102 protein-coding genes and 1 pseudogene (1 of these 103 running past the window's edge) are annotated in these 115343 nt (G+C 57.0%); 54 read left to right on the forward strand and 49 right to left on the reverse strand.

The window, feature by feature from the left end; genetic code table 11:
• Positions 1–5 precede the first annotated feature (5 nt).
• Complete coding sequence (locus EQG79_RS22670; protein ID WP_077922346.1) at positions 6–596, reverse strand: nucleotidyltransferase family protein; 591 nt, start codon at positions 594–596, stop codon at positions 6–8.
• A complete protein-coding gene (locus EQG79_RS22675; RefSeq protein ID WP_129604388.1) occupies positions 596–1726 on the reverse strand; it encodes an XdhC family protein in 1131 nt (376 codons plus the stop codon). Before EQG79_RS22675 ends, EQG79_RS22670 begins: the two co-directional genes overlap by 1 nt.
• A 124-nt stretch (positions 1727–1850) precedes the next feature.
• Here EQG79_RS22675 and EQG79_RS22680 point away from each other — a divergent pair, with 124 nt between their 5' ends.
• Complete coding sequence (locus EQG79_RS22680) at positions 1851–2510, forward strand: SDR family NAD(P)-dependent oxidoreductase (protein WP_165358943.1); 660 nt, start codon at positions 1851–1853, stop codon at positions 2508–2510.
• Here the strand turns inward: EQG79_RS22680 and EQG79_RS22685 are convergent, their stop codons facing one another.
• Together EQG79_RS22685 and EQG79_RS22690 are read right to left on the reverse strand one after the other, a co-directional pair.
• On the reverse strand, positions 2511–4691 hold the full coding sequence (locus tag EQG79_RS22685) for a xanthine dehydrogenase family protein molybdopterin-binding subunit (RefSeq protein WP_129604394.1): 2181 nt from the start codon (positions 4689–4691) through the stop codon (positions 2511–2513).
• Complete coding sequence (locus EQG79_RS22690) at positions 4688–5194, reverse strand: (2Fe-2S)-binding protein (protein ID WP_129604397.1); 507 nt, start codon at positions 5192–5194, stop codon at positions 4688–4690. The genes EQG79_RS22685 and EQG79_RS22690 overlap by 4 nt, the downstream gene beginning before the upstream one ends.
• A 98-nt stretch (positions 5195–5292) precedes the next feature.
• On the opposite strand from EQG79_RS22690, the gene EQG79_RS22695 reads away from it, so the two are divergent.
• The 18 genes from EQG79_RS22695 (at position 5293) to EQG79_RS22780 (ending at position 27707) form a co-directional block, all read left to right on the forward strand.
• Positions 5293–5793 carry an NUDIX domain-containing protein gene (locus tag EQG79_RS22695; RefSeq protein WP_077922341.1) on the forward strand — a complete coding sequence of 167 codons (501 nt, stop codon included), beginning with the start codon at positions 5293–5295 and terminating at the stop codon, positions 5791–5793.
• A 41-nt stretch (positions 5794–5834) separates the two neighbouring features.
• The gene (locus tag EQG79_RS22700) at positions 5835–6242 is read left to right on the forward strand and encodes a ketosteroid isomerase-related protein (protein WP_129604401.1); all 408 of its coding nucleotides are present in this window, start codon (positions 5835–5837) and stop codon (positions 6240–6242) included.
• Between the two features lie 5 nt (positions 6243–6247).
• Positions 6248–6847, forward strand: a complete 600-nt coding sequence (locus EQG79_RS22705) for a GNAT family N-acetyltransferase (RefSeq protein ID WP_129604408.1) — start codon at positions 6248–6250, stop codon at positions 6845–6847.
• A 58-nt stretch (positions 6848–6905) separates the two neighbouring features.
• Positions 6906–8063: a Gfo/Idh/MocA family protein gene (locus EQG79_RS22710; protein WP_129604413.1), complete on the forward strand. Its 1158-nt coding sequence runs from the start codon at positions 6906–6908 to the stop codon at positions 8061–8063.
• A gap of 117 nt (positions 8064–8180) precedes the next feature.
• Entirely contained in the window at positions 8181–10139 is a 1959-nt protein-coding gene (gene nagB, locus EQG79_RS22715) for a glucosamine-6-phosphate deaminase (RefSeq protein WP_077922337.1), read from the forward strand.
• A gap of 236 nt (positions 10140–10375) precedes the next feature.
• On the forward strand, positions 10376–11149 hold the full coding sequence (locus EQG79_RS22720; protein ID WP_077922336.1) for a hypothetical protein: 774 nt from the start codon (positions 10376–10378) through the stop codon (positions 11147–11149).
• 122 nt (positions 11150–11271) lie between these two features.
• The gene (locus EQG79_RS22725) at positions 11272–11511 is read left to right on the forward strand and encodes a hypothetical protein (RefSeq protein WP_077922335.1); all 240 of its coding nucleotides are present in this window, start codon (positions 11272–11274) and stop codon (positions 11509–11511) included.
• Between the two features lie 137 nt (positions 11512–11648).
• On the forward strand, positions 11649–12803 hold the full coding sequence (locus tag EQG79_RS22730; RefSeq protein WP_129604418.1) for an acyltransferase family protein: 1155 nt from the start codon (positions 11649–11651) through the stop codon (positions 12801–12803).
• A 142-nt stretch (positions 12804–12945) separates the two neighbouring features.
• A complete protein-coding gene (locus EQG79_RS22735) occupies positions 12946–15807 on the forward strand; it encodes a M16 family metallopeptidase (RefSeq protein WP_129604423.1) in 2862 nt (953 codons plus the stop codon).
• A gap of 204 nt (positions 15808–16011) precedes the next feature.
• A complete protein-coding gene (locus tag EQG79_RS22740; protein ID WP_077922332.1) occupies positions 16012–16656 on the forward strand; it encodes a hypothetical protein in 645 nt (214 codons plus the stop codon).
• Positions 16657–16774: 118 nt separating this feature from the next.
• Positions 16775–18328 (forward strand): hypothetical protein, encoded by a 1554-nt coding sequence (locus EQG79_RS22745; RefSeq protein WP_077922331.1) that lies wholly within the window; start codon positions 16775–16777, stop codon positions 18326–18328.
• Positions 18329–18452: 124 nt separating this feature from the next.
• Positions 18453–19436, forward strand: coding sequence for a hypothetical protein (locus tag EQG79_RS22750; protein WP_129604428.1), 984 nt, complete (start codon positions 18453–18455; stop codon positions 19434–19436).
• A gap of 120 nt (positions 19437–19556) precedes the next feature.
• Positions 19557–21746, forward strand: coding sequence for an alpha-galactosidase (locus EQG79_RS22755; protein ID WP_129604433.1), 2190 nt, complete (start codon positions 19557–19559; stop codon positions 21744–21746).
• A gap of 29 nt (positions 21747–21775) precedes the next feature.
• The gene (locus EQG79_RS22760; RefSeq protein ID WP_129604438.1) at positions 21776–23113 is read left to right on the forward strand and encodes a D-arabinono-1,4-lactone oxidase; all 1338 of its coding nucleotides are present in this window, start codon (positions 21776–21778) and stop codon (positions 23111–23113) included.
• A gap of 293 nt (positions 23114–23406) precedes the next feature.
• The gene (locus EQG79_RS22765) at positions 23407–24204 is read left to right on the forward strand and encodes a HipA family kinase (protein WP_129604443.1); all 798 of its coding nucleotides are present in this window, start codon (positions 23407–23409) and stop codon (positions 24202–24204) included.
• The gene (locus tag EQG79_RS22770; RefSeq protein WP_077922488.1) at positions 24182–24565 is read left to right on the forward strand and encodes a DUF3037 domain-containing protein; all 384 of its coding nucleotides are present in this window, start codon (positions 24182–24184) and stop codon (positions 24563–24565) included. The genes EQG79_RS22765 and EQG79_RS22770 overlap by 23 nt, the downstream gene beginning before the upstream one ends.
• A 17-nt stretch (positions 24566–24582) precedes the next feature.
• A complete protein-coding gene (locus EQG79_RS22775) occupies positions 24583–25878 on the forward strand; it encodes a serine hydrolase (RefSeq protein WP_129604450.1) in 1296 nt (431 codons plus the stop codon).
• 71 nt (positions 25879–25949) lie between these two features.
• Positions 25950–27707, forward strand: a complete 1758-nt coding sequence (locus tag EQG79_RS22780) for an amidohydrolase family protein (protein ID WP_129604453.1) — start codon at positions 25950–25952, stop codon at positions 27705–27707.
• A gap of 90 nt (positions 27708–27797) precedes the next feature.
• Here the strand turns inward: EQG79_RS22780 and nadC are convergent, their stop codons facing one another.
• Positions 27798–28631 (reverse strand): carboxylating nicotinate-nucleotide diphosphorylase, encoded by an 834-nt coding sequence (gene nadC, locus EQG79_RS22785; RefSeq protein WP_129604455.1) that lies wholly within the window; start codon positions 28629–28631, stop codon positions 27798–27800.
• Positions 28632–28802: 171 nt separating this feature from the next.
• Between nadC and EQG79_RS22790 the strand changes: the two genes are divergently transcribed.
• From EQG79_RS22790 to EQG79_RS22810, 5 genes are all read left to right on the forward strand, one after another.
• Positions 28803–29195: a hypothetical protein gene (locus tag EQG79_RS22790; protein WP_077922324.1), complete on the forward strand. Its 393-nt coding sequence runs from the start codon at positions 28803–28805 to the stop codon at positions 29193–29195.
• Positions 29196–29368: 173 nt separating this feature from the next.
• Complete coding sequence (gene secDF, locus EQG79_RS22795; protein WP_129604458.1) at positions 29369–32452, forward strand: protein translocase subunit SecDF; 3084 nt, start codon at positions 29369–29371, stop codon at positions 32450–32452.
• Positions 32453–32609: 157 nt separating this feature from the next.
• A complete protein-coding gene (locus EQG79_RS22800) occupies positions 32610–34112 on the forward strand; it encodes an APC family permease (RefSeq protein WP_129604460.1) in 1503 nt (500 codons plus the stop codon).
• 104 nt (positions 34113–34216) lie between these two features.
• Positions 34217–35026, forward strand: a complete 810-nt coding sequence (locus EQG79_RS22805; RefSeq protein ID WP_077922321.1) for a sulfite exporter TauE/SafE family protein — start codon at positions 34217–34219, stop codon at positions 35024–35026.
• A 26-nt stretch (positions 35027–35052) separates the two neighbouring features.
• Positions 35053–36450 carry an MBL fold metallo-hydrolase gene (locus EQG79_RS22810; RefSeq protein ID WP_129604463.1) on the forward strand — a complete coding sequence of 466 codons (1398 nt, stop codon included), beginning with the start codon at positions 35053–35055 and terminating at the stop codon, positions 36448–36450.
• A gap of 18 nt (positions 36451–36468) precedes the next feature.
• On the opposite strand, the gene EQG79_RS22815 is transcribed toward EQG79_RS22810, so the two are convergent.
• Complete coding sequence (locus EQG79_RS22815) at positions 36469–36807, reverse strand: hypothetical protein (RefSeq protein WP_129604465.1); 339 nt, start codon at positions 36805–36807, stop codon at positions 36469–36471.
• Between the two features lie 300 nt (positions 36808–37107).
• Positions 37108–38124 (reverse strand): pyruvate dehydrogenase complex E1 component subunit beta, encoded by a 1017-nt coding sequence (locus EQG79_RS22820; protein ID WP_262708637.1) that lies wholly within the window; start codon positions 38122–38124, stop codon positions 37108–37110.
• Positions 38125–38401: 277 nt separating this feature from the next.
• Here EQG79_RS22820 and EQG79_RS22825 point away from each other — a divergent pair, with 277 nt between their 5' ends.
• Complete coding sequence (locus tag EQG79_RS22825) at positions 38402–40861, forward strand: outer membrane beta-barrel family protein (RefSeq protein WP_129604470.1); 2460 nt, start codon at positions 38402–38404, stop codon at positions 40859–40861.
• A gap of 1 nt (position 40862) precedes the next feature.
• Here the strand turns inward: EQG79_RS22825 and EQG79_RS22830 are convergent, their stop codons facing one another.
• The 4 genes from EQG79_RS22830 to EQG79_RS22845 all read right to left on the reverse strand — a co-directional run bounded on the left by EQG79_RS22830 (position 40863) and on the right by EQG79_RS22845 (position 45898).
• On the reverse strand, positions 40863–41846 hold the full coding sequence (locus EQG79_RS22830; RefSeq protein WP_129604473.1) for a nucleoside hydrolase: 984 nt from the start codon (positions 41844–41846) through the stop codon (positions 40863–40865).
• A 69-nt stretch (positions 41847–41915) separates the two neighbouring features.
• Positions 41916–42899 carry a phosphotransferase gene (locus EQG79_RS22835; protein ID WP_129604475.1) on the reverse strand — a complete coding sequence of 328 codons (984 nt, stop codon included), beginning with the start codon at positions 42897–42899 and terminating at the stop codon, positions 41916–41918.
• Positions 42900–42990: 91 nt separating this feature from the next.
• Complete coding sequence (gene porZ / locus EQG79_RS22840) at positions 42991–45294, reverse strand: type IX secretion system anionic LPS delivery protein PorZ (protein WP_129604479.1); 2304 nt, start codon at positions 45292–45294, stop codon at positions 42991–42993.
• Positions 45275–45898 (reverse strand): thymidine kinase, encoded by a 624-nt coding sequence (locus EQG79_RS22845; RefSeq protein WP_077922313.1) that lies wholly within the window; start codon positions 45896–45898, stop codon positions 45275–45277. The genes porZ and EQG79_RS22845 overlap by 20 nt, the downstream gene beginning before the upstream one ends.
• Before the next feature lie 257 nt (positions 45899–46155).
• On the opposite strand from EQG79_RS22845, the gene EQG79_RS22850 reads away from it, so the two are divergent.
• Complete coding sequence (locus EQG79_RS22850) at positions 46156–47424, forward strand: hypothetical protein (protein WP_129604481.1); 1269 nt, start codon at positions 46156–46158, stop codon at positions 47422–47424.
• Between the two features lie 108 nt (positions 47425–47532).
• Positions 47533–49575 carry a helix-hairpin-helix domain-containing protein gene (locus EQG79_RS22855; RefSeq protein WP_240699437.1) on the forward strand — a complete coding sequence of 681 codons (2043 nt, stop codon included), beginning with the start codon at positions 47533–47535 and terminating at the stop codon, positions 49573–49575.
• 406 nt (positions 49576–49981) lie between these two features.
• Here EQG79_RS22855 and EQG79_RS31365 read toward each other — a convergent pair whose 3' ends face one another.
• The 3 genes and pseudogenes from EQG79_RS31365 to EQG79_RS22860 all read right to left on the reverse strand — a co-directional run bounded on the left by EQG79_RS31365 (position 49982) and on the right by EQG79_RS22860 (position 51092).
• A complete protein-coding gene (locus EQG79_RS31365; RefSeq protein ID WP_240699439.1) occupies positions 49982–50245 on the reverse strand; it encodes a hypothetical protein in 264 nt (87 codons plus the stop codon).
• A gap of 6 nt (positions 50246–50251) precedes the next feature.
• A pseudogene (locus EQG79_RS31370) lies at positions 50252–50350 on the reverse strand (transposase); the annotation flags it as partial.
• A complete protein-coding gene (locus tag EQG79_RS22860) occupies positions 50331–51092 on the reverse strand; it encodes an IS110 family transposase (protein WP_240699427.1) in 762 nt (253 codons plus the stop codon). The pseudogene EQG79_RS31370 and the gene EQG79_RS22860, both read right to left, overlap by 20 nt.
• 606 nt (positions 51093–51698) lie before the next feature.
• Here EQG79_RS22860 and EQG79_RS22865 point away from each other — a divergent pair.
• A complete protein-coding gene (locus EQG79_RS22865) occupies positions 51699–53057 on the forward strand; it encodes a hypothetical protein (protein WP_240699428.1) in 1359 nt (452 codons plus the stop codon).
• Positions 53058–53199: 142 nt separating this feature from the next.
• Here the strand turns inward: EQG79_RS22865 and EQG79_RS22870 are convergent, their stop codons facing one another.
• The 8 genes from EQG79_RS22870 to EQG79_RS22905 all read right to left on the reverse strand — a co-directional run bounded on the left by EQG79_RS22870 (position 53200) and on the right by EQG79_RS22905 (position 62406).
• The gene (locus EQG79_RS22870; RefSeq protein WP_129604489.1) at positions 53200–54213 is read right to left on the reverse strand and encodes a zinc-binding alcohol dehydrogenase family protein; all 1014 of its coding nucleotides are present in this window, start codon (positions 54211–54213) and stop codon (positions 53200–53202) included.
• 263 nt (positions 54214–54476) lie between these two features.
• Positions 54477–55664, reverse strand: a complete 1188-nt coding sequence (locus EQG79_RS22875) for a glycoside hydrolase family 5 protein (RefSeq protein WP_206445608.1) — start codon at positions 55662–55664, stop codon at positions 54477–54479.
• 99 nt (positions 55665–55763) lie between these two features.
• Positions 55764–56615, reverse strand: coding sequence for a ThuA domain-containing protein (locus EQG79_RS22880; RefSeq protein ID WP_129604491.1), 852 nt, complete (start codon positions 56613–56615; stop codon positions 55764–55766).
• A 339-nt stretch (positions 56616–56954) separates the two neighbouring features.
• Positions 56955–58427 (reverse strand): hypothetical protein, encoded by a 1473-nt coding sequence (locus tag EQG79_RS22885; RefSeq protein WP_129604494.1) that lies wholly within the window; start codon positions 58425–58427, stop codon positions 56955–56957.
• 396 nt (positions 58428–58823) lie between these two features.
• Positions 58824–59093, reverse strand: coding sequence for a hypothetical protein (locus EQG79_RS22890; protein WP_129604496.1), 270 nt, complete (start codon positions 59091–59093; stop codon positions 58824–58826).
• 287 nt (positions 59094–59380) lie between these two features.
• The gene (locus EQG79_RS22895; RefSeq protein WP_129604498.1) at positions 59381–60343 is read right to left on the reverse strand and encodes a hypothetical protein; all 963 of its coding nucleotides are present in this window, start codon (positions 60341–60343) and stop codon (positions 59381–59383) included.
• Positions 60344–60834: 491 nt separating this feature from the next.
• Positions 60835–61581 (reverse strand): ABC transporter ATP-binding protein, encoded by a 747-nt coding sequence (locus tag EQG79_RS22900; RefSeq protein ID WP_129604501.1) that lies wholly within the window; start codon positions 61579–61581, stop codon positions 60835–60837.
• Between the two features lie 93 nt (positions 61582–61674).
• The gene (locus EQG79_RS22905; protein WP_077922304.1) at positions 61675–62406 is read right to left on the reverse strand and encodes an MlaE family ABC transporter permease; all 732 of its coding nucleotides are present in this window, start codon (positions 62404–62406) and stop codon (positions 61675–61677) included.
• A 102-nt stretch (positions 62407–62508) separates the two neighbouring features.
• Between EQG79_RS22905 and EQG79_RS22910 the strand changes: the two genes are divergently transcribed.
• Together EQG79_RS22910 and EQG79_RS22915 are read left to right on the forward strand one after the other, a co-directional pair.
• Positions 62509–63183, forward strand: a complete 675-nt coding sequence (locus EQG79_RS22910; RefSeq protein ID WP_077922303.1) for an SDR family oxidoreductase — start codon at positions 62509–62511, stop codon at positions 63181–63183.
• Between the two features lie 136 nt (positions 63184–63319).
• Complete coding sequence (locus EQG79_RS22915) at positions 63320–64234, forward strand: ROK family protein (RefSeq protein ID WP_077922302.1); 915 nt, start codon at positions 63320–63322, stop codon at positions 64232–64234.
• A 153-nt stretch (positions 64235–64387) separates the two neighbouring features.
• Here the strand turns inward: EQG79_RS22915 and murB are convergent, their stop codons facing one another.
• Positions 64388–65413 (reverse strand): UDP-N-acetylmuramate dehydrogenase, encoded by a 1026-nt coding sequence (gene murB / locus EQG79_RS22920; protein ID WP_129604503.1) that lies wholly within the window; start codon positions 65411–65413, stop codon positions 64388–64390.
• Positions 65414–65531: 118 nt separating this feature from the next.
• On the opposite strand from murB, the gene EQG79_RS22925 reads away from it, so the two are divergent.
• Positions 65532–66134 carry a sporulation protein gene (locus EQG79_RS22925; RefSeq protein WP_077922300.1) on the forward strand — a complete coding sequence of 201 codons (603 nt, stop codon included), beginning with the start codon at positions 65532–65534 and terminating at the stop codon, positions 66132–66134.
• Between the two features lie 81 nt (positions 66135–66215).
• Positions 66216–67328 (forward strand): GDP-mannose 4,6-dehydratase, encoded by a 1113-nt coding sequence (gmd, locus tag EQG79_RS22930; protein ID WP_077922299.1) that lies wholly within the window; start codon positions 66216–66218, stop codon positions 67326–67328.
• Positions 67329–67410: 82 nt separating this feature from the next.
• Here gmd and EQG79_RS22935 read toward each other — a convergent pair whose 3' ends face one another.
• The 5 genes from EQG79_RS22935 to EQG79_RS22955 form a co-directional block, all read right to left on the reverse strand.
• On the reverse strand, positions 67411–68937 hold the full coding sequence (locus EQG79_RS22935) for a Do family serine endopeptidase (protein ID WP_129604506.1): 1527 nt from the start codon (positions 68935–68937) through the stop codon (positions 67411–67413).
• Between the two features lie 241 nt (positions 68938–69178).
• Entirely contained in the window at positions 69179–69625 is a 447-nt protein-coding gene (locus EQG79_RS22940; RefSeq protein ID WP_077922297.1) for an Hsp20/alpha crystallin family protein, read from the reverse strand.
• A 293-nt stretch (positions 69626–69918) separates the two neighbouring features.
• Entirely contained in the window at positions 69919–70683 is a 765-nt protein-coding gene (gene rnc, locus EQG79_RS22945; RefSeq protein ID WP_077922296.1) for a ribonuclease III, read from the reverse strand.
• 3 nt (positions 70684–70686) lie between these two features.
• On the reverse strand, positions 70687–71937 hold the full coding sequence (gene fabF / locus EQG79_RS22950; protein WP_077922295.1) for a beta-ketoacyl-ACP synthase II: 1251 nt from the start codon (positions 71935–71937) through the stop codon (positions 70687–70689).
• 226 nt (positions 71938–72163) lie between these two features.
• Positions 72164–72412, reverse strand: coding sequence for an acyl carrier protein (locus EQG79_RS22955; protein WP_077922294.1), 249 nt, complete (start codon positions 72410–72412; stop codon positions 72164–72166).
• A 303-nt stretch (positions 72413–72715) separates the two neighbouring features.
• Between EQG79_RS22955 and kdsA the strand changes: the two genes are divergently transcribed.
• Complete coding sequence (kdsA, locus tag EQG79_RS22960; RefSeq protein ID WP_077922293.1) at positions 72716–73567, forward strand: 3-deoxy-8-phosphooctulonate synthase; 852 nt, start codon at positions 72716–72718, stop codon at positions 73565–73567.
• Between the two features lie 72 nt (positions 73568–73639).
• Positions 73640–74362, forward strand: coding sequence for a phosphatase (locus tag EQG79_RS22965; RefSeq protein WP_129604510.1), 723 nt, complete (start codon positions 73640–73642; stop codon positions 74360–74362).
• A 2-nt stretch (positions 74363–74364) separates the two neighbouring features.
• On the opposite strand, the gene EQG79_RS22970 is transcribed toward EQG79_RS22965, so the two are convergent.
• From EQG79_RS22970 to EQG79_RS23020, 11 genes are all read right to left on the reverse strand, one after another.
• Positions 74365–75222 (reverse strand): TIGR01459 family HAD-type hydrolase, encoded by an 858-nt coding sequence (locus EQG79_RS22970; RefSeq protein WP_077922291.1) that lies wholly within the window; start codon positions 75220–75222, stop codon positions 74365–74367.
• Positions 75223–75295: 73 nt separating this feature from the next.
• Complete coding sequence (locus tag EQG79_RS22975) at positions 75296–75937, reverse strand: carbonic anhydrase (RefSeq protein WP_129604513.1); 642 nt, start codon at positions 75935–75937, stop codon at positions 75296–75298.
• Positions 75924–77516: a SulP family inorganic anion transporter gene (locus tag EQG79_RS22980; RefSeq protein WP_129604516.1), complete on the reverse strand. Its 1593-nt coding sequence runs from the start codon at positions 77514–77516 to the stop codon at positions 75924–75926. The genes EQG79_RS22975 and EQG79_RS22980 overlap by 14 nt, the downstream gene beginning before the upstream one ends.
• A 194-nt stretch (positions 77517–77710) precedes the next feature.
• Positions 77711–78376 (reverse strand): SCO family protein, encoded by a 666-nt coding sequence (locus tag EQG79_RS22985; RefSeq protein ID WP_077922288.1) that lies wholly within the window; start codon positions 78374–78376, stop codon positions 77711–77713.
• Positions 78345–78947: a toxin-antitoxin system YwqK family antitoxin gene (locus EQG79_RS22990; protein WP_129604519.1), complete on the reverse strand. Its 603-nt coding sequence runs from the start codon at positions 78945–78947 to the stop codon at positions 78345–78347. The genes EQG79_RS22985 and EQG79_RS22990 overlap by 32 nt, the downstream gene beginning before the upstream one ends.
• Positions 78919–79692: a YHYH protein gene (locus EQG79_RS22995; protein WP_394343321.1), complete on the reverse strand. Its 774-nt coding sequence runs from the start codon at positions 79690–79692 to the stop codon at positions 78919–78921. Before EQG79_RS22995 ends, EQG79_RS22990 begins: the two co-directional genes overlap by 29 nt.
• 48 nt (positions 79693–79740) lie before the next feature.
• On the reverse strand, positions 79741–80241 hold the full coding sequence (locus EQG79_RS23000; RefSeq protein ID WP_129604526.1) for a periplasmic heavy metal sensor: 501 nt from the start codon (positions 80239–80241) through the stop codon (positions 79741–79743).
• A complete protein-coding gene (locus tag EQG79_RS23005) occupies positions 80220–80543 on the reverse strand; it encodes a hypothetical protein (protein ID WP_129604529.1) in 324 nt (107 codons plus the stop codon). The genes EQG79_RS23000 and EQG79_RS23005 overlap by 22 nt, the downstream gene beginning before the upstream one ends.
• A gap of 30 nt (positions 80544–80573) precedes the next feature.
• On the reverse strand, positions 80574–81164 hold the full coding sequence (locus EQG79_RS23010; protein ID WP_129604532.1) for an RNA polymerase sigma factor: 591 nt from the start codon (positions 81162–81164) through the stop codon (positions 80574–80576).
• Between the two features lie 150 nt (positions 81165–81314).
• Complete coding sequence (locus tag EQG79_RS23015; protein ID WP_077922282.1) at positions 81315–82355, reverse strand: aminoglycoside phosphotransferase/kinase family protein; 1041 nt, start codon at positions 82353–82355, stop codon at positions 81315–81317.
• A gap of 80 nt (positions 82356–82435) precedes the next feature.
• Positions 82436–83803 carry a glutamine synthetase family protein gene (locus tag EQG79_RS23020; RefSeq protein WP_129604535.1) on the reverse strand — a complete coding sequence of 456 codons (1368 nt, stop codon included), beginning with the start codon at positions 83801–83803 and terminating at the stop codon, positions 82436–82438.
• 222 nt (positions 83804–84025) lie between these two features.
• Here EQG79_RS23020 and EQG79_RS23025 point away from each other — a divergent pair, with 222 nt between their 5' ends.
• From EQG79_RS23025 to EQG79_RS23045, 5 genes are read left to right on the forward strand one after another with little or no spacing between them, the layout of a single operon-like run.
• Positions 84026–84319: a hypothetical protein gene (locus EQG79_RS23025; protein ID WP_129604538.1), complete on the forward strand. Its 294-nt coding sequence runs from the start codon at positions 84026–84028 to the stop codon at positions 84317–84319.
• A gap of 33 nt (positions 84320–84352) precedes the next feature.
• A complete protein-coding gene (locus EQG79_RS23030) occupies positions 84353–85099 on the forward strand; it encodes a CPBP family glutamic-type intramembrane protease (protein ID WP_129604541.1) in 747 nt (248 codons plus the stop codon).
• Between the two features lie 31 nt (positions 85100–85130).
• Positions 85131–86306: a sensor histidine kinase gene (locus EQG79_RS23035; protein WP_165358944.1), complete on the forward strand. Its 1176-nt coding sequence runs from the start codon at positions 85131–85133 to the stop codon at positions 86304–86306.
• The gene (locus tag EQG79_RS23040; RefSeq protein WP_129604547.1) at positions 86303–86497 is read left to right on the forward strand and encodes a hypothetical protein; all 195 of its coding nucleotides are present in this window, start codon (positions 86303–86305) and stop codon (positions 86495–86497) included. Before EQG79_RS23035 ends, EQG79_RS23040 begins: the two co-directional genes overlap by 4 nt.
• A 3-nt stretch (positions 86498–86500) precedes the next feature.
• Positions 86501–87199 carry a LytR/AlgR family response regulator transcription factor gene (locus EQG79_RS23045; RefSeq protein WP_129604550.1) on the forward strand — a complete coding sequence of 233 codons (699 nt, stop codon included), beginning with the start codon at positions 86501–86503 and terminating at the stop codon, positions 87197–87199.
• On the opposite strand, the gene nadB is transcribed toward EQG79_RS23045, so the two are convergent.
• Genes nadB through nadA form a run of 4 tightly spaced genes read right to left on the reverse strand, consistent with a single transcriptional unit; the run spans position 87192 to position 90406 of the window.
• Positions 87192–88802, reverse strand: coding sequence for an L-aspartate oxidase (gene nadB, locus EQG79_RS23050; protein ID WP_129604553.1), 1611 nt, complete (start codon positions 88800–88802; stop codon positions 87192–87194). The two genes, EQG79_RS23045 and nadB, sit on opposite strands and share 8 nt — an antisense overlap.
• Before the next feature lie 2 nt (positions 88803–88804).
• Positions 88805–89182: a DUF5615 family PIN-like protein gene (locus tag EQG79_RS23055; RefSeq protein ID WP_129604556.1), complete on the reverse strand. Its 378-nt coding sequence runs from the start codon at positions 89180–89182 to the stop codon at positions 88805–88807.
• On the reverse strand, positions 89166–89396 hold the full coding sequence (locus tag EQG79_RS23060; RefSeq protein WP_077922274.1) for a DUF433 domain-containing protein: 231 nt from the start codon (positions 89394–89396) through the stop codon (positions 89166–89168). The genes EQG79_RS23055 and EQG79_RS23060 overlap by 17 nt, the downstream gene beginning before the upstream one ends.
• A 20-nt stretch (positions 89397–89416) precedes the next feature.
• Positions 89417–90406, reverse strand: a complete 990-nt coding sequence (gene nadA / locus EQG79_RS23065) for a quinolinate synthase NadA (protein WP_077922273.1) — start codon at positions 90404–90406, stop codon at positions 89417–89419.
• 173 nt (positions 90407–90579) lie between these two features.
• Between nadA and EQG79_RS23070 the strand changes: the two genes are divergently transcribed.
• The gene (locus tag EQG79_RS23070; protein WP_129604559.1) at positions 90580–91647 is read left to right on the forward strand and encodes a ferredoxin--NADP reductase; all 1068 of its coding nucleotides are present in this window, start codon (positions 90580–90582) and stop codon (positions 91645–91647) included.
• Between the two features lie 45 nt (positions 91648–91692).
• A complete protein-coding gene (locus EQG79_RS23075) occupies positions 91693–92349 on the forward strand; it encodes a class I SAM-dependent methyltransferase (RefSeq protein ID WP_129604562.1) in 657 nt (218 codons plus the stop codon).
• Between the two features lie 8 nt (positions 92350–92357).
• Here EQG79_RS23075 and udk read toward each other — a convergent pair whose 3' ends face one another.
• On the reverse strand, positions 92358–92975 hold the full coding sequence (udk, locus tag EQG79_RS23080) for a uridine kinase (RefSeq protein ID WP_129604565.1): 618 nt from the start codon (positions 92973–92975) through the stop codon (positions 92358–92360).
• A 20-nt stretch (positions 92976–92995) separates the two neighbouring features.
• On the opposite strand from udk, the gene EQG79_RS23085 reads away from it, so the two are divergent.
• Positions 92996–94414, forward strand: a complete 1419-nt coding sequence (locus tag EQG79_RS23085) for an ATP-binding cassette domain-containing protein (protein WP_129604568.1) — start codon at positions 92996–92998, stop codon at positions 94412–94414.
• A gap of 64 nt (positions 94415–94478) precedes the next feature.
• Here EQG79_RS23085 and atpC read toward each other — a convergent pair whose 3' ends face one another.
• From atpC to atpD, 3 genes are all read right to left on the reverse strand, one after another.
• The gene (gene atpC, locus EQG79_RS23090) at positions 94479–94724 is read right to left on the reverse strand and encodes an ATP synthase F1 subunit epsilon (RefSeq protein ID WP_077922268.1); all 246 of its coding nucleotides are present in this window, start codon (positions 94722–94724) and stop codon (positions 94479–94481) included.
• Positions 94725–94793: 69 nt separating this feature from the next.
• The gene (locus EQG79_RS23095; protein ID WP_240699429.1) at positions 94794–95501 is read right to left on the reverse strand and encodes a hypothetical protein; all 708 of its coding nucleotides are present in this window, start codon (positions 95499–95501) and stop codon (positions 94794–94796) included.
• A gap of 103 nt (positions 95502–95604) precedes the next feature.
• On the reverse strand, positions 95605–97131 hold the full coding sequence (gene atpD, locus EQG79_RS23100) for a F0F1 ATP synthase subunit beta (protein WP_077922266.1): 1527 nt from the start codon (positions 97129–97131) through the stop codon (positions 95605–95607).
• A 314-nt stretch (positions 97132–97445) separates the two neighbouring features.
• Between atpD and malQ the strand changes: the two genes are divergently transcribed.
• The 4 genes from malQ to EQG79_RS23120 all read left to right on the forward strand — a co-directional run bounded on the left by malQ (position 97446) and on the right by EQG79_RS23120 (position 103376).
• Complete coding sequence (malQ, locus tag EQG79_RS23105) at positions 97446–99029, forward strand: 4-alpha-glucanotransferase (protein WP_129604571.1); 1584 nt, start codon at positions 97446–97448, stop codon at positions 99027–99029.
• A gap of 77 nt (positions 99030–99106) precedes the next feature.
• A complete protein-coding gene (locus EQG79_RS23110; RefSeq protein ID WP_129604577.1) occupies positions 99107–102103 on the forward strand; it encodes a tetratricopeptide repeat protein in 2997 nt (998 codons plus the stop codon).
• Positions 102104–102133: 30 nt separating this feature from the next.
• A complete protein-coding gene (locus tag EQG79_RS23115) occupies positions 102134–102643 on the forward strand; it encodes a hypothetical protein (RefSeq protein ID WP_129604583.1) in 510 nt (169 codons plus the stop codon).
• A 10-nt stretch (positions 102644–102653) separates the two neighbouring features.
• On the forward strand, positions 102654–103376 hold the full coding sequence (locus EQG79_RS23120; protein WP_077922262.1) for an ABC transporter ATP-binding protein: 723 nt from the start codon (positions 102654–102656) through the stop codon (positions 103374–103376).
• Between the two features lie 5 nt (positions 103377–103381).
• Here the strand turns inward: EQG79_RS23120 and EQG79_RS23125 are convergent, their stop codons facing one another.
• Positions 103382–104674, reverse strand: coding sequence for an anthranilate phosphoribosyltransferase (locus EQG79_RS23125; RefSeq protein ID WP_240699430.1), 1293 nt, complete (start codon positions 104672–104674; stop codon positions 103382–103384).
• 720 nt (positions 104675–105394) lie between these two features.
• Between EQG79_RS23125 and EQG79_RS23130 the strand changes: the two genes are divergently transcribed.
• The gene (locus tag EQG79_RS23130; RefSeq protein WP_129604589.1) at positions 105395–106384 is read left to right on the forward strand and encodes an aldo/keto reductase; all 990 of its coding nucleotides are present in this window, start codon (positions 105395–105397) and stop codon (positions 106382–106384) included.
• A gap of 25 nt (positions 106385–106409) precedes the next feature.
• On the opposite strand, the gene EQG79_RS23135 is transcribed toward EQG79_RS23130, so the two are convergent.
• Positions 106410–107372: an AraC family transcriptional regulator gene (locus tag EQG79_RS23135; RefSeq protein ID WP_129604595.1), complete on the reverse strand. Its 963-nt coding sequence runs from the start codon at positions 107370–107372 to the stop codon at positions 106410–106412.
• A gap of 386 nt (positions 107373–107758) precedes the next feature.
• Between EQG79_RS23135 and EQG79_RS23140 the strand changes: the two genes are divergently transcribed.
• The 7 genes from EQG79_RS23140 to EQG79_RS23170 all read left to right on the forward strand — a co-directional run.
• On the forward strand, positions 107759–108190 hold the full coding sequence (locus tag EQG79_RS23140) for a (R)-mandelonitrile lyase (protein ID WP_201723568.1): 432 nt from the start codon (positions 107759–107761) through the stop codon (positions 108188–108190).
• A 73-nt stretch (positions 108191–108263) separates the two neighbouring features.
• Positions 108264–108695: a cyclophilin-like fold protein gene (locus tag EQG79_RS23145; RefSeq protein WP_236648811.1), complete on the forward strand. Its 432-nt coding sequence runs from the start codon at positions 108264–108266 to the stop codon at positions 108693–108695.
• Between the two features lie 178 nt (positions 108696–108873).
• A complete protein-coding gene (locus EQG79_RS23150; RefSeq protein ID WP_077922257.1) occupies positions 108874–109518 on the forward strand; it encodes a (2Fe-2S)-binding protein in 645 nt (214 codons plus the stop codon).
• Complete coding sequence (locus EQG79_RS23155) at positions 109515–110534, forward strand: FAD binding domain-containing protein (protein ID WP_077922256.1); 1020 nt, start codon at positions 109515–109517, stop codon at positions 110532–110534. The genes EQG79_RS23150 and EQG79_RS23155 overlap by 4 nt, the downstream gene beginning before the upstream one ends.
• Before the next feature lie 2 nt (positions 110535–110536).
• Positions 110537–112777, forward strand: a complete 2241-nt coding sequence (locus tag EQG79_RS23160) for a xanthine dehydrogenase family protein molybdopterin-binding subunit (protein ID WP_077922255.1) — start codon at positions 110537–110539, stop codon at positions 112775–112777.
• A gap of 178 nt (positions 112778–112955) precedes the next feature.
• Positions 112956–113528, forward strand: coding sequence for a sugar O-acetyltransferase (locus tag EQG79_RS23165; protein WP_077922254.1), 573 nt, complete (start codon positions 112956–112958; stop codon positions 113526–113528).
• A 223-nt stretch (positions 113529–113751) separates the two neighbouring features.
• Positions 113752–115343: the 5' portion of a DUF11 domain-containing protein gene (locus EQG79_RS23170; protein WP_129604601.1), read on the forward strand. It continues 793 nt past the right edge of the window; the window shows 1592 of its 2385 coding nt (coding positions 1–1592); it begins with the start codon at positions 113752–113754; its stop codon lies beyond the right edge, outside the window.

Consider the following 115343-nt stretch of genomic DNA (forward strand, 5'->3'; position numbering starts at 1 on the left):
CGTCTCTACGGGGGGCATTGCCAGGCGGCCAGGTCCTGGGGGGTGTCGAGGTCGATGGCGCCCAGGGGAAAGGAGACGATGGCGCAGTCGTCGGTGTGCTGGCGGATCAGTTTTCGGGCGCCAGCATCGCCGGTGAGCTGCTGAAAAACAGGCAGGTAGTGCCTGTCGAACAGGGCCGGTACGCCCAGGTGATCGGCTTCGCCGTACTGGCAGGCCACGATGCCTTTGCCGGTTTCCTGGTGAGTGCTGATGAGTTGCCGCAGCAGGTCGGGCGTAACGTATGGCTGATCAGTCAGCATGACCAGGAAGGCGTCGATCGGCTGGTCGGCGAGGGCGGTCAGGCCCGTCCGCAACGAAGACCCCATTCCTTCGGTCCAGGCGGCATTGACGACGGTCTGGACCGGAACGTCTGTCAGCTCAGCCCGGACCAGGTCCGCGTTGGCACCGATCACCACAACGACCGGCGCCGTAGGTACGGATAGGGCCATCGTGGCCATACGCCGAACCAGCGACTGGCCTTCGTACTGTACTAACTGTTTGGGCTGACCCAGCCGGCTCGAACTACCCGCGGCCAGCAGCAGCGTGGCGACTATCATTAGCGGGTGGTAACCGGATTGGCGTTGCCCGACTGGCGCTCGTGAATAGGCCCGCTTTTGTCTTTTAAAAAGCCGCCTGATCGTTTCGTAAAGAAGGCCCGTACTTCAGCAATAATCGACAGGGCGATCTCGTCGGGTGTTTCGGCGCCGATGTCGAGGCCAATGGGCGCGTGAACCCGCTCCAGCCCGTCGTCGTCGAAGAACAACCCATCTTTTTCGAACTCGGCCTGCATCTTCTCGAAGCGTTTGCGCGGGCCGAGCATCCCGATATACGGCACATCGGTAGCCAGCAGGGCCTGCAATACGGCTTTGTCGTAGTTGAAGTTATGCGACATCAGCACGGCTGCGGTACGGTCGGTGATCGCTAGCTGGTCGAGCACGGCTGCGCGGTCGGCGTAGAGTACGCAGGTCGCCACCGGAAAGCGTTTGGGCGCCAGATGGGCCACGCAATCGTCGGTGACGGTAACGGCCCAGCCCAGATCGCGGGCCAGCCGGGCTACGGGCACCACGTCGTAGCCCGCGCCGAAAATGACCAGCTCGATACCGGGGTCGATGCGCTCGATAAACACCTGAACGGCGCCCGAACCTGTTTCGGCCACCCGGGTCAGCGGTTTCCCGATGGTGAGAACCTCGTGCATATCATCGACCAGCCAGTCGGGAGCGGTGTTTTCCTGCGCGGTCAGCACAAAGCGGGCGCCGGGTGCCAGATCCGGCGTTTCGCTGCTGAGTACGGTAGCCAGCGCCCGTACGTCGCGTTTCTGAACAAACTCATGCAGCATCGCCACCGGGTGGTTCGGATCGGCCGGGTCGATGGGTTCGATCAGGACATCGATGATGCCGTTGCAGCCCAGACCAACGCCGAAGCTGTTGGCGCCATCGTCCATCGTATCGTAGGTAACCACCATCGGTTGCCGATCTATCATCACCTGCCGGGCTTTGCGGAGAGCGTCGCCTTCCAGGCAACCCCCGCTAATGGCTCCTTCCCAGCGTCCGTCGTCGGTAATGAGCATACGGGCGCCCGGCCGGCGGTAAGAGGATCCTTCGACCCACACCACCGTCGCCAGCGCGGCTTTGCGCTCCGAAAAGTTGATCTGGTTGAAGACGTCGACAATGCGGGTTATCTCTTTCATAAATGCCTTGAATTTGTATCATAAACAACCGCAAACGGACGGTGGTGTTTATGATAACGATGGATGGGTACTATATTACCTGACCATTAAAAACAGATCAATCAACCGTAAACTCCAGACTGATATGCCTGTTAAACTTTGCGTAATCGTTGGTGCCGGACCCGGTATTGCGCTGGCCGTAGCCAACCGCTTTGGCCGCGAGGGTTATTCATTTGCCCTGATTGCCCGGCGGCAGGAAGCCCTGAACAGCTACGTAGCTGAGCTGGCAGCTGCGGGCATCAGCGCGCAGGGCTATACCGCCGACATTGCCGACTTCGACGCCCTGGCCGCTACCCTGACCCGCATTCAGCAAACCCAGGGCGACGCTGACCTGCTTCTCTACAACGCGTCGGAGTTCCTGTCTGGTACGCCAACCACCTACGAGCCGGAGTCGTTCATGCACAGCCAGCGAATCTGCTTCGGTGGCCTGGTTGTAGCGGTGCAGGCCCTTGTGCCGCAGATGGAGCGCCGGGGCGGGGGCACGATCCTGACCACGGGGGGCGGTTCGGCTTTCAACCCAACGGCCGCGTCGACGGCGCTGTCGGTGGGTAAGGCAGGCCTGCGTAACCTGACGCTGGGCCTGGCCGACGAGCTGGCCCAGCGTCCGATTCGGGTGGCAACCCTAACCGTAAACGGTGCGGTACAGCCCGGCACCCACTTCGACCCGGTTCGGATTGCGGAGGTGTTCTGGGAACTGGCTCAGCAGCCCGTTGCCACCGGCGAACGCGAACGAATGTACCAGTAGCTAGACCGCGGCCAGATCGAACGGGAGCCGCCGAATCCGCTTGCCGGTAGCGGCAAAGACCGCGTTGGCCAGAGCCGGTGCCAGCGGGGGCAGGCCTGGCTCGCCAACCCCTTTGATGGTTGGGCCACCGTCGGCAAGGATATGCACCTCAACGGCAGGCATCTCGTTGATTCGCAGCATGCGGTTGGTGTTGAAGTTGGTTTGTACGGCCTGGCCGTGGGCAAAGGTAATGCCGTCTTTCGTAGCCGCCGTGAGCGCCATCGCTACCGAGCCTTCGATCTGCGCTTTCACGGCGTCGGGGTTGACAACCGTACCCAGATCGATGACACAGTACACTTTCTCGACCTTTACCGAGCCGTCGGTCTGTTTCGAGACTTCAACGACCTGCCCGGCCAGCCCGGCAAAGAACTCCCACTGCGCTACGCCCCGGCCCCAGCCCGCCGGCAGGGGTTTGTCCCAGCCCGATACCTCGCGGAGTTTGGTCAGCACGCGTTTGGTGTCGGAGTCTTTGGTGAGCATCGACAGCCGGTACGCCATGGGGTCCTGACCCGCTTTGTGGGCCATTTCGTCGAGGAAACACTCGTGCGAAAACGCCAGCGTCGAACTCGTCACCGACCGCCAGTAGGTCAGCGGAATCTGAATGTCGGCATGTACGTAGCGGGTGTTCAGGTTCGGAATTTCGTATTTCTGATCGCCGGTGCCTTCGAGCATGGTGCCGTCGGGCTTGGTCTTGTCGTACTTCGCGTCCATCGTGGCGTCGATGGACGGCGAAATGACCTTATGCTGCAGGGCTATGGCTTTCCCGTCGGCCGAGAGGCCCGCGCGCAGGGCCGAGAACGTCATGGGGCGGAAGGGGCCCTGGGTGGTGTCGTCTTCGCGGGTCCAGACCAGCTTTACGGGTTTGCCGGTGGCTTTGGAGAGCAGAGCCGCTTCGGTGGCGTAATCCTGCGTCAGCCGCCGGCCAAAGCCTCCGCCGTTGAACAGTACATGAACCGTAATATTCTCTTTGGGTAAGTTCAGCACCCGCGCCAGTTCATCCTTGACCAGATCGGGCCCCTGGGCCGATACCCAGACTTCTACCTTATCCTGGGGTTGCCAGTGGGCCAGTGCGTTCATAGGCTCCATGGTCGAGTGGCTGACGATGGGCGTCTCGTAGAAGGCTTCGAGTTTGGTGGGGGCTTCGGCAAAGGTTTTGTCGAAGTCGCCTACGTTATGGCCCGTGATGCCGTCTGCCTGAGCCAGATCGCGCAGTTTTTTTTCGTAATCGACGGAGTTAAACTGATCGAGTTCTTTGGTATCCCACTGCACCCGGAGCGCCTTCCGGCCCTTCAGGGCGGCCCAGTACGAGTCGGCTATGACGGCCACGCCCTCGTAGCGGTTCTTGTTCAGCACCCGCTCTACCCGAACAACGTTCAGCACGCCTTTTTGCCGGGTAGCCTGGCTGGCATCGTAGCTGATCAGCTTGCCGCCAATGACCGGGCATCGCTCAACCGACGCGTAGACCATGCCCTTCACGCTGGCGTCGATCCCGAACTGGGCTTTGCCGGTTACCTTGAGCGGTATGTCGGGCCGGGGCATCGGTTTGCCCAGCATCCTGAAGGTAGAGGGGTCTTTCAGCGTCGGCTCTTTCGGCACGGGCAGTTTAGCGGCTGTTTCGGCCAGCTGACCATAGGTGAGTTTACGGCCGGTCGGTTTGTGGGTCACCACGGCCCGGTCGGCTTCGCACTCGTCAACAGAAACATTCCATTGCTGGCTGGCGGCCTGCCGGAGCATCTCGCGGGCCGACGCGCCTACCTGCCGCAGGGCTTTGTACTGGCCCCGCACCGAGTAGCTGCCGCCCGCCGTTTGCGGGCCGTACTGGGGGGCGCCGTTGGTTTGACGGATCGTAACCTGGTCGAGCGAAACGCCCAGCTCTTCGGCCATCAGCGCTGGCAGCGACTGGTAGGTGCCCTGACCGATTTCGGGGACGGGGTTCAGCAGCGTGATTCGGCCCGACGGCTCGATCTGGATATAAGGTGTCAGCCCAAATGAGGGGGCCGGTGCTGCGCCCGGTACGGTACTCAGGTTCTGAACGGCCGCTTCGGTAGACGACAGACCCAGCGCAAAAGCCGCACCGGTGAGGCTGGCGGCTTTCAGGAAATGCCGGCGGTCGAGGGTGGGTTGGGTAGGTTTCTGGCTCATCGCTTACCGAGTTTAGGCGTTGACTTCAGGGACTTGGGCGCACCGCTCAGGTCGGCCGATGCGGTATGAATGGCGGCCCGGATGCGGGTATAGGTGCCACAGCGGCAGATGTTGCCCTGCATGGCCGCGTCGATGTCCTCGTCGGTGGGTTTGGGATTCTGTTTGAGCAGCGCCACCGCACTCATGATCTGGCCCGACTGGCAGTAGCCGCACTGGGGTACCTGGTGGGCTACCCAGGCTTTCTGAACGGGGTGGTCGCCGTTTTTGGCGATGCCTTCGATGGTGGTTATCTTCTGTCCCGCCACGGCCGATACCGGAACGCTGCACGAGCGGGTAGGGGTGCCGTTGAGGTGAACCGTACAGGCACCGCACTGGGCAATGCCACACCCAAACTTGGTGCCGGTCAGGCCAACTACATCGCGGATGGCCCAGAGCAGCGGCATATCGGGGTTCACGTCGAGCGTGTGGGGTTGATTATTGATGGTAAGTTTTAAGGTAGCCATGGTGATAAGGGCGTTAGCGTAGCGAAAGTTAGCGAGATTCAACGAAAATTTACGGACACAAAGCCCGTACTTTCGGCCTCTCTATCCGTTATCGGTTTATGCCCAAGATGAACTACTGCCCGCAGTGTGCCAGCCCGCTCGTGAAAGGGGAGGCCAGCGGGCGCGAACGCCTGATCTGCTCCAAACCCTGTGGCTACATTTATTACGATAATCCGCTGCCCGTCGTGGGTGCCATTGTCGAGTATGATAACGACACGGTGGTGCTGACGCAGAACATTGGCTGGCCCGCCGAGTGGTTCGGCATCGTAACGGGCTTTCTGGAGCGGGACGAAGCCCCCGCCGAAGCCATCCTGCGCGAGATCGAAGAAGAGATTGGCCTGACCGACGCCCGTATTGTGGAGTTTCTGGGGATCTACCCCTTCTTTCAGCGCAACGAAATTATTTTCACCTATCACGTTCGGGCTACCGGTACCATCCGCATGGACGAAACCGAACTGCAAGCCATTAAGCTGGTGCCCATCAACGAGCTGAAACCCTGGCCCTTCGGTACCGGACCTGCCGTAAAGGAGTGGCTGGCTAAGCGCGGTATTGTTCGCTGAGCCACGCGGCTCCCTATCTTTGCGGCTCAACGTCAGAAACTATGACCGCCAACGAGACCGTTACTGCCTACTACGACGCGTTTAACCGGAAAGACTGGACCGCCATGCTGAACCTGCTGCATCCCGACGTGCGCCACGATGCCAACCAGGGCTCAACCCATGTCGGAAAGGCGCTGTTCGAGCAGTTTTTGCAGCATATGGATGAATGCTACGATGAAAGGCTGACCGACATCGTCGTAATGACCGAGCCTACCGGGCGCCGGGCTGCCTGCGAATTTGTTGTCAACGGCGTTTACAAAAAAACCGACGGCGATCTGCCGGCTGCTACCGGGCAAACCTACGTGCTGCCGGCCGGGGCCTTTCTGGAACTTACCGACGGACTCATCAGCCGCGTAACGACCTATTACAACCTGCCCCTCTGGGAGTCGCTGGTGTTGGGTAAAAACTAGGCCCCATGCCCGCTACGCTCACCTTCAGCCGGATCTACGGCCCCGCCATCCGCACCGTCCTGACCGAACTGGCCAATTTGCGGATTACCGTATTCCGCGATTTCCCGTACCTCTACGAAGGCACTCCCGACTACGAGAAGAAGTACCTCGAGACCTACATGCAGAGTCAGCGCTCGCTGCTGTTTGCGGCCTATGCCGACGACCGGATGGTAGGCGCTACCACCGCCCTGCCGCTGACCGACGAGACCGACGAGGTACAGGCCCCCTTTCGGCAGGCCGGCTACGCTCTCGATGAGGTGTTTTACTTTGGCGAGAGTATTCTGTTGCCCGACTTCCGGGGGCGGGGGCTGGGGCATCGGTTCTTCGACGAGCGCGAAGCCCACGCCCGGCGGTTCGGTACCTACCGGCTCACCTGCTTCTGCGCCGTTGAGCGGCCGTCTGACCACCCCCTGCGTCCGGCCGGTTACCAGCCTCTCGATGCATTCTGGACCAAACGGGGCTATCAGCGCGACCCCGCCTTACGCAGCGTTTTTCACTGGCCCGACCTGGACGAAACCGAGTCGACGTCCAAGCCGATGGTCTACTGGACCCGGCCGCTGTGCTAAGGTTTTCTAACACAATGGGCGGCTGGCGGTTGTTTCTTACGGATACAACCCATACGCTATGAATACAACCGCACCGGCAAACGCTGCATCGACTGATCGTGAATTAGGTATTGGTGTCATCGGCATGGGCGGCTTCGGGCTGTTTGCCGTTCAGCAGTTTCTGCAAACCCCCAACACCCGGCTGGTGGCTATTGCCGGATCGAGCCGCGACGAAGCCCACCGCACGGCCCGCCGGTTTGGTGCCGATATGCTCGACAGCCTCGACGCGCTGGTCAACCACCCCGATGTCGACGTGGTGTATATCGCTACCCCGCCGTTCATGCATTACGAACAGGCAATGCTGGCCATCAACGCCGGGAAGCACGTCATCTGCGAGAAACCCCTGGCCATGAATCCCGAAGAAGGCCGGGCCATGATCGAAGCCGCCCGGCAAAAGGGCGTGCTGATGGTGACAAACCTGATGCAGCGCTACAACCCGATGTATGCCCGCATCAAACACTTGATCGATAAAAACCTGCTCGGCGATTTCCTGCACGGCTATTTCGAAAACTACGCCGGCGACGAAGGCCTCGCGCCCGAGCACTGGTTCTGGGACCGCAGCAAGTCGGGCGGTATTTTTATTGAACATGGTGTTCATTTCTTCGATCTGTTTGCGGGCTGGCTCGGTAAAGGCACCGTTGTGGCATCGCAGGTGATCAAACGGCCCGGCCTCTCCGACCTCGAAGACCAGGTACAGGCTACCGTTCAGTACGGCGACGATACGACCGGCCGGAAACTGGTCAATTTCTACCACGGCTTTACGCAGACCGGGCGCATGGACCGGCAGGAGATGCGGCTGCTGTTTGAGCGGGGCGATATTACCCTGCACGAATGGGTGCCGACCCGGATGGTGCTGCGGGCGGTTGTCGACGAAGAAACCAGCCGCGAGCTGATGACGCTGTTTCCGGGGGCGCAGCTGAACGTAACGGCCAATATTTCGGGCAAGGACAAACCCCTGCGCGGCCGGTTCAAAACGTTCGATGCGTATCAGCAGGTAGAAATCCGATTCGGTTTCGAGCAGGAAAAACAGCACCTGTACTCCGAACTGCTCCGGCTCATGTTCCGCGATCAGGTCAGCGGCATCAAATACCCCGATACGCACCGCATCATCTCGGAAGAGAATGGCCTGGAGTCGCTCGAAACGGCCGCGCAGGCCGATCGGCTGGCGCGTCAATAATTAGCTCGCGGCTAAGGGGCTAGTATTTGTAAAAAATTTAAAAATATTCGGTTCTCTCAAAAAACTACTCAAATTTTTTTGACCTTTGTGCTGTCTTACTAACCCTCCGCGCAGCGCATGATTACGGAGTCAACACTACTCGACAATCCGGACGGACAAATCCCCGGAGCTCCTTTACAGTCGGCAATTACGTACGAAAAAATTCCGACGCACATTTACGCCGATGCCAAAGATGCCAGCCGGGCCGTGGCGCATGAAATTGCCGACCTGATCCGGCAGAAGCAAAGCGAAGGCAAACCCGCTATCCTGGGTCTGGCAACGGGCTCGTCGCCCAAAACGGTATATGCCGAACTGGTTCGGATGCACCGCGAAGAAGGCCTGAGTTTCCGGAACGTAGTCACGTTCAACCTTGATGAGTATTACCCCATGGAACCCGATTCGCTGCAAAGCTACTGGCGGTTCATGCGGGAGCAGCTCTTCGACCATGTCGACATACCGGCCAACAACTACCACGTGCCCGACGGAACCGTTGGTCCGGATAAGGTGGCCGAGTTTGCCAAACAGTACGAAGCCCAGATCGAAGCCGCCGGCGGACTCGATTTCCAGCTGCTGGGTATTGGCGGTAACGGCCATATCGGCTTCAACGAACCCGGCTCGCTCATCAACTCGCACACCCGCCTGATGATGCTCGACAACTCGACCCGGGCGGCTGCGTCGGGCGATTTTGGTGGTCTGCCCAAAACCCCGCGTAAAGCCATCACGATGGGGGTTGCCAGCATCCTGAGCGCCCGGCGGGTGGTACTGCTGGCGTGGGGCGAACGCAAGGCACCCGTTATCCGTGGCGCCGTTGAAGGCCTGGTAACCGAACTCAATCCGGCCTCCTACCTGCAAACCCACCCCAACGCGCTGTTCGTCATCGACGAGGCTGCCGCGTCGGAGCTGACCCGCATGAAGACGCCCTGGCTGGTCGACTCGGTCGTGTGGGATAACAAGATGCGCAAAAAGGCCGTCACCTACCTGTCGCTGGCGCTGGGCAAACCCATTCTGAAGCTGACCGACCGCGACTACAACGACAACGGGATGAGCGACCTGCTGGCCCAGTCGGGTCAGGCGTATGACATCAACATCGATATTTTCAACCAGCTTCAGCATACCATCACGGGCTGGCCGGGCGGCAAACCCAATGCCGACGATACCAACCGGCCCGAGCGGGCTTTACCGGCTCAGAAACGCTGCCTGATTTTCAGCCCCCACCCCGACGATGATATTATCTCGATGGGCGGTACGTTCCAGCGGCTCGTTGACCAGGGCCACGAAGTCCACATTGGCTACCAGACATCGGGTAACATCGCCGTGGCTGATGACGAAGCGCTGCGGTTTGCCGATTACGTGGTCGATTTCAACGATAAATTCGGGATCAACAGCCCCGAAGCACACCGGATCTTCAAGGATGCAGCCGCGTCGCTGCGCGATAAGAAAGATTCCGAGATGGATACCGCCGAGGTACGCTACGTGAAAGGGCTGATCCGCAAGGGCGAGGCCAAGTCGACCTGCCGGTTTGTGGGTATCCCGGTCGAGAACGCGCACTTCATGAACATGCCGTTCTACGAAACGGGTAAAGTGGCCAAGAAGCCACTCAGCGAAGAAGATATTCAGATCACGATGGCGCTGATCGAAGAGATCAAGCCGCATCAGATCTACGCTGCGGGCGACCTGGCCGATCCGCACGGTACGCACAAGGTTTGTCTGGACGCCGTTCTCGAAGCCGTTCGTCGGCTAAAAAACAAAGCGTTCATGGCCGATTGCTGGGTATGGCTCTATCGGGGCGCCTGGGCCGAGTGGGATATCCACGAGATCGAAATGGCCGTACCGATGTCGCCCGATCAGGTCATGAAAAAGCGCCTGGGTATCTTCAAACACCAGTCGCAGAAAGATGGCGTCGTTTATCAGGGTACCGACTCGCGCGAGTTCTGGCAGCGGGCCGAAGAGCGTAACCGCGCTACGGCTGGCCTCTACAACCGGCTCGGCCTGGCCGAATACGAAGCGATGGAAGCGTTTGTCCGCTGGCATTTCTAAGCGCTGACAAGACTCCAGTAACAAACGAGCCGCTCCTGAACCAGGGGCGGCTCGTTTGTTTAGGCCCGGTTTAGTGCCTTTGCGAAAGGCAAAAGGGACATTCGCTGGCTTCTTTGTTATTAAAATTCATAAATACATACGTTATGATATAAAATTTAGATATAATTGCGTCATTATATAATAGTTGTATTATAGCCTTCATCAACCCCGCTTTTTCCGACCCTAACGCTGACGCAATGACGAGAGAAACAAAACAACGAACGGCCCGCCTTTTTGCCCTGCATGAGTTTGTCCGGGCTTATTTTACCAAGGCCGACTGGTTCCGGGTGGCTTACCTGACCGATAATGTCGACTTGATCGAAGACCACCCGCGCCTGCTGCGGAGTCTGGACTTTCGGGACGACGATTATGACGGGAACAGCCTGCAGGTGCTGTCGAAGCTGATTGGCGAAGGAACCAGCAACCTGACCGAGCTGGAGCGGTACGTCGACAGCCGGAAAGCCAGCCTGAGCCGGTACGCGCCGGTCGCTTCGGCCTTTGTATCGACGGTACAGACGCGGCAGCCCGAGCGGGTGGTCACGTTTGCGCCCGATGTGTTCAGCATTCCCGACAAGCCCGTCGAGTCGAACATGCTGTCGGTGATGATGCCGTTTGAAGGGCGTTTTGCGGGCACCTATACGGCCATCCGAAACGTCTGCGCGCGTCTGGGAATCGACTGTCGGCGGGCCGACGACATCTGGGATAACAGCATTCTGATTCAGGACGTATTCGATCTGATTTTCACGAGCCGGGCCGTGATCACCGACTTCACCGACCGGAACCCAAACGTGTTCTACGAAACCGGGGTCGCGCATACGCTGGGCAAGATTGTTATTCCTATCACTCAATCAGTTAGCGATATTCCATTCGACCTTCGCCACCACCGCGCGCTTACCTACCTGCCCAACAGCGAAGGACTAACCAAGCTGGAAACCGATCTGGAGAAAAAATTGTCGAAAGTTTTTGCCTGAACAAGTATATTTTTTCTGACTATCTTACAAAAAACAATTAGTTTAGTAACTGAGTAGTCTTTACTGTGTCGGATTGGTTAAACATTCGATCCCGGGTGAGGTTTTTTCGAAAACGTCTGTCAATGATTGTACTTCTAGCTCTTGTGTATACGCTTGCCGTAGGGTCAATCTGCCTTGTATCGGCCTTTGCGGTCTATTCGTCAATTACGTGGCTGCTGCATCAGATGCATATTCCGATCAGCTCAGACATCAGCATACTGCTGTTACTGGTTTGTGTGGTCGGCGCGTGGTTGGTCTATCGGCTTTTCTTTCGCCGGGTATGGCGACGCGAAGGGTTCGACTGGATCATGGAAAAGCCCTGACCGTTCAGCCTGAGTCGCGGCTGGTATGGCCGCACCGCCCGGCTATGATGATCAGGTATCGGTAACGAAGGCAGAACAGGCCGCCGACCCCGGACGGAAGTTTTGTCGTATCTTCGTGCTACCTGATCGTTATACCTATGCAAACTGCTTCCGCTCCGGTTCGGGATGGACTGGAGCCCCTCCAGGCCGCCCCTCGTCTTCTGTCGTTAGATGCCTTTCGGGGCCTGACCGTAGCGGCCATGATTCTGGTCAACAACCCCGGCGACTGGGCTCATATCTACGCTCCGCTCGAACATGCACCCTGGCATGGCTGGACGCCTACCGATCTGATTTTTCCGTTCTTTCTGTTCATCGTGGGCGTGTCGATCACGTTTGCCCTGGGCCGGACCGACGCCCGGCAGGGGGGCGTCATGCAGAAGATCGTGAAACGAAGCGCTACCCTGTTCCTGCTGGGCCTGTTTCTTAATTTCTTCCCGAAATTCGATATCTCGACCGTTCGTATTCCGGGCGTTTTACAGCGGATTGCGCTGGTGTACCTCGCTTGCTCCATGCTATTCCTGAAAACCACTCCCCGGCAGCAGCTCTGGATCCTGTTCTCGATCCTGGTCGGGTACTGGCTGCTGCTGACGGTGGTTCCCGTGCCGGGCATTGGCTATGCGAACCTCGAGCCCGAAACCAACCTGGCGGCCTGGATCGACCGGATTGTGCTGACCCCCGCCCACGTCTATAAGCCCGCCCGGGTCTGGGACCCCGAAGGCATACTGAGCACGCTGCCGGCCATCGGCACCGGTACGATTGGTCTGCTGGTGGGGCAGTGGCTGCGGAGCGGGCGGGTGGCTACCGAAAAAGTAGCGTGGCTGTTTGCTGCGGGCTGCCTGGCTACCCTGGCTGGCCTGGTCTGGAACGGCTTTTTCCCGATCAACAAAGCCCTGTGGACCTCGTCGTATGTGTTGCTGGCGGGCGGACTGGCCATGCTTGGGCTGGCGCTCTGCTACTGGCTGATCGATGTGAAACAATACCGGCGGGGTGTATTGCCGTTCGTTGCGTTCGGTGTCAACGCCATTACGGTCTTTTTCCTGTCGGGCTTGATTCCGCGAATTATGAGCCTGATTCACCTAAGCCGCCCCGACGGTACCGATGTCAACCTGCGCGAATACCTCTACCGATCGTTCATCGTTCCCGCTTTTGCCGATCCCATTAACGCGTCGCTGGCCGGGGCGCTTACGTTTGTGCTGATCTGGTTCGGGATTCTGTGGTGGATGTATCGGAAACAGATCATCATCAAAGTGTAATATCGCCAGCCCGGCTGGTATGGATATGGGCGTCTGTGGTGGCAGGCCGGTGGTTGATTCGGCGCGATAAACGTTTCGTCGGCCTGTATCGTTATTCATCCACATGGCGTTACAAACCCCCTAACCAACCATCAACGACCGAATGGTACGTGCTTATTTATGCCTGAGCCTGCTGCTCAGCGCAACCCTGGTGCTGGCGCAATCGCCGGTAAAAACCCCACAATCCAAGAAAACACCCCGGTCAGCGCCGGGACCCGCGGGTGGCGTCTCGCTCAACAGCCCGATCCCGGTCGATCCAGGGGTGAAAGTAGGCCGGTTACCCAACGGCCTGACTTATTACATCCGCAAGAATGCCGAACCCAAAAACCGGGCCGAGCTGCGGCTGGTGATCCGGGCGGGCTCGGTGCTGGAAACGGATAACCAGCAGGGCCTGGCCCACTTCATGGAGCACATGGCCTTTAACGGCACCAAAAACTTCCCTAAAAACGAGCTGGTTAATTTTCTCCAGTCGGCGGGGGTTCGGTTTGGGGCCGATCTGAACGCCTATACGGGCTTCGACGAAACGGTTTATCAGCTGCCCGTACCGACCGATTCGGCGCGGCTGTTTGAGCGGGCGTTTCAGATTCTGGAAGACTGGGCGCATAACGTTACCATCGACCCGGCCGAGGTAGAGAAAGAACGCGGGGTTATTCTGGAGGAACGACGGCTGGGCCGCGGGGCTGGCCAGCGCCTGCGCGACAAGTACTTCCCGGTATTGCTCAACAACTCCCGGTACGCCAGCCGCCTGCCGATCGGTACCGAAGAGGTGCTGACTACCTTCAAGCCCGAAGTGCTGCGGCAGTTTTATAAAGACTGGTACCGGCCCGATCTGATGGCGGTCGTTGCCGTGGGCGATTTCAACCCAACGGAAGTCGAAACCATGATTCGGGAAAAGTTTGGCCGAATTCCGGCCGTACAATCGCCTAAACCGCGCACCGAATACGATGTGCCGCCCCATAAGGACACCAAAGTGGTCATTGTTACCGACCCTGAGCAGCCCAATACGGTGGTTCAGGTCATTTATAAACGGCCCGAGATCAAAGAGCGTACCCTCAACGACCTGCGGGAGAGCATCAAGCGGGGCCTGTTCAACACCATGCTGGGCAACCGGATTCAGGAGCTGACCCAGCAGGCGAACCCGCCGTTTCTGGGAGGCTACAGCAACTACAGCGATTTTATCGGCAATATCGACGCCTTTACGTCCATCGCCGTCGCGAAAGAAGGGAACGTTGAGCGGGCCATCCGGGCCGTACTCGACGAGAACGCCCGGGTGAAGCAGTTTGGCTTTACCCCAACCGAGCTGGCCCGCGCCAAGCAGGAGTTCTACACGAACGTGGAGCAGAGCTATAGCGAGCGTGACAAAACCCGCTCGTCCAGTTTCGTGAACGAATACGTACAGAACTTCACCGACAAAGAGCCGTATACCAGCATCGAGTTTTACTTCGATTTCCTGAAAAAGCAGCAGGCCGGCATCACGCTTCAGGAAGTAAACGCCCTCGTCGATCAGTTTATCCGCAACGAGAACCGGGCCGTTATCGTGATGGCGCCCGAGAAAGACAAAGATAAGCTGCCCACGGTGGCCCAGATCATCAGCTACGTCGACGATACGGGCAAGAACCTGACGGCCTACGAAGATAAAACCCTCGACGCGCCCCTGGTGCCAACGCCCCCGACCCCCTCGCCGGTAGCCAACGCCCGCGAGATCAAAGAAATTGGCGTGACCGAATGGACGCTGCGTAACGGCGTGCGGGTGGTGCTGAAGCCGACCAACTTCAAAAACGACCAGATACTGTTTGCCGGTACCAGCTTTGGCGGTACGTCGCTCTATGACCTCAAAGACTACCAGTCGGCGCGGTTTTCGAGTACGCTGGCCAGCCTGGGCGGTACGGGCGCCTACAGCCAGGTGCAGCTGGGTAAGTTTCTGTCGGGGAAGCAGGCCAGCGCTTTTCCGTACGTGGGCGAGCTGAGCGAAGGTATCAACGGCAGCGCGGCTCCCAAAGACCTCGAAACGGCTCTCCAGCTCGTATACAGCTATTTTACCCAGCCCCGTAAAGACCCCGAGGTGGTAGCCGGTTTCCTCTCCAACCAGCGCAGTGCCCTGCAAAATCAGATCAGCACGCCAACCCCGGCCCGGGTGTTTCAGGATACGGTGTCGGTCACGCTGGGAAGCAACAATCCGCGTCGACAGCCGCTCAAACCGGCCGACCTCGACCAGATCGATCTGGACCGGGCGCTGAAAATTTACCAGGAGCGCTTTGCCAATGCCGGCGATTTTACGTTCTACTTTGTCGGTAATTTCAAGGAAGCGACCCTGAAGCCGCTCATCGAGAAATACCTCGGCGGCTTACCGGCTACCAGCGCAACGGAGAAGTTCAAAGACCTCGGCATCCGGATTCCGGCGGGACAGATCAGCAAAACCGTATACCGCGGCCTCGACCCCAAAGCCAGCGTTCAGCTGGTCTATAGCGGAGACCTGACCTGGTCGCCGGAAACCACGACGCAGCTCGACGCCCTGGCCGAAGTGCTGGAGATCAAACTGACCGAGAAACTGCGCGAAGAGGAGAGTGGCGTATACGGCGTAGGAGCGGGAGCTGGCTACAGCCGATACCCCGTGCCGCGCTATACCTTCCGGATCAGTTTCGGCTGTGCGCCCGAGAACGTAGAGAAGCTGATTGCCAAAACGCAGGAGCTGATCAATGATCTCAAGCAAAAAGGAGCCGTTCCGGCCGACATTGCCAAGTTCAAAGCCGAAACCCGGCGCGAAACGGAGGTGCAGCTCAAAGACAACCAGTTCTGGCTCGGCTACCTGCAAACGCAGTACTACAACAACGACGACCCCACCGAAATCCTGCGCGAAAACGAGCAGCTCAACAAGGTCACCGTCGAAAGTACGAAAGCGGCTGCCAACCAGTACCTGAGTAGCAACTACGCCCGCTTTGTGCTCCTGCCCGAAAAGAAGCAGTAAGGAGGTTATATGATGAAAAGAGGCCCGCCCTAGTAGCGGGCTTTTTTTGTTTCCGGGTGTGGCGGTTGCCTGGGGGAGGCCCCGGTTTGTGGATAGGGGTGTATGGCCTTGTAAGACAGGCACCTGCATTGGTTGGTCGAGGGCCAGTCTGTTGCCGGGTAGCCTTAAACCCGCGACTAATAAGCCATCAACATGATCAGGACCATGGAAACGATTTATAAAAACAGCTACTATCTATTTCTGGCCATTCTGCTGATGGTCTTCGTGGGGTTTTACCGTACCTATTTCGGTCTCTTCCCCCGTTTTGAGGGCCTCTCCCTCGCGATGCATTTCCATGCGGTTATGGTGCTGCTCTGGATAGGTGTGCTGGTTGCCCAGCCTATTCTGATTCGGCGCGGGCAGTTTGCATGGCATCGGAAGCTGGGTCGGTTATCGTATGGGCTGGTTCCGCTCATGGTGCTGTCTATTGTCATTCTGATGCGTCAGGTGTTTATGCGGCCCTTTGTACCGGGTAGTTTCGATACCAATATGATCGCCATGGCTGACCTTTCTTTTTTTGGCCTAACCTACGGACTGGCCATTTATTACCGTCATAAAGTCAGTTACCACGCCCGCTACATGGTGCTGACCGCTCTGCCCTTTATCAACCCGGCTTTGGGGCGGCTGGGCTTGCCGGGTCCCCTGCTGGGCCTGGTGATCATGTTTGGCCTGTTGCTCTACGAGCGGTTTCATAACCGCGTTTACCAGCCTTACCTGCTGGCGATACCGGTCTACATAGGCATTTATATCTTCTTCCTGGCAGTCATTACCCGCGCCGACTGGATGCGGATCTGGTGGATGTTTTTCTGACAGTTTCGGTTCTGACGGGCAGGCTATCCGCCTTATAGTAAAATAGTTAGCCGCGGCTTGTGGTCATTACTCGGGTTTGTTCGTAAACTGCAAACTTTACCGGGTTATCTCTGCACCAATGGAAACGAATGTACGCGTCGAACAACCACCCTTTCTTGAAAAAATTGCTGAATTAGTACTGGAGCGAATGCAGTTGGACGCGGGTCAGCCACCGCTCGATTTTCAGCGAAAACACCGATGGCAGTCCAGCATAAAGGAGCTCTACTACGGGGCTGAGCCGGAACCTGAGTTCTCAACAACCCGCCAGGATAGTATCGCCCTCTACGCGCTCGTTCATCGCCTGGTAGCGATATGGGACCAGCTCGGCGTTCCTGCCACCGGACCACAGCGACTGGAGGCTCTGGATGCGTTTTTCGACGTTCTGGAAAGCGAACTGCTTGCCATGGAAAAACGCAATGCCGGTAAACGTATGCTGGTCAGAACGCGTAGTGGAACCCTGATGATCGGGGTCAGACCGCTCCTGGGAGACGTTCCGGCGGCTGACGAGCGGATTCCGCTGGATGCCGGGCGCCTTTACCGGCGGGTGCATCTGATTACCAACGGAGTCATTGATCACGAACGGGATATCATTGATGGGGCGCTGTATCCGCCCAGTATGCAGAAGCTGAACGGCACAGCGCCCGTTATCGGGCTGGCGGCTTTGTCAGGAGCCGCCAGGACCTATTTTAAAGCCACCAAACGATTGGGGAACGTAGGCATCGATACGCCCCAGATTGGTTTCCGATCGGTAGACGTAAGGCCGTCTGAGGCCTATACGGACGAGCTTCGTACCTGCATCGACTGGGCCATCGACGCCGGTGTTCATATCCTTTGTTTACCCGAGTTGTCGGTTTGTCTGAATGGGCGGCAGGTGCTGAAAGACTATCTGCTGGAGCGGGGTCAGACTGAGGGGCTGGCCAGTTTATCGGTTATTATTGCCGGCAGCTTCCATATCGACAACGGAACCGACGGATCAGGGACGGATCAGGAGCCGGTTGCCCATAACGAAGCCGCTGTCTGGCTTGTCGATCACTTTGGGGAGATTACGGAGTTTACCTATCGCAAACACGAACAGTTTAGTACGCCGGTCGATACAAAAGCCCCGCCCATACCCGGTCATGAAGCCATACAGGCCTACGCCAGCGAGCATGGGCTGCTCAACCACAAGGTCTATTACATCCGGGAGGATATCGCCAAGGATAACGGGTTGCTGCTGCTGAACCTTCCCATTGGGCTGGTCGGCGTTTTGATCTGCAAGGATTTTCTGACGCCCAGCTTCTATGCCAGATACAACGCTGTTGAGCCTGATTACCTGTTCATTGTCTCGATGAACAATAAGGGTGGTGAGTTTTTGCAGGAGTGGCGCAGAGGGGCAAAACGCTTCTCGCTCTCGGCTGGGTTTTACGTGAATGCCACGCAGGTAGTTGCTGAAACGGATGACCAGACAGAAGTGATATTCTGGGGGTTGCCCAACGACCGCGAAAACCTGAAGAAACGGAAAAGCCAGGTATACTTCCGGCAACTCGACCAAACCGATAACCACCGGCAGGTGCTACCGCCTTCCGGTTTGGTACCCGTACAGCTCGATCTGAAGCCATTTTACTACAACACAGCCCCTTTCAACCTGATTTGAGTACTGACCGTTCAATAACTTAAACCTTATTGTCAAACGAAAATCAAATGAAAATAAACTCTGGCAAAACATTTGCTCTACTTTTGCGTGATTAATCCAGCCAGCATCCAATAGAACGAAACATATGACGCAACCGACAGCCAATGCGCTTCATGAGTCCATGTTACTGATGAAGCACACGCCGTCTGATATTGGGCGCGTTACAAACGCCCTATTCAAAGCCGACGACCGTGATCTGAAAGCCCTGCCCAGAGAGGCTTATCAGCATTATTTCGATGAAATTGGTATAGCACTGCTGAACTGGACGGCCCGGGGGCAATCGACCCAGGTGAACCATGTTTTGCAGACGCTGTCGCAGAGCCTGTTCCGCGAACCCGACATGAAACGTCTGCCCGACATGACTATAAAGCAACGGGTTGGCTTACAACTGCGGGTGCTCTGTGCCCAGATGACGCTGTACCTTCAGGCCCAGACTACCGGGAGTTATAACGCCATGCTGCTCGGATCCCGGAATGAGGTGTGCCGAACGGTACTGCGCGTGCTGTACGAGTCAATAGCCTATGGCGGATTCGGCTACGTGGCCTACGATTACCAGACCGTATGGCACGAAGTAAACCGGTTGCTGCCCGATGGGAAATCCACAACCGATAAAAATATTCATCATCACCTGCGCGAACTGGTCAAAAAAGGACTGGCCGTGGTTGACCAGTCGGGTGGCTCGGTACGCTACCGAATCTCCGAACGAGGGCTGGTAGAGGCCCGCTTTCATTTTGAGGGAGGAGAGCCAACCCCTCCTGAGCCGCGCCTGGCCGAAAAAACGAAGCTTGTTATCCGCATCGCCGAGCAGGACTACTCGATGGCCGAACTGGGTCGCCTGATCGAGAACCAGGGCGTAAAGATTCTCAGAAGCCATTTTGAACAAACCGATCGCGGTTTGTCACGATTGACGGTTGAACTCAATGACGCTGACGTTAACCGGGTCGTAAGGGTTCTTGAGCGGTTTGGTTATCAGATCGAGTCGGTAATGGGAGAAGGGGTGATCGGGCCGGTTGGCGTGGCCAAAGACGCCATGCTACCCGAATCTGCCCCGCGCTGGTTCGGACAGTAGCCTTCCGAGAGCCCGGCGCTTCGGTTTATGGGATGGCTCGGATAAACTATGAACCAACTCGTATAGTGGCTCGGCTGTTTCTTGATACATTTACCGTATCAATGTATAGCCCTCCTTTTCATGCGAACGCTTTTTCTGCTCATCGTTGCCGGCCTGTCGGTAGCCGTTGCTCAACCCCAGACCGGCGAGGTTCATATTGCTGTCGAAACCCGAAAAACGGCCCTCGTTATCCGGGTCGATAAAGAGCAAAACCCAACCATCGTGCATCTGGGTCAGCGGCTGAGCCGACCCGACGAGTACGCCCGGATACCGAACAACGGCAAACGGGGCGAAGACTATACCGGCATCTATAACTCCGCTTATACCCCCGCCGGTAGCCGCAACCTGCTCGAACCCGCCATTCAGGTGACCCACGCCGACGGCAACCCCTCGCTCGATCTGCGCTACCTGCGCCACGAAACCAAACCGGCCGGCGACGGCATTGTGCTGACCACCGTATTCCTGAAAGATCCGCAGTACCCGTTCGAGGTGACGCTCTATTTCAAAGCGTACCAGAACGAAGACGTAATTGAACAGTGGTCCAGCATCCGGCATACGGAAAAGAAAAGCGTAACGCTGCACAAATACGCGTCGGCCAACCTGTACATACCCGCTCAGCACTATTACCTGACCCATTTCCACGGCGACTGGGCCAACGAGATGAACCCGTCTGAGGTGCCGCTGACCGAAGGCATCAAAGTGCTGGATACCAAGCTGGGCACCCGGGCCGATCTGTTTCAGCCGCCGTCGTTTCTGCTTTCGATGAACGAGCCGGCGCAGGAGGAGCAGGGCGAGGTGCTGGCCGGTACGCTGGCCTGGTCGGGTAACTACCAGCTGGCGTTCGAGGTCGACCCGCTGCATAACCTGCGCCTGACGGCCGGTATCAACCCCTACGCGTCGGCCTATACGCTGGCCCCCGGGCGGGAGTTCACGACACCCGCTTTTCTGTTCACCTACTCAACCACGGGCAAAGGAACCGCCAGCCGGAACCTGCACCGATGGGCCCGCAAACACCGCATTCCGCAGGGCGAAGGCAACCGGCTGACGCTCCTCAACAACTGGGAGGCTACCTATTTCGACTTCAACGAAGAGAAACTAACGGCCCTCTTCAAAGACGGCAAACGGCTGGGCGTCGATCTGTTTCTGCTCGACGATGGCTGGTTCGGCAACAAATACCCCCGTAACGACGACCGCGCGGGCCTGGGTGACTGGCAGGAGAACGTTAAAAAACTGCCGCATGGGCTGGGTCATCTGGTCAAAGAAGCCGAGAGCGCCGGGGTGAAATTCGGTATCTGGCTGGAGCCGGAAATGGTGAACCCCAAGAGTGAACTCTACGAAAAACATCCCGACTGGGTGCTGAAACTGCCCAACCGCCAGGAATACTACTTCCGGAACCAGCTCGTGCTGGACCTGACTAACCCCAAGGTGCAGGAGTTCGTGTACGGTGTCGTTGACGAGGTGATGACGAAGAACCCGACGCTGAGCTATATCAAGTGGGACTGCAACGCCGTCATCTACAACGCCTTTTCAGCCACCAACCCCAACCCGTCGCATCTGTACGTCGAATACGTACAGGGCTTATATAAGGTAATGGAGCGGCTTCGGACCAAATACCCGAAGCTACCCATGATGCTCTGCTCGGGCGGGGGCGGCCGGGTCGACTACGGGGCACTGAAGTACTTTACCGAGTTCTGGCCCAGCGACAATACCGACGGGCTGGAGCGGGTCTTCATCCAGTGGAACTACTCGTACTTTTTTCCGGCCATCGCCACCTGCAATCACGTAACGGACTGGGGTAAACAGCCGATCAAGTTCCGCACCGACGTAGCCATGATGGGCAAACTGGGCTATGACATTGTGGTGAGCAAGCTGGATGCGAATGAATTGCAGTTTAGTCAGGAAGCGCTCAAAACCTACGAACGCATCAAAAACGTGATCTGGCAGGGCGATCAGTACCGGCTGGCGTCGCCCTACGCGGGCGATGTGGCCTCGCTGGTGTACGTAGCCGAAGCCCGCGACCGGGCGGTCTGGTTCTCCTACCTGACCAAAGACCGGTACAAAGCCGGCAGCGTGGCTCCGATTCGGCTCCAGGGCCTCGACCCAGCCCGGAACTATACGGTTCGGGAGCTGAACGTCTTCCCGGGTACCCGATCGGCCATCAACGATAAGCCCGCGGTCTACTCGGGCAATTACCTGATGACGATTGGATTCAACCCGAACGTCGACAGCCGCCGAACCAGCGTCGTGCTGGAGCTGGCCGAAGCCCGGTAGCGCTACCTCATTCCCTAACCCCTTGACCGATGAAAAAGCGAACGTTTCTTAAACTATCATCTGCGCTGCTGGCCACGCCAGCGCTATCGCCACTTATGCAGTTTACAACCAGGGATAAGCTAAAAAACTGGGCCGGCAACCTGGAATACAGTACTGACCGGCTGCACCCGGCCCAATCGGTTGCGCAGGTGCAGGAGCTGGTCCGAAAATACCCGCAGTTGAAAGTGCTGGGGTCGCGCCACTGCTTCAACAACATTGCCGACAGCACGCACAATCTGGTATCGCTGGAGCCCATGAGCGAGGTCGTATCGCTCGATGCCAACGCGCGGACGGTAACCGTCGATGCCGCCATGCGCTACGGCCAGCTGGCGCCCTACCTGGACCGGCAGGGGTTTGCACTGCATAACCTGGCGTCGCTGCCGCATATTTCCATCGCGGGCGCTACCGCCACGGCTACCCACGGGTCGGGCGTAAAAAACGGCAATCTCTCCACGGCGGTGGCCGGGCTGGAGTTCGTGACGGCTGCGGGCGAGGTGCGAAGCCTGTCGCGCCAGACAGACGGGGATGCCTTCCGGGCGGCCGTTGTTCACCTGGGCGGCCTCGGCGTGGTCACCAAAGTTACGCTCGACCTGCAGCCCACGTTTCAGATGCGGCAGTATGTGTTCGAGAACCTGCCCCTGGCGCAGATGGCCGACCATTTCGATACCATCATGTCGAGTGGCTACAGCGTCAGTCTCTTCACCGACTGGCAGAAAAAGCGGCTCAACGAGGTCTGGATCAAGCAACGGACCGACGAAAAAACACCGGACACCAATTTTTTCGGCGCCACGCTGGCTACGAAAAACCTGCACCCCATTGCCGAAATTTCGGCCGAGAACTGTACGGAGCAGCTGGGCGTAGTGGGGCCGTGGTACGAACGGATGCCACACTTCCGGATGGGGTTCACGCCCAGCAGCGGCAAAGAGTTACAGTCGGAGTATTTCGTGCCCCGGCGCCAGGCCGTCGATGCGATTCTGGCGGTAGAACGGCTGCGCGATGCCATTAGCCCGCACCTGCTCATTTCGGAGTTACGCACCATTGACGCCGATGATTTATGGATGAGCCCGTGTTACAAACAGCCTTCGGTAGCCATTCACTTCACCTGGAAGCAGGATTGGCCATCGGTTCGGAAGGTGCTGCCGATGATCGAGAGCGAGCTGGCTCCGTTCGGTGTCCGGCCGCACTGGGGTAAGCTGTTCTCTATAGCGCCTGCCACGCTGGCGTCGCGCTACGAAAAAATGGCTGACTTCCGCCAGATGTTGCAGCAGTACGACCCGCAGGGCAAGTTCCGCAATGCGTTCCTGACCCAGAACATCTACGGCGCATAACGATGCTGCCTGGGCTGCGCCCCCTGCCACGGTATTCGTTCACCCGTCGCCGTGTCCTCACGGCGACCTGCCCGGATGGTTTGTTGCTGCCGCGGGGGTGGTCCGTGGGGACACAGACCACGGTGGGTGGGCGGGCGGATTGGAGTGACGACTGCGGGGCAACGGGTTGTGGACTATGTACTGACCGGGTGGGCCGAACGGCCTTGTCGTCGGGGTTTATCTCGAAAAATTCCTACATTTCCCGGAAACTCCGACCCGCGCGGGGTTACATCCAGACATCAACGCTTGTAGCTGTGCCTGCTGATCAACCTGAACTCCGAACCGTCGACGTGACCCGTTACGTGACGCCTTTGCGCGAAGGCGGCTCGCTGCCCGCCATTGTCGAGGCCGACGACGACTTCCTGTACGTACTGAAATTTCGTGGGGCGGGGCAGGGGGCCAAAGCCCTCATTGCCGAACTCATTGCCGGTGAACTGGCACGGCTGCTTGGCCTGCGTATCCCGGAAATCGTCTTTGCCACGCTCGACGAAGCCTTCGGGCGAACCGAACCCGACGAAGAAATACAGGACCTGCTCCGCGCCAGCGAAGGTCTCAACCTGGGGCTGCATTACCTCGCCGGTGCCATCACCTTCGACCCGCTCGTCACTACCGTCGATGCGCGGCTGGCCTCGCAGATCGTCTGGCTCGACTGTTTCATCACCAACGTTGACCGCACGGTGCGGAATACCAACATGCTCATCTGGCATAAAGAACTCTGGCTGATCGATCATGGCGCGTCGCTGTATTTCCATCATAGCGGCCAGCCCTGGGACGAGCAGGCCCGCCGGCCGTTTGCGCCCATCAAAGACCACGTGCTGCTGTCCCGCGCCACCGAGCTGGAAGCCGTCGATGCCGAATTTCGCCAGCTGCTGACGCCCGACCGCATCCGGGCTATCGTAGCCCTCGTTCCCGACGCCTGGCTTACAGACGAGTCATCGACCGAGTCGGCCGACGAACGGCGGGCGGTGTACGCCAATTTTCTGGAAACCCGGCTGACCTATTCTCAAACCTTTGTCAACGCTGCGAATGATGCCAGAAAAGCACTTGTTTGAGTATGCCGTAATCCGGGTGGTGCCCCGCGTTGAGCGCGAAGAGTTTTTGAATGTGGGCGTTATCCTGTACTGCTCGGCAAAAGGATTTCTGCAAACGCGGTATACCGTGCCCGAAGAGCGGCTCCGGGCATTTTCGGTCGAGCTGGACCTGGCCGAGATTCAGGAGCGGCTCCGAACGTTTGAACGCATCTGCGCCGGCCGGAAAGAAGGCGGACTCATCGGTCAGCTGCCAACCGCAGCCCGGTTCCGGTGGCTGGCAGCCGCCCGCAGCACCGTTGTGCAGACCTCACCCGTTCACCCCGGTTTATGCGCCAATCCCGCCGATACGCTGGCGCGCCTGTTTGCCCAGCTTGTTCTGTAACCTGACATTTACCGCCTATGCGACTATTTTTCCTGCTACTCGCTGCCTTGACCGTGCTCCGATCGACCCCCGGCTCGGGGCAGGCGCGAACCGATGCGCTGTTGACGCGCCTGTTTGCCGCTAACCCGCAGCCCGTTTTCCGGGAGGTGATCGACCATCCGGACCGGTACCGGCTCCAGATTATTTACACCCAGATCAACCGCAACAAAGCCAACGTACCGACCTTTACCAATTACTACTACCGGGTCGACAGTACGGCTTATTTCAACCCGGCCTCGACGGTAAAACTGCCGCTGGCGCTGCTCTCGCTGGAGAAGCTGAACGCGCTGAAGCGGCCTGACCTGACCAAATATACGGCCATGCAGTTCGATAGCGCCTACAGCGGCCAAACCCGCCACTGGGTCGACCCCACGGCCGAGAGCGGGTATCCGTCGGTGGCGCATCTGATCAAGAAAGCGTTGCTGGTGAGCGAAAACGACCCCTACAGCCGTATGTACGAGTTTGTGGGGCAGCAGGCCATCAACCGGTCGCTGCACGCCCGGGGCTACCTCGACACGCGCATTACGCACCGCTTTGTACGGATGACGCCCGAGCAGAACCGCCATACCAATCCGGTTCGGTTTCTGTCGGCCGACGGCAAGACCATCTATACCCAACCGGCCGCCTACAACCCCGATCCCTTCGACGCCCGCCGGATCGACACCCTCGGGAGCGGGTACATGGTGCGTGACAGCCTGGTGCGGCAGCCGTTCGATTTTACGACCCGCAACAAGCTGCCGCTCGAAACCCTCCAGCGCCTGCTTCAGTCGGTTCTGTTTCCGGCGTCGGTGCCGCAGCCGCAGCGGTTCAACCTGACCGAATCTGATTACCGCTTCCTGTACCAGTACCTGTCGCAGTATCCGGGCGAGACCAACTACCCCAAGTACGATCCGAAGCAGTACTATGACAGTTACGTCAAGTTCTTCTTCATGGATAGCCTGCACCACCAGATGCCGCCGGGCGTTCGGGTGTTCAACAAAGTAGGGTGGGCCTATGGCTTTCTGACCGACGCGTCGTACGTGGTCGATTTCACCAATAAGGTCGAGTTTATGTTGTCGGCCACGATGTATGTGAACCGCGATGGTATCCTGAACGACGACAAATACGAGTACGATACCGTTGGTAATCCGTTTCTGTACCAGCTGGGGCAGATCATCTATCGGTACGAACTGAACCGGAAACGGGCGCAAAAGCCCGATCTGAGCCGCTTTCGGGTCACCTACGAACGGCAGCAGGCCGATAGCCGACCGTTGGTGAAGGATGTTGACAACTGAGGCATCAGGCGTCGGCAAACCGGTTATCTTTGGTCAATCGGGCGTACCGTTCATCCGCGTCCGTTACGTCCATGAAGTTCCTCTACCTGTTTCTTGCTCTGTATTGTACGGCATCGATCGGCCGTAGCCAGCCCGTGGGTGCCGATAGCGCTGCCCTGCCCAAACAGCCGGTCGTCATCGTGGGCGGCAACCTGATCGACGTTGAAACCGGCAGAGTCCGCGAAAACGTCAGCGTACTGATCGAGAACGAAACAATCCGGAAAATCGGCAAAAACCTGCCCGTTCCGCCCGGCGCTACGGTTATCGATGCCAAAGGCAAATGGCTGCTGCCTGGCCTGGTCGACAGCCACATCCACCTGTTTCAGTCGGGCGGGTTGTACACCCGTCCCGATGGCATTAACCTCACCAAATACCGGCCCTACGAGACCGAACGCCAGTGGCTGCGCGACAACATGGGCGATCTGCTGCGCCGGTATCTGGCCTGTGGCATCACCACCGTTATCGACATCGGCGGACCGCTCTACCAGTATCCGTACCGCGACCGTTTTAATAAACAATATACCAGCCCGACCATTCTGCTGACGGGGCCACTCGTGTCCACCTATCAGCCCCCCGCCTTCAACATCGAGGATTCGCCGATTCTGAAGGCCAGCACCCCCGAAGAGGCCCGCGAGCTGGTTCGGAAGCAACTGCCCTACAAACCCGACTTCATCAAAATCTGGTTTCTGATCCGGGGTGTGGGTAAACCGGGCGAAGAACTGATTCCGGTGGTGCAGGCCGCCATCGACGAAACCCATAAACACGGGCTGAAGCTCGCCATCCATACGCAGGAGCTGCTGGCCGCCAAGCTGGGGGTAAAATACGGGGCCGATTTTCTGGTACATAGCCCCGAAGACGGCATCATGGACGATGAGCTGATCGGGCTGATGAAGAAAAACAACGTCAGCTTCGGCCCAACCATGGTGGTGAACCGGGGAAGCAGCCGATTCCTGGCCGACGACAAAACGCCCACGGCCTACGAGTTTGCCCAGGCAAATCCCTACGTGCTGGGTACCCTGACCGATTTTCGGCATATTCCCGAACCCGACATGCGCCAGCGCTACGGTACGTTTTTCAACGGCCCTGCCTACAAAGCGCGGCTGGCCCGGATCGACTCGATCAAGCGCATCAACCTGAAAAACGTACAGGCCGCCGGACTGAACGTCGTGGTCGGCACCGACGCCGGAAACCCCGGTACCTTTCACGGCACCTCGTTTATCGACGAACTCAACGCCATGCAGGCCGCGGGTCTGTCGAACGCCGAGCTGCTGAAAGCGGCCACCATCAACGGAGCCCGTGTTCTGGGGAAAGAGGCCCTGTTTGGCAGTCTTGTCGAAGGCAAACAGGCCAGCCTGCTGATCCTGACGCAAAACCCGCTGGAGCGCATCGACGCCGTTCGGAGTATCGAAACCGTGATCAACCGCGGGTACGTGACCACGCCCGCGCGGCTCCTGCCCGACTCGCCCGCCGATCTGGCCCAGCGGCAGCTCAACGCCTACAACGCCCGCAACATCGACGCCTTTCTGGAGCCCTATGCCGACGATGTTGAACTCTATGACCTGCCCGACAAACTGATCGGAAAAGGGAAAGAGGCCATGCGTAAGCAATACAGCGGCATGTTTGAGCGGGTGAAGCTGCTGCACTGCGAGCTGGTGAACCGGATCGTGGTCGGCAACACCGTCATCGATCACGAGCGGGTAACGTTCGCGGCCGACAAACCGCCGGTTCAGGCGGTGGCGATTTACAAAATAGAAAACGGAAAGATCCAAAAAGTGTATTTCACCCGCTAGCGGTCAACCCGGCCCGGTTCGTCATGCTCATCGTATGACCGGACCGAGGCCCCGTAACCTCCGGTCGGATTATCCGTCCGGGCCGGTTGGTCAGTAGGCTTTCAGGCTCAGATCGAGGCTGTTGACCTGGTGGGTCAGTGCGCCCGACGAAATAAAATCGACGCCGGTTTCGGCATAGGCCCGCAGGTTGGTTTCGTCGATACCGCCCGAAGCTTCGGTGACGAACCGGCCGTTGATGAGCCGGACCATATCCCGGATCCCGTCGGGCTGGAAATTGTCGAGCAAAATTACATCGACCTGGCCCACGCGCAGCACTTCCTCGACTTCGGCCCGGTTGCGGGTTTCGATCTCGATGCGCAGCTGCCGGCCGGTTTCCTGCAGGTAGGCTACGGCTTTTAGGATGGCCGCTTCGATACCCCCCGCAAAATCGACGTGGTTGTCTTTGATCAGAATCATGTCATACAACCCGAACCGGTGGTTGACGGCTCCGCCGATGCGGGTCGCCATTTTCTCGCAGATGCGGAAGTTGGGGGTTGTTTTGCGGGTGTCGAGCAGCTTGGCGCGGGTGCCGTCGAGGAGGTTGACCAGCTGGCGCGTATGGGTAGCAATACCGCTCATGCGCTGCATGCAGTTGAGAACCAGCCGCTCGGCTGTCAGAATCCGGCGGGCATTGCCGCTGACGGTCAGTACGATATCGCCGGGCTTGATGGCGTCGCCGTCGCGCATCAGTACCTCTACCTCAAAGCTGGGGTCTACTTCGGTAAAAATGGCCTGGGCCACCTCAACGCCGGCCAGAATACCGGCTTCTTTCACCAGCAGACGCGCCCGTTTCTGCGCATCGGCCGGTATAGTCGATAAGGAAGTATGGTCGCCATCGCCAACATCTTCGGCCAGGGCCAACCGGATAAACTCGGTTAAATTCATAGACGCAAGTTAGCGGTTTTGTTTTTCAGCGAAACAGGAATCTGATCAGCCGCCCCGGCTGCCGGTTGAGAGGGCTGCCACCGACCGCCGGTTGTTCGGATCAAAGCGCTGAAAATAGCACTTGCACATGTCCGGAAATGGTACGAAATTTGTCTTCCCCATAGGAAAATTATGAAGCAACCGCGCGTCATTCAACGTCTTTCGAGCCTTACGCTGGCTGTCCTGCTGCTGTTTACGGCGGTATGGGGGCCGGGCGGTCTGGCGCAGAAACAGGCGTTGCAGGCGGGTAAGGCCCGGGCCGCGGCAGAGCCAGGCCGTTCGGGGAAAGCGACCGATGCCAGCCAGCACGAAGCTCAGCTCAGCGCGGCCGGTTTTGAAGCGGTAGCCGCTCCGGCTATCACGATTGACGGTGGCAGCCAGACGGTATTTCTGCTGCCCGCGCCCACGCTGCTGATTCTGCTGCTGCTGAGCGTTCCGCTGCTGCGCTATTTTACGATTCCGCATTATTACTTCTCGTATTTCAGGCACGTCTTTGGCCACGCCATCGCGCCGAATGCTCCCTAACGAGTTTATTCCTGTTTCGTTGGTCGGCTGACCGTGTTCAGCGACCGCGCTACGCTATTGGCCGCAACACCGGCATGGGTCGTTGTGGTCTGCGCCCCGGGCGCCCCTCCGTTTTTTCTCGTACCCCTAGTTTATTCAGTCAAACAACACGGGCCTGATGCCTGTGGCTATCAATGCAAAACAAAACCGGAATACTCATTCTGACGGGCGTAATTACACTGATCTGTATTTACTTCCTGTCGTTTACGTTTGTCTCGCGCAGCATCAAGGCCGATGCGGAGGCTTACGCTACCAATAAGCAGGGCCAGGTCGATGCTGCCAAAAAGCAGCGGTATCTGGATTCGCTCTGGAAAGAGCCCGTCTTCCTGGGCAGCACGCTTCAGGAAGTAACCGAGCGGGAGCTGGGTCTGGGCCTTGACCTGCAGGGCGGTATGCACGTCGTGCTGGAAGTATCGCCCGCCGATGTGCTGCGGAGCCTGTCGGGTAACAACCGCGATCCGAAATTCGCTCAGGCGCTGAAGCAGGCTACCGAAGACAAAAAGTCGAGCGGAAGCAGCTACGTCGATCTGTTCGTGAGCAACTACAAGAAGCTCGCGCCCGATTCCAAACTGTCGAGCCTGTTTGCGACCAGCGCCAACCGCAGCAAAATCAACTATCAGTCGACCGACACCGAAGTTCGGAAGCTGCTGAACGAAGAGGTTGAAGGCGCCATCACCCGCGCCTACCAGGTAATCCAGGCCCGTGTCGACAAGTTTGGCGTAGCGAACCCGAACATCCAGCGCCTGCCGGGTTCGGGCCGTATCCAGATCGAGCTGCCGGGTGTCGAAAACCCCGAGCGTATCCGTCGCCTGCTAACCGGCGCGGCCAAGCTGGAGTTCACCGAAGTATACCGCCTGAACGAACTGGCCCCGGCTCTCGAAGGCATGGGTGCTTACCTGCTGCGCGAAGAAACAGCCCGCAAAGCGGCTCTGAAAACGGGTGCTGCCACGGCGCCGGCCGCTGGTACGGCCGCTAAAGGCACCAGCCTGGAGTCGCAGCTGGCGCAGGGTGCTAAAGATTCGACCGGCAAAGCCGCTACCGATACGGCCGCTGCTGCTGCCCAAAGCACTGCCCTGACGCAGTTGTTCCTGCCCGTTGGTCAGGATCAGCTGGGTGTTTACCTGAAAGATACGGCCCGGGCCAATGCCGTGCTGAATGCCCCCGAAGTACGCAGCCTGTTCCCCGCCGATGTTTTCTTCGCCTGGGACCGCAAATCGTTCGCTACCACCGACGGCAAAGAGATTCTGCCGATTTTCTTCCTGAAGAAACCCGGTGGCCGCGCTCCGCTGGAGGGTGACGTCATTACCGACGCCACGAACGACTACGACGACCGGGGCCGCCCCGAGGTGACCATGAACATGAACGCCGAAGGCGCTCGTAAATGGAAGAACCTGACGGCTGCCAACATCAACCGGCCGGTAGCGATCCTGCTCGATAACCTGGTTTACACCGCGCCGAACGTACAGAACGAGATTCCAAACGGTCGTTCGAGCATTTCGGGCAACTTCACGGTAGAAGAAACCAAAGACATGGCCAACGTACTGAAGGCCGGTAAACTGCCCGCTCCTACCAACATTGTTGAAGAAAGCATTGTGGGTGCCACGCTGGGTTCAGAAGCTGTTAGCGCGGGCGTACTGTCGTCGGTAATCGGTATTCTGCTGGTGCTGGCCTTTGTGGTGTTCTACTACAACCGCGCGGGTCTGATTGCTGACCTGGCCCTGTTCGTCAACCTGTTCTTCCTGCTGGGCGTTATGGCCTCGCTGGGTGCCGTGCTGACCATGCCGGGTATTGCCGGTATCGTTCTTTCGATCGGTATGGCGGTAGATGCCAACGTACTGATCTTCGAGCGGATCAAAGAAGAGCTGGCCGAGGGGAAAGGATTCAGACTGGCCGTCAGCGACGGATTCAAGAACGCGCTCTCGTCGATCATCGACTCGAACGTAACGACCTTCCTGACAGGTATCGTTCTGTTCATCTTCGGTACGGGTCTGATTCTGGGTTTTGCCACCACGCTGATCATCGGTATTCTGACCTCGCTGTTTGCGGCTATTTTCATCACCCGCCTGATTCTGGAGTACTACATCCGGAACGGTAAAACGCTCTCGTTCAGCTCGACCCTGGCCAAAAACCTGTTCAAGGATTCGAACTTCGATTTCGTATCGCGCCGGAAACTGTACTATACCGTATCGTCGGTCATCATTGGTCTGGGTATCGTTTCGGCCATCTTCCGCGGTTTCGGCCTGGGCGTCGACTTCAAAGGGGGCCGGTCGTACGTGGTGCGGTTCGAGAAAGCCGTCAGCACCGACGATGTTCGGAACTCGCTGGAAGGTATTCTGGGGGCATCGCCCGAGGTAAAAACCTACGGCGGAACGGGTATCGGCTCGAATCAGGTAAAAATTACGACCCCGTATCTGGTTGACGATGAGACGCAGGGGGCCGACAAACGGGCCGAAGCGGCTATTTACAAAGGACTGTCCAGCATCAGCGGCAACCCCGCCCGGATCGAGAGTTCGCAGAAAGTAGGGCCAACCATCGCCTACGATATTCTGACCTCGGCCCTGTGGTCTATTCTGCTGGCGGTAGCGGTCGTATTTGTGTATATCCTGATCCGGTTCAAGCGGCTGGCCTTTGGTTACGGTGCGGTAGTGGCCATGTTCCACGACGTACTGATCATTCTGGCTATTTTCACCATGTTCAACGGCCTGCTGCCTTTCTCGCTCGATGTTGACCAGGCGTTTGTAGGCGCCTTGCTGACCATTATGGGCTACTCCATGAACGATACGGTGGTGGTGTTTGACCGGGTGCGCGAGTACCTGAACGAAAACCGGGGTAAGAAAGAAAGCATCCCGACTATCATCAACAACGCGCTGAACAGCACCCTGAGCCGTACGGCGGTAACGGGTTTCTCCACCATTCTGGTCCTGCTGGTGCTGTTTATCTTCGGGGGCGAAACCATCCGGGGCTTCTCGTTCGCCATGCTGATCGGGGTTATCGTCGGTACCTACTCGTCGCTGTTCGTGGCTACGCCGATCGTCGTTGACGCGCTGAGCCGTGACCAGGAGAAAGACGAAACCGTAACGGCCCGTCTGGAGAAGAAAACCGGCTTCGACGCTATTCCGGCCGACTTTACGGACGCGGCTCCCGCAACGCCCGAAGAGTTCTCGGCCAAGAAAGAGAAGAAGGTAAAGACTCCGCTGATCAAGCCGTCGCAGAAATAAACGCGAACGAGTGAATGCGTGAACGGGCGAAAAAGAAGGGAATACGGCTACTCTTTCGCTCATTCACGCATTCACTCGTTATATTTTGTATCTTAGCGACTATCGTACCCAATATTATTTCCCTAAAATACCTAATCACCAAACTGAATTTTCCTGCATGGAAACTCAAGTAAAACCAAGTGACACCACCAGCGTATGGCGCCGGAAGCCAATGTATCTCTACGAGCAGGATATGCAGAAGAGCGAACTCAAGCGCGTTCTGGGCAAGTGGAGTTTAACGGCCATCGGTATCGGGGCCATCATTGGAGGGGGTATCTTCGTACTGACCGGTACGGCTGCTCACTTTCATGCAGGGCCTGCGCTGGCTTTATCGTTCGTCATTGCGGGTATAGGCTGTATTTTTGCGGCCCTGTGCTATGCCGAATTTGCGGCCATGCTGCCGGTAGAAGGCTCGGCCTACGCCTACGCCTACGGAACCATCGGCGAGCTGTTTGCCTGGGTGATCGGCTGGGGTCTTATCCTCGAATACGCCATGGGCGCCATGACGGTAGCCGTAAGCTGGTCGGGTTATTTCAACAAGCTGCTGCACCTGTTCGGGATCGATATTCCCTTCTGGCTACGAAACGACCCTGTTTCGGCCGCTAATTTCGCCCGGCTCAACGGGCTGGAAGATCCGGGCTTCTCGGTCAACCTGCCCGCCTTTCTGATCGTCTGGCTGGTAACGGCGGTACTCGTACGCGGTATCAAAGAAGCCGCCGGAGCCAACAACCTGATCGTAATCCTGAAAGTAGCCGCGGTTATTTTCGTGATTCTGGTCGGCGTATTCTACGTCAACACCGCCAACTGGATTCCGTTTATTCCGGAAGCGCGGACCATCACCGGCGAAAACGGCGCTCCGCACGAAGCCTACGGATGGGCCGGTATCGTATCGGGCGCGTCGGCCATCTTCTTCGCCTACATCGGCTTCGATGCCGTATCGACCCAGGCGGGTGAGGCTATCAACCCCCGTAAAGACATTCCGTTTGCCATCGTTACCTCGCTCCTGGTCTGCACCATCCTGTATATCCTGGTGTCGCTCGTGCTGACGGGTATGATCAACTACAACGATATCGTAGGCGACGCGCTGAAAGCACCGGTAGCGGCTGCATTCGACAGCGTTGGTCAAACCTGGGCCGTATTCATCATCACGGCGGCTGCTACGGCCGGTCTGATTTCGGTAATGCTGGTGATGATGCTGGGCCAGACCCGGATCTTCCTGGGTATGGCTAAAGATGGTCTGCTGCCCAACTTCTTCCGGGTTATTCACCCCATCTTCAAAACGCCACACCAGAGCACCATTCTGGTAGGTCTGCTGGTATCGGTCGTAGCTGCGTTTACACCGATCAGCATTCTGGGCGACATGTGTTCGTTCGGGACCCTGTTCGCGTTTGCCATGGTATGTCTGGCCGTGTTCATCCTGCGTCGGCGCGATCCCGAGCGGGAGCGTCCGTTCCGGGCACCGCTGCTGAGCGTTATTGCTCCGCTGGGCATCCTGACCAACTTCTACCTGATCGTGAACCTGAGCGAACTGGCGCAGATTCTGGCGTTCTGCTGGCTGCTGCTGGGGCTGGTGGTGTATTTCATCTACGGCCGTCGACACAGTAAACTGAACGATTTGTAGGCAGAACCAGCCACGAAACAATGCAAAAAGCCCCCGGCAGCACCGGGGGCTTTTTCGTGTTCAGAAATCGACATCTTGGCTGAAGGCCGTAGTTTTGCAGGAGCATGAATTTCCAATTCTCTATAGAGTACTTGCTGGCATTGCTGATAGGACTGGTCATCGGGATGGCCGGGGGCGGTGGGTCTATCCTGACGGTGCCCATTTTTGTGTACATATTTGGCATACCCACGCTGCTGGCTACGACCTATTCGCTGTTCGTGGTGGGTGTAACGTCGTTGGTAGGCTCGGTCAATCATGTGTTGAAGAAGCGGGTAAACCTGCGCATTACGGCTGCGTTTGCGCTGCCCTCGTTCATATCGGTTTATCTGAGTCGCCGGTTTCTGGTGCCGGCCCTGCCCGATCCGTTGTGGCAGGTGGGGTCGTTTGCGCTGTCAAAACCAACCGCTATCCTGTATTTCTTCATCATCGTGATGATCCTGGCCGCCCGGGCTATGATCCGCAACGACCGACCTGAGCAGGGCGAGGCCGGGCTACTGCCCGATGGCGCGCGCCCGCGGTACGATCTGCTGGCCCTCGACGGCCTGGCTGTGGGGATGCTGACGGGCACGATCGGGGCGGGTGGGGGCTTTCTGATCGTGCCGATGCTGGTGCTGCTGGCCGGACTGCCCATTCACCGGGCTGTGGCTACCTCCGTCTTCCTGATTGCGGTCAACTCCTTTGTGGGGTTTATGGGCGATCTCCAGCATACGCACCTCGACTGGAATTTTCTGCTTCCCTTTACGGGTTTATCCATCATCGGTATTTTCATTGGCATGTATCTGGCCCGTTTCGTGGCGCCCGATCAGCTGAAAAAAGGATTTGGCTGGTTCGTACTGATCGTAGCGGCCGGTATGATCGTTAAAGAATTGGTATAACGCGGGCCTTGCCTGCCTCTCTACACATGGTTATCGAGCAATTATATACAGGTTGTTTAGCGCAGGGCGCGTATTACATAGAAAGTGCGGGCGAAGCGGCCATTATCGATCCGCTCCGCGAAACGGCCCCCTACCTGCGGAAAGCCGACCGGGCCGGTGCGCAAATTAAGTACGTGTTCGAAACCCACTTCCACGCCGATTTTGTATCCGGACACCTGGATCTGGCCCGGAAGTCGGGGGCTACCATCGTCTATGGTCCCAACGCGCATACCCATTACGACGTGTACCATGCACAGGATGGTGAAACCTTTACGCTCGGCCAGGTGACTATCAAAGTGCTGCACACCCCCGGCCATACGCTCGAATCGACGACCTACCTGCTGCTCGACGAAAACGGTCGGGAACACGCCATCTTCACCGGCGATACGCTTTTTATCGGCGATGTGGGTCGTCCGGATCTGGCCATCAAAGGCGACCTGACCGAACAGGATCTGGCGGGTATGCTCTATGATAGCCTGCATGCTAAAATTCTGCCTTTACCCGATGAGGTCATCGTTTACCCGGCCCACGGCGCCGGCTCGGCCTGCGGCAAGAACATGAGCAAGGAAACCACCGATTCGCTGGGCAATCAGAAACGTTACAACTACGCGCTGAAAGCCCAAACCCGCGACGAGTTTATCCGGCAGGTGCTCAGCGGACTGAGTGCGGCTCCTGCCTACTTTGCCGAGAATGCCCGGCTTAACAAGGAAGGCTATGAATCGGTTGACCGGGTGATGGAGCGGGGCAGCCGGGCGCTGTCGCCGGGGGCCTTCGAAGCGGCCGTCAATGAAACCGGGGCGCTGGTGCTCGACGTGCGCGAAGCGGCTGACTTTGCCCGTGGATTTATCCCCAATGCGATCAACATCGGCCTGAACGGCCAGTTTGCCCCCTGGGTTGGCGCGCTCATCGCCGATCTGAATCAGCCCCTGGCCCTGGTAACCCCCGTCGGGCAGGAAACCGAAACCGTACTGCGGCTGGCGCGGGTCGGCTATGATCATACCATCGGGTATCTGGAAGGTGGGTTCGATGCCTGGTGGCAGGCCGGTAAAGAAACCGATACCGTTGAGTCGATCCCGGCGGATGCGTTTGCCCGGCGCCGGGCCGCTGCTCCCGACGCAGTTGTTGTCGATGTCCGGAAACCCACCGAGTTTGAGCCGGAACACGTAGAAGGAGCCGAAAACCTGCCCCTCGATACGCTCAGTGAACACCTGGCCGAGTTGCGCACCGACGAACCAGTTTATGTCCACTGCGCCGGTGGGTACCGGTCTATGGTGGCCAGCTCTATTCTGAAAGCGCGCGGGTTCGATAACGTCGTCAACGTAGAAGGAGGCATCGCAGCCATCCGGAAGACCGGCGTCCCCATCGTAGCCGACGTGACTCACTGAGCCGTCTGGCTTCTCTCTTCACCGAACCGGATTCTCGTCGATACCCAGCCTGGGCAGGGCCGGGTTCAGCACGCGCGGTACTACCTTGATGCGGAAGACGCGGGTACCGGCCACGTCAAAATCGCAGCTGTAAAACTCGCGCTGTTTCACCCCTCTGTATACCGCCGTGTAGTTAACCCGGGGCGGCCAGTTGTTGAGGGCCAGTTCGGCCGTGATGGCATCGACGGCTTTTCGCAGATTGGAGAAAAAGATGATGACCGGTTCGCGCTGCCGGATCGTGTTGAGCGACCCTACCGCCTGAATCGTTACCTCGTAAATGATCCGACCCGGAGGTCGTGACAGCCCCTTTTCGTGCATAAATCCTATTCTCGACGCAAGTTCATGGAAAATAACGATTTTATGAAAAACTATTGCGCTATTTTTCAAGTCGTAAACTAAATGCCGCCCTGGGGCGTTTTACTATCAACTACCGCAGCAAAGCTCCCGACCACTCACCAGGCCGGGTTTTTTTGTGGCCCAGCAAAAAAGCACCGCCCTGACCGAGCGGTGCTTTTTTGTTTCTATAACGGCGTCTGTTTTTTCTGTCGTCCCGACAACAGTCTCTGCCGTACCGTTGCTTTTCTTGTCGTCGGGATGACAAAAGCTGTACCGACCCGTCTATTTTTTATACATCACCGTTTCAACGGCCTGCAGCGTACGCTTCACGTTCGGCAGGATAGCCTCGATCAGCGTTGGGGCATAGGGCAGCGGCAGGTCCATGCTGTTAACCCGGATTACGGGCGCGTCGAGGTAATCGAACGCATGGCGCTGGATGTTATAGGTCAGCTCTGACGAGATAGCGGCCAGGGGCCAGGCTTCTTCAACGACAACGCAGCGGTTGGTTTTCTTCACCGAGTTGATCACGGTTGGGTAGTCGATGGGCCGCACGGTGCGCAGGTCGATTACTTCGGCCGAGATGCCGTTTTTGGCCAGTTCTTCGGCGGCTGCCAGCGCTACCTTCATGATTTTGCCGAACGAGACAATGGTAACGTCGTTGCCTTCGCGAACGATGTTGGCCTGCCCGATCGGAATCAGGTATTCCTCTTCCGGCACCTGCCCTTTATCGCCGTACATCAGCTCCGACTCCATGAAAATAACGGGGTCGTTGTCGCGGATGCTGCTTTTGAGCAGGCCTTTGGCGTCGTAAGGGTTCGACGGAACCACTACTTTCAGGCCCGGCGTGTTGGCAAACCAGTTTTCGAAGTTCTGCGAGTGCTGGCTCGACAGCATACCGGCGTTACCGGTTGGTCCGCGGAACACGATGGGGCAGGAGTACTGACCGCCCGACATGCTCATGACCTTGGCGGCTGAGTTGATAACCTGGTCAATGGCAACGAGCGAGAAGTTGAACGTCATGAACTCGATGATGGGGCGCAGGCCGTTCATGGCTGAACCAACGCCAATACCGGCAAATCCCAGCTCGGCAATGGGTGTATCGATAACCCGCTCTGGACCGAATTCGTCGAGCATACCCTGGCTCACCTTGTAGGCACCATTGTACTCGGCCACTTCTTCGCCCATCAGATAGACCTTCGGGTCCCGGCGCATTTCTTCGTTCATGGCCTCCCGCAGGGCTTCACGGAACTGTATTTCTCTCATGCTGAATGCGTTGTTTCGGTTAGGTCTGTGTGTCAGGCTCTGAATGAGCTATTGACACGACTATGCTGAAAAACCGGTCAAAATTAGGCAAAACGGCTGATTCATCAAACGACCCGGCCCCCTCCGCCCGCGAAGTTCGTGAAAGGTTGGCCGAACCAAAATATAATACAGGTTCCAGGCAACCTGGGCCTGCCTGTAGACATCATGTGTATAGTTGGTCTGTGGGCTAATCTGTTAAATACTCTTAATGCCGAATCAGCCGACTCTTTACCCCCATACATTTGTTTCCATATCCCTCAACCTTCCTCTTTTTATGCGCTTTTTACTCATCGTTTTGTGTGTAACGGCGGTGCTCCGGGCTGCGGCTCAGTCGCCCGACCGGCCCGGTAAACTCAGCGGAATACTAACCGATTCGACAACAGCCAGGCCCGTTCCCTACGCTACCGTAGCCCTGCAACAGCCCGATGGGAAACTCATAACGGGCACGACGACCGACGAAGCCGGCGTTTTTACGATACCCAGCCTGGCCGTTGGGACGTACCGGCTTCAGATTTCGTTCGTAGGCTACCGTACTCGTATACTCGCCCCCGTTCAGATCACTGCTGGCGCGCCCGAGCTGGCCCTGGGCACGATCCGGTTCACGGCCGACAGCCAGAATCTGAACGAGGTCAGCGTAGTCGGACAGAAAGCGCTGATCGAAGACAAGGGCGACCGGCTGGTCTATAACGCCGAGAAAGACGCCACCAACACCGGCGGAACAGCCGCCGACGTGCTCCGAAAAGTACCGATGCTCACCGTTGACCTCGACGGCAACGTGAAGATGCGTGGCAGCGGCAACATAAAAGTGCTGGTAAATGGTAAACCGTCCAGCATTATGGCCCGCAACTTGGCGGATGCGCTGAAGCAGATGCCGGCTAACATCATCAAGTCGGTCGAAGTCATTACCAGCCCCGGCGCCCGGTACGATGCCGAAGGATCGGCGGGGGTGATCAACATTATCACGAAGAAAGCCCTCAAGGGCATGAACGGAACCGTAAACGCTACCGCGGGTAACCTGAACCGTTCGCTGGGCGGTAACCTGAACGTGCGGGGCAGCAAGCTGGGGCTGGCCGTATCGCTCAACGGCTACCAGTACCGGAATATTTCCGAAAACACCAGCACCCGAACGGCGCTCACCGATGGTCAGCCCAGCAGCGTGCTGTTTCAGCGCGGCAGCCGCGACAACACCGGTACCGGCGGCTACGGCGAGATGAGCCTTGACTACGACCCCGACTCGACCAACCGGATCAACTTCTCGGCCAATGGTTGGGGCGGTAACTTTCCGCAGAACAGCGACCTCTACAGCCGCCTGACCGACCCGCGGGGTGGGGTAGTACAGGAGTTTCGGCGCGATATCCAGTACCGGAATCCGTATGGCAATACAGAGTTCAACCTCGGCTGGACCAAGTCGTTCCGGAAAGCGGGCGACTCGGCCGACAAGCCGGTTCAGGAGTTTTCGTTTCTGTCGCAGTACGCCCGCATGCCCGACAATTATTACTACACCATTACCCAGCGGAGTATGCAGTCGGAGGTGCCGTCGTATCTGGAGCGCAGTACCAACCTGAGCCGTAACAACGAATACACGTTCCAGACCGATTACGTACATCCGGTAGCCCTGCGCGACTCGGCTTCGCTGCGGGTGGAAGTGGGCGCCAAGACCATTCTGCGGAATATCGGCAGCGAGTTCGAGATCGAACAGTCGACAACGGGGCTGGCGGCCGATTATGGGCTGGATCCCAGCCGCAGCAACGAGTTCAAATACAGCCAGCGGGTGATGGCGGGCTATACCTCGTTCAAGCTGGAAACGAAACAGAAATGGAGCCTGACAACCGGCCTGCGCCTGGAGCAGACCGCCATCCGGGGCGACTTTCCGACCACGCAGACCTCATTCAGCACTACCTACAGCAACCTGATTCCGAGCTTCACCCTGGCTAAAACCATCAAGGGAAAACATACCCTCAAGACAAGCTATACGCAGCGTATCTCGCGCCCGATGGTCTGGTACCTGAACCCGTTCCGCAACTTCAGCGATCCCAAGAACGTACAGACCGGCAACCCCTACCTCAATCCCGAACTAACCCACGCTACCGAGCTGTCGTACAGCACGTTCGGCAAGAGCGGTTCGTCGTTCAGCGCGTCGCTATTCTGGCGCCAGACCAATAACGCCATCGAGTTTCTGACCACGGTTGGGGCCGATGGGGTGGCGCTCAGCACCTTTCAGAACATTGGGCGGAACGCGAGCTACGGCACCAACGTAAACACGACCCTGCAGCCCAATAAGAACCTGAACATATCGGTGGGTACCGATCTGACGTACATAACCCTCTATAGTCCGGCCATCAGCCAGCAGAACGCGGGCTGGGTCGGTAGCCTCAACACCAACTCCTCGCTCAAACTGCCCAAAGATCTTACCCTTCAGCTGAACACCTACGTCAGCTCGGGCTGGATAAGCCTGCAGGGCCGTAACTCGGGCTGGTACTATTACGCCCTGTCGGCCAAGAAAGAATTCTGGAAAAAGAACGCCAGCCTGACGCTGAACGTATCGAACCCGTTTGGCCGGTACGTCCGGCAAACGAGCGATATGGCTGCCCCGACGTTCCGGTCCGAAACCACGTTTCTGTTCGTGAACCGCATGGCCCGGCTTACTTTCAGCTACAAATTCGGGCAGATGAACGCGGGCGGCAAGCAAAGCAAAAAGATCAGCAACGACGACAGCAAAGGGGGCGGCCGGTAGCCTAGCGTTGCCGAGCCGATGCTTTTTTCAGATCGTCGATAACGATTTCTTCGAAGCCGGGCAGGGTTTTGTAGGCGTAGATGGCCCGCCATTTGGTGTCGCGGTAGTCGTACGACACCTCCAGATACGGTTTGGTGCCGGCCTCACCGGTGTCGTTGGCCCGGGTATTGATCCGGACCGGAATATCGCGGTAGTAGGTGAAGTAATTGGGGTGAGTCAGGTAACCGAGCGGGGTCGTATCCCAGGGTACGAACCCATCAACGCCGAAGAGCTGCTGATTAAACAGCTGCCAGGGCCGGAGCCGGTCGTAGACCCACTTGTCGGCGGTGTGTTTGTTGTTGAGAAAGTCGATGTCGGTTTTGCCCAGGAAGGTATAGACGCTGCACTCGTAGCCCGACAGGACGACCTTCACGCCCGACTCGAACAGAATCCGGAACGACTCGGGGTCGGTTTCGAAGTTATAATCGCCCACGCTCAGCTTTCCCAGACCGGGTTTGAACGGCAGGCCGGGCGTCCGGGCCGCACAGACAACCACCTCTTCGATCTGCGGAATCAGCTCCGGATGGTTTTTAACCAGCGTAGCGACGTTGGTAACGGGCCCGATGGCCAGAATCGGCATTTTTTCGGCCCGGAGGGCCTTCGCCATGGCCCGGGTGGCGTCGTTCTCGACGCCCGCATCCTTCGCCGTATCGGACCCTTTATAGACCGGAATACGGCGACCGGTCTGGTTGTACCAGCCCAGCAGTTTCTGGGTTACGGCATAGGCATAGTCGGCATAGGTAACGGTGCTGATCCCTACCAGCTCTACTTTATCGGGGTGTTGCAGGGCCATGATGAGCGCAATGGCATCGTCGACCTCGCGGGCGGTCTTGTCTTTCATCCCGATCATGATGTCGGTGTCGAGCCAGATCCGGCGGGGTTTGGCGGCTGGCTGGGCCAGGGCCGAAAACGAGGTGAGCAGCAGGCAGAAAACTAGTAAACGCATGTAAACGACAGTCGAAAAAGAGAAAAAGCCACCCTCCGGCCATTGGCGGGCGTAGCCATAAAAGAACAGTCAGCTGAGCAAAGAATGGGCGTCGTCGAGCAGATCTCGCTTGGCCTCCAGCGACAGACTGAGCGGCAGCTGGGCCAGCCCAATCAGCCGACGCATAATTTCAACGCCCGTGAACTGCTGGCGCAGGGTATCGTCGAAACCACTCGGTTTCTCATACGACGACAGAATGGTGTTGAGCACCGTAGCCGGTTGTTCGGCCATCATCAGGTGAGCCATCATAATGCCCAGATCGAACTCGGGAGGCCCGTAAAAGCAAAACTCCGGATCGATTACTTTAATGCCATCCGTGGTCTGGAGCCAGCTGCCGGGGTAGTAGTCGCCGTGCAGCAGCGCCCGCCCATCGGCCTTGTATACCGAACCCAGCTGCCCGACGCGTCGTTTCAGATCGGCATCTTTTTTATAAGGTGCAGCGAGCGCCTGCAGACCCGGCTGAACGGTATCGAGGTCGAACCCATTGTCGGCCAGGAACGGGTAGTTGAAGATATGCTCGTGGTTGAGCGTCCGCATGTCGCGGTTGGCAAAAGCCGGATCGGGCACATCGGTCGAGAACTGGCTGTGCAGCACCGACAGGTAATCGGTCAGCGCCCGGGCATCGGCTTCATCGAGCTGGCGGCAGGGCTGGTACAGAAAGGTATAGTCGGTAGCGGTGCCGAGGTCTTCCAGCACCAGCATGTTGTTTTCTTCGTCCATGCCCAGCAGCTGCGGCATCCGTTCGGCCAGCATCGGAACGGCCTGCGCTTTCTGGTAGAAACGGCCTTCTATGATGGCCCGATCGGCTGGGGCCGCAATGGTCGGGTATTTTTCGACGTACCCCCTCGATTGTTTGATGATCAGCGTCCGCAGCGGGGTGGTAATCCGCAGGGTGTAGTTCATATTCCCTTCGCCCGGTTTCTCCGCCGACGAAACGACCTCGGCGGTGTCGAGCCAGCCGCGTCGGCGCAGGTAATCCTGTATGGCGTTGGGTTGTTGTGCGTCCAGATGCATACTTTTTTTCTGTTCAGACCGATGGTTTCGCAGGGAGTCACGCGCTGAGCGTCCGGCCCGAAGCATGTAACCCGAAACCGAAGACAAAGTTCTACCGCACAACGGCTAGCTTGCCGGCCAGCCCTTCAGTGCCGTTGGCGCTGACGACAACGACCAGATAGATACCCGTCTGGGCCGTCCGTCCGCGGTAGTCGCGCAGGTTCCAGGTTGCCGTACCGCCTTGTGAGCGTGCTTCGTAAACCAGCTGGCCCCCGGCGTCCAGAATCTTTACCGTGGCGTTATCGGTCAGGCCGTTGATACCGACCGTGCCGGTAAAGTCGGGCCGTACCGGATTCGGGAAGATCGTCAGGGCGCTGAGCGTTTCGGCGGGTTCGGTAGCCGGGCCGCGGTACGAGATCAGGCCGTTGGTGGTCTGGATATATACGCTGCCGCCGATGGGTTCGATTGCCAGGGCCTGAATGGTGTTGGTCGGGAGGGGGCTGTTCCGGGCAGTGAACGTGTCGAGTAGCTGCGACCCGTCGGGGGCTACCCGGTACAAACCGCTACGGGTACCGATCCATTTTCGGTTGCCGCCATCGACCGCCATCGCCGTAACGACCTCGTTGGCCAGCAGCCGCCGGCCGTTGAGCAGGGGCGGCTGGGCGTTGACCACCGGATCGAAGGCACCGGCCGGATTGTCGAACACGGTAGGGCCTATGTCCGTACCAACCCAGATGGCCCCGTTGCGGTCTTTGACGAGGGTCTGGATGCTGCCCGACAGCAAACCGCCTTCGTTGCGTAAGGTGGTCAGTGACCGGATCCGGTTCGTTTGCGGATCGAAGACCAGCAGGCCAAAGCCACCGTCGAGCCGGAGCCACACGAACCCATTGTCGTCGGGTACGACCTGCGCGATATTGGTCTGATTCACGGCCGGATACGACTGAAACTGGCCATCGCTCCGGCGCACATGCAGCGTAGCCAGCTGGGTGTTAAAACCGGCTGTGCTGATCCACAGATTCCCGTCGCGGTCGGTCGCCAGACTGCTGATAAACGGCCCCACCGAGGCCGGCAGGGTAACGGCTGCGAGGGCTTGCTCGGCCGTCTGGCTCCAGAGGCCGCCCCCGAAACTGCCCAGAAACAGCCGCTGCTCGGCGGGCAGGTACGCGGCCGAGTTGAAACTACGGCTCAGGTTCGCAGCACTCAGCCGCAGCCAGCGGTCGGCGGGTACGGCATAGGCTTCGGCCGCGGGCTGACCACTGGCCAGCGTCGTGCCCTCCTGCGGGCCCGCCGGTAAGGTGATGAGCAGATTCGGGTAGGTGTACAGCTGCGCGAATACGTCGCGGGTGGGGCCTTCGGGGGTGATCGGCGTAAACGTACCGGCGTTACCCGACAGGAGGCCGTTCTGGCCGTCGGCTACCCAGATGCGGGACCCATCCACCACCAGCTCGCGCGGGTTTGCCAGCAGCGGTCCCGCAAAGACACCCGCCCCCGGCACCGTAACGGACTGACTGGTCGCTACCGCCACGCCGGTCGTACCCGCAAACTGCCGCACCACCGGGCTGCTCAGCGCCTGGGTCAGCACCCACCGACCCGACTGCCGCTCCAGAATACCCTGACCGAGTACGGCGACCGACAGCCGGTTCTGGGCGGTGACGATGGTTTCGATACGCGTATCGGGTTCGGGAACCGCCCGCCAGTTGGCCGGATCGGCCAGGTTGACGGTAGGGGCAAACCGAATGGCCCGCAGGCGTCGGCCGGTTTCGGCCGGTTGCAGCGGCCCCGTCAGTGCGAAAAGGCTGTCGGTAGTGGCAGCTGTCTGAAAAATGGGCAGGGGCGAGCCGTTGGGGCGCCGGCTGAAGTACGTATCCCGAATCTCATTCCGGGCCAGATCGAAAACCACCAGGCCAAAGTCGGTGCTCAGATACGCATTGGTACCGACGCGGTTGATGTGGTTGATGGCGCGGGCGGCTGGCAGGTTAGGCGCCGTGGCAATGATATCGATGGTTTGTACGGACCCCGGTTCGCCGGTGGCCGAGAGCGAGAGCAGATCGATGAGGCCGCTGCGATATGCGATGAAAAGCCGGTTCTGGTCGGGCAGGTACAGCAGCCGCGTAATACCCACATCGCTCAGCCCCTGCTGTTTCCCCAGGACCCGGGTTTCGTTGGTTGTTTTGTCGAACGAGAAAAAGCCGTTCTGCGTGGCTGCGTACACCTGGTTGCCCGCTACGGCGACCGACTGGCCCGGCAAGTAACTGACGTGCGAACGCCAGGTGCCTAGCTGGGCAAAGGCCGGCGCCACAACGCTACCCACGAAAAACAGGCAGCCGACAACCGCCAGCAGTCTGGCCCGCCGTCGGCTGCGTACCGGGTTATACAGAAAATAGGCCCGAGGCTGGCTAGTCGTTTTCGTCTTCATACACCCACTCTTTCCGCCCGGCCTTGTCGCCGAGGTTGAAGCAGCGTCGGCACCGGGCCTCGTAGCTATCGGTCTCACCCAGCAGCACCCGCTCCTGCGATGGCACCAATCGGTACGAATATTGCGCAATGTCACCGCAGACCACGCAAATGGCATGAACTTTCGTGACAAACTCGGCAACGCCCATCAGCTGCGGCATACAGCCGAAGGGGTTTCCGGCAAAGTCCATGTCGAGGCCCGCAATAATAACGCGCTGCCCCTGATTGGCCAGCGTGGTACATACCTCAACGATTTCTTTGTCGAAAAACTGTGCCTCATCGATGCCGACCACGTCACAGGAACCGGCCAGCGCCAGAATTTGGCCCGCTGTTTGCACCGGAGTGGACGGAATACTCAACGCAGAGTGTGATACGATGTTGTCTTCGTGATAGCGCGTGTCCAGAGCCGGTTTAAAAATGCGAACATTCAGTTTGGCAATGTGGGCGCGGTTCAGCCGTCGGATCAGTTCTTCGGTCTTACCCGAAAACATGGAACCGCAGATTACTTCGATCCAGCCCGTTCGGAGATGGGGTGGTTCACGACGTCGAGTGGGCTCAATGAACATGTTGCATCAATTGGTGTCGGAGCCGGCGGGCGGGTGCCAGCCTCCAGGCGTTGATCAGAAAGGACTTGCGTATGCGTCAGGATTATTCACTGGTTTTTGTTGCCAGGCAGGTGCGGCCGGCGGTTTTGCCGGAGCCGCTGCTTGTGCCATGCCAGTGGCTAAAATCTCGCTCGCAGGCCGCTTTTTTTGATTTATTTACAAACACAAAGCACAGTAGCTTTGAAAAGGATATATTTACAAAGCAAAGGATTTTACTGATGTCGAACAAGTTTAATACGAACGCTCTTACCGAGTACAGCAAGTCCTACGCCCGTCGGATTGCGGCCGATTTTTACCAGCAGCACTCAACCATCAGCGGCCAGCAGATTCTGTCGCTGACGCCCATCAGTCAGATCAATTTGTTTGTCGTCAGTGCGTTGTCGGATAAATGGCAGGCCGATGCGGAGAAGTTTCGCAGCCCTTATTTCGACTTCTCCCACATGGAGGTGCAGGAGGCTTTGCAGCATTTCATGAACGTGGTGTCGCAGCATATTTCCGTCCGGCGCGAACACCTCGAGCCGCTCCTGGCCGATGCCGTTCGCCGGACGATCATTATGATCTTCGACCCGCGGGCTTATTTCGACGACCTGCTGCGGAGCCAGCCCGAGTTTACCCTGACGGCCTCGGCCATCAAACAGATTAACCGATATACCAAAATCAACCAGTTTGTTCCGGCCTATCTGGCGCAGCGGATGAACGGGAAGCCGTTCATTTACGTCAACCAGGCCCTGACCTACCTCGACGAAGCGCTGACGCAGCGGGGCCACGAGCTGGAGCATTACGATAAGTTTGTGGCGCTCTTCTCCGAGAAAGTGCCGATGGATGTGGCGGCCCTGCTCCGGAGCCACGTACCCGATGGATTTCCGGCGGCTCCGGCCCGTTCGTTCTTCGATGCGGCCACCGAGTCGGCCCTGCCCCCCGCGCCCATGGTGCCGCCCGATGCGGTGCCGGCCGATGTGGAGCCCGCTACCGCCCCGCAGCCCGACCCAACCCCCGCTCCGGTGGCGGTCGATGAGTCGTCGTCGGGTGGGTCTATGTTCCTGGGCGATGTGAGCGGACCCGAGCCTGTTGCGCCAACGGCCTACCCGTCGCAGCTGCCAACCGGTGCCCTGTCCGAGCCTTCCTCGACCGATATCGGTCTGTCGGGCCGCACCGAGAGCCCGGCCGAGCAGGCCCCGTCGCTGAACCAGACCCTGCGCGAAACGGCGGTGGCGGAGCCGGTAACCGTGGCCGAGACGTTTAACCGGGCGCCGATCGAGAGCGTGGCGCGGAGCATCTCGCTGAACCAGAAATTCCGGTTTATCAACCAGTTGTTCAACGGCAATACCAACGCCTATAACCAGGCCATCGAAGAAATCGACTCGCTCGACAACTACGGGCAGGCGCTCGATCTGATCTCGTACCGCTATGCCTCGCAGTACCTGTGGGACATGAGCAGCGACGAGGTGAGCGAGCTGGTCGAAATTCTGAAGCGCCGGTTTGCGTGACGGGCTGCGTCGTGATTCGTCGGAGTAGGCTGACTGTCAGCATAGCCCCACGAATCACGACGCCGTACCTTGAAACCTTTCGTTCTGATCGCAGCCTGCTGCTGGTTCATAGCCGGCTGGGCCGCAGCCCAGCCGCCCCCTGACCGGACCAACGGCGACATCAGCCAGTTTTTGCAGGATCTCTTTCCCGTACAGACCGAAGGCATCGATTATCAGTCGGTGTTCGATGTGCTGACCCAGCTCTATGCCAGCCCGCTCGATCTGAATACCGCCACCCGCGACGAGCTGGCCGCTACCTACCTGCTCTCCGAACGCCAGCTAAACAGCCTGCTTACGTACCGCGCCGACGCTGGTGACCTGCTGTCTATTTACGAGCTGCAGGCCGTTCCGGGCTTCGACCTGCCCACCATTCGTCGGCTGCTGCCGTTCGTGACGGTGTTGGACAGCCCGCGCCTGCTGGGGGCCATGCCCACGCCCACCGATCACTACGTGCTGCTGCGCTTCGAGCAGCTACTGGAACGGCAAAAAGGATTTTCTGCGGCTACGCCCAACAGAAACGGAAGCCTGCCCACGCGCTATCTGGGTAGCCCGGGGCAGTGGTTCGCCCGGTATCGCTACAGCCGGCCGCGCGCGTTCAGCTTCGGCCTGACCGTTGAGAAAGACCCCGGCGAGATACTGGGCTGGCAACCCTCGGCGCGTCGGCATGGGCTGGATTACGTCTCGTTTCATCTGCAACTCCAGAACCGGGGCCGCTGGCGCAACATAACGCTCGGCGACTACCAGATGCAGGTCGGGCAGGGGCTGGTTCTGTCGGCGGGGTTCGTGCTGGGCAAGAGTGCCGAAACGGTTCAGACAGTTCGACGCCCGACGCTGGGTGCCCGGCCCTACACTTCGCTGACTGAATACGGCTACTTTCGGGGCGCTACGGCCACCTACGCCCTGCATCCCCGGCTTGACCTGACCCTGCTGGCCGCCCGAAACCGGCGCGACGCCAACACGACGGCAGGCAGCACCACCGACGAACTCATCGCTACCTCGCTGCAAACGTCGGGGCTGCACCGAACCCCCTCGGAACGGGATGATCAGGGTCGCCTGCTCGAAACGAACGTGGGCCTGCACCTGCTCTACCACAACCGCCACCAGCTGCAGCTGGGGCTGACGGCCTTGTCTACAACCTACGATCTGTTCTTTCGGAAGCGCAACCTGCCGTATAACCGCTACGAATTCACCGGCACAACCAATCGGGTCATCGGCCTGCACGGCGGCTACGTCTGGAACAACTGGAATTTCTTCGGGGAGGTGGCCCGGAGTAGCGGCTCGCAGACCAGCAGCGGGGGGACGGGTGCCGTTGGGGGTGCGCTGGCTAGCCTGACCAAACAGCTCGATCTGGCCGTGGTGCTGCGGCATTATGACCGTAATTTTCACAGTTTTTATGCCAACGCGTTCAGCGAAAGCAGCCGCAGCCAGAACGAAACGGGTGTTTATACGGGGTTGAAATACACCATTTACCGGAAGCTGGCCGTGAGCGGCTTCGTCGATGTGTATCGGTTTCCGTGGCTGAAGTACCTGGTCGATACGCCGTCGTCGGGTTTCGATTACCTGATGCAGATCCGCTACACGCCCAACCGGCAAACCACGTTCTATGCCGTTTTTCACGACGAGCGAAAAGAGAAGAACCTGCCCGGCAGCAAGACCGACGAGGTGGTACGGACTACGCGCCGAAGCCTGGCCCTCAATGCCGAATATACCCTGGCGCGGGGGCTGGCCCTGCGGTCCCGCGTTCAGCAGGGGAGCTTTGCCTACGCGGGTCGCGCCCGGTCTACCGGTTTCGCGCTGGTGCAGGATGTGCAGTACGAGCGCCGGCGCTGGAGCCTGAGCGGGCGGGCGGCTCTTTTTGGTACCGATGATTACGACAGTCGGCAGTATGTATACGAGCGCGATGTACTGTACGCGTTTTCGTTTCCGGCCTATTTTAACCGGGGTATCCGGCATTATGTGCTGGTGCAGTACAACCTGAGCCGTCATCTGGACCTGTGGCTCCGCTGGGCCCGTACCGACCTCACCAACCAGACCACCGTAGGCTCTGACCTCGACCAGATCGACGCGCCCCACAAAACCGAAGTTAAAGTCCAGGCCCGCTGGCGTTTTTAATCGCCGTCGGGAGCAATGCCGTTCGGGTTCAGCGGTTTCATTGACAGGCCGCCCCTCCGGGGCTATGGGGAGGTAGGATTCGTTGTGCTTCTACCGGCTCTAAGGGCTGCCTATTTACCCCCCGCCCCCTAAAGGGGGAGTTAGCTCCGCCGAATGGGCTCCCCCTTTAGGGGGCGGGGGGGTGAAACGGTAGCGATTCGGGCTAGTGGAATTCACATAAACTCCTTCCCCAAACACCCCCTTTGGGGGTTGTTTGGGGAAGATGCTGGCGGACTTTAGGGGGCTGGGGGGCAGCCTATTTACCCCCCCAACCCCCTAAAGGGGGAGGTAACCCCGCCGAATGGGCTCCGGCTGGTACTGTCGTGAAAGTCAAGTTTTACGTTAGGATTATTTTCATATCTTTGGACTACAAGTAGGACAACTCGGCCCCGGTCAGTTGATCCTGGGTAGTCCCGCCGGTCGGGACTATTTTTTTGTCCCCACTGGCCCGGTTCACTAAGTACAAAGGGTCGTACTCAACCCCGTGACGCCACAAGGCGTAGGCCATCAGCAGCAACCGCTTCTGAACTGCTACATAAGCTTTCATCTTGATGTGGGTTCGCTCAAACACCCGATCATACAGCGCTTTACAGGTCGGCTCGTTGAAGCGAACGGCATTGAAGGCCGGCATGTGCAGTATACGACGCAGGCGACTGTTCCCCTTTTTAGAGATACGGGTTTTGCCTGAGTGGTTGCCAGACTGATTCTCCACTACGTCATAACCCGCATAGCTCACTAGGTGGCGCTGGTTGGTGAAGCCGCCACGGGGCGCCCCGCTCGAAGCCGTTGGTCTCGGCCACCAGCACCGCTACCGATAGTAAGGCCAAGCCTTTAATCTTGACCAACTGCTCGATGCGTGGTTTGAGCACAGCATCATCGTTGATGAGTTGGATAATGGCTTGCTCTAAGGCGGTTAGTTGTTGGTCGTATACCTTGACCAAGTTGGTCAGTTGTTTAGTGATAAAGCCATTGTCAAAGGCACTGTGTTCCAGGGCATGTTGCTGATTGGTGGACTGGGTTCGCAGTTCTTGCAGGCGTTGGTGTTGGCGAGTCAATAGCCGCAAGGCGTATAGGTTCTTGGAGAGAGGTTTCCAGAGTGGTACTCGCTGCTCAAGGCCCATGCGAGACAAGCCCTGGGCATCGATTTTGTCGTTCTTGGACTTGTAGCCTAAGCTCTTAAGATAGTATTTCGCTTTATTGGGCAGTAAGATACTGACCGGTTGATCCTGCTGATGGAGAAACCAAGCCACCGCTTCGTGGTAGACGCCGGTCGATTCCATCAGGTAGGTAAGCGGTAAGTCTTGCTTACGATGGCGGGCCACCCAACTGAGTAGGGTAAGAAAGCCCGCTGGCTTGTTGGCTACTTTGGTGGTGGCTTTAAGGGTGACTTTGCCGGTCTGGTCAATCACTGATAGGCCTACCTGGAGGGTATCTTTGCTGATGTCCAGCCCAACACACTGGCGTAAGAAGGTTTGCATAACCAAGCGGGGGAAAAGTGAAACAGAAACCACCTGACGGCTTTCCTGGCTCTGGCACATCGATTGGAGATAGTAGTTACAACCACTTCTATGGGTACTGTCGGAGCTGATTGGAAAGGGGACAGGGGAGCCAGCACAACCAGCCTGATCAAGATCACCGGAGGGTGTCTCAGCGGCCGACCCGAGGTACTGGCTACCCGTGTCAGGTCTTGCTCATAAATTGCACTTTTTCTGACAGACTCAACTCAAAACAAAGATATGAGCGGCCGACCGTCCCTTTAGGGGGCTGGGGGGCAAAGTCCGGTCTCTCTATGACTTTACCTGCTTATCAACCCTTCCCCAAACAACCTCTTAGGCCGGGCCGCTGTCGCGGGGCTGGGGGGTGTAAGACGGGCTGTCTGCATGGCTTTAACGTTTTAACCAGCGCACCCCTAACCCCGGAGGGGCAGCCTGTCAATAGCCTATAACAAATTCATAATACGATACCTCAACAGGGGCGGGGCTGCCCGTATACCGATCCATCATAAAAAAGAGGGGATAATACTCGCCGAAGCGCATAGACTTTAGCTTTTTCGTTAATTTCGGCAGATGCCTATCCCAACCGATGTGACTGAACCGATTACGCCCGAGCCCGCCCTCCCGCCCGATCAGCAGGAAAAACTGCGCGAACTGACCACCCAGAGCTGGAACCTGGAACTCGTTATTTCCGGGGCCGCCCTGTTTGCCATACTGCAACTGCCCGAACTGCTCGATCAGTTCTTCGATTACATCCGGTACAACTTCACGAGCCAGACATCCGGTATGCAGGCGCTCATTCTCTCGCTGGCTTACAGCATGATAAAGGCAACCTGTTATGTACTGTTCCTGGCGTTCCTGACCAACTTCGTGATGCGGGCGTTCTGGGTGGGGCTGGTGGGCCTGCTGGCCGTATACCCGACCGGCGTTCACTATGACCGGATTCCGTTTACGACACCCTATGCGCAGAAAAAAATGGCCGACGAACTCGGTTCGCTCGACCGGTATATCCTGCGGCTCGACCAGCGCTGCAACATCGTTTTTGCCGTGGCTTTCCTGTTCGTACTTATCCTGGTTCTGGTGGCATCCTTCTACCTGATCATTCTGGGGATTCACTCGGTGCTTCGACCGCTGATACCAGCCGAAGCCTGGCTGTACGTCAAGATCGGAGCCGGGGTATTGTTTGGACTTTTTATGCTGACCAGCATTGTGCTGAGTTTACCCCAGGTGAGGGCACATCCCGTCGGCGTTGTGGTCCATTACCGGTTCACATCCATCAGCAGGCTGTTATCCTGGGGTCTGTACAAGCCGTTTGCCTTCATCACCAATACCTTCTACAGCCATCTGCCCTATAAAAAAATCATGTGGGCATTAGGGGTAATGATGGTTGTTTTTCTTGTGTTGATAATGGTGGAGTTTACAGCGGACCTGTCGCGTATGGACCGGCGGGTGTCGACCCTGAACCGACGGCACCTCTACACCGCCCGGGTCGATAGCCTGTACCTGAACCCGGTTGCCTACGATAACCAGCGTGCCGAAGCCGATTATGTCGATGCAGCCGCCATTCAGGCCGACGTGATCCGCGAGCCTTACATCCGGCTGTTCATCGCCTATCCTAAAGCGCTGGACACCCTGCTGACCCGGCTGTCTGCCAGACCTGACTGGAGCGACACCCTGCCACGAACCGAACGATACCGGCTTTTTGCCAACTGGAGCAGCCAGCAGACCAACCGGCTCATGCGTATTTCCGTCAACGACTCACTCTACGCCACCCCCGATTTGCTCTTTACCAAACGCGGCCCGCAGGAGCAGCGCGGCTGGCAGACGGTACTGGTGCCCGGAAACCTCAAAACCGGTAGAAACAACCTGCGCATTGCCATTCAGCCCGACTCGCTCGCCAAAGCCGAAGAGCTGGTCACCATCCCCTTCTGGTACGTGCCGGAAAATTAAGGGCAGGAGGGGCACTTATTTCGTCATCATGACAAAAACAGCTACGGTACCGGAAAACCGTGATGGTAACCTGCCGGGCATATCGCCAGCCAGTTCTGCTGCGGCTCCGATAGGCTTTTGTATCGACTGATCCGGTCCGTACTCAGAACGAAATAACTAGTTTCCCGATCGTTGTTCCCGATTCGAGCTGCGCGTGGGCCTGCTTCAGCGTATCGGCCGTCAGACCCTGCAGGGTCTGGGTAATGGTGGTTTGCAGCACCCCTTCGTCGAGCAGGTCGGCCACCCGGTTCAGGATGTGGTGCTGCTCGATCATGTCGTCGGTCTGGTAGGTGGAGCGGGTAAACATCAGCTCCCACGAAAAACTGACGCTTTTGCTCTTGAGCTTGTTCAGCGCCACCGGGGTAGCGCTGCCCGTAATGGAGGCAATATGGCCCTGCGGTTTGATCAGCTCGGCCATCGCATCCCAGTAGGCGTTGGTATCCACGAAGTCGACAATGTAGTCGACCTGCCGGAAACCCGCGTTCCGGACGTCCTCCACCAGGTTGCGGTGATTGACGACCTGGTCGGCACCCATCTGGCGGCACCAGTCGATGGTTTCGGGGCGCGATGCGGTGGCAATTACGCGCAGGCCCAGCAGTTTTTTGGCCAGCTGAATCGCAATGGACCCCACGCCCCCGGCCCCGCCGATGATCAGCAGCGTTTTGTCCCGGTCGCGGTCGGCCGACAGCCGCATCCGGTCGAAGAAGATTTCCCAGGCGGTCAGGGCGGTCAGCGGCATGGCGGCAGCGGCTTCGTCCGAAAGGGTAGCCGGTTTGCGGCCCACGATCCGCTCGTCGATCAGCTGGTAGTCGGCGTTGCTGCCCGACCGGGTTATGTCGCCGGCGTAGTAGACCGCATCGCCCACGCTGAACAGGCTGACGTCGCTACCCACGGCTTCTACGACCCCTACGGCATCCCAGCCGATGATTTTGGGCTGGTCGAGTACCGTATCTTTGGCCGAGTTCTGTCGAATTTTAAAATCGACCGGATTGACCGATACGGCCCTGACCTTGACCAGCAGGTCATGCCCGGCCGGAACCGGTTTGTCGATGTCGACGTCGATAAAGCTTGCTGGCTCTGTAATGGCGAGCGAAGTCGTGAACCCTACTGCTTTCATAATAAGTTGACTTAAGTCTGTTCGTTGCCGTGGGCGGTGGTACTGCCTGTCAGGTTTCCCGGCCCGCCAGCCGCTGTTCATAAGCGGCCTTCACGGCTGGATAACCAATTTTTCTCCGAAAAAAATTTGAATCAGCACCCGACTGGCGCTGTCTGGCGGAGTGGGGGGCGTAGGCCGGCAGGGTAGCCGGAGCCGTAAACAGGTCCGGGGCCGATGGGATGGCTCAGTTACGTAATTGTGTTACAGTACGTTACCGTAGTTAACTACTTCAGCAAAGCGTCGAGCGCCGACGAGTCTTCTATGCGGTTGCTATGCCGGTCGAAAATAGCGCCGGAGCTGCCCGTATCCCAGAAAAACGGTAACAGACCGTTGGCTCTGGCCTGCCGGGTTACGTAGCCGATATAATAAATTCTGCTGGCCTGGTGCAGCCTGAAGGCATCGCCTGTCAGATTGGTGCGTAACTGACAGCCATACTCACCCAGGAGGACCGGAATGCCTTTATCGATAAACTGCGTTTTCATCGACCTGAAGGCCGCGTCGACGGTCGATTCTTCGCCATAGGTCGGGTTATGAGCCAGATCGGTTGCCGAATGATTGCCTTTGCCCCAGTAGAAGAACTGATTACCCCAGGCCTCATCTTTGGTCATGCCGGTAAAATTCCAGGGCGTGTAATAATGAACCTCTACCATCAGCCTGTCAGGTACCTCATCTGCGGGCAGTCTAGTCATGAGTTTGTTGGTTGTTTCTATATCGGTCATGGGCCCCTGAACAACCAGAACCCGGTAGGCATTTTTACCGCCGGTGGAGCGAACGGCGTCGATAAAAGTCTGGTGGTAGGTGAGCAGAATCTCCTGCTGGGCAGCATCCTTCACGGCGGGTTCGTTAGCACTGGCAAAAAGCAGATGCTCATCGAAATGCCGCATTCGGGTGGCAATCTGCTCCCAAAAGGCTTTCTGTTTTGCGTTGGTAATGGCCTGTTTTTCGGCGGTGCAGTTTGACTCCAGCCAGCCGCCATCCCAGTGAATATTGAGCAGTACATACATATCGTTATCGATACAATACCGGATAACCTGTTCGACGCGGTCGAGCCAGTCGGTTCTGATGCGGGCTGTACTGGCATCGGCATACTGGTCCCATGAACACGGAAGCCGGACGGCGTTAAAACCGCTCTGTTTCAGCAGGTCGATATAAGCTTTGGTGATCAGCGGGTTACCCCATCTGGTTTCGCCACCCATGGCCTCCAGGGTATTTCCGATGTTGATGCCGTGGCTGATAGCGGTGGACAGCTGAAGCGCGTTGCGCCCCATACCGGCCCGGTCGGGTGCTACAGGTGCAGTATTATAGCTCGGAAAAAGGGTAGCCGGAGGGGCAGTCTCGTTCTGTTGGCATCCCGGCAGTACTGTGCTGAACAGAAGCAGATAAAAAACAGACCGTAGCGTCAGCAGTTGCATAGCAGAAGGCATTTGGCGGAGGGTGGTAGCTGGCTGAACAGGGCTGAGCGTCGCGCCCGCTGTCATTCGGACGTGGCCGCATCCCGAACCAGCCGGTAATCAGTCGATGGCCCAGTGGAGAGCGTTTTCCAGGAGCCGGACAAAATGGGGGTCCTGCCAGACGGGCGCGTGGTGGCCCATGGAGGTATAAAACGTCTTTCCCTGCCCAACGGTCCGGTACCACGCCACCGGATGGTACTTGCCCATGCCGAAGTTTTTGTCGTTGATCAGCAGCACGTTTCCGTTGGCCACGATCTTGTCGCCGTCGATATGCGACAGAACCCGAACGCCCTCGGGCTGGGTGAAAAACACGTACCACTCGTCGGTATGCGTCCAGGCTGGGGGGAGCTGCCGCGTCAGGGTCGAGTCGGTAGTAGTAGTGTCCAGGTGCACGGTAGTTGGCTGGAGCTGCGGGTTGAGGGGGTGGTGCGAAAATCTGGCGCCCAGCAGGTTGTTTTCGTACCAGGGCCAGTGGTGCGAATCGTCGCCGGAGCCGTGAATACCCAGCAGAGCACCCCCCGCTTCGACGTACTGGCTAAGGGCCTGCTGCTGCTCGTCGTTCAGCACCCGCCCGGTTGAGTTATTGAAAACAACCGCCCTGAATTGCTTCAGCTGCTCGGGGTTGAACGCGCCCCCTTCTTCGGTTTCGTAGACGAACCAGCCGTTGCGTTCGGCCATCTGCCGAAACACCGGTTTCGACGCATCGATGGATTCGCCATGCCGATAGCCGGTTGTTTTCGAGAACAGCAGCACCGCCGGTTTGTTGGCGGGGAAATCAATGGCAGGGGGTTCGGTTTCGTAGCTGACGGGAAACCCGTTTTTTACCTTGTAGATGAACAGCCCGGCCGACGCTACCAGCAGTAGAATCAGGCCCAACAGGCTATACAGGAAAACTTTAGCCACTTTTTTCATACAAGTCGGTCAGGATACAGGTAAATGCGTTACCCAAATATATCGACACCGGCCTGAATTTACGAACATATCGTCCTGTATTGATCAGGTTACTAACTGGTTATTAGTGGTGTACCTGCTTGTTACGCCAGATTACTTGATCGTTTGGGTTGTCTGCTGAGGTGTAGATTTTAGCTTGAAATAAGAGAGTGACACGCATACTACGACCGTAGGGGCTAATGGATGGTGCCAAAACCACCCTGAACACGAACTACGCCCAGCCTTTACACCCCTTGGTTGGGCTGCAAACTCTCCTTCAGGACGAGATCCCTGTCGCCGGAAATTTCGCCTTGTAACTTTTTACTTTGCATTAGAGGCCGATATTTTCCTTCCTGCGTCAATCAATACAATATTAGGTTTATCGTCAATTTTAAGCTCTTTCAAAATTTTACTTACCTTTTCAAATTCACCTGAGTCAAAATATAAAATAACTTTTATTGAGTTTTGAGTGTTATTTGCTTTTTCGTAGATCTCAACTTGCTTTTCTAAATTCTGCTTTAACTTAGAGTTTGATGCAAGCTTAAATTCTATAAGAGTTTTATTTTTTGCTCCTTTTGAAACAGCATAGTCTACAGGACCTCTGCCATTGTTAACTTCTCTGTTTACGTCATAATTTGAAGCAAACCAAGTAAGTCGATAAATAATTTGTAAATCTTCTTCCCGTTTAATTGGTTTCTGATCAATGTAGAAAAGTCTGTATCCGTCTTTATTTTCAATAATGTCTTTAAGATATTCCACTCTTTTCAAGGCTTCCTCATACGAAGTATCAGGCCTTATCTTGTAAAATTCAGAATCACTCAGTAATTTTTCAACTAACTGAGTGATTTGGAAAATAAATATAGTTTCAATTTCTTCAACTCTCTGTTGAGAAATATTTTTGGCTCCTTCTTTGTTTTCTTCTTTCTTTTGAATGTAATATTTTATAATTTCTGGAAACTGTTTAATCGTTTCATGTACTGCTAATGATATTTCTTTTTGAGAGTTCTGTTTGTTTTTAGGTGGTCTTGGCAGCTTATGCTGAAAATAGTTAAAGATTTCATGTCTAAGTTGATCATTCGGTATTGCATTGCATATACTGATAAAATCTCCTCTCAAATCATTAGCGTTAATCCAATTATCATCTTTTGTTAATATATCTTTGGGTGTCAATATAACAAAGTCTTTAAACAAATATGGTAATGTATATTCTTTAGGCATCCATCTTTCTAGGCGGTAATCAAAATATACCTTGTCAACATTTATCTTTTTCAAAAGTGATTCATCAATATGTTCTAAAGCAAATTTCTCTGTATATTCAAGTAGATATTCTTTAGTAAGGTTTGTTGTAAAATCACTAATATTATCTTTCCCAACGCCTATCTCAAAAAGGCCTACTTTTTCAAGGTGTGAAGATTGAGTAATCCTCTCTTTGCCTAAATCATCAAAAACAATATGCATTGTAGAGGACATTGCTCTGCCAAATTTTTCACCTAGTCCACTCCCCCCATTTCCAACCATACTATATCCAAACCAATTTTGTTTGACTTCGGAAAATAAATACCAAGATTTAATTTGGGATATATTACTTACACCTGCTTCCGCTTTTGACTTCAAAAACGTTAAGTATTCAATTATACCATTATGTAAGCCTTGATACTCATCTTTCTTACTTCCGAACAGCAGGAATGGGTCTATAAAGAGCGGTAAGTCATTTATTAATGAAATATTGAATGCGCCATATTCTTCAAGAACTAATGGATCAACATTGAAAAAATCTGTGAAATATATTTTCATTAGTTCACTTTTATATAGTTGCTAAAATTGGTAAAAGGGTCTCAAATCAGCCTAACCAAGGCGGTTTTCGTGTCGACATAACCCCAAAAAATCCCCTAACTCCGGCGTTTATGTTGTCAATCGGAGCCGACTAACGAACTCAAAAGCCCGCCTGTCACCCAAGTGCGGCTTGTCGCCGGAGCGACGGAAAAACTTATTTTATACCTGTCTGGCGTACCCAACGGCCGCGAAGGCTGATGTTACGTAAAATACACAACTGAACAATAGTCACTTCAACCTTCACACCCTCGTTTGGTTGGGCTGCAAACTTTCCCTCGGGGCAAGCGCCCTGTCGACGGAAAGCTGCCCCATGCGAGCATACAACCACGTAAAATTGACGACAAGACCCTAATAACCTTACAGCCCTAAGTGCCGCTTTACTTCGTCTTCGTCGAGATTCGGAAGGCTAAGCAGAATCGTTTCAAAACCGCTTAATAACGCTACGTGAGTCAATGACTCGTATTTAGACTCAACCTCTTTCGGGTCTGCGTCTAACCGGACTGCAATATCTTTAAAAACCATTTGCTTGAGAATTGCTATTTCATATTCAAGTTTCACGATTCTAAGAGTGTTGGTTTGTTGCAACTTCATCATTGCGTCAACCATGTTATCAAATGGGTTTTCCATATTTTCTTATTTTACCTGCTTACTGGGGCGTTTCTCGTGTCGACTGAAGCCGACCAACGAGCCAAACAACTTGCCTGTCGAGACGTGCTCCCTGTCGACCGAAGCCCACAAACACGCCACTCTTTTTGCTCCTCGCCCAACGTCAATGAGTGTTGATGGTGGGCGAACAACTCACTGAAACAAACGTACCTGAACCTTTACACACTCATTTGGTTGGGCTGACCGCCTTACTTCGGGGGCGAGCAACCTGTCGCCCGGCAAGCCGCCCACGCGGGGCGGACAATTTTCTACTCTTCATTTTGTTCATTGCTCTCAATGAGTATCAGTGATGGAGAAAAATTGTCTTCGTCAAAGTAGTTATCATAATTGAGAATAGAATCGCCACCACCTAACTGATTGTGTAAATCTCTGAGAATAGAATCCGTTTCTGTCTCAAAGAAACAGTAACCATCATAATCCATAGGGACTTGTCTTGGTAGATCTGATATTCCTGCGTTTTTTCTTTTGATAGCTTTATTTCTGGTCACTTCTAAAAAATCCCACATCATTTTTGTCCAATCATCTTGTGTAGATGTGGGATTTTCCTCAAAAGCTCTACCTGATTTGAATTTTAGAAAGTCAATTATTTCCTCCGTCAAATCATTATTTATATCTAATGTTTTAGAAGGTGTCGCGCAACCCATCGGGAAAGTGCCGGTCATTCCAGAAAGCCCGTAAAGAGGATGGTCATCTATTAATAAATATTGTGCTCCATCATTTATGGTTTTTGGCAGAATGTCTCTTTTGTGACCGGTAAGGATACCAGCCCTTTTATAAGTAAAAAGAGGCCACTCAGTATACAGTTTGAGTTGGTGCTCATCCCCAGTTGATACAGTAACTGTAGGTTTATTAGAAATTTTAGCTTGGAGCAAAACAGAATTTAACTTTTTTACTCCACTCTTATCAGTATATATGTATATAATTAAAAGATCTCCTATTTCGGGAGACTTTGTTAATCCTATCTCAGCTAAGGGTTTTTGATGACAGAAAATACCTGTTACAGAGAATCTATATTTAGGAAACGCGGCTTTAAGAATATTGAAAAGGGCTGGTGTAAATTTCAGCGTTAAAGCCGCAACAAAGTCAGGCTCTTGTGGCTCTTTCCCAAGCTTCATGCACTTATCTACAATGAAGTTAATTGAGTTAATAATTGAGTAGTGAATTAATCCTCTGAGTATTGGTTCAACTTTGTTGACCTCTCTTGCTCTCATATAATTATCATCTAATTTAAAAAGAATATAAGGTGCCTTTTTGACACCGAGCGTGAAACTTGATAATTCGTACGTACATCGTGTCGACCGAAGCCGTTATGGGCTTGTCGTTCTAAAGTATCCTGTGTCAGCCGAAATCATGAGCTGCTGTTATAAACCTTCCCATTGCTAAAGTGCAGTCTGTCGACCGAAACCTGAACGCTACGTTATTGGCTGTTCACACCACCCAACATACTATTGTACGCAACTTCGCTTAATAGTATTCGCTTGATAGTGAGCTGTATATCATTAAGCGTACAGTTGACACTTTAGTTAATCTGTATACAAAGAAGTAGTCTGGTGGTGACAGATACTATCAAAAGTTCATCATGTGAGTTAACGGTAGTTTTTCGCCGGCAGAGGGCATAAAAATGACCCCGGCGGGCAGGTTCCGGGTGAGGGAGGGCCTGGCTGCCGGGGTCGTATGGGGGCTACTGTGCGGGGCGCTGGCCTTAGCGGGCGGTTTCGCGGAGGAGTTTGTTGGCGTAAATGAACTCGTTCAGCTCGGCTACGTCAGACTGGGTCAGGGTGTCGCTGTTGCCCTCCCAGAGTTTGTTGCCTTTGTAGAGGAACATGATCTTCTCGCCAATCTCCATCATCGAGTTCATGTCGTGGGTAATCACGACGGTGGTGATGCGGTACTCGTCGGTGATCTCCTTGATGAGCTGGTCGATCTTGATGGAGGTCAGCGGGTCGAGGCCCGAGTTGGGTTCGTCGCAGAAGAGGTATTTGGGGTTCAGCACGATGGCCCGGGCAATACCGACCCGTTTTTTCATACCCCCGCTGATCTCCGACGGCATCCGGTCGCCGGCACCTTCCAGCCCTACGCGTCGCAGACACTCCAGCGCCCGCTCGTTTTTCTCGGCCGCCGACTGCTCGGTCAGCATGTCGAGCGGGAAACGTACGTTCTCGAGCACCGTTTTCGAGTCGAACAGCGCCGATCCCTGAAACAGGACGCCCATTTCGCGCCGGATGGTCTTCTGCTCGTCGATGTTGCTGGTCAGGAAATTGCGGCCGTCGTAGAGCACCTCGCCCGAGTCGGGCGTAATCAGCCCGATCATGCACTTCAGCAACACGCTTTTCCCCGTACCGCTGCCGCCAATGATCAGACTCGTATCGCCCGGCCGAAACGTACCGTCGATACCGGCCAGCACCTGCCGGTCGGTAAACGTCTTGGTTATGTTCTTGATCTCGATCATAAACAATGAGTGAATGGGTGATTGAGTGAATGAGTGAAAAGGCCGGAGGCTGGACTATCCTGCCGCTCAATCACCCATTCACTCAATCACTCATTAAGTTAACAGTACCTGCGTCAGGACGAAGTCGGCGACGACGATGGCGATACAGCTGTTGGTGACGGCCGAGGTCGATGCGCTGCCCACTTCGAGGGCGCCCCCCCGTACGTTGAAGCCCTGGTAGGCCGAGATGGTCGACACCAGAAAGGCGAATACGACGGTTTTGATCAGCGCAAACGAGACGCCAAACGGTTTGTACTCGAACCGCAGCCCCGATACGTACTCTTCGGGCGAGATAACCCCCGCCAGCGTACCGGCAATGTAGCCGCCCAGGATAGACAAAAACCCGGCCATGATCACCAGCAGCGGAAACATCAGCACCGATGCGATGACCTTCGGCAAGACGAGGTATGAACTCGAATTGATACCCATCACCTCCAGTGCGTCGATCTGCTCGGTGATACGCATCGTGCCCAGCTCGCCCGCAATGTTGGAGCCGACCTTACCCGCCAGCACGATGCAGGAGAGGGTAGGGGCCAGTTCCAGAATGGTACTGTCGCGGACAATGAGCGCAATAATATTTCTGGGTACGAAGGGATTGGTCAGGTTATAGGCCGTCTGTACGCAGGTAACGGCCCCGATAAACGTATTGACCAGCGCCACGATAAAAATCGAGCCAACCCCGATCGAGACGCACTCGTTGAGAATCAGGCTGAGGTACACCCGCAGTTTTTCGCGGTTCCGGAAGAGCGTGCCTAAAAAAATGAAGTAGCTGCCTATGCGTGACATAAAAGCGTGTAGCGAAGCCCATAATCGCCCGCCTGCCGGGAGAAGGTGGCTTTTGGTGAGAACCTCAACAAAGGTAGAATGGTTTCTACCGTTATTTGTCCTATGAAACCACTCATTGTTGTAACCGGCGGTACGAAAGGCATTGGCCGCGCTATTGTTGATAAATTTGTTGCCGAAGGCTTCGAAGCGGTTGTCTGCGCCCGTTCGGTCGAGGGGCTGGCCGGGCCCGACCGGTTGCCGTTTGCGGCCGATCTGGCCACGCGGACGGGTGTCGATGCGCTGGTCCGGTACGTGCAGTCGCTGAACCGGCCCGTTGAGGTGCTGGTCAACAATACCGGCACGTTTCAGCCGGGGCAGATCCATAACGAAGCCGAGGGTACGTTCGAGCAGCTGATGAATACCAACGTCGCCAGCGCCTACCACCTGACGCGTGGGCTGGTGCGGGATATGATGATTCAGCGGAGGGGGCATATCTTTATGATGTGCTCAACGGCCAGTATTACGGCCTATACCAACGGCGGCTCGTACTGCATCTCTAAATTTGCCCTGCTGGGCATGAGCCGGGTGCTGCGCGAGGAACTCAAGCCGCACAGCATCAAAGTAACCGCCATTTTGCCGGGCGCTACGCTGACCAACAGCTGGGAAGGCACCGACCTGCCCGAAGACCGGTTCATGAAACCCGACGACGTGGCCGACAGTGCCTGGGCGGCCTATACGCTGTCGAAGAGCGCCGTGGTCGAAGAAATTCTGATCCGGCCCCAGCTGGGCGATATCTGAGCCGGTGGGTAAGGATAGGGGTAAAACAGACCGGAATGGCCAGTACGCACTGCCTACTGGCTACTCCTTCGTATCTTGCGGCCCACTTCACTTGCCCGAACCTGTAAACTGCAAACTGTAAACTTAAAAATTAAGCATGTCTTCTGTTGAGTATCTGGGTATCGATGTTGGCGGCACGAACGTCAAAATGGGAATCGTTGACGCTACAACCGGCAAAATTTCCAATTTCTACAGTCACGACACCATCAGCTGGCGCCAGTCGGGCCACTTTATGGATCGCTTCGGCGATGCGGTCGCGCTGCAACTGCTGGCTAACAAAGAGGTAAAACGGGTCGGTATTGGCCTGCCTGGTATGCTCAGTCCTGACCGGACCATTGCGCTCGAGATCACGGCCATTCCCGAAATCAACGGAACGCCGATTGTCGATATCCTCACCAAGCGGTTTGCAGGAGTGCAGTTTTTTCTGGCTAACGACGCCAACGCAGCCGCGCTGGGCGAGTATTATTTTGCCGAAGAAAAAATTACCGAGAACTATATCTTCATTACGCTCGGTACGGGCGTGGGCGGAGCCGCCATCATCAATAAGAAAATCTTTACCGGGGGCGACGGAAACGCCATGGAGCCGGGCCACATCCCGTCGCGCAACGGCCGGGTGCTGGAGCGGAACATCGGCAAGGTAGAGCTGCTGCAACTGGCCACCCAGCGCCGGAGCGAATACGCCGGCGAAACCCAGCTCCCCGCCGATGGCGACATCTCGACAACGGGTCTGGTAGCCGCAGCCGCCGAGGGCGACGAGCTGGCGCAGCAGATCTGGGACGAGGTAGGCGAGATGCTGGGCGAAGGGCTGGCGTCGCTGATCAAAATTCTCGACATCAAACAGGTGCTGATCGGTGGCGGGCTGTCGGCTTCGTTCGATTACATCATGCCGGCCGTGAACCGCACCCTCGATTACTGGCTCAACCCCTACTACAAAAACGGTCTGGCCATCAAGAAAGCCACCCTTGGCAACGACGCGGGCCTGCTGGGCGCAGCCTCGCTGTGTTTCGAGTAGTCTGTATGCCCCGGCCTCTTAGTTTGTTGGGGGAGGAAGTTGAGAAGAAGGTAAATCTGTGAAGAGACCGGGCTCTTCACAGATTTACCTTCTCAACTTCCTCCCCCAAACAACCCCTACAGGGGCTGGGAGTATGGCTGGGAAGGCTGATCGCTAGACAATATTCACTTCGGGCGTTATGCTGATGCCGAAGGTTTCCTGAACAGAGGCCTGTACCCGCTGGGCCAGGGCCATGATTTCGTTTCCGCTTGCCTGGCCGTAGTTGACCAGCACCAGTGCCTGTTTGGCGTGTACCCCCGCATCGCCGGTGCGGTGTCCTTTCCAGCCCGCCTGCTCAATGAGCCAGCCCGCCGGCACTTTTACCACCTCGTCGCCGATCGGGTAGCCCGGCAGGTTCGGGTACTGCTCTTTGAGGGCGTCGAACTGGGTTTTCGGGATTTCAGGGTTCTTGAAGAAACTCCCGGCGTTGCCAATCTCGGCGGGGTCGGGTAGTTTGCTGCGCCGGATGCGGATAACGGCTTCGCTGATGGCCTGAATAGTCAGCTCATCGTCCGATACGCCCATGTCAGTCAGCGTTTCCTGAATAGCGCCGTAGCGGGTATGAAAGGTAGGCTGTTTATCGAGCCGGAAAGTAACGCTCGTGATGATGTACTGGCCCTTCAGCTCGCGCTTGAATACGCTCTCGCGGTAGCCGAACCGGCAGTCGGCATGGCTGAACCGGCGCTGCTCGCCCGTTTGTACGTGGATGGCCGTCAGCGAGTCGAACACCTGCTCGATCTCGACGCCGTAGGCTCCGATATTCTGCATGGGCGCGGCTCCTACCGTACCCGGTATAAGCGACAGATTTTCCAGACCGGCGTAGTTGTGCTGAACGCAGTACATGACCAGCTTATGCCAGTTGACGCCCGCACCGGCGGTTAGGTATATATGCGCATCGTCTTCCCGAACTACCTCAATGCCCTGTATGTTGAGCCGAACGACCAGGCCGTTGAAGTCGTGGCACAGCAGTACGTTGCTGCCTCCTCCCAGAATCAGCTTGGGAGTATCGAGGTGATCGGTAAGCTGAAGCAGCGTCTGTAAATCATCTTCCTGATTAATTTCAACCCAATAGCGCGCGTTGACGTCAATCCTGAACGTATTGTAAGGCTTGAGCGACACGTTGCTTTGTATATTCAGCATGTGTTGTCAGAGTAATCCCCAAAATTAACCAAAAATAGACCATGGGATACCTTGCCGAGGTCCCCACTGTCTTTAGAAAGTCAAATTGGTTAATTTTACGGGTCAAAATCAAGACTATATGCGGCACGAACTTTGGTTGAATTGTCTGGGGCTGGCGCTGGTGCTGAGTAGTTGCGCGGGCAGCCGGGTAAGCTCGTCGTCGACAGCGTCTGCATCCGACTATAACTCGTATAATGAGGATCTGACGGCCGCCCGGCCGGTATATGCCAGCGCGCCAGCCCCCACCACCGGCAGCACAACGACGCGGCCAACTGCGGTATCGGCCACAGCGGGAGTAGCCACGGCGCCCGCCCGTAAAAATGATACCCGAAAGCCAGCTGGCGTACCGGAAGCGCTCCACGTAAACCGACAGCTCGAACTGGCGCTCGATACCATTGCCGATAAGAATCGGTCGGTTCGCTACGCCCCTGGCTTCCGGGTTCAGGTGTACGTGGGCAACCAGAGAAAAGAAGTTGAATCGATTAAGTTACTGATTTACCAAAATTTTCCCGAACTTAGCCCATATTTGAGCTATAGTCAGCCTACCTATAAACTTAAAGTAGGCGATTTTATGCGACGTATGGATGCAGAACGGTATTATTCTTCTATTAAGCAGCTCGTCTCCTCGGCTCAGCTGCAACCCGATAAAATAGATGTTCGCCGAAGCCTGTTAATAAAATAAGTACCATTTTTGAGTATATAGTAAGCTTTTTTAATAAGATTTGTACAATTTTAGCAGTCACTCATTATTTACGACCGTAGTATGAAAAAAGCGCTGGTAACCGGAATTACCGGACAAGATGGGGCCTATCTGGCCGAACTGCTGCTGGCTAAAGGGTACGAAGTTCATGGCATCAAACGCCGGAGCTCGTTATTCAACACCCAGCGGATCGATCACATGTATGAAGACCCGCACGAAAAAAACGTGCACTTCAAGCTTCATTACGGTGATCTGTCTGACTCGACGAATATCATTCGTATTATTCAGGAAGTACAACCCGACGAGATTTATAACCTCGGTGCCATGTCGCACGTGCGGGTAAGCTTCGACGAGCCGGAATACACCGCGCAGGTCGATGGCATTGGTACACTGCGTATTCTGGAAGCCGTTCGGCTGCTGGGCCTGACCGAAAAAACCCGTATCTACCAGGCGTCGACGTCTGAGTTGTACGGCGGTGTTCAGGGCCACGCGCAGTCAGAAACAACCCCGTTCTACCCCCGCTCTCCCTATGCCGTAGCCAAACTATATGGCTACTGGATTACGGTAAACTACCGCGAGGCTTATAATATGTATGCCTGCAATGGTATTCTGTTCAACCACGAGTCACCGCTGCGGGGCGAAACGTTCGTAACCCGCAAGATCACCCGCGCCGTTGCCCGCATCGGTCTGGGTCTGCAGGATAAAGTATACCTGGGTAACCTGGATTCGCTGCGCGACTGGGGCCATGCCAAAGACTACGTCGAGGCTATGTACCTGATTCTGCAGCAGGATACGCCCGAAGATTTTGTGATCGCTACCGGCGTTACGACCAGCGTTCGTGACTTCGTGAAGATGGCCTTTGCCGAGATCGGCGTTGAGCTGGCGTTCCGGGGCGAAGGCGCTTCGGAAACGGCGGTAGTCGTTAGCGCGTCGAACCCCGACTTCCCGATCGAAGTTGGTAAAGAAGTGCTGGCCGTTGACCCCCGCTACTACCGTCCAACCGAGGTAGACCTGCTGCTGGGCGATCCAACCAAGGCAATGACCAAACTGGGCTGGAAACCGAAATACGATCTGCCCGCCCTTGTTAAGGACATGATGACGGCCGATGTGGCTCTGTTCCAGCGCGATCAGCTGCTGGCGCAAAGCGGCCATGCTGTACTGAACTACTACGAGTAGGCCTTTACAGACGAGACAATACCAAAACGGCCCGCCAGGATTTCCTGACGGGCCGTTTCGGTATCTATTGCTTACGGGCCGATTAGACCGGCACGGCGTAGTAGTACATCCGCGAACTGTTGGGGTACATACCGATCAGCATCAGGCCTTCGCCTTCTTTCACCGCCGACATGATAGCCTGCAGGTCTTTGGTCGTTTTTACGTTCCGGCCGTTGGCTTTCACGATGATGAAGCCTTCTTCAACGTCGGTTTCGGCCAGTTTGCCGTCCCGGATCGATTTCACCCGAACGCCACCCGTAATACCCAGCTGCTTGGCCTGCTGAGCCGATAGCTCTTCAAACTCGGCACCCAGCGTGCTCAGCGCGGTGCTGGCGGTCGCTTCGGTTTTCTTGATGATGTCACGACCACCGTTGCGGTTGCGCAGCTCTACGCGGAAGTCCCGCTCCGTACCATCGCGGTTGACGGTTACCGTTACCGCATCGCCCGGCCGACGACGACCGATGATCTCACGCATCTGTGCGTCAGAATCCAGCGGCTGACCTTCCATCTTCACGATTACGTCGCCTTTCTTCAGGCCAGCGGCTTCGGCAGCGCCTTTTTCAACTACGGTTTCTACATAGATACCGCGGCCTACTTTAAGCCCTTTTTCTTTGGCTACCGTGCTGTTGAGCTCGATAGGCAGAATGCCGAGGTAACCGCGCTGTACATTACCGTACTTCAAAAGGTCGGCCGATACTTTTTTCACCAGCGACACCGGTACGGCAAATCCGTAGCCGCTGTAGTAACCCGTAGCTGAGGCAATGGCCGAGTTGATACCGACCAGTTCGCCCCGCAGGTTGACGAGCGCACCACCCGAGTTACCGGGGTTGATAGCCGCGTCGGTCTGGATGAAGGCTTCGATCGGGGTATCTCCTTTCGGATCGTTCTGCTGGCGGGCATTCTGGTTCAGGATACCGATACCACGGCCTTTGGCACTAACGATACCCGCCGTAACGGTCGATTCGAGATCGAGAGGATAGCCAACGGCCAGTACCCATTCGCCCAGTTTCAGCGCGTCAGAGTCGCCGAGCGTAATGGACGGCAGGTTGTTGGCTTCTACTTTAATTACGGCCAGGTCGGTCAGGGGGTCGGTACCGATCACTTTCGCTTTGAAGCTCCGCTTGTCGGTCATGATCACCTCTACTTCGTCGGCGTCCTGTACCACGTGGTTATTGGTGACGATGTACCCATCTTTGCTGATGATCACACCCGAGCCCGAAGCCTGTCCCTGCTGACGGCGTGGACGGCCACCGCCCTGTCCGCCAAACTCATCGCCGAAGAACTCCCGGAAGATGTCAGGAACCTGCTGCTGGCGTACCGTGCGGGTCATGGTGGTGCGGATGTGCACTACCGTAGGCGTAACCGCTTCAGCCGCCGTCGAGAAATCGCCGGGAGCTGCCGTAGGGCCGTTACCTGTCAGGGCCGCCAGGCGGCCCGTGATCGTCGGCGTAGGAGCCGATTCGTTAAAAATCACATCCCGCTGGTTGAACCCAAGGAGGTTATAAGCGGCCAGCGTAATTACACTCGAAAGGAGTGCCATCAACGCTAAAACTTTCCAATTGCTTTTCATGGTTAAACGGAATAATCTGATTGCTGTCTTTTGTGTAGATCACTGACCTTTCTGTCTGTGAATATAACGGAAACCGGGGGGCGAAAAATCCAGCTTGTGTTGGTCCTTAACAAAATTTAACAGGCCTTTGTTAGGTGGGTTTTTTAACGAGCGAACAGCCCGTTCAGGGTGTATCCCGGCGGGCTGTTCGATGCGTTCGGCAAGGCAATTATAGGGTATTGTTCCTAAATCACCCAATGGCTTAGCCACCAATTTCAATCTGGCGGGCGGGCTTCACTTTAGCCTCTTCGCGTTTGGGTAATTCGATCTTCAATACACCGTCGGTGTAGGAAGCCTGGATGTTATCGGCATCGACCGAGGTAGGCAGCGTAAACGTCCGCTGAAACGACGAATAGCTAAACTCCCGGCGGGTATATTTCTCGTTGGTCTGATCGGTCTCTTCCTTTTTGGTTTCCTGATAGGCTGAGATCGACAGGTTATTATGATTCAGGTTCAGCTTGAAGTCTTCTCTTTTCAGACCGGGAGCGGCTACCTCAATCCGGAATCCATCCTGATGTTCAACGACGTTGACCGCCGGTACATGACTGACCGATGGCATGTTGGTATTGAAAAAGTCGTTCATGTCGCGGCCAAAAAAGTTCTCGATCAGCGACGGAAGGTTGTTGTTCGAACGCGTTAGCGAGTTCATAACGGTTGCTGGTTTTGTGTTAGGAATTGAGTTCAAGGTTCTGTAAGCCTATTTTTCAAATTCCGTACCAACGCCTTTACCGGGCATTAAAGAGACAATATGGCAGCTATTTATGATCTTTCCTCCAAAATGCAGCCATTATGGCGCAATTTTGACTGTCAGGGAAGCGACAAATAAACAAACCCGATCTCAGGCCGCGATAACCGGGGCCAGCAACGAGCCATGACCCTGCCTGTGGGCGGGATCATCGGTAAATGTCATGTTGTTGAGATACGCCGGTAGGCAAGGGGGGGCTATAGTTTGGTGTCCAGCAGGGCGAGGGCTTTTTCGGCGGCCGACTGCTCGGCTTTTTTCTTGGAATAGCCGCTACCGGTAGCAAACGGCTCATCGGCTACAATCACCTGCGCAATGAACTCGCGGAAGTGGCTGTTGCCTTTTTCGGAGATGATCTCGAAGCGGACGTCTTTACCGGCCCGCTGCGCCCATTCGATCAGACGACTCTTGAAGTTGACATTGTTCTGTACCACCAGATCGATGTCATAGTGGGCCAGCAGGTCTTTAAGGATAAACCGACGCGAGAACCGGAAGCCTTTATCCAGGTAGATAGCACCCACGAGGGCTTCGAGGGCGTCGCCGTACATGGAGGTGCGGGTTGGCAGGCTGCGCGTCCGTTGCCCGTCATACTCGATCAGCTGGTCGAGGCCGATCTTGCGGGCAATGCCGTTGAGGGTTTCGCGGTTTACGATCCGTGAGCGGATCTCGGTCAGAAAGCCCTCGTCTTTGTAGGGGTATTTTTTGAACAGGTACTCGGCAATGACCATACCGAGCACGGCGTCGCCGAGGTATTCGAGCCGTTCGTTCGATTCGCGGAAGCCTTCAATCGCCGTTGCCTTCGACGCTGACGTATGGCGCAGGGCCAGCTGGTACAGACCCAGGTTAGACGGCGACGCCCCGATAATATGCGCAATAGATCGACGCAGGTTCTTCCGCGGATCAGCCTTGCCGGGACGGAACCAGTCAAACGGGTTAAACCAACTACGGGGCAGCGCGAGTTGCACGACTCAGCTAAGTTTACGGAAAATGACGATGGCGTTATGACCCCCAAATCCAAACGCGTTACTCATCACCGTGGTCAACGGGCGAGCCTGGGCGGTCAGGGGCGTCAGATTAAAGCGTGAATCAATTTCCTCATCAACATTGACCAGGTTAATGGTTGGCGGTACGAGCTGGTGCTCGAGCGCCTTGATGCTGGCAATAGCCTCTACAGCCCCCGCGGCTCCGAGCAGGTGGCCCGTCATCGACTTGGTAGAGCTGATGTTCATCTGGAACGAATGATCACCGAACAGCTGGTAAATCGCTTTCAGCTCCTGCGGATCGCCGATGGGCGTTGAGGTGCCGTGAGTATTGATGTAGTCGATTTCGCTGGGCTGAATGCCGGCATCGTTCAGGGCATCCTGCATGGCCAGGAAAGCACCCAGTCCCTCGGGGTGAGGGGCGGTAATGTGATACGCATCGGACGACATTCCACCGCCAATCAGCTCGGCGTAGATGTGAGCACCGCGGGCCTGCGCATGGTCGAGGTCTTCCAGAATCAGCGATCCGGCGCCTTCGCCCAGCACAAAGCCGTCACGTTCCTTATCGTAGGGGCGCGACGCTCCCTGGGGGTCGCTGTTGCGTTCGGAGAGGGCACGGTTGGCGTTGAAACCGCCGATACCCGCCCGGGTTACGGCCGCTTCGGACCCGCCCACCACGCACATGTTCAGCCGGCCGAGCCGGATGTAGTTGAACGCGTCGATGATGGCGTTGTTGGTCGATGCGCAGGCCGATACCGTCACGTAGTTCGTACCCCGGAATCCGTAGCGCATCGAGATCTGGCCCGATGCACTGTCGGCAATCATGCGCACGATGAAGAACGGGTTGATGCGGGGCGTACCATCGCCTTTGGCGTAGTCGATCATCTCGTCTTCGAACGAGCGGAGCCCGCCGATACCCGACCCCCAGATCACACCGACCTTATTGCGGTCGATGGCTTCGAGGTCGATGTTGGCGTCTTTAACGGCTTCGTCGGTCGCAATCAACGCGTAATGCGTAAACGCATCCATCTTTCGGGCTTCCTGACGCGGAATGTACTGAGTTACGTCAACGCCCTTCAATTCGCAGGCAAACTGCGTCCGAAACTTGCTGGCATCAAATTTAGTAATGGGACCGGCCCCGCTCACGCCAGCGGCCAGATTATTCCAGTAAGTGGATACATCGTTGCCAATCGGTGTCAATGCACCGAGGCCGGTCACTACTACTCGTCTGAGTGTCATACAGAATTACTGCGTAATGAGAAAAGAAGGTATGCCGCAGGGGTCGACTTCGGCGCGGGCTGTCGACAGATCAGGCCAGCGCCGAGGTGTTCCAGAATCGGCCCGTAAATAAACTCCTTCGGTATCGGACTGAACGAACCGATACCGAGTTGAACCCATCTGTCAGCAGAGCTGGCAAAAAGCAGACGGAATTCATACAGTAGGAGTAATGCCGCTCCTCCGAAGCTTACTTGCCAGCTTGTCCGGCGTTTTTCTCCAGGAAGTCAATAGCCTGGCCTACCGTCAGGATCTTTTCCGCTTCGTCGTCAGGAATCGACTGGTTGAATTCCTTCTCAAATTCCATGATCAGTTCGACCGTATCGAGCGAATCGGCACCCAGGTCGTTCGTGAAGCTTGCCTCTGGCGTTACCTCCGACTCTTCAACGCCTAATTTCTCAACAATAATGCTTTTTACTTTTTGTGCAATTTCTGACATTTTAGTAGCCCGTTGGGAGTTAAAAAACTGCGCAAAGAAACGGATTAACCTTTGTATTGTCAAACTATTTTTTGTCGCTCTGCTCAGGCCTGGTGTTTTGAATTATATTTATAAATAGTTGATAAACAGAAAGTTTTGCTAGCGAAGCCTGGTTTTTGTTCATCGTTCAGGGGAGAATAGACCATTAGTTTGGTAGGCTATTTATGGTGTTTTACCCCTCCGGTGTCTCCCCGAGCGAGTCGGTTGGTTCGTCGGCTATTCCGAACAATCTCGGTATATTTGACCTCCTTATCAGTACAAACTATGTCTCAGAAAATTGTGCGCGTCGGCGATATCGACTGTGGGTCGGACGAGTTGTTCCTCATCTCGGGACCCTGTGTGATCGAAGACGAAAAAATCATGATGAGCGTTGCCGAGCAACTCCGCGAGATTGCCGAACGACTCCATATCAAGGTCATCTACAAGTCGTCGTTCCAGAAGGATAACCGCTCTGACCTGACCTATTATTCCGGACCGGGCCTCGACAAGGGTATTGCCATTCTAGCGAAGGTGAAAGAGCAGTTTGGCTTCCCCATCCTGACCGATATTCACTACCCCGATCAGGCTGCGGCTGCGGCCGAAGTGGTTGACGTGCTGCAGATTCCGGCCTATCTGTGTATGCAGAGCATGCTGGTGGTAGCGGCTGCCCAGACGGGGCGGGTCGTGAACCTCAAACACGGCCAGTTTCTGGCGCCTGAGAACATGAAACACCCGGTCAAAAAAATCGAAGATTCGGGCAACGACCAGATTATCCTGACCGAGCGGGGCTATACCTTCGGTTATAACGACCTGGTGGTTGATCCGCGCAGCTTCTACCACATGGGGCGTACCAACTACCCGGTTGTATTCGACGTAACGCACGCCATCCGGAAGTACGGTATTCCGTCGAAAGATGTGAAAGGCGGAGCGCGGGAGTACCTGCCCGTACTGGCCCGTGCGGGCGTGGCTGCGGGGGTCGACGGGCTGTTTATCGAAACCCATACCTGCCCTTCCGAAGCCCTCTGCGACGCGGCCAGCCAGCTGGACATCCGTTACCTGGAAGAGTTCATGAAGCCGCTGCTGGAGCTGCACGCCGTTGAAGTCAAATACCGCAATACCCTGCCCCAGCTGGCCTAGCCAATCGGGTTCTGTTTTACCTGAAGCCAACCTGCAACCTGCAGCGTTGGCTTCTTTTCTATAGTCTGTTCCATGAATGTACATCAGGAGATAGAGTCGCTGTTTACGGGCCTGGGTGGCCGGTTCGTTACCCCCGTCGATACGCTGGCCGGGAAGGTAAGCCGCATACGGGCCATTGTGTTCGACTGGGACGGGGTGTTCAACGACGGTACCAAAACTGGATCGGGCAGTAGTCCCTTCAGCGAGGTCGACTCGATGGGCACCAACCTGCTGCGGTTCGGCTTGTGGCTGCACCAGGGCGAGCAGCTGCCCGTAGCGGCCGTCATTACGGGCGTTACCAACACCATGGCCGATAAGCTGGTGGGGCGTGAGCATTTCGATGCCTGCTACTCCCAGGCGAAACATAAAGTCGATGTGCTGACCCATCTGCTGGAACGGCATGGCCTGCAACCGCACGAAGTGGCGTTTTTCTTCGATGATGCGCTCGACCTGTCGGTGGCGCAGGTGGCCGGGGTCCGGATTATGATTCACCGCACGGCCAACCCGCTCCTGACCAACTACGTGGTCAATAATAATCTGGCCGATTACCTGACGGGGCATACCGGCGGGCAGTTTGCGGTGCGGGAGGGCTGTGAGCTGCTGCTGGGGCTGCTGGGTCAGTTTGAGCCGGTCATGCTCGAGCGGTTGCGCTACCGGCCCGTATACGACCGCTACTACGCTCAGCGCCAGCAGGTCGAATCGGCCTACTGGACGGTTAGTCTGGACGGGGCAATTACGGCCAAGGAACCGGGCTGACCTCAACTGCCCAGGCTACCGATCGTTTCGCAGACGTAGGTCGGGATGATGCCCGTGGCCAGGATGCGAAGCTCGGCTTCGTGGGGGGCGGTGTTGCCCGTCAGTACCAGCGCCGTATCGAGACCAAACTTGTTGCCACCCAGAATATCGGAACGGAGCGTATCGCCCACCATCAGAATGTTTCGCTTGCTGATGCCCGGCAGGCGCTCCTGTACGCGCTCGTAGGCAAACATGAACAGCTGCGCATCGGGTTTGCCGAAACGGATGAACTGCTTTCCTACGATCGACTCCAGCATGTCGGCAATGCTGCCGATGGCGATGGCCAGCCGGTTTTTTGAGACCGGGTAGGTAGCGTCGGTATTGGCCACGATAACTGGAATATTGCGTCGGCGGAGCAGGTTGACGGCTTTGTTGATGTCGGTATTCCAGTCGAACCCTTCGTCGTCGAGCAACACGAGGGCGTTCACTTCGCTGATGTTTTCGAGGGTCAGCTCGCTGATGGAGAGCGTATGCAGATCGGCCGATTCGAGGTAGTGGGCCGAGTTCTGCGTACCGAGGTAAGCCACGGTGCCGTGATCGACTTTGAGCTGCAGGTACTCGCGGGCCAGCATACCCGACGAGATAATCATATCGGGGTCGATGTCGGTCAGGCCCAGCCGCCAGTACGATTCGGCCAGTTGCTGGGGGCTGCGGGAAGCATCGTTGGTCAGAATATAAACGGCTTTCTGCTGCTCGCGCAGGTAGGCAAACGTTTCGACAACCCCCGGAATCAAGCCCTTGTAATTTTTAAGAACGCCGAATGCATCGAAGAAAAATACCTGGTACTGGTCGGCGAGAGAAGCGAAGGGCTCTAGTGTCATAATAGAAGGGTAAGTCGTCAGAGAAGTATAACCGGTTGTTCGGCGCGTGGGTTTCCGGTCGGTGCAAACCGGATTAATGGCGGCTTTGGGCCAGAACCGGGCCCGGGCTCTGGGTAGCGCCCGGTGGGGTGAGCGTAATAACCTCGTTGAGCAGGCCCGTTCGCAGGTTGAAGACCCAGCCGTGGAGACTCGGTATCTGATGAGACGCCCACATATTCCGGACGCTGGCGGTATCGGCCAGGTGCAGAATCTGTTCCTGAACGTTAAGCTCCACCATGCGGTCGAAGCGGGCCTGGGGATCGGGAATCTGGTCGAGCTCGGCCTGGTGTTTGGCCTGCGCCCGGCTGATGTTGCTGAGCCAGTTGTCGATCAGCCCCAGTTTTTTGCCCGACATAGCCGCTTTCACCCCACCGCATTCATAATGGCCGCAGACAATTACGTGCTGCACCTGTAACACCTCAACGGCATACTGCACCACGCTCAGCACGTTCAGGTCGTCAGGCACAACCAGGTTGGCAATGTTGCGGTGAACGAACATCTCGCCGGGGTCGGTGCCGGTAATTTCGTTGGCTGGTACGCGGCTGTCGGAGCAGCCGATCCAGAGGAAGTTTGGCTTCTGATCGGCGGCCAGGTCGCTGAAGTAGGTCGTATCCAGCTCCAGTTTATCCTGAACCCAGGCTTTGTTGTAGAGCAAAAGCTTTTCAGACGGCTGCATAAGTCGGTGCGTTTTTTTTGCGCTGCGTTACCTCGCGAAGTTCGTAGTTGATCCCCTGCCGTTGCGCGGTTTTGGCGTAATCGGTCAGCAAGGTATAAATATCGTGGTCAATAAAGGCAGCGTGCCGACCATCGATCAGCACCGAATCGCCGGGTTTCAGCGATCGGAGGAGTTCTTTCAGCGCGGGTTTACTCAGGAAATACACGTCTTTCTGAAACTTGACCAGCACGTTATGGCCATCGCGGATGACCCGAAACGGCGACTGCGAGTTGGTGTACAGCACGAACAGATACCCTACCGCCAGCCCGATCAGCAGCCCAAAGAGCAGGTCGATAAAGATGATACCCAGCACGGTAACGATGAACGGTACAAACTGGCTCGTACCTTCCCGGAAGGTGGCCGAGAAGACTGCGGGACCGGCCAGCTTGTAGCCCACAACGATCAGCAGCGCGGCAATGCAGGCCAGTGGAATATGGTTGAGAACGGAACCCGCCAGCAATACCGCCAGCAGTAGCAGTCCCCCCTGCAGGATGGTCGACAGCCGCGACCGGCTGCCGCTGAACACGTTGGTCGAGGTTCGGACCACAACGGACGTTACCGGTAGCCCACCCGCCAGACCCGAAAGAATATTGCCGATCCCCTGCGCCACGAGTTCCTGGCTGGGCGACGATACGCGGTTCAGCGGGTCGAGCCGGTCGGAGGCTTCGAGGTTGATGAGCGTTTCGAGGCTGGCCACCAGGGCAATGGTAGCGGCAATGCCGTAGACCCGCAGGTCGGTCAGGATGCTGAAGTCCGGAAAGTCGAGGATCGAACTCCAGCCTTTCTGAGCCGATAAAACCGGCAGGCGAACCATGTGCTCGTTGGAGTCGCCCAGATAAAAATCGGGGAGGTAATACCGAAAGAACTGGTTCAGCGATACGCCGATCAGCACCATAAGCACAGCCGCCGGGAGCAGCCGAAACAGTTTGCGGCCCTGCCCGGCCAGTCTGTCCCAGACCACCAGTATCCCGATCGACACCAGGCTGATGATCATGGCGCCCGGGCTGGCCGTCAGCAAAGCCTGGTAAATTTCGGTGAATGTGTTTTCGTGGTCGGCCAGCTGGCTGAACTCGAACTCGCCTTCGTAGTCGCTATCCCGCCCCAGCGCGTGTGGAATCTGTTTCAGTACGATAACCAGCCCGATACCGACCAGCATCCCTTTGATAACCGAGTCGGGAAAGAAACTGCTGAGCCGACCGGCCTTGAGAAACCCCATCACTACCTGCATGATACCGGCCAGGATCACCGCCACCAGAAACACTTCGTACGAACCCAGGCTGCTGATGGATTCGGCTACGATAACAGCCAGACCGGCGGCCGGTCCGCTGACGCTTATTTCGGAACCCGACAAAAAACCAACGATGATACCGCCGATGATGCCGGCAACGAGCCCTCCAAACAGCGGAGCGCCGGAGGCCAGCGCAATACCCAGGCAGAGGGGCAGGCCAGCCAGAAAAACCGACAGAGCCGCCGTGAGGTCGTTGGGCAGATAAGCGGTTCTGTACTGCCGGAGCGTATGAAGCGTCGTAGAAAACAACATGGGTTGAGGAGTAGAGGTTACGGAAAGCGAACGAATCTCGCAAAAGTACACCGACTTGGCTTATTATTTTCATCGCAATCAGCTAAAGATCAGTCGACTAGTTTTTGGTCGTTGGCGGGGTCACAAACGCTGGTAAGCGCCCGGACAATCCGGGCGCTGGATGGGACGCTGAAGTACGTAAAAGCCCAGGTGGGTTAGGGGAGTAGCGCCCGAATATCCGCAATAAGTTTGTCGATGTCGAGCGGCTGGGTGCCGTTATACACCCCCCGTATCCGGCGCTGCTGATCGACCAGGATGATGTGTTCGGTGTGCAGAAACTCGGTAGAGTCGCGGGTGAATCCGATGGCTTCTTCGGCGAAATACGACTGACGGGCCAGGTCATAGATGGCTCCCCGGCTGCCCGTCAGCAGGTGCCACCTGGTGTCCAGCACCCCTTTCTGGTCGGCGTACCGGCGCAGCCGGGGTACCGAGTCGAGCCAGGGTGTAACGCTGAACGATAAGAGCTTAACGCGGGGCTCGTGCCGAAAGCTGTCCTGAACGGTTTTCAGCAGGCTCGTCATTCGGGGGCAGATGCTGGGGCAGGATGTAAAGAAAAAGTTGGCGACATGAATCCGGTCGGCTACGGCAGCCTGCGTAACTACCTGCCCGGTCTGGTCGCGGAACGAAAAGTCGGCAATGCGGTGGGTAATGGTTTTGTCGACCTCGGCGGGGTCGGTCAGCCAGACGGGCGTAAACGTGGGGGTGTTGTAATACGGCACGGCCGCCGAACGGTCGTTGCCGGACCTCGGCTGGCAGGCGAGCAGGCAGGCGTATAGCCCCAGCAGCATACTAATGCGTAACGGCAATTGAATCCCAGACATTGACACAGTTTTTAACCCCCGTAAATCCGTAGGCGCGTCCGTTTCGAACGGCGTAATTGGCTTTCAGACCACCGTCGGCAAACCATTGCTGCTGGCGGCCGGCTTCCTGCCCGTTTTGGTAGTTGCCATCGCGCGCGGGCTGGCCGTTCGGATACCACTCTTTCCGACTGCCCTCGTACACATCGTTCCGGAAGTGATAAACGAAGGCGGGTTTTCCGGACTCGAACCAGCCCCGCTGCGGCCCTTCCTGCCACCCGTTCCGAAACCGGCGACTTTCTTTCAAGCGGTGGTTGGGGTGCCAGAACCGGTGTTCGCCCTCGGCTTTTCCGTCGACATAAGCGCCCACAAAGAGCGTGTCGTTAGCCGGGCCGAGTTCGAACTGCCAGCCGCTGAAGGGTTTGCCCGATAGCCACAACCGCCCGCTGCGCCGTTGCCAGCCCGCCTGGCTGGTGGGCTGGTAGACCGAGGGCACCGCAACGGCTGGTTGTTCGGGCTGTGGCTGGCAACCGGCCCCGAACAGCCCGAACAGCAGCCAGTAGACCTTACTGCGTAACGGTGCCTGCTTTGCCATAAAATCCGCTGCCGCTGATGTAAGGGTCTTCGGCCGTAATGTGGTAATGATAGATGCCGTTCGGGAAATCGGTCGTCGCGTGGGTATGGCCGTGGTACTTGTCGAGGTCGGCGTTGGTGATGGTTTTGCCATTTTCGACGGGGCCGTATACGGGGAAGCCATCGAGCAAAAAGCCCATCAGCGCATCTTTCCCTTTTTTAGTGGTCAGGTAGAACGGCTCGAGGTGGTAGTGGTAGAGGCCCTGCTGCTGAGGATGCCCGCCGTACTGATCGAATCCGTTGATTTCGTTGGTAAGCGGGGAGTTCATAGCCGCGTACTGGTTGAAAAACGGCACCCCGTTGACCGACACCCCGGTAGGACCACCGGGGGTCGACGCATGGGCCGCGTCGACCGTTGGGTTGAGCGGTATCTTAAACGTCAGGTTGATCTGGCTGATGGTATTGGGGTTGATGGCAAACCGGGTGTTGGTGCCGTTATACGCTTCGTACAGCGAGCTTTCCCACTTAGTACCCTTGTAATAAGGACTCTTGTGATCGGGCAGGCTGGTAGTCTTGATCACGACGTTCGTGCCTTCGATATAGATGTCGCTGGCGCCGTAGATTTTCTTGTATACCTCCGGTACCGTTGTATCATTGGCGGGCGTTACGGTATCGTCGGAAGTAGACTGGCAGGCGGTAGCAAAAACCAGGCAGCTGGCCAGCAGGGTCAGCCCGCGACGGGCCGTCAGGAATGAAGATGGGGTCATAGTCATTAGTGAGTTGGTATGACCTTAGACGACCTTCCGAACGCGTTCCTACGGCCCTTCCGAAGAATTTTTTTGACTATTGCCGGGGCCCGGTCGCTGCGGCCGGGCAAAGAGCTGCCCCAGTTCATCGACGAGCTGTGCAAAATCAGCCTGCTGGTCGGGACGGCAGAGGGCTTTGATGTCCTGAAAATGAGCGTAGTTCAGTTGAGCTACCGCCCGCTGATTATCGGCAATCTGCTGGCTCAGCGAGCTGGCCTGGCTGGTGTCGGGCTGGTCGGTGGCCAGCAGGCCGTAGTAACGACGGTATAGCTCCGCCGACTGACCCGCCAGCGTCCGGGTTTGCCGACGGTGAGCTTCGATCAGCCGACGATATTGCTGCTGCTGGGCGGCATCGAGCCGAAGCCGGTCAATGATGAGCCGGGCGGGGCCTTCGCCGGGGGCGCCCGGGCCGGGAGGAGAGCCGGACTGGCGGATCAGAAACCCGATGGTCACCAGGTTCAGCACCAGCAATCCCACCAGGGCGATGGTTAATAGTTTGGTCCGCTCCATACGTCATAGAGTTGGTTGGTAGCCGGATAGAGATTCAGGTCGGTAACGACGGTGTTCAGCTCGCTGGCCTTGGCCGGGGCAGACGCCAACCGACCGCTGACCGCCTGCCAGTTCAGGACCACCAGCAGCCCGAACGACGCAGCCGCCAGCCAGACCGTTCGCACCGGCAAACGAACCGGAGCCGCTTTTTCGGCAATCCGGTTGCGGATGCTGGCAAACAGGAACGGACTGGGCTCGGCCCGCTGCAGGTCATCTACACTACCCAGAACGTCGTTAATCCATTTTTCTTTTTCCGGTTCCATAGCTCGTTAGACGCCAGTGGCTCTTCATTCCTACGGCCGGTCTGATTTATACCAGCCTGCCAGTTGTTTCTTCAGGTTGTCGGCCGCGCGTTGCAGCAGCGACTCGACTGCGCCTACACTGACAGCCATGACCTCAGCCGCTTCACGATTACTCAGCCCTTCGATTCGGGTCAGAATATAAGCCGTTTTTTGTTTATCGGCGAGGGTATCGATGGCCCGGAACAGGATAGCCGCGTTTTCCTGCCGGTCGAGTTCGATACCGGGATGAACGAAATCGGGCGGGTCGTGGAGCAGGTTGCCGCTCGATGGGTCGAAGAGGCTGGTCAGAAAGGCAAACCGCTTCTGCCGTTTTTTGTGCTTCAGGTAATCGAGCGATCGGCTGACCGTGATCCGGTAGAGCCAGGTGGTTACCCGCGCGTCGCCGTTGAAACGCCCCGCCGACCGATATACCTCGACAAAAACATCCTGCGTAATTTCTTCGGCGTCTTCGCGCGAGCGCACGTAGCCGAGCGCGGTGTTGAACACCCGGCTTTTGGTGCGCTCATACAGCTGTCGGAAAGCGGCTTCGCTGCCCTCCGCAACGGCGTCGAGCAGGACGATCAGGTCAGACGTATCGGCCATGCAGGGTCACGGTGGCTACCCGCAGCAGCAACCGGCTGTTGCGGTTCGGGCTGGTAAGGTAAGCGTTCCGGCTGACAATCAGTCGGGTACGTAGCTTATTGCCCGTTGTCTGTCTGGCTGCAAAAATCGCTCCTAACGATCAATTACGGCCTAGATGTTCAGTCTCCGCAGTATCGGATCGGCATCGAAGGTGTCGATAGATGGGAAATAGGTTTCGTAGGCTTCGTGCTGGAGTTTGGTGGCGTAGGTACGGTGAAAAAAATACCGGCCGTATTTGATGACGTAGTTCAGGATAAAGAACCGGTAGGCTTCGGGCAGGAACCGGATTTCGCGCTCGGTAAGCGGGTATATTTTGTGGTACTCTTCCAGAAACCAGCCAAACCGCTCTTCCATCAGCGGCCCGATCACGTAGCTGAACACGGTACGGTCGCCCACGTCGGAGCAGACCCGGCTGAAGAAATAAAAATCCATAACCCGGTAACTGATCCGGAACCAGTCGTAATCCCAACGCGAATAGAGCTTCAGATCGTCGGTGACCGAGAAGTTGCCGATGTTCCAGTCGACGAAGACGGGCATGGTTTCAACCGTTTTGGCAACCAGTTTCTGCCGGTTTTCGAGAAACAGATGGCACTGCCGGCGCAGGGCTTCTTCGTTCAGGCGGTGTTCGTACTGGCCGGTTTCGGTGCTGAGCAGGTCGAGCAGCCCCTGAATGTCGGACCGGAGGGTTTTGGCGTATTTGGGCAGTACGGGGCTGGCGCGGTTACAGGCCAGGTGGAAGCGGGCAATTTCGGCACCTAGTTTCCGGATATGGGTTTCGTCGAGCCGGCGCGGCATCCGATTCATGGTCCGGATGGGGTTGTAAAAAACAACCCAGGCGTCGATTGTATGCTCCTGATGCCGGTAGATAAATACCTGCCCGTTTTTAGACAGCGAGCGGGCCAGCACGTTCTCGAACGGATACAGCAGGTTGTTGGCCAGCGCCTGAATGATGCGGTGATCATCGCGAAAATGCTCGAACTTACCGAAGTACGAGAGCTTGGCAATGACCCGGTCGCCGGAGTCGAGCGTGAGCCGGAATACGTGGTTGGTCGATACGCGGGCGCTGATGTCTTCAATAGCCTGTACCGTCTGGCTCGGGTCAAACGCGGCCCACGCTTGCCGGATTATAGTGGGGTAATCAATAAGACGCATAACATCGGGTCACGGTTTTCTGCTTCCTGTCTGCTGGTTGGGCGGCTGTCCACAAACCGTAAACCGAAGAAAAAACCGGGTTAAATGATCTCAAAATATCGCTTCAGCTCCCAGTCGCTGACCTGCCGGGCATACTGCCGGGCTTCCCAGTCGCGGGTGCGGGTGAAATGGTCAACAAATTCGGCCCCGAACAGTTCGACGGCCACCGCCGATTCGGCCATTTGCCGGGTGGCGTCGGCCAGGTTGCCCGGAATGACGCCGTGCTGTTTATCGGCGTATCCGTTGCCGATGGAAGCCGGAATGTCGAGCGAGAGGCCGTGCCGGATGCCGTACAGGCCCGACGCCAGCGCAGCCGCCAGCGCCAGATAGGGGTTGGTGTCGGCGCCCGATACCCGGTGTTCAACCCGGCAGTAGGCTTCCTTGTGGTTCAGCACCCGGAGCGCCGTAGTCCGGTTATCGACCGACCAGGTTACGGTGGTGGGCGCCCAGGCTCCCTCAACGAGTCGTTTGTAGCTGTTGATGGTGGGCGCAAACATGGGCGTGATATGCGGCAGGCAATGCAGCTGACCGGCAATAAACTGCTGCATCAGCTCGCTCATGTGTTTATGGGCCCCCTGGCTGGTGTCGGCGTAGAACAGATTCCGGGTCTGGTCGGCATTCCATAAGCTCTGGTGAATGTGGCCGCTGCAGCCGGGCAGGTCGGCGTTCCATTTCGCCATGAACGACGCCACGAGTCCGTGACGATACGCAATTTCTTTGACGGCGGTTTTGAACAGCGCAGCTTTATCGGCCGCGCCCACTACCTCGTCATGATGGATAGCAGCTTCGTAGACCCCCGGACCGGTTTCGGTGTGGAGTCCTTCGAGCGGAATGTCGAAGCGCGTCAGAAAATCGAACAGATCGTTGTGGAAAGCAGACTCGAGCGAGGGGCGCAGGATCGAGTAGCCAAACATGCCGGGCGTAAGCGGTTCAGGGTTCCGGAATCCTTTGTCGTGCAGGCTCTGCGGGGTTTCGCGGAAGTTGAACCACTCGAATTCCTGCGCCATGCGGGCGTGGTAGCCCATCTGGCGGCACTGTTCCGCAACCCGTTTCAGCAGTGAGCGCGGGCAGGCGGGCAGGCTAGTGCCGTCGGGCCGGGAGAAATCGGCCAGGAAAAACGGGATGTCGTCTTCCCACGGAATCTGCCGAAACGTAGCAACGTCGAGCCGCACCGGCGCGTCGGGGTAGCCCGAGTGCCAGCCCGTAATGCCCGCGTTATCGTAGGGCGCATCGGTCATGTCCCACCCCCAGACCACGTCGCAGAAGCCAAAGCCGTCGGTCAGGCCGTCGATGAACTTCTGACGGCTGATCACCTTACCCCGCAACACCCCATCGATGTCGGCGAAGGCGTACTTGATTTTGTGAATGTCGTGTTCAACGAGGAAGTCAACAACGGCTTGCGGAGTCATGGGCATGGGTGTTGGTTGAGGCATGAACGGATCGGCTGACAAACAGGACACGCAAAGATGCGTTTCGGCAGGCTTCCTCCCAAACTTCGGCCCGTTCCTCCCACGATTGGCTGGGTTCGTCACACCGATTTTCGGGGGCGGAGGGGCGGTGCTTGTTTTGAACCATCAACTCCGGCGCGAAGCCGCGGGCTGACCCAAAAACGACTTTACCCGTTCAAACCGATGAAAACGATTTATAAAACCTTCGCCCTGTTGCTGGTTGCCGTTTCGTTCACTGCCTGTGCCGATTCATCCATCGATCCCGTCAAACCAGCGTTGCGGCCCCAGTCGGCCGTTGAGCGGCCCGATAGCGTACAGCTGGTGCATATCGTGCCTTTTAATGACAACGCCCGGCCGCAGTCGATTCCGATGGATACGCCCGACGCCGTTAGCCCGGTCGAGCCTCAACCCCGGCCGTCGGTAGCCCCCGCTCCGCAGCCCACCGGTATGCCGATGTATGTCTCCATCAGCCAGTAGCGCATTCCTTCTGTTTTTTCCTATACGCCTGTCATGAAAACGTTTCGTATGCGCTTCGCCGATTTTACCGCCTTTACCCGCCAACCCCGATACCTGCTGCCGCTGGATGAAACACCCGGCCAGCGCACGACCGCGACCGCCAGCCTGTTTCTGGCCGAGTACCCACTTTTTCTGACAGTTTCGGCCCTGTCGATCGGGTCGCTGCTGCTGACCAGCCACCTGACCGGGCAGGACGTTCTGCGGCTGCTCAACCCGTCGAGCCGGTTTCCGCTTACGGTACTGATCGTAGCGGGTCTGGTTGCGCCTGTCCTGTCTGAAACCCTGTTCCGGTTCATGCTGCGGCTGACCCCGGCCCGGCTCGAAGTGGCCGTAGCGCTGCTTCTGCTGGTCCTGATTGACCTGTCGTACAAAGGCATCAAGGCCGTATTGAACGAGCAGGCTGTTTTCTGGGTGGTTCCGGTCTGGATAGTCGTTGTCTGGCAGCTGAGCCGATGCATCCGGCGCCCGGCCGTTTACACGCAGATCGAGCGGTTCTGGCAGGTTAATTTCCGGTGGGTGTTTTACGGCTTGGCGCTGGTCTACGCCCTGTTTCGGGTCGACAATACCGTTTCGCTGACCGACTGGCAGGTGTTGTGGTTACCGGTGCTGCTGCTGCCCGGTTGGCTGATCGGCCTTTATCTGGGCTACGTTCGGATGAAATACGGGTTCTGGTTTGCCGTAGCCGTCCATGCCCTGATGATGAGCCTGTCGATAGGGCTGGAAATAATCCGGTTGTTGTAGCTTTGACGAGTTGATGGAGACGAATTTGAGTATGCACAATGAAAAAACTGGCTACTGGTCTTCTTTTGCTGGCTGGCTTGGCCAGCAGGCCCGGCCCTTTGTTGCCCGCTGGTGGCTGTGGATTGTGCTGGTAGTGAGTCCGGCTTACCTGGTGTATTATTTTACGGAAAGCAGCCTCGAAAAGCGGATCAGCATCGGTATCCAGAAAGCCGAAAAGCGGGATAGAGCATTGGCAAAAGAGACTGGGCAAAAGGCCAGCTCGTCGTACCGGGCCGGGATTCTTATAGGGACCACTGTACGTCTTATCGTGAACGAATGGCCAACTCTATTGCTCATAGCGTTGCTGATTGCCGCTTTGTTGCGGCTACATTATCTGTACGTGTTCCAGGTGTTATTCGAGCGGGATGCTATCGGTCGTCGGGTATATGTTGTTGTTGCGGTGGTAGGATGGCTCACCCTGGCCGCTATTTTTTCGATGCTAATCGGCCAACGGGGGGCCGAGTATGATTACCACTGGACACTGGCTAACAGCTTTGTGTTGATGAATATTGGCTATAGTCTGGTTACGTCGTGGCAAAATAGCCGCCGTCGGCAGCAGGCGCTGATTCAGCAGCGTATTCAGGCCGAACTGGATGCCCTCAAAGCGCAGGTGAACCCGCATTTTCTGTTCAACTCACTCAACAACATCTACGGCACAGCTATCGTAGAAAACAGCCCCCGAACGGCCGAAAGTATACAGCAACTCTCCGGAATTGTACGCTACGTGATGGAAGAGTCGCGGCAGAAAACGACGGACATACAGCGCGAGCTGCGGTTTATCGACGATTACGTGGAGCTACAGCGCGTCCGGATTCCGGACCAGGCCAATATCCGGATCGACACCGACATTCAGTGGGATGAGAAACCGGCCCAGATTGTGCCGCTGCTGCTGAACCCGCTCATCGAAAATGCGTTCAAATACGGCATCAGCATCCAGCAGCCCTGTTTTGTGCGGATTCGACTGCGGGTTCAGGACAACAGCCTCCATCTTGGGATCGAGAACAGCATTCTGCCCCGTACGGACCTGGAAAAAGGAACCGGGCTGGGGCTGGCCAACGTCCGGCAACGGCTCGCCCTGGCCTATCCGAACCAGCACACCCTGCGAATAACGGATCAGAACGACACATTTTCGGTAGATTTGAGCATCAACCTCACCCCGAACGGATGAAATCAACTACCTGGCTAATCATGGCATCGATTGGTCTTTTCGCCATAGCTGCGGCCCTGTCCGTCGTTACCCTCGTCAATACGTACCTGAAACGAGGGGTCATCGACTGGTCGAACGTTGTCATCAGTCTGCTCTTCAGCCTGGCCGCCTACCGGATGTATACACGCTTGAAGCGGCCCACGGGCCGATAACCCATGCTTACTCAACTCCGTTGCATCGCCATCGACGATGAGCCTATTGCCCTCGACGTGGTCAGGGCCCACGCAGACAAAGTGCCGTTTCTGGACCTTCGGCGTACCTTCGTCAACGCCATCGAAGCGCTTGCGTTCCTGAAAACCGAGACCATCGATCTGATCTTTCTCGATATCAACATGCCCGACCTGACCGGGCTGGACTTTGCGCAGGTGGTCGGCAACCGGAGCCTGGTGATTTTCACAACGGCCTATCCCGAGTACGCCCTGCAGGGCTTCGAACTCAGCGCCCTCGACTATCTGCTGAAGCCCATTGCGTTCGGCCGTTTTTTTCAGGCGGCCAACAAAGCCTACGAGCGCCTGGCCGGTCCCGACAAGAACGGCACGCCAGCGCGTTCGCCCTACGTGTTCGTGAAAGATGGCTACGACTGGGTCCGTATCAGCCTGGCCGAGTTGCAGTACGTAGAGTCGGAAGGCAATTACCTGACGTTTCAGGAAACGGGCAAAAAAACCCTCACCCGCATGACCATCGGCGAGGCTATGGAGATGTTGCCGGCCGAGCAGTTTATGCGGGTTCATAAATCCTATATCGTAGCGCTGGACCGCATCGAAAAAATCGAGCGTCATCAGCTAACGATCGGTAAAGTGCAGGTGCCGCTCAGCGGAAGCTACCGCGACGAACTGCTCGAGCGGGTTAAGTGAGAGCGTTGCGGGTCTCCTGTTTCAGATTATCGAGGTTGAAGTGCAGACCGCGGTTGTCGCGCCGGGCCATGGCGGCTTTGATGACCAGATACGCTACCTCGATCATGTTGCGCAGCTCGCAGATCCGCACCGATACTTTCGACTGCCGGTACAGCTCTTCGTGTTCCAGATACAACAGCTCAAGCCGGTCCATAGCCCGTTTCAGACGTCGGTTCGATCGAACAATGCCAACGTAGTTCGACATGATGGCTTCCAGCTCGCGCTGAATTTCGGTGACCAGAATCAGTTCTTCGGGGTGCGTCGTGCCGGCATCGTTCCAGTCCGGAATACCGTCGGGTAGCGATGCCTGCTGGTAGTTGTCGATTGTTTTCAGGTAAGCCCGGTGCCCGAAAACCACCGCTTCGAGCAGCGAGTTGCTGGCCAGCCGGTTGGCGCCGTGCAGACCCGTACAGGCGCATTCGCCCACGGCGTAGAGGTAGTGAATATTCGTTTGCCCGTATTCGTTGACCCGAACGCCCCCACACATATAGTGCTGAGCCGGCACGACCGGAATAAAATCTTTTCGCAGGTCGAGGCCGTAATGATCGCGGCAGTAGGCCGTAATGTTCGGAAAATGCTCGACAAACCGGTCGTAGTCGACGTGGGTGACGTCGATGTAGACGTGCGGATCGCCGGTTTTTTTCATCTCCGAGTCGATAGCCCGGGCCACGATGTCGCGCGGGGCCAGCGACAGGCGGGGGTCGTAGTTCTCCATGAAGGTTTCGCCCTTCATGTTTTTCAGGACACCGCCAAAGCCCCGTACGGCTTCCGAAATCAGGAAGTTGGGTTTCTTGTCGGGCTCGTAGAGCGCCGTCGGGTGAAACTGAATGAACTCCATGTCCTTGCAGATGCCCTTGGCGCGGTAAGCCATCGCAATGCCATCGCCGGTGGCAATGCTGGGGTTCGTTGTGTTCTGATACACGTTACCGATACCGCCGGTAGCCAGCAGGGTCGTTTTGGCCAGAAACTTCTCGACCTGCCCGGTTTTGGTGTTCAGCACGTAGGCGCCGTAGCAAACGTTGTTCGTATCGTAGCGATGTACCGTTTCGCCGAGGTGGTGGCGCGTGATCAGCTCTACGGCGTAGAAGTGGGTGAAAATTTCGATGCTGGGCAGCGAGTGGTCTTTTTCGAGCAGGGCCCGTTCAATTTCGGCGCCGGTGATGTCTTTGAAGTGCAGAATCCGGTAGTCGGAGTGCCCGCCTTCCTTGGCCAGGTCGTAGTCGGTGCCGTCGTGCTCGCGGTCGAAGCGGGTGCCGTAGTCGATCAGCTCGCGGATGCGGCCGGGGCCTTCGTTGACAACGATTTCAACAATATGGCGGTCACTCAGGTAGTCGCCGGCTACCATCGTATCCTCGATGTGTTTCTCGAACGAGTCATCTTCTGACCAGACGGCGGCAATGCCCCCCTGGGCGTATTTGGTATTGGTCTCGTCGGCCTGCACTTTGGTGATGACACCAATTTTGACGGGCTGCTGCCGGTCTTCAAAATGCATGGCCAGCTTGGTGGCGTAGCTAAGCCCCGCAATACCGGAGCCGATGACTAAAAAATCGAATTGATGGGGCATTTTTAGTTGGGTTGAGCAGGTCTGATTCGTAATTGGTCGTTGCTTAGTACTGAGAAACTGGTAAATAGCTCAGCTCCCTGACTGGCAATAACCTCACAAACCCGCCTTGATTTTTCAGCACTGCTCATTTGTTGAAATCTTACCAGAAGAATACCGCAGTGAGGCATCCTGAGCCGATGTACGAGTTCACCAAAATCCTTATCTTCAGTAAGCAAAATCGCTTTTTTATCGACGGCTATTTGTAACACCTGTGGATCAGAAATACTGGAAAACGATTCAGCAATGGCCAGTACGGAATAGCCCTCTGCCCGCAACTGTTTTACAATGGCGAAGTCAAAGTTTTCGTCGGCTACAAAAGTCAGGTCATCCTGCCTGGGCATAGACAACCTCGTTTTTTATTGTTTCGGAAGCAAACAGCAGGCAAGCATACAAAGCCGCTTCTGAAGCGCGCGGGTACGACTCCAGCAGCTGCGACATGGTTTCGCCATTACCCAGTTTTTCCAGAATCAGATCAACCGGAATACGGGTGCCTTTGATGACCGGTTTCCCAAACATAATGTTCGGGTCAGAAAGGATGTAATCACGCCAGTTCATACGCTTTGTGTTTAATCCGCTTATTTGCTCAGCTCCAGCATGCGTGCTACGGACTCGTAGGCTTTCAGCCGAATGTCTTCCGGCACAATGATCTCCGGCTGCTCGTACAGCATGCAGTTGTACAGCTTCTCGAGCGTGTTCATTTTCATGTACGGACACTCGGAGCAGGCGCAGGTGTTGTTCTGGCTGGCCGGAGCCGGAATGATTTTCTTGTGCGGCACCGCCTGGCGCATCTTGTGCAGAATACCGGCTTCGGTACCTACGATGAACGTCTGCTCGGGGCTATCGACCACGTATTTCAGCAGCGCGGTCGTTGAGCCGACATAATCGGCCTGGCTCAGAATATGCTCCTGGCATTCGGGGTGCGCGATAAATTTGGCTTCGGGATACTCGACGCGCAGTTTCTGAAGCTTCTCCAGCGAGATGTCGATGTGAACAATGCAGGCACCGTCCCACAACACCATGTCGCGGCCGGTCTTTTTCGAGACGAAACGACCCAGGTTCGCGTCGGGCGCGAAGATGATCTTCTGATCCCTGGGCAGGCTCTCTACGATCTTCAGCGCGTTGGACGAGGTGACGATAATGTCGGACAGGGCCTTGATCTCGGCCGAGCAGTTGATGTACGACAGTACGATATGGTCGGGGTACTGGGCCTTGAAAGCCGCAAACTTATCGGCCGGCGCCGAATCGGCCAGCGAACAGCCGGCGTTCAGGTCGGGAATGACCACTTTCTTCTGGGGCGAGAGCACCTTGGCCGTTTCGCCCATGAAGTGTACGCCACAGAACACGATCATGTCGGCCGGGGTAGCTGCCGCCTGCTGGCTCAGACCGAGGCTGTCGCCAATGTAGTCGGCCAGGTCCTGAATGGCGCCGTCGACGTAATAGTGCGCCAGAATAACGGCGTTTTTTTCTTTTTTGAGCCGGTTTATCTCGGCCACTAAATCTATATCGTCGGCAACGGGCTTATTAACATAACCCACGCGTTGTACTTCTTCGAGCAAGGCTTCCATGTCTGGTTGGCAGGTGGTTTGTACCATAAACAACAACAACGGGCTAAATGTCACAGCGGGCCGAAAAGCCGGCCGCCGAACCGGCCCCGCCGATGCAGTTGTATCTACGGGCGAATTTGAGAAAATGGATCGGGCTTTCAAACAACCGCGGCTGATGGTGTAGTTTTAAGGCCATGAGCGATCTGCTACACCTTCGTATCACCCGCATCCAGCCCGAAATCGTGGTGGGCCACCGTTTCGATGCCGCCAGCTACTACCTGGAGTCGACCGATGGGCGATTGGTGCCGCACCGGGCCGGCCAGTTTCTGACCCTCATCCTCGACCAGGCGGGCCACGAAGTCCGGCGGTCGTATTCGCTCAGCTCGACGGCCGGTGAACCGCTCCGGCTGACGATCAAGCGGGTGGAGAACGGGCAAATATCCCGCCATCTGCTCGATACGCTACGGGTTGGTGATGTGCTGACGAGTCTGCCGCCCGCCGGTCGGTTCGTGCTGGATCACGACACTTCCGGCGACCTGGTACTGATTGGCGCCGGCAGCGGTGTAACCCCGCTGTTCAGCCTGCTTAAACAGGCGCTGCGCACCGAGCCGGACCGGCGGGTTACCCTGCTCTACAGCAACCGCACCGACCGAACCGTTCTGTTTCGCGACGAGCTGAACGACCTGCACCGGCAGTACACCGACCGCTTCCGGCTGATTCATCTGCTGAGCAACCCCGCCCACGAGCTGGCCGATCGGCACGGCACGGTCCGCACCGGCCGACTCAACAACGTCATGCTCGAAACGCTGCTGCCCGAGCTGATCGGTCCGGCCGACCCGGCGTCGGTGCAGTTTTTTGTCTGTGGCCCGGCCGATTACATGCGGATGGTTCAGTTTACCCTCGTCTTTAGCGGTATTCCGGCCCGTCAGATCCGGCGCGAAAACTTTGTGGTCGAGCCGGTTACGCTGGCCCCTCCGCCGGTTCATGCCGTTGACCGGACGGTCTTGCTGCACTACCGGGGCCAGTCCGTCGAGATTGCCGTACCGGCCTATAAATCGATCCTGCAGGCGGCTCTGGACGAAGGAGTGCCGTTGCCGTACAGTTGCCGGGGTGGGCGCTGCTCAACCTGCGCGGCCCGTTGTACGGCCGGCGCGGTTCACATGACCATCAACGATGTCTTGACCGAGCGCGACCTGGCCGAGGGCTGGATACTCACCTGCACCGGCTACCCGGCCAGCAACGGCGTCGTCATTGACGTATAGACCGGCTGGCGGTTCTATCTTTGCTGCGAACAAACCGCAGATCGTATGAACGAACAGGCGCTTCGGCAGCTGGCCGCCCAACTCCGTTTGCCCGAAGGGGAGGCCGGTATTGCCGTTGCCAACCGGATGAATATCAATAACGAGCTGATGAACCGCTGGGCCATCGACCAGCTCGCCGTACAGCCCGGCGATCAGGTTCTGGAGGTCGGGCCGGGCAACGGTCGGTTCGTGCCGGACCTGCTGGGGTCCGACCCGTCGGTGCGCTACGTTGGCTACGATCATTCAGCCCTGATGGTCAGTGAGGCCGCTGCGCACAACCGCGCCCTGGTCGACACGGGCCGGGTTCAGTTCATATGGCGCAGCGGGCCGGTCATGCCGTTCCCGAACCATAGCTTTACCAAAGCCCTTGCCGTCAATGTCATTTATTTCTGGGAAGACCCGGCGGCCGAACTGGCCGAGCTGCATCGGGTACTGGCGCCCGGGGGCCGGTTGCTGCTCGTCATCCGGCCCCGGTCGGTGATGGTGCGGCTTCCCTTCGTGCAGCACGGCTTCCAGCTGTTCGAACCGGCTGACGTAGCCGACCTGCTCGCGGCCAACCGCTTCCGCGTCACGGAGACGCGTGTGCTGGCTGAACCGGCGCAGTACGTAGGGGGCGAGGCTGTCTCCCTATCGACCGCGCTGATCAGCAGTGAACCCGTATGAGCAGCGGGTCAGACCTTTGTTTTCAGAAACGAGATCACCACATCGAGACCGCGCTGGTAATGTACGTTGTTCGGGATAACAATGTCGGCTTCGGCGCGGTAGGGCTTAATAAACTGTTTGTAGGTCGGTTTGACGTGGTATTTCCAGCGGTACATCACATCGTCGAGGTCGTAGCCCCGTTCTTCGGCATCGCGTTTGACGCGCCGTTCGAGCTTGATGCTATTTTTGGCGTCGATAAAGATTTTCAGGTCCATCTGGTCGGCCAGCTCCCGGAAGTGGAACACGAAAATGCCTTCTACCACAATGATGGGAGCTGGCTGAAACGTGAGCAGGCGCGGGGTCACGGCAGTGTTGTTGAACGTGTACTCCATCTGCTGAACCGTTTCGCCCCGGCTAAGCTGATGAATATGTTCCGCATACAGATGGTGATCAATCGTTTCGGGCAGGTCGAAGTTATGGACGCCCTGATCGTCGACCGCAATCTCGTTGATTTTTCGGTAGTAGTTGTCCTGAGAAATCAGGCAGATCTGGTCTTCGGCGAAGGCGCTCAGTATGCCTTTCAGAAACGATGTTTTACCCGAAGCACTGCCGCCGGTTATGCCGACGATAAACGGTTTGGTGGTCATTTTGCAAAGATAAGGTACGCATGAATCAATCCGACCCACTCATTACCCTTGATCAGAGATCGCTGCCCGACAACAGTCGTTCGTCGGCGGTCTATTCGTTATTTCAGCTCCACGCGGGCCAGTGCTGGGCCGTAGTGGGTGCAACGGGCAGCGGCAAAACCCTGTTTCTTCAAACCCTGGCTGGCCAAGTGCCGCGGCTGGCGGGTCGGTTGGTTCGGCGGCAGTCGGTTGCCTACGTGTCGTTTCGCGAGGAGTCGCGGCTGTTTTCGTACAGCGGCCATTTTTATCAGCAGCGGTACCAGGCTACCATGAGCGACGAAGGAAGCCGGGGCCAGGCCGCACCCACCCTGCGCGATTATCTCCAGCTTGCCGACCCGGCGGCTGCCAGGCCGCTGCTGGACCGGCTTGGCCTGAGCCCCCTGCTCGACCGAACGTTCCTGAAACTCTCGAACGGGCAGAGCCGCAAAGCCCGCATCGGCAAGGCGCTGCTGCAACAACCGGCGGTGCTGCTGCTCGATAACCCGTTCGTAGGGCTCGATGCGGCTTTCCGACAGGAACTGACCCAGTGGCTGGCCGAACTAACCCAACACGGGCTCACCCTTGTGCTGGCTACCGATGCCGATTCGATACCGCCGTTTGTCACCCATGTGGTCGAGCTGGGCGGGAGCCAGATTCAGTGGGCGGGACCCATTCAGGCCTATCGACCCACTGCGCGGCCTTCGCAACAAACGGCCTTACCCATCTGGCAAACATCGGCGCTACCCGCCGACTTCGGCGAAGCGTTTCGGCTGAGCGAGGTAACGGTGCGCTACGGTGATCAGCTTATCCTGGACAGGGTCAGCTGGACGGTGCGCCCCGGCGAACGCTGGGCCCTGCTGGGACCGAACGGAGCCGGCAAGTCGGTGCTGCTGAGTCTGCTCTACGGTGATCATCCGCAGGCGTATGCCAACCTGATTCATGTGTTCGATCATCGGCGGGGGCGGCCCGGCCAGAGCATCTGGGATGTGAAACGGCGGATCGGGTTCGTCTCGCCCGAACTGCACCTGTATTTTCCGCAGCAGCTGACCGCCCGCCAGGTGGTGCTTACGGGGCTGACCGATACGCTGACCATCCCCCGGCAGGCCAGCGCCGACACTCAGGCCGACCTGCTGGCGATGCTGCGCTATTTCGGCCTGAGTGAGAAAGCCGATAAACCCTTCGGCCAGCTGTCAGCGGGCGAGCAGCGGCTGGTACTGCTGGTGCGGGCGCTGATCAAAAATCCGCCGGTGCTGATTCTGGACGAACCCTTCCAGGCCATCGACGCGGCCCGGGTAGAGCTGGCCCGGCGGCTGCTCGATGGCTTGCCCGATAAAACGATTCTGTTTGTTACCCACGACCGGCGCGACCTGCCCGACACCGTTGACCGGACGTTCGATATCAGCACGGAGGCCCCCCGGTAAACACAGAAGCCCAGTACACACACAGGGTTGTGTATGTACCGGGCTTCCTGACCAGGACGGGCTATCAGGCCACTACGGCTTCGGCCAGTACCAGCACTTTATTTTGCAATACTTCGACCACGCCACCATCGACGGTGAACGTTTGCTGACCGGTTGCGCTCTGCACAACGATCGGGCCTTTGGCGAGGGTGCTAACCAGCGGAGCGTGGTCGTTCAGTACCTGAAACTGGCCTTCGCTGCCCGGAAACGTAACCGCGCTGGCCTCTCCCGAAAAGACCTTCCGGTCTGGAGTAATGATATCTACTGTCATAGTATTACATGATGAACGATGAATGATGAATGATCTGCCCGGTGCATGTATCGTTCATCATTTGCCATTTTACAAAGCTCCCTTCACGAAGTTCAACACACTGCCGATCTGGCTTTTTACGGCGGGCTCAGCGGCTTTCGCCAGTGGGCCACCCTGGCCGAGTTTGCTCACCCCCGACAGCGCCGTCGATACCAGCGATTTGCCCGTCGAACCACCTCCACCCAGCACCGACATGGCGCTGCCGAGGCCGCTCAGGCCGCTGCTTAGCTGGCTGGCTTTCCCGATCAGCGATCCGGCCGAGACCAGATTTTCGATCCGACCGGCTCCCGAGGCCAGTTTGGTCAGTCCAACGGCTTTACCGAGAACACCCGCTCCCAGCCCTCCGCCCGTAATCAGCGGCAGCAGTGTCTTTAGTTTACCCACCTGGCTCAGGATCTTATCCTTAAACGAGCTTGGTTTCTGCTGGGCTTCGGCCTCTACGGCGGCAATGCCGGTTTGCAGGGCCTGGGCCGACGCGGCTTTATCGCCTTTCTCCAAAGCGGCTACGGCTTTGTCCAGTTGCGCGTCGGGCAGGCTATCGGTCGAAGCCGCAGCGCCCGTTTGGGCAGTCGACGGCGTAATGGCCGTGTCCTGAATAGCGCCCCTGACGGAGGTAGGTGATGTGGTTGGTGCAGTACCGGCGCCGGGTAGGGCGGGGACCTGCGCCAGAGCGGTCGTGGTGGCCAGCAGGGTAGCGGACAGCAGCAGGGCTTTCCACTCAACTCGGATCGTTTTCATAACAACTTGTTTGTTCGTTTACGACGCTAAGACGACATTGAGCGAAAAAGCAACAGGTATTGGCTGAACAATGTACGGCCAATACCTGTCGATTCCTGATTACTTACTGACCGGCTTCTTTCAGCAGGCGCTCACCCTTGGCAACGGCATCTTCGATGGTACCAACCAGGTTGAAGGCTGCCTCGGGCAGGTGGTCATACTTACCGTCGATGATCTCGTTGAATCCTTTGATCGTATCTTCGATCGGAACGAGTACGCCTTTCAGACCAGTGAACTGCTCGGCCACGAAGAACGGCTGCGACAGGAAGCGCTGCACCCGGCGGGCGCGGCTTACAACGAGTTTATCTTCTTCCGAAAGTTCTTCCAGACCCAGAATGGCGATGATGTCCTGGAGCTCTTTATAGCGCTGCAGAATCTCTTTCACCCGCTGGGCGGTGTTGTAGTGCTCGTCGCCCAGTACTTCGGCGCTCAGAATCCGCGAGGTCGAATCGAGGGGGTCAACGGCCGGGTAGATACCCAGCTCGGAGATTTTCCGGCTCAATACGGTCGTAGCATCCAGGTGGGCAAAGGTCGTTGCCGGCGCGGGGTCGGTCAAGTCATCGGCAGGTACGTAAACGGCCTGTACCGACGTAATCGAACCACGCTTGGTCGACGTAATACGCTCCTGCATGATACCCATCTCGGTAGCCAGCGTGGGCTGATACCCTACGGCCGACGGCATCCGGCCCAGCAGAGCCGATACCTCCGAACCCGCCTGGGTGAACCGGAAGATGTTGTCAACGAAGAACAGAATGTCACGACCGGCTCCTTCGCCATCGCCATCGCGGAAGTGTTCGGCAATGGTCAGCCCTGACAGGGCCACCCGGGCGCGGGCTCCCGGCGGTTCGTTCATCTGGCCGAATACGAACGTAGCCTGACTCTGGGTCATCTCGTCCAAATCGACTTTGCTCAGATCCCAGCCCCCTTCTTCCATCGAGTGCTTGAATCCTTCGCCGTATTTAATGATACCGGCTTCGATCATTTCGCGCAGGAGGTCGTTCCCTTCGCGGGTCCGCTCGCCTACACCGGCAAATACCGACAGACCCGAATAGGCCTTGGCGATGTTGTTGATGAGTTCCTGAATCAATACCGTTTTACCCACACCAGCACCACCAAAGAGACCGATCTTACCGCCTTTGGCGTACGGCTCGAGCAGGTCAATTACTTTGATACCGGTGAAGAGTACCTCGGTCGAGGTGGCGAGGTCTTCAAAACGGGGCGACGACCGGTGAATGGGCAGGCGGGCCGTGGTGCTCTTCGGCTGAGGAATACCATCGATGGCATCACCTACTACGTTGAACAGACGACCACGGATGCTTTCGCCCGTCGGCATGGAGATTTGCGTGCCAAGGTCAACTACGTTCATGCCCCGGTAGAGGCCGTCCGTCGAGTCCATGGCGATAGCCCGAACGCGGTCTTCGCCCAAATGCTGCTGCACTTCGAGAATAACCGACTGCCCGTCAGCTTTGGTTACTTTGAGGGCGTCCAAGATGGCGGGAATCCGCGAGCCTTCGCCCTCGAAACTCACGTCCACGACCGGCCCGATTATCTGCGTAATCTTACCCGTATTGACTGCCGTTTCCGTAATCATTTGTATGTGATATAGCTAATTGAAAAGTTGTCCGTTGTTTCGGACTGCAAAAGTAGGAGAAAAACTGCGTAAAGTAAAGACGCGATTTGTTCATTTTCAGCCAGGTCGACTACCAAACGGGTTTACCAGTAAGGTTTTTAGCGTACGCAATAAACAAAAACCGGCGCTGGCCGATTTGTACAAAAGAAAGTCGTCCGTTATCAGCCAGTAGCCTTTGCGTATCCGGTACGGCTCCTTTTCTGACGAAAGGTACTGACCTGCTACTGGTTGGCAACCCGCGACGCCCAACTCAATCCGACTCAACGTTACGATTCATGCTTCAAACTCGATCGAGCGGCCTGCTGCTCCATATAACATCGCTGCCCTCGGCGCATGGCGTGGGCGACCTGGGCCCCGAAGCCTACCGCTTTGCCGACTTCCTCGAAGCCGCCGGGCAGGCCTACTGGCAGATTCTGCCGCTGACACCCCTGGACCCCGGTTCCGGATTTTCGCCCTACAGCAGCCCGTCGGCCTTTGCCGGCAACACGCTGATGATCAGCCTGGAAAGGCTGGTCGACGAAGGCTGGCTCCAGGCCGATGATCTGGCGGTGTTCAACCAGCAGCCGGTACAGGACGTTACCGTCAGCGAAGCGCCCGCTGCCTCGGGTGATGTAACGCCCTCGGTACTGTCGGGGCCGCTGACCATTGCGCCGTCGACCCTGCACGCGGCCTGGATCAAGAAACGACCCCTGCTGCGACAGGCTGCGGAAGCGTTCCTGAACGATGGCACCGCAGCGCAACGATCTGAATACGAGCGGTTCTGCGGGGCGCAGGCCCACTGGCTGGATGAGTACGCGCTGTTTACGGCCCTTCAGGAGGCAACGGGCGAGCCGTACTGGCTGCGCTGGCCCGATGAGCTGATGCGCCGTGAGCCAACGGCGCTGGCTACATATACCGAACAGCTTCGGCATGAGCTGGAGGTGATTAAAGTGCTACAGTTTTTCTTTCTGAAGCAGTGGAACGAGCTGGTGGCTTACTGCTACGCCAAAAAAATTCATTTCATCGGCGATATTCCTATCTACGTACAGCTCAACAGCGCCGACGTCTGGGCCAATCCTGCGCTGTTCAAACTCGACAATGATTTTCAGCCACTGTTTGTAGCCGGGGCGCCCCCCGATTACTTCAGCGAGTACGGCCAGCGCTGGGGCAACCCGATTTACGACTGGGCCGAACACGAGCGGACCGACTTCTCGTGGTGGATGCGCCGGATCCGGCATCAGCAGTCGCTCTACAGCCTGACCCGGCTCGATCACTTCCTGGGCTTCTATGAGTACTGGGAGATTCCGGCCAGCGAACCAACGGCCCGCGTAGGCGAATGGATAAAAGCGCCGTTCGAAGCGTTCATGCGATCGATGTACCGGCAGTTTGTGCAGCTGCCCATCATTGCCGAAGACCTGGGGGCCAAGGCGGCCGATATTCAGCCCCAGCTTCGGCACTACGCCATTCCGGGTATGCGGGTGGTGCAGTTCGGTTTTGGCGAAGACCAGCCGACCTCGAGTTATGCGGTACACAATCATACCGAAAACATGGTCGTATACTCCGGTACGCACGACAATAACACGACGCTGGGCTGGTTCCGGGAGTCGGACGAGGAGCTGCGGGGCCGCATCCGCGATTACCTCGGGTTTGACGTTACCGAAGAAAATATAGTCGACCAGATGATCCGGCTGACGATGCGGTCGGTGGGGCGACTGGCGATCCTGCCCATCCAGGATGTGCTGAACCTCGACGAAACGCACCGTATGAATACCCCCGGACAGGGTGGCCGGAGCTGGCAGTGGCGCCTGCAGCCCGACCAGCTAACGGTTGAGGTAGCCGAGAAGCTGCTGGCGCTGACCCGGCTGACCGGCCGCGTGTAGGTACACAACCGGTTAGGGGGTTGCCACCTAACCGGTTGCTTCAGGCACTAACCGGCCCCCGGCTTCGTTTCAGTGTCATGTCATCCTTATTTTTCTGGAAGGAGTGGAGCCGGCCGTACCGGTTCGCCTACCTGATTAGCCTGTCGGCTGTTTTTGTTGCGCTGATTCTGTTCATAGTGGCCTGGGGGCGTGGTCTGGGGAACGTGGTGCGCTGGGACGTACTGAGCGAACTCAACGAACTGCCCGTTACCTTCCGCACCTTTACCGATGGCCTGCTCGACTACGCCGTCAATGGCAAAGCCTATGCCGTGTCGGAGCAGTTTGTGGCGTCGCCCATGCAGGTAAACCCCCATATCGCTACGGCTCTGCTGGCGGGCATCTGCATTGCCTTCACCTTACTGCTGAGCGCCATCACCCGCTTCGACCGGGTTCGGTACCTGGTCGGTATGGGCGCGCTGATTCTGGGGCTGGCGTTTTTCCGGTTCGAGATGCTCGAAGTGCCCGGTCTGGGCGGAAGCCGGCTTTTTCTGATACTGACGGTTTTGTTCGGGTCGGTCAGCTACTTTTTTCACGCGTTCCGGTCCGACCAGCTTATTCTGGTTCGACTCGGCGTGTTTGCCAGCCTGATTGGCATGACGGTAGCTACCCTGGGGGCGCTGTCGCCGGTTGAGCAGCCGGTGCTGACGATCGTGAGTTACAGTATGCCGGTTATGCTGGCGTTCAGCATAGGGTTTATTTTCTTCATCGCAGCCGAGATACTGGCCGGGCTGGTTTGGGTCACGACGGCGGGGGGCAGCGGCAAGGTACTGGGGTTAAGCAATTTTCTGTTCATCAGCGGTCTGTATCTGGTCAACCTGGTGCTGATCTGGCTAAAAAATACCCGGATGATCGACTGGGAGCTGCTGGCCATCAGTCCGTTCGTGTTGTATCTGATTTCGGTAACGCTGGGTATCTGGGGGTTTCGGCGGCTGGTGGAGCAGCAGCAGCTGGTCTCGTTTCGCGATGGCGGGGCGTTTCTGTACGCGGGCCTGGCCCTGCTGACCACCCTGACCATGGGCTACGCCTTTGCCACGGCCAACGACCCGCTCATCGAGGTTTTCGAAGATGTAATCGTTTATACACATCTGGCTATGGGCCTGGCGTTCATCGTTTATGTGCTGATCAACTTTTTGCCGATTTTTCAGCAGGGGCGGGCCGTTTACCGGATTCTGTACCTACCGAAGCGACTGGAGCTGAGCCTCTTCAGGCTGGTGGCGGTTTTTCTGGTGCTGACGCTGGTGGCATCGGGCAATACCATTACGCTGAAGCAGGCTATGGCGGGCTATTACAATAACCTCGGCGATCTGTACACCGCCACCGGCGAGCTGGCGTCGGCGCAGGCTTTTTACGAACAGGCGCTGGAGCAGGAGTTCCAGAACCACAAGTCGAACTACGCTCTGGCCTCGCTGGCCACGGCTCAGAACGACCAGACAGCCGCTGCGTTCTATTTCCAGAAGGCCACCCTCAAGCAACCGCAGCCGCACGATTACGCGGCTCTGAGCCAGACGTTCCTGCAAACGGATCTGTTCTTCGAAGCGGTAAAGACACTACAACAGGGGCTACGGCAGTTTCCAGGCAGTGGCGAGCTGCAGAATAACCTGGGCTACCTGTACGCCCGCACCAGCGTAGCCGACTCAGCTTATTATTACCTGCAGGCGGCTACCGGCAACACCTCCCGAAGCGACGTGCCGGCGGCTAATCTGCTGGGGTTCTATGCCCGCAATCCGCAGGTGCTCTCGGCCGATTCGAGCCTGGCCCGTAACACAAACGAGTTCGAGTACGAATCGTACCAGGCCAACGCGCTGGCGCTGCGGCTCGTGGCGTCGACCGGCCCGGCTGCCCAGCCGGTGCGGCCCGCCTGGCTCACGACCGATCAGGTCGGCGAAGGGCTGAGCGTAGGGCGGTTTGCCAGTGTATACAATTACGCCTTGGCCAGTCAGCAACCCGACTCGACCCTGGCCCGAACCCTGCAGCGCCAGGCCGATGCGCCTGCCAACCAGGACTTTACGGATGATCTGCTGCTGGCCCGCGCCGTTGCCGAATATACGGCGCACAACCACCCAACAGCGTTCGGGCTGCTGAGCCAGCTGGCCGAGGGCGATCCGAAGCAGGGCGATATGTACCGGTCTGTTACGGGGTTGCTGCTGATGGAGCAGGGCCTCTACCGTAAAGCTGCCGACCAGTTTGCCGATAACAGCGACACGACCTCCATATACCATCGGGCCGTGGCGCTAACCAAAGCGGGCGATCCGGCACTGGCACAGTCGCTCTGGGAAACGGCCGCCCGTAGCGACTCGAATGTGTCGGCGCTGAAACAGGTATTGTATGAAGAACGGACCCCGCAAACCGATCTGGAGAAAGCCTTCTACGTCAGCTACCGGCTCGACAACCCCAACCGGGGCCGCTACTGGGAAACCATCCGGAACCCGACCCTCAAAACGGTAGCCGGCGTGGCGCTGGCCAACGATTACCTGGACGCGGTACAGTGGCGGAATACCCAGCTGATGCTGTCGGGTCTGCCCGCCGACACAACCATCAGCGACTATGCGGTGTCGTTACGAAATCTGGCGGCCCTGCGCCTGTCGGCGTTCCGGCGGAGCATCGGCTCGGCCGAGACCATGGCCCGTCAGCCGATTCTGCCCCAGCACCAGGCCGAGCGGGCCTACTGGCTGGCCCAGGCCTACGAACGGTCGCGCCAGCCCGCTAAAGCCGGCGTGGTCTATCGGGAAGCGCTGCAACTGGCCCCGCTCAACGCGCAGATCGTTACGGCTGCGGCCCAGTTTGAGCGGCAGCGGAACCGGATCAGACCGGCCTACGAACTGGTGCTGAAAGCGCTGCTATTCAATGAAGATAACGCAGAGCTGCTCAAAACATACGTAACGCTCTGTCTGGACCAAAGCCTGTTCGACTACGCCAGCGACGGGCTGGCCAAGCTAAGGGCCGCAGCACCAGCCACCGACTATCAGGCATTTACGGCGACTTATCAGGAAAAATTGGCGTCAATCGAAAAGAGCCGGGAAAAATTCGGGCAATGATGTAGTTTTAACAAAAACTTTCCGGCCTCCATGAGCAAAAGCCTTACCTGGACCAAAGAAGCGTTTGCGCGTACGACTACTATTCTCGACAATGGCCAGATCGTTGGTACAATGCGGCCCGAGGGTACATTTGGTCGGGATGTGGAGGCCCACCTCAACGACGTTCATGTCCTTTTTGATGTTACCGGTTTTATCAGTCATTCGGTCAGCGTATACGATCTGACGAACGCCCGGCAGCTGATTGGCCACATTGCGCTTTCGTTTGGCAAACGGGCCGAGCTGATTCTGGCCAACGGCGAAACCTACCAGTGGAAACGACACAATATGCTGATGCGCGACTGGGACATGATCCGCGAAGGCGATGGGCAGGCTGATCAGGAGGTGGTCAGTTACTCGCTGACCCGCCAGTTTTTTGCCGATCACGGTGATATATCGGTCGATACCCAGTTACCCGGTGCCGATCTGATTGTGCTGGCCGGTTTGTTTATCCGTAATTATTTTCAACGTCGTCGTCGGGCTGCCGTTGTTGCCGCTAGCTAATTAAACGTATATGAACATCATTGAAACCCGTACCATTGCCAAGCGGTACGTAATGGGCACTGAAGTGGTCGATGCACTTAAATCCATCACCATATCCATCAAAAAAGGCGAATACGTCGCGTTTATGGGGCCGTCAGGGTCGGGGAAGTCCACGCTGATGAACATTGTGGGTTGCCTGGATTCGCCCACGTCGGGGCAGTACATCCTCAACAACCAGGACGTGAGCCGGATGGGCGAGAACGAACTGGCCGAAGTGCGCAACAAGGAAATCGGTTTCGTATTCCAGACGTTTAACCTGCTGCCGCGCCAGACCTCCCTGGAGAACGTGGCCCTGCCGCTTATCTACGCCGGCTATAGCAAGGCCGACCGGACCGAAAAAGCCATGCTGGCGCTGAAAAACGTAGGTCTGGAGAATCGAGCCGGTCACCGGCCCAACGAGCTGTCGGGTGGTCAGCGGCAACGGGTAGCCGTAGCGCGGGCGCTGGTCAACGACCCCAGTATTCTGCTGGCCGACGAACCGACGGGTAACCTCGATACCAAGACGTCGTACGAAATTATGGACCTGTTCGACCAGATCCACAGCAAAGGCAATACGGTCATCATGGTTACGCACGAAGAAGACATTGCCGAATACGCCCACCGGATTGTACGGCTCCGCGACGGTCTGGTCGAAACGGATCGCGCCAATGAGCATATCCGGAAAGCCAACGTGCTGATGCAGGCCCTCCAGTAGCCTGGTTATTTCAACTGCCCTTCAATCCAGGCCAGACCCCGGCCGTAGAGCGCGTGCGCAAACCGTACCCGGTTGTCGAAGTCGGGGTCGGGGGTTTCGCCATGGGTCCAGAACTCCCTGACCAGCCGGGCATTATCGGCCGCCAGCGGTTGCTGATGAACCACATCGGCTTCCGTACGGTAGGGCGCAAACGCCGGCAGATCGCTGTCAAAATGCTGGAAAAACAGGTGGCCGCGCGGGGTTCTGACGGCGCACAGGATACCACTGGCCCGGCTGGTCGACGGCGACAGGCTGCCTTCCAACCCCCGTTTCAGCACAATTACCGCGTCGAAACCGGCCATCAGCGCCAGCTCAGCCATTTTCATCTGGTAGGTGATGTGAAACACCGACGTGACCAGAATCCGGGCGTGGCAGGGGTTCAGCACTTTTTCGAGGGTAGCCAGAAAGGGCCGTTTCAGCAGGATACGACGCCGATCGGTCCAGCGGCTGAGGGCGGGCGACATTGCTTTCTGATCCAGTACCCAGCCGTAATGTTCGAGGGGCGTGCCCAGCTCCTGATTACCGAGCAGAAACTCGCAGTTCAGATGCATGTAGAGGTCCAGCGCGTTGAGCGTGAACTTGGGCCCGCCCGACGGTCCTACCAGCGACACCGGCCCGTAGCCCCGGTTCAGAAAAAACTTGGCCAGCAGGGGGGTAATGAGGTAGCTGTTCTCGACGCCATCGAACGGTTCGGCGATCTGGATCAGCGGCCGGTCGGCGCAACTCATGGCCCGGAAAGCGGGTGTGAACGTTCGTTCGGCGGCCCGCATCAGACCCTGGTATTCTTCGTTCGTTTCGTGGCGCACCCGCAGAATGCTGGCGGCCAGTCCCCGAAAGGTTTCGCAGGTGCCGTTGCCAAACAGATAGTCGCCCAGTTGCTCGGCTTCGCTGATCTGTAGATTATGGCCCCGCACCAGTTTGGTGGCAATGGGGTGCATACCCATCGGCAGGTCGGGGCAGACTTTATTGATAAAGAAAGTTGGGTGCGAAAAAGCGCCTTTTCCAATCTCATCTTCCAGGGTTCGTTCGTCGGGGGTGGGACCCTTGGCTAGCAGGGCGCCCAGAAAAGCACCGCGCTGGAGTGGATGCGTAATGGGGTCATTCAGGGCCGCCCGGCACTCCGCCAGTAGGTCGGGCGGCAGCGGTTTGCTACCATGTTTTCCGATTCCAATATGTCGAATACCCCTGCCCAGCGGTGTGTCGGCAGGTGCATCTAAAGTTGGGTTGGCAATTGGCATGGCAAAGGGCTGGTAACGCATGGGTATGAACGTAAAAGTAGGCGCGAAGCCACTACCTACTTATTGACTATAGATGATCAAGATAGCTACGGCGCTAACCCTTTTTACCCTGGCTGTGAACGGGTAATAGCTCTGACAACACGATTCATTGGTATAGTTATTTAATAGATTATCTATCGGCCCCGGCTCAAGGCCAGGGCCGATAAAGCCAACCATAATGGGACTGAGTATAACCTACCAGGTTCAGAAATGCGTAAAATTACTTAATATTTTATTTTGACATGATTATGTACATCCAAATATTATATAAGAAAAAATGAAAAAATAAGAATTAACCATTATTAACAGTTCATTTGTCGATATATTATAAATAGTGTTCGAATAGTCAAGTTTCGATAAAGTGCTGGGCGTGAGAAGCCTTTGCATGACTGCTGCCGGATGCGTATGGGCAGATCGGATTGCTTAACAAGGCTGGTAGGGTGGTTTCGAGAAGGCGGATAGAGATGCCGTCCGCTCGTGTCGGTTAGTACGCTATCGTTCCGCCGGGTCTAAGCGGTGTTGCTAAGGGCTATTGACAGGCCGCCCCGCCCCGTCGGCCTGTCAATAGCCCGCAACCGCACAGCATCTAATCGAAGAAACGAGCCACCTTTTCAAACTTCCGGCGCGGCCATCGGTATATAGTAAATACAGTTGTTCAAAGGCTGGGGCCTTGCTGGTTCTGGCAGTACCCATCACATCACTATGAAGTATAGACAGTTTGGCCGTACCGAGTTGACCGTAAGTGAAATAGGCTTTGGCGCCTGGGCCATTGGTGGGCCGGCTGAGGTTGGCGGGGTTGCCATCGGCTGGGGCGACGCCGACGATACGACCTCCGAGCAGGCCCTTCGCCACGCGCTCGATCTGGGCATTACCCTGTACGATACGGCCGACTTCTACGGGCTGGGCCATTCTGAAGAACTGATCGGTCGGGTGTTTGGCAACCGCGCCGATGTGGTGATCGCCACCAAAGTCGGTCAGAAAGAGCAGGACGGTAAAATTGCCATCGACTACAGCCGCGCCCACATTATGACGGCCTGCGACGATAGCCTTCGGCGGCTCCGGCGCGACAGCATCGATTTCTACCAGCTGCACGTCGCTAAGCTAAGCCATCTGGAACAGGGCGACTGCATCGAGGCTATGAGGGATCTGCAACAGGCGGGTAAAATTCGGTATTGGGGCATCTCCCTGAATACCTTCGCGCCCGAGCCCGAAGCCGACTTTTTCCTCAACCATGAGCTGGGCAGCGGGTTTCAGGTGGTATTCAACGTACTGAACCAGCACATTCGTCCGTATCTGTCGGCCATGCACACGCAGGGGTACGGCCTCATTGCCCGCATGCCGCTGCAGTTTGGCCTGCTGGCTGGTAAATTCTCAACCTCGACCACATTCCCGCCCAGCGATCATCGGCATTACCGGGTCACGCCCGCCATCATCGACGCTACCAACGAGGCTCTGCAACCCGTTTGGGAGCTGTGTCGTACGTATGACGTCACCCCGGCCGAACTCAGCCTGAGCTATATACTGAGCCACCCCGAAATATCGACCGTGATTCCCGGTATCCGTACGCCCGAACAGGCCGATCAGAATACCCGCCGAATCGTTCAGCTCTCCGACCAGGACAGGGACTTTATCACCGGCTTGTACGACACCCGGTTCAAACCGCTGGTCGATATGATGAAAAAACAGGGCTGACCGCTGTTGGCCTTGCGCGCCTGGCTCAGCCTTCGTAATCGGGAGAGATAGGCGAGCGCCGGAACTCGTTGGGCGTAAGGCCTACGTACTTTTTGAAAAACTGGCTAAAATTTGGCTGATCGGCGAAGCCAATGATATGGCTGATCGCCTGAAGTGTCCAGTCGGTCTGGACCAGCAGGGCCTTACTTTCTTCGAGCAGGCGATTTTTGATCAGGGTGCTGATGGTCTGGCCGGTATGCTTTTTAACGAGCCCATTCAGGTAGTTCGGGTTCAGATTCAGTGTCTCCGCGTAGTCGCGGGCGGTGCGCATCCGGATTGGGTTGTTGAGGTTGGCAAGGTTGGTTTCTTTTTCGAGCAATTCGAAAAAATTATAGACGTGCCGGTAGTCGTTGGTGATCTCGCCGACGGGGGCGTAGTCGGTGCCTTTGAGGCTCTCTATCAGGATCAGCTGGACATAGGCCTGCATGGCTTCTTCGGCCAGTTCCCCGCCCGAGGCAGCTTCGGCTTTCATCTGGGTCAGCAGGCTGTGAATCATCTGCGCCGACTGATCAGACAGGCGAAGGATTTTTTTCTCCGTAAAAAACTTGTAGCGGTCGATAATCAGTTTCAGCGACGGGTGCTGATCCAGGTATCGCTTCTTGAACATGCAGAAGATACCCCCGCCTGCTTTGGGAGACGCGTTGCGCCAGCACACGATCTCGTTGGGGTGCAGAAAGAGAATCGTACGCTCGTCGATGTAGTAATTATCCTTCCCCATCGTTTTCACGCCCGTGCCGCTGGTCATGAACATGATCTTATAAAAATCACGGCGGTTGGGGGTCAGGTAGTTGTCACAGCCGGTCTTCTCACGGTCCACCACCTTAATATTCCAGTCCTCATAATACAGCCGACTCACGGGCGTGGTGCCGGGTGGCAAGACAGATGGCATATCATAGACCATCGTTATGGGTTGAGCTTCGCCAGTTCGGCGGTGGGGTCGTGTCTCCATAAATCATAAAATGTGTTTTGGCGCGGTAAAGTGCCGGTGCCTATACAAATCAAAGATATTGCCAGGTAAGTAGTTGCAGGTCAGGTGGTAATGTTCGACGTGGAAACTTGCCAGCAATGGGGCCGTTGGCTCAGCTTATGAGTTGATATGTGATTTTCATAAAAAGAGCTTTGCTTTTCCTATAAAGTTGCTCCCTCGTGGCTGGTACGTTTGTATGATCGATAGGGCGAGGATGTCTGGTTGCTGCTTAACGTTCGTCACTGATTGGTCATCGACATGGCGACGTTGTAAAAGCCACCGACCTCATCTTGGTAAACCAAACTGCTCGGATGAAACAGGTACGAAATCAATTTGTTACGCTACTCTTTGGTAGCCTTCTAATTATCATGGGAACAGGACCTCTGGCTATGGCTCAGCAATCAAAAATAAACAGCGCCCCCGAAGCGACCCGGGGGCCTGCCACCAGCTTCAGCGGTACGGTTTGGGTAACTACTCTGGTCGGCCCCAACGCAGAAACCGACTGCATCGTGAGTAGCGTCACCTTTGACCCCAAAGCCAGAACGTTCTGGCATACGCATCCCAACGGTCAGCTACTGGTTGTTACGAAGGGCATCGGCTTCTATCAGGAGAAGGGAAAACCCGCCCGGCTTATTCGGGAAGGCGATTCGGTGACTATACCGCCGATGGTTGAACACTGGCATGGCGCCGGCCCCAACGGTACGTTTACCCATACCGCTATTAATCCGAACGTAAGCAAAGGCGGGGCCGTCAACTGGCTGCAGGCGGTTACGGATGAGGAGTACAGGATCGCTCACTAAGCAAGTAGGCAGGTATCTAATGAAAAACTCATTCGTCATCTCTTTTTCCCTGTTGCTCTTTTGCATAGCAATCATGGCTTGCACACTGGAGAACCCGATAGCCTCCGGCATACTGAACGGTGAAAGTCCCGAAACTCAGACAAATGATGCGATCGAGAGCCGACTCAATATCAGGATTGGCGCGACCGTTTTTACCGCAACGCTGCTGAATAATCCAACGGCGACGGCCCTGGTAGCACGTTTGCCACTGACGATCCCGATGCAGGAACTGAACGGCAACGAGAAGTTCGCTGAGCTGCCCAACGCCCTGCCCTCCCGCGCATCGGCGCCCGGAACCATTCAAACCGGCGACCTGATGCTCTACGGGTCAACCACGCTGGTACTGTTTTATAAAACGTTTCCGACCGCCTACAGTTATACAAAACTAGGACGTGTCGACAATCCGGCGGGCCTCGCTGCCGCGCTCGGGTCCGGAAGCGTAACGGTTACGTTTGAGCGCCAGTGAACACGAACAACGAACCGTAAACCTATCCGACACTAATCGATTTGGCTGGTGGCGGTAATCAACACTTTCTTGCCAATACTGACCTTTAGAGGCTGGGGCTGAAAACCGGATTCGCAAACAACTGCCTTCAGGGGGCGGAGGGAGATTCTGGAGATGCAGATCTTAAACTAACCAACTTATGGCTGAGTACGAAAACACCGGGGGCAAGTCAGAGGCCCCCAATGCATCCCGCCGGGTTTTCTTCAAACAATCTTCGGCCCTGGCAGCTCTGGCTATGACTCCGCCAGCGGCCATGACCGCCGTGGCGAACGGACTGGATGAAAAAGTGGCTGCCGCCTTCGAGCAGATGCCGCTGCATGTCGAGATCAACGGCACAATGCGAACCCTAGCCATTGAACCCCGCGTTACGCTGCTCGACCTGTTGCGCGAACAACTGCATCTAACCGGCACCAAAAAAGGCTGCGACCACGGGCAATGCGGGGCCTGTACAGTGCACGTCGATGGCCAGCGGGTCAACTCGTGTCTGACCCTGGCGATGACGACAGAAGGTAGCCAAGTCACAACCATTGAGGGGCTAACCCCCGGTGGACCCGACGGGCCATTGCATCCCATGCAGGAAGCGTTTATCAAACACGACGGCTTTCAGTGTGGCTATTGTACTCCCGGACAAATTATGTCGGCGGTAGCCTGCATTCGTGAAGGCCATGCCGACAGCCCCGAGGAGGTTCGCGAATACATGAGCGGCAACATATGCCGGTGCGGAGCCTACGCCAACATTGTCGATGCCATTATGGACGTTAAAAAGGGAGGAGCCAGGGTATGAACCAATTTCAATATACGCGGGTAACAACCCCCAAAGCGGCCGTTTCGGCCATTTCGACTGGAAACGGTTCGTATTTTCTGGCAGGTGGCACGAACCTGATCGACTTAATGAAGCGCGAAGTGGTGGTGCCCGAGCGGCTGATCGACATCAACAAACTACCGCTCGCAACCATCGAAAAAACGGCTACGGGCCTGCGCATTGGGGCCATGGCTAAAAATTCGGCGGTAGCCGAAAGCGAGCTGGTAAAGAAGTATGTTCCGCTGCTGACGATGGCGCTCAACGCGGGGGCGTCAGCCCAGCTTCGGAACATGGCGACGGTAGGCGGCAATATGATGCAGCGTACCCGTTGTGCTTATTTTTACGATACAGCCATGCCCTGCAACAAGCGAAGCCCAGTGCAGGCTGGTGCTGATAAAGGACAGACCAACGGGCCGGTGGGCTGCGGAGCCATCGGCGGCATCAATCGGATGCACGCCATTTTCGGAGCCAGCACCAAATGCATCGCCGTTCACCCGAGCGACATGTGTATCGCTCTGGCTGCGCTGGATGCTACCGTGAATGTATCCGGCCCAAAGGGCGATCGTACCATTCCGTTCGGCGACTTCCATCGGCTCCCCGGCGATACGCCCCAGAAAGACAATACGCTGCTGCCCGGCGAACTGATTATGTCGGTCGATATCCCAACGAATAAGTTTGCCGACCATTCACACTATCTGAAAGTTCGCGACCGGGCGTCGTATGCCTTCGCCCTGGTGTCGGTTGGGGTGGCAGTTGACATGAAGAGAGATACCATTCAGGATATACGCCTGGCCATGGGCGGTGTGGCCCATAAGCCCTGGCGACTGATCGAAGCCGAGCAGTTTTTGCGCGGTAAATCTGCTACCGAAGCCAACTTCAAACAAGCTGCCATGCTGGCGATGAACGGCGCAAAGGGCTACGGCGAGAACGACTTCAAGCTGACCCTGGCCCCCAACTCCATTATCGACGCCTTGAAAACAGCTACCAAAACCGCCTAATTATGACAAAAGACACAAAAAATCCGCCCATCGACCGGGTCGATGGGCGGTTGAAAGTGACCGGCGGGGCCAATTACTTTGCTGATTTTGAGCTGCCCAACATGGCCTACTGCGTATTGGTCGGCAGCGAGGTTGGCCGGGGCACGATTACCAGCCTCGACACTAAAAAAGCACAGGGCGCACCGGGCGTCCTCGGCGTGTTCACGCATCAGAATATGCCTCCCATTCCGGGTTGGGATGCACCCGTTGGCGGAGAGGCCGACGGACCGGCCCCCAAGCCCAAGAGAGAGGAGACCTACCGAATTCTGAGCAGCCCTAAAATCCTGTTCGACGGGCAACCCATCGCCATCGTGGTGGCCGACAGTTTCGAGCGGGCCACCTATGCCGCTTCGCTTGTCAAGGCAACTTACAACAAACAGGCAGCCCGTACCGAACTGGAAAAGCACCTGTCGGAGGGCGTTGCCCCGAAGGGCGCCGATGGCGGCAATTATTTACGGGGCAAAGCCGATGCCTATCAGTCGGCTCCTGTCAGGCTGGAAGCCAATTATACCATACCCATTGAAGTGCACAACCCGATGGAATTACATGGTATTCTGGCTCACTGGACAGCCTCCGACAAGCTAATGATTTACGCCAAAACGCAGGGCGTTAACGCCACGCAGCAGGCGATGGCCCAGGCGTTCAAACTCGACCCGAAGAATATTCACGTGCATACCGAATTCATGGGTGGTGGCTTCGGCATGGGCCTGCGTACGTGGCCGCAGGAAACGGCAGTGGTGGCGGTGGCCCGGAAAATTGGTCGTCCGTTGAAGCTGGTGGTTACCCGTTCGCAGATGTTTACGCTGGTGGGCCACCGCCCTTATACCGTGCAGACCATCAACATGGGTGCCGACACGAACGGGAAGCTGGTTGGTCTTGCCCACGCAGCAACCGCCGAAACGGCCAGCTACGAAGACTTCACGGAAGCGACCGTCAACATGACCAAATTTATGTACGACTGCCCGAACGTGAGCACCCGCTACCGCATCGTGCGGCTCGACCGGAGCGTACCTATCTGGATGCGCGGACCGGGCGAAGCTACGGGCGCGTTTGCCCTCGAATCGGCGATGGATGAAATGGCCCATAAGCTGAACCTCGACCCCATCGAGTTCCGGCTACGCAACTATACCGAAACCGATCCCGAACACAACCGGCCTTATTCGAGCAAAAATCTCAAAGAAGCGTATCAGCGCGGGGCCGACGCTATTGGCTGGAGTAACCGGAAGAACGAGCCGGGTAGCCAGCGGGAAGGCGACTGGTTGATTGGCTACGGCATGAGCACGGGCGTGTTTAGCGCCTTCCGCTGGGAAGCTTCGGCCAGGGCCTTGCTCAAAGCCGATAGCTCCCTGACGATACAAAGCGCCGTGACCGACATTGGCCCGGGAACCGGAACGGCCCTGACCATAATTGCCCATAACGTGCTGGGCGTGCCGCTCAATCAGATCAAGGTCGAGTATGGCGACACCTCGCTGCCCAAAGCGCCCACGCAGGGCGGTTCGGCCATTGTATCGGCGGTAGGCTCGGCGGTGTTCGACGCCTGCACAGCGGTTAAAAAACAACTGACCGAACTGGCCATCAAAGAAGGTGGATCGCTGGCAGGTCGTCAGGCCGATGAGCTGATCATAGCCGACGGTGTGCTGTCGGTGGAGAAAGAACCCCGTAAAAAAGTAGCCCTGAGCGAGCTGATGCGAGCGAATAACCTGACGGTGATCGACAAAAGTGCTGACTCGAAAGGTGGGTCGGAGCAGAGTAAGTATTCGATGTACTCGTTCTCGGTGCATTTCGTGCAGGTACGTGTCAACCCACTGACGGGGGTTGTGCGCGTTTCCAAAGCCGTCAGCGTGGCCGATTCGGGGCGCATTGTGAGCCCCAAAACGGCGGCCAGCCAGATGATCGGTGGCGTGGCCGGCGGCATTGGTATGGCGCTAACGGAAGAAGCCAGTATTGACCACCGGTTTGGCCGATTCGTGAACAACAACCTGGGCGATTATCACGTAGCCGTGCATGCCGACGTACCGGCCATCGAAACGATCATGATCGATAAGCCCGACCCGATCATCAATCCGATGGGTGCCAAAGGCATGGGTGAAATCGCGCTGATCGGCTTTGCCGGAGCGGTAGCCAATGCAGTTTTTAACGCTACTGGCCAACGCGTACGTGACTTGCCGATTACTCCGGATAAACTCCTGAGAAAGCTGACGTAGAATAAACAGAGTGGATCAACTTACCCTTTTATCAAACTGACTGTTTTGGTCCTGCTGATGAAGGAAGCACTGTCGATCGTCTGCGTCGAGATGCTTTCTTCGTCAGCAGGACCAAAAAGAGAATACGGTAAGGTCAGTTAGGCGCACTGCTCTATGTTGTTCACATTGTTCGAGTAATATGTCTCTTGAAGCTAGTACCGATATTTTTGGCCGCCTGCAGGCCGGAGAACCGCTTCGCAAAGACGATCCTGACTATGCCCGCTTTGGCGAAGTCGTGGCGCGGACCATCCGGTTATGCGTTACCATGAACGCGACGGCAACCGATACCGATCAGGTACGTTCCCAACTGGGTGAGATCATCGGCGTGGATATCGACCCATCGACGACGATATTCCCACCCTTTCACACCAATTTCGGTCGGTTTATTCGGTTGGGTAAAAACATCTTCATCAACCATGCCTGCTCGTTTCTGGATATTGGCGGCATTATCATCGAAGACGACGTACAGATTGGACCAAGGGTAAACCTGACCTCCGAAAATCATCCGCTGGACCCGGCCGACCGAACAACGCTGATTCCGCGGCCAGTTGTGATCAAACGCAACGCCTGGATCGGGGCGGGGGCCACCATCCTGCCGGGCGTTACCGTCGGCGAAAACGCCATCGTGGCTGCGGGTGCCGTAGTCAGTCGTGATGTGCCGCCTAACACGGTGGTGGCGGGGGTGCCAGCCAGGGTGGTTAAGTCGTTGTGAGGTAGAGTAGCAATCCTTCAAAACGCAGAATGACGCGTGGATGTCAAAGGGTAAGGTCAAGCTACTGATCCGGCCCTTTGGCCTCTGTACTCGTTCGGCGAAACACCTACCTTCTGTTTGAAGAACCGGCCGACCCGAACGCGGTAAAGTAAGGCAGGCCCGAAGCCTGAACTGGAGAACCGACGTTACTTTTTCTATCTTCGCGGTATATTAGTATGCCGTCATGTGTAGCCGTTTGCTTTGGCTGCTGTTGTTACTCAGCAGTCCGGTTTTGTCGATTGCCCAGCTTCAGATCAATCATCCTATGGCGAGGCTGGTCATACAGCGCGGAAACGATGGCAACGGGCGGCTATACGTGTCGGGACAAGTACGGGGGCAGGCCGACCGGATCGAGGCCCGGCTAACGCCCGTTGTGGCGGGGCAGGGCACCGAAACCGCCTGGCAACCGGTTCAGACCAACCCGGTCAATGGCGTATTTCTGGGCTACATTACCGGAACGGGCGGCTGGTATACGCTCTCGGTTCGGGCCATTGTCAGCAATACCGTCAGCAGTGAGGCTACCGTGCAGCCCGTCGGCATCGGCGAAGTGTTCGTAACGGCCGGACAATCTAACTCGCGCGGGCTGGGGATCGGCGATAACGATCTCGGCACGGCTACCGACCGCGTCAACGCCATCGACTCCATCAACCATTACTACCCGCCCAGTCCTCAGCCGCTGCTATCGTCGGGCGATCCGATGCCGGTTCCGGTCTATAAAGCCCTGACCGCCGGCCGGCGTATTTTCCCGATGGCCGAAAGCTCGTGGGGCTGGGGCGAACTGGGCGACTATATCGTGAACCGGTATAACGTGCCGGTCGCTTTCTACGTAGCTGGCTGGGATGGCTCAACGATCGACAACTGGGACAAAACGGCCCGGGGCATACCCACCTGCAACGCGTATTTCTGCAACGAAAACTGGCAGAACCTGCAACCCTACACCAACCTGAAAAACGTACTTCAGTATTACGCATCGATGGCGGGCATCCGGGCCGTACTCTGGCACCAGGGCGAGGCTGAAGGCGATGTAGCGCGGGATCAGATTCCGCAGTATGCCTCTATACTACGATCGGTCATCGAGAAGGCGCGGCAGGATTATGGAAGTCGTAGTATGGCCTGGGTGGTGGCGCGGGCGTCGTATAACGGACAGGTAACGACCCCCGCCGTCGTGTCGCAGCAGGAAGCGGTCATTGCTACACCGGGTTTCAACGTATTTCAGGGGCCGCTGAACGACACAATCCAGAACCGGAACGGTGGTGATACGGATGTTCATTTTGCCAACGCGCTCCGGCCCTCGGTTCATCCGCAGTATTACCTCAATCCGAACAGCATTCCGGTCAATATGGGGCTGTCGCGCTTTGCTCGCAACTGGAACAACAGCCTCAGCAGCAGCTTTTTTCAGACCGCCCAGCCCATCACGCCCGAGGTGTTTGCCGCTACCGGAACGCTGGCCGAGTACGTGCTGCCCGCCGATAGTCTGCGCGTTACGTTTGTGACCTCCGGTACGTTTGGCAGCGGGAACCAGTGGCAGGTACAGCTCCTCGATTCGCTGGGTCGCTACAAAGCCACCCTCGGGAGCGGCTCGGCCAGCCCGGTTCGGGTGAAGCTGCCTGCCGACTATCAGAGTGGCCGGTACCGGGTTCGGGTTGTGTCGAGTGCACCCGTCATGCCGGCGGTACCGTCGAACCTGTTCCGGATTACCAGCCAGATTCCGGCTGCCGATCTGAGCCTGTCCGCATCGGTCGACCAGCGGACGCCGGGGCTGAACGAACCCGTTAC

The organism is Spirosoma sordidisoli (assembly GCF_004138325.1).
GTDB classification, from domain to species: domain Bacteria; phylum Bacteroidota; class Bacteroidia; order Cytophagales; family Spirosomataceae; genus Spirosoma; species Spirosoma sordidisoli.

What these genes read in the sequence shown, in the direction of transcription:
- EQG79_RS23075 (WP_129604562.1), top strand. Translation starts at nt 91,693, where the DNA reads ATGAACGAACAGGCGCTTCGGCAGCTGGCCGCCCAACTCCGTTTGCCC.
- EQG79_RS23125 (WP_240699430.1), bottom strand. Translation starts at nt 104,674, where the DNA reads ATGCGTTACCAGCCCTTTGCCATGCCAATTGCCAACCCAACTTTAGAT.
- EQG79_RS23110 (WP_129604577.1), top strand. Translation starts at nt 99,107, where the DNA reads ATGTCATCCTTATTTTTCTGGAAGGAGTGGAGCCGGCCGTACCGGTTC.
- EQG79_RS22850 (WP_129604481.1), top strand. Translation starts at nt 46,156, where the DNA reads ATGTCGAACAAGTTTAATACGAACGCTCTTACCGAGTACAGCAAGTCC.
- EQG79_RS23150 (WP_077922257.1), top strand. Translation starts at nt 108,874, where the DNA reads ATGGCTGAGTACGAAAACACCGGGGGCAAGTCAGAGGCCCCCAATGCA.
- EQG79_RS22690 (WP_129604397.1), bottom strand. Translation starts at nt 5,194, where the DNA reads ATGGCTACCTTAAAACTTACCATCAATAATCAACCCCACACGCTCGAC.
- EQG79_RS22685 (WP_129604394.1), bottom strand. Translation starts at nt 4,691, where the DNA reads ATGAGCCAGAAACCTACCCAACCCACCCTCGACCGCCGGCATTTCCTG.
- EQG79_RS23135 (WP_129604595.1), bottom strand. Translation starts at nt 107,372, where the DNA reads ATGGAGACACGACCCCACCGCCGAACTGGCGAAGCTCAACCCATAACG.
- EQG79_RS22870 (WP_129604489.1), bottom strand. Translation starts at nt 54,213, where the DNA reads ATGAAAGCAGTAGGGTTCACGACTTCGCTCGCCATTACAGAGCCAGCA.
- EQG79_RS22700 (WP_129604401.1), top strand. Translation starts at nt 5,835, where the DNA reads ATGACCGCCAACGAGACCGTTACTGCCTACTACGACGCGTTTAACCGG.
- EQG79_RS22670 (WP_077922346.1), bottom strand. Translation starts at nt 596, where the DNA reads ATGATAGTCGCCACGCTGCTGCTGGCCGCGGGTAGTTCGAGCCGGCTG.
- EQG79_RS23015 (WP_077922282.1), bottom strand. Translation starts at nt 82,355, where the DNA reads ATGCGTCTTATTGATTACCCCACTATAATCCGGCAAGCGTGGGCCGCG.
- nadC (WP_129604455.1), bottom strand. Translation starts at nt 28,631, where the DNA reads ATGAATTTAACCGAGTTTATCCGGTTGGCCCTGGCCGAAGATGTTGGC.
- EQG79_RS22805 (WP_077922321.1), top strand. Translation starts at nt 34,217, where the DNA reads ATGAATTTCCAATTCTCTATAGAGTACTTGCTGGCATTGCTGATAGGA.
- EQG79_RS22770 (WP_077922488.1), top strand. Translation starts at nt 24,182, where the DNA reads ATGCCAGAAAAGCACTTGTTTGAGTATGCCGTAATCCGGGTGGTGCCC.
- EQG79_RS22835 (WP_129604475.1), bottom strand. Translation starts at nt 42,899, where the DNA reads ATGCATCTGGACGCACAACAACCCAACGCCATACAGGATTACCTGCGC.
- EQG79_RS23165 (WP_077922254.1), top strand. Translation starts at nt 112,956, where the DNA reads ATGTCTCTTGAAGCTAGTACCGATATTTTTGGCCGCCTGCAGGCCGGA.
- EQG79_RS22975 (WP_129604513.1), bottom strand. Translation starts at nt 75,937, where the DNA reads ATGCAGCCGTCTGAAAAGCTTTTGCTCTACAACAAAGCCTGGGTTCAG.
- EQG79_RS22705 (WP_129604408.1), top strand. Translation starts at nt 6,248, where the DNA reads ATGCCCGCTACGCTCACCTTCAGCCGGATCTACGGCCCCGCCATCCGC.
- EQG79_RS22860 (WP_240699427.1), bottom strand. Translation starts at nt 51,092, where the DNA reads ATGCAAACCTTCTTACGCCAGTGTGTTGGGCTGGACATCAGCAAAGAT.
- EQG79_RS22775 (WP_129604450.1), top strand. Translation starts at nt 24,583, where the DNA reads ATGCGACTATTTTTCCTGCTACTCGCTGCCTTGACCGTGCTCCGATCG.
- EQG79_RS31365 (WP_240699439.1), bottom strand. Translation starts at nt 50,245, where the DNA reads ATGCCGGCCTTCAATGCCGTTCGCTTCAACGAGCCGACCTGTAAAGCG.
- EQG79_RS22790 (WP_077922324.1), top strand. Translation starts at nt 28,803, where the DNA reads ATGAAGCAACCGCGCGTCATTCAACGTCTTTCGAGCCTTACGCTGGCT.
- EQG79_RS22695 (WP_077922341.1), top strand. Translation starts at nt 5,293, where the DNA reads ATGCCCAAGATGAACTACTGCCCGCAGTGTGCCAGCCCGCTCGTGAAA.
- EQG79_RS22915 (WP_077922302.1), top strand. Translation starts at nt 63,320, where the DNA reads ATGTCTTCTGTTGAGTATCTGGGTATCGATGTTGGCGGCACGAACGTC.
- EQG79_RS22875 (WP_206445608.1), bottom strand. Translation starts at nt 55,664, where the DNA reads ATGCAACTGCTGACGCTACGGTCTGTTTTTTATCTGCTTCTGTTCAGC.
- EQG79_RS23005 (WP_129604529.1), bottom strand. Translation starts at nt 80,543, where the DNA reads ATGGAACCGGAAAAAGAAAAATGGATTAACGACGTTCTGGGTAGTGTA.
- EQG79_RS22730 (WP_129604418.1), top strand. Translation starts at nt 11,649, where the DNA reads ATGCAAACTGCTTCCGCTCCGGTTCGGGATGGACTGGAGCCCCTCCAG.
- EQG79_RS22935 (WP_129604506.1), bottom strand. Translation starts at nt 68,937, where the DNA reads ATGAAAAGCAATTGGAAAGTTTTAGCGTTGATGGCACTCCTTTCGAGT.
- EQG79_RS23025 (WP_129604538.1), top strand. Translation starts at nt 84,026, where the DNA reads ATGAAAACGATTTATAAAACCTTCGCCCTGTTGCTGGTTGCCGTTTCG.
- nadA (WP_077922273.1), bottom strand. Translation starts at nt 90,406, where the DNA reads ATGGAAGCCTTGCTCGAAGAAGTACAACGCGTGGGTTATGTTAATAAG.
- fabF (WP_077922295.1), bottom strand. Translation starts at nt 71,937, where the DNA reads ATGACACTCAGACGAGTAGTAGTGACCGGCCTCGGTGCATTGACACCG.
- EQG79_RS23030 (WP_129604541.1), top strand. Translation starts at nt 84,353, where the DNA reads ATGAAAACGTTTCGTATGCGCTTCGCCGATTTTACCGCCTTTACCCGC.
- EQG79_RS22680 (WP_165358943.1), top strand. Translation starts at nt 1,851, where the DNA reads ATGCCTGTTAAACTTTGCGTAATCGTTGGTGCCGGACCCGGTATTGCG.
- EQG79_RS22985 (WP_077922288.1), bottom strand. Translation starts at nt 78,376, where the DNA reads ATGTCTGGGATTCAATTGCCGTTACGCATTAGTATGCTGCTGGGGCTA.
- gmd (WP_077922299.1), top strand. Translation starts at nt 66,216, where the DNA reads ATGAAAAAAGCGCTGGTAACCGGAATTACCGGACAAGATGGGGCCTAT.
- EQG79_RS22970 (WP_077922291.1), bottom strand. Translation starts at nt 75,222, where the DNA reads ATGACACTAGAGCCCTTCGCTTCTCTCGCCGACCAGTACCAGGTATTT.
- EQG79_RS22900 (WP_129604501.1), bottom strand. Translation starts at nt 61,581, where the DNA reads ATGATCGAGATCAAGAACATAACCAAGACGTTTACCGACCGGCAGGTG.
- EQG79_RS23095 (WP_240699429.1), bottom strand. Translation starts at nt 95,501, where the DNA reads ATGAAAACGATCCGAGTTGAGTGGAAAGCCCTGCTGCTGTCCGCTACC.
- EQG79_RS22780 (WP_129604453.1), top strand. Translation starts at nt 25,950, where the DNA reads ATGAAGTTCCTCTACCTGTTTCTTGCTCTGTATTGTACGGCATCGATC.
- EQG79_RS22710 (WP_129604413.1), top strand. Translation starts at nt 6,906, where the DNA reads ATGAATACAACCGCACCGGCAAACGCTGCATCGACTGATCGTGAATTA.
- EQG79_RS23020 (WP_129604535.1), bottom strand. Translation starts at nt 83,803, where the DNA reads ATGACTCCGCAAGCCGTTGTTGACTTCCTCGTTGAACACGACATTCAC.
- EQG79_RS23035 (WP_165358944.1), top strand. Translation starts at nt 85,131, where the DNA reads ATGCACAATGAAAAAACTGGCTACTGGTCTTCTTTTGCTGGCTGGCTT.
- EQG79_RS23140 (WP_201723568.1), top strand. Translation starts at nt 107,759, where the DNA reads ATGGGAACAGGACCTCTGGCTATGGCTCAGCAATCAAAAATAAACAGC.
- kdsA (WP_077922293.1), top strand. Translation starts at nt 72,716, where the DNA reads ATGTCTCAGAAAATTGTGCGCGTCGGCGATATCGACTGTGGGTCGGAC.
- EQG79_RS22990 (WP_129604519.1), bottom strand. Translation starts at nt 78,947, where the DNA reads ATGGCAAAGCAGGCACCGTTACGCAGTAAGGTCTACTGGCTGCTGTTC.
- atpC (WP_077922268.1), bottom strand. Translation starts at nt 94,724, where the DNA reads ATGACAGTAGATATCATTACTCCAGACCGGAAGGTCTTTTCGGGAGAG.
- EQG79_RS23085 (WP_129604568.1), top strand. Translation starts at nt 92,996, where the DNA reads ATGAATCAATCCGACCCACTCATTACCCTTGATCAGAGATCGCTGCCC.
- EQG79_RS23120 (WP_077922262.1), top strand. Translation starts at nt 102,654, where the DNA reads ATGAACATCATTGAAACCCGTACCATTGCCAAGCGGTACGTAATGGGC.
- EQG79_RS22995 (WP_394343321.1), bottom strand. Translation starts at nt 79,692, where the DNA reads ATGACCCCATCTTCATTCCTGACGGCCCGTCGCGGGCTGACCCTGCTG.
- EQG79_RS22910 (WP_077922303.1), top strand. Translation starts at nt 62,509, where the DNA reads ATGAAACCACTCATTGTTGTAACCGGCGGTACGAAAGGCATTGGCCGC.
- EQG79_RS22815 (WP_129604465.1), bottom strand. Translation starts at nt 36,807, where the DNA reads ATGCACGAAAAGGGGCTGTCACGACCTCCGGGTCGGATCATTTACGAG.
- EQG79_RS22885 (WP_129604494.1), bottom strand. Translation starts at nt 58,427, where the DNA reads ATGAAAATATATTTCACAGATTTTTTCAATGTTGATCCATTAGTTCTT.
- EQG79_RS22830 (WP_129604473.1), bottom strand. Translation starts at nt 41,846, where the DNA reads ATGCGTTTACTAGTTTTCTGCCTGCTGCTCACCTCGTTTTCGGCCCTG.
- EQG79_RS23130 (WP_129604589.1), top strand. Translation starts at nt 105,395, where the DNA reads ATGAAGTATAGACAGTTTGGCCGTACCGAGTTGACCGTAAGTGAAATA.
- EQG79_RS22925 (WP_077922300.1), top strand. Translation starts at nt 65,532, where the DNA reads ATGCGGCACGAACTTTGGTTGAATTGTCTGGGGCTGGCGCTGGTGCTG.
- EQG79_RS22905 (WP_077922304.1), bottom strand. Translation starts at nt 62,406, where the DNA reads ATGTCACGCATAGGCAGCTACTTCATTTTTTTAGGCACGCTCTTCCGG.
- EQG79_RS22890 (WP_129604496.1), bottom strand. Translation starts at nt 59,093, where the DNA reads ATGGAAAACCCATTTGATAACATGGTTGACGCAATGATGAAGTTGCAA.
- EQG79_RS23155 (WP_077922256.1), top strand. Translation starts at nt 109,515, where the DNA reads ATGAACCAATTTCAATATACGCGGGTAACAACCCCCAAAGCGGCCGTT.
- EQG79_RS22895 (WP_129604498.1), bottom strand. Translation starts at nt 60,343, where the DNA reads ATGAGAGCAAGAGAGGTCAACAAAGTTGAACCAATACTCAGAGGATTA.
- EQG79_RS22980 (WP_129604516.1), bottom strand. Translation starts at nt 77,516, where the DNA reads ATGTTGTTTTCTACGACGCTTCATACGCTCCGGCAGTACAGAACCGCT.
- malQ (WP_129604571.1), top strand. Translation starts at nt 97,446, where the DNA reads ATGCTTCAAACTCGATCGAGCGGCCTGCTGCTCCATATAACATCGCTG.
- murB (WP_129604503.1), bottom strand. Translation starts at nt 65,413, where the DNA reads ATGCTGAATATACAAAGCAACGTGTCGCTCAAGCCTTACAATACGTTC.
- atpD (WP_077922266.1), bottom strand. Translation starts at nt 97,131, where the DNA reads ATGATTACGGAAACGGCAGTCAATACGGGTAAGATTACGCAGATAATC.
- EQG79_RS23000 (WP_129604526.1), bottom strand. Translation starts at nt 80,241, where the DNA reads ATGGAGCGGACCAAACTATTAACCATCGCCCTGGTGGGATTGCTGGTG.
- porZ (WP_129604479.1), bottom strand. Translation starts at nt 45,294, where the DNA reads ATGAAGACGAAAACGACTAGCCAGCCTCGGGCCTATTTTCTGTATAAC.
- EQG79_RS22720 (WP_077922336.1), top strand. Translation starts at nt 10,376, where the DNA reads ATGACGAGAGAAACAAAACAACGAACGGCCCGCCTTTTTGCCCTGCAT.
- nagB (WP_077922337.1), top strand. Translation starts at nt 8,181, where the DNA reads ATGATTACGGAGTCAACACTACTCGACAATCCGGACGGACAAATCCCC.
- EQG79_RS22745 (WP_077922331.1), top strand. Translation starts at nt 16,775, where the DNA reads ATGGAAACGAATGTACGCGTCGAACAACCACCCTTTCTTGAAAAAATT.
- EQG79_RS23160 (WP_077922255.1), top strand. Translation starts at nt 110,537, where the DNA reads ATGACAAAAGACACAAAAAATCCGCCCATCGACCGGGTCGATGGGCGG.
- EQG79_RS23145 (WP_236648811.1), top strand. Translation starts at nt 108,264, where the DNA reads ATGGCTTGCACACTGGAGAACCCGATAGCCTCCGGCATACTGAACGGT.
- EQG79_RS23070 (WP_129604559.1), top strand. Translation starts at nt 90,580, where the DNA reads ATGAGCGATCTGCTACACCTTCGTATCACCCGCATCCAGCCCGAAATC.
- EQG79_RS22750 (WP_129604428.1), top strand. Translation starts at nt 18,453, where the DNA reads ATGACGCAACCGACAGCCAATGCGCTTCATGAGTCCATGTTACTGATG.
- EQG79_RS22675 (WP_129604388.1), bottom strand. Translation starts at nt 1,726, where the DNA reads ATGAAAGAGATAACCCGCATTGTCGACGTCTTCAACCAGATCAACTTT.
- EQG79_RS22740 (WP_077922332.1), top strand. Translation starts at nt 16,012, where the DNA reads ATGGAAACGATTTATAAAAACAGCTACTATCTATTTCTGGCCATTCTG.
- EQG79_RS23055 (WP_129604556.1), bottom strand. Translation starts at nt 89,182, where the DNA reads ATGCCCAGGCAGGATGACCTGACTTTTGTAGCCGACGAAAACTTTGAC.
- EQG79_RS23010 (WP_129604532.1), bottom strand. Translation starts at nt 81,164, where the DNA reads ATGGCCGATACGTCTGACCTGATCGTCCTGCTCGACGCCGTTGCGGAG.
- EQG79_RS22755 (WP_129604433.1), top strand. Translation starts at nt 19,557, where the DNA reads ATGCGAACGCTTTTTCTGCTCATCGTTGCCGGCCTGTCGGTAGCCGTT.
- EQG79_RS22725 (WP_077922335.1), top strand. Translation starts at nt 11,272, where the DNA reads ATGATTGTACTTCTAGCTCTTGTGTATACGCTTGCCGTAGGGTCAATC.
- EQG79_RS22810 (WP_129604463.1), top strand. Translation starts at nt 35,053, where the DNA reads ATGGTTATCGAGCAATTATATACAGGTTGTTTAGCGCAGGGCGCGTAT.
- EQG79_RS22955 (WP_077922294.1), bottom strand. Translation starts at nt 72,412, where the DNA reads ATGTCAGAAATTGCACAAAAAGTAAAAAGCATTATTGTTGAGAAATTA.
- EQG79_RS22845 (WP_077922313.1), bottom strand. Translation starts at nt 45,898, where the DNA reads ATGTTCATTGAGCCCACTCGACGTCGTGAACCACCCCATCTCCGAACG.
- nadB (WP_129604553.1), bottom strand. Translation starts at nt 88,802, where the DNA reads ATGCCCCATCAATTCGATTTTTTAGTCATCGGCTCCGGTATTGCGGGG.
- EQG79_RS23060 (WP_077922274.1), bottom strand. Translation starts at nt 89,396, where the DNA reads ATGAACTGGCGTGATTACATCCTTTCTGACCCGAACATTATGTTTGGG.
- EQG79_RS23040 (WP_129604547.1), top strand. Translation starts at nt 86,303, where the DNA reads ATGAAATCAACTACCTGGCTAATCATGGCATCGATTGGTCTTTTCGCC.
- EQG79_RS22965 (WP_129604510.1), top strand. Translation starts at nt 73,640, where the DNA reads ATGAATGTACATCAGGAGATAGAGTCGCTGTTTACGGGCCTGGGTGGC.
- EQG79_RS23115 (WP_129604583.1), top strand. Translation starts at nt 102,134, where the DNA reads ATGAGCAAAAGCCTTACCTGGACCAAAGAAGCGTTTGCGCGTACGACT.
- udk (WP_129604565.1), bottom strand. Translation starts at nt 92,975, where the DNA reads ATGACCACCAAACCGTTTATCGTCGGCATAACCGGCGGCAGTGCTTCG.
- EQG79_RS22735 (WP_129604423.1), top strand. Translation starts at nt 12,946, where the DNA reads ATGGTACGTGCTTATTTATGCCTGAGCCTGCTGCTCAGCGCAACCCTG.
- EQG79_RS22760 (WP_129604438.1), top strand. Translation starts at nt 21,776, where the DNA reads ATGAAAAAGCGAACGTTTCTTAAACTATCATCTGCGCTGCTGGCCACG.
- EQG79_RS22800 (WP_129604460.1), top strand. Translation starts at nt 32,610, where the DNA reads ATGGAAACTCAAGTAAAACCAAGTGACACCACCAGCGTATGGCGCCGG.
- EQG79_RS22940 (WP_077922297.1), bottom strand. Translation starts at nt 69,625, where the DNA reads ATGAACTCGCTAACGCGTTCGAACAACAACCTTCCGTCGCTGATCGAG.
- secDF (WP_129604458.1), top strand. Translation starts at nt 29,369, where the DNA reads ATGCAAAACAAAACCGGAATACTCATTCTGACGGGCGTAATTACACTG.
- EQG79_RS22825 (WP_129604470.1), top strand. Translation starts at nt 38,402, where the DNA reads ATGCGCTTTTTACTCATCGTTTTGTGTGTAACGGCGGTGCTCCGGGCT.
- EQG79_RS22880 (WP_129604491.1), bottom strand. Translation starts at nt 56,615, where the DNA reads ATGAAAAAAGTGGCTAAAGTTTTCCTGTATAGCCTGTTGGGCCTGATT.
- EQG79_RS23045 (WP_129604550.1), top strand. Translation starts at nt 86,501, where the DNA reads ATGCTTACTCAACTCCGTTGCATCGCCATCGACGATGAGCCTATTGCC.